94 protein-coding genes and 1 tRNA gene (1 of these 95 cut by a window edge) are annotated in these 80968 nt (G+C 46.6%); 64 read left to right on the top strand and 31 right to left on the bottom strand.

The genetic code is table 11. The features are described from left to right. The 33 genes from DES40_RS07850 to DES40_RS07690 all read left to right on the top strand — a co-directional run. Positions 1 to 92: EF-Tu C-terminal domain-related protein (locus tag DES40_RS07850; RefSeq protein WP_147405795.1), on the top strand; the 92-nt coding region annotated here is incomplete at its 5' end. 78 nt (positions 93 to 170) lie between these two features. Beyond that, on the top strand, positions 171 to 485 hold the full coding sequence (rpsJ, locus tag DES40_RS07845) for a 30S ribosomal protein S10 (RefSeq protein WP_026941758.1): 315 nt from the start codon (positions 171 to 173) through the stop codon (positions 483 to 485). A gap of 2 nt (positions 486 to 487) precedes the next feature. Continuing rightward, a complete protein-coding gene (gene rplC / locus DES40_RS07840) occupies positions 488 to 1303 on the top strand; it encodes a 50S ribosomal protein L3 (protein ID WP_121100272.1) in 816 nt (271 codons plus the stop codon). Then, positions 1304 to 1924 (top strand): 50S ribosomal protein L4, encoded by a 621-nt coding sequence (rplD, locus tag DES40_RS07835; protein WP_121100269.1) that lies wholly within the window; start codon positions 1304 to 1306, stop codon positions 1922 to 1924. Then, positions 1921 to 2217: a 50S ribosomal protein L23 gene (locus tag DES40_RS07830; protein ID WP_121100267.1), complete on the top strand. Its 297-nt coding sequence runs from the start codon at positions 1921 to 1923 to the stop codon at positions 2215 to 2217. The genes rplD and DES40_RS07830 overlap by 4 nt, the downstream gene beginning before the upstream one ends. Before the next feature lie 9 nt (positions 2218 to 2226). Further along, on the top strand, positions 2227 to 3069 hold the full coding sequence (gene rplB, locus DES40_RS07825; protein WP_121100265.1) for a 50S ribosomal protein L2: 843 nt from the start codon (positions 2227 to 2229) through the stop codon (positions 3067 to 3069). Positions 3070 to 3072: 3 nt separating this feature from the next. Continuing rightward, the gene (rpsS, locus tag DES40_RS07820; RefSeq protein WP_121100263.1) at positions 3073 to 3351 is read left to right on the top strand and encodes a 30S ribosomal protein S19; all 279 of its coding nucleotides are present in this window, start codon (positions 3073 to 3075) and stop codon (positions 3349 to 3351) included. Between the two features lie 6 nt (positions 3352 to 3357). After that, positions 3358 to 3771 (top strand): 50S ribosomal protein L22, encoded by a 414-nt coding sequence (rplV, locus tag DES40_RS07815; RefSeq protein ID WP_121100261.1) that lies wholly within the window; start codon positions 3358 to 3360, stop codon positions 3769 to 3771. Continuing rightward, entirely contained in the window at positions 3771 to 4511 is a 741-nt protein-coding gene (rpsC, locus tag DES40_RS07810) for a 30S ribosomal protein S3 (RefSeq protein WP_121100259.1), read from the top strand. Before rplV ends, rpsC begins: the two co-directional genes overlap by 1 nt. A 16-nt stretch (positions 4512 to 4527) precedes the next feature. Next, positions 4528 to 4941, top strand: coding sequence for a 50S ribosomal protein L16 (gene rplP, locus DES40_RS07805; RefSeq protein ID WP_121100257.1), 414 nt, complete (start codon positions 4528 to 4530; stop codon positions 4939 to 4941). A 12-nt stretch (positions 4942 to 4953) separates the two neighbouring features. Continuing rightward, positions 4954 to 5154: a 50S ribosomal protein L29 gene (rpmC, locus tag DES40_RS07800; protein ID WP_121100535.1), complete on the top strand. Its 201-nt coding sequence runs from the start codon at positions 4954 to 4956 to the stop codon at positions 5152 to 5154. A gap of 11 nt (positions 5155 to 5165) precedes the next feature. Next, positions 5166 to 5396, top strand: coding sequence for a 30S ribosomal protein S17 (gene rpsQ, locus DES40_RS07795; protein WP_121100256.1), 231 nt, complete (start codon positions 5166 to 5168; stop codon positions 5394 to 5396). 48 nt (positions 5397 to 5444) lie between these two features. Continuing rightward, positions 5445 to 5813 carry a 50S ribosomal protein L14 gene (gene rplN, locus DES40_RS07790; RefSeq protein ID WP_121100254.1) on the top strand — a complete coding sequence of 123 codons (369 nt, stop codon included), beginning with the start codon at positions 5445 to 5447 and terminating at the stop codon, positions 5811 to 5813. A 2-nt stretch (positions 5814 to 5815) separates the two neighbouring features. Then, a complete protein-coding gene (gene rplX / locus DES40_RS07785; RefSeq protein WP_121100252.1) occupies positions 5816 to 6136 on the top strand; it encodes a 50S ribosomal protein L24 in 321 nt (106 codons plus the stop codon). After that, entirely contained in the window at positions 6129 to 6683 is a 555-nt protein-coding gene (gene rplE, locus DES40_RS07780) for a 50S ribosomal protein L5 (RefSeq protein ID WP_121100250.1), read from the top strand. Before rplX ends, rplE begins: the two co-directional genes overlap by 8 nt. A 67-nt stretch (positions 6684 to 6750) precedes the next feature. Continuing rightward, entirely contained in the window at positions 6751 to 7056 is a 306-nt protein-coding gene (rpsN, locus tag DES40_RS07775) for a 30S ribosomal protein S14 (protein ID WP_121100248.1), read from the top strand. 12 nt (positions 7057 to 7068) lie between these two features. Then, the gene (gene rpsH / locus DES40_RS07770) at positions 7069 to 7467 is read left to right on the top strand and encodes a 30S ribosomal protein S8 (RefSeq protein ID WP_121100246.1); all 399 of its coding nucleotides are present in this window, start codon (positions 7069 to 7071) and stop codon (positions 7465 to 7467) included. A gap of 9 nt (positions 7468 to 7476) precedes the next feature. Beyond that, positions 7477 to 8010: a 50S ribosomal protein L6 gene (gene rplF, locus DES40_RS07765; RefSeq protein WP_121100244.1), complete on the top strand. Its 534-nt coding sequence runs from the start codon at positions 7477 to 7479 to the stop codon at positions 8008 to 8010. A gap of 2 nt (positions 8011 to 8012) precedes the next feature. Further along, positions 8013 to 8363 carry a 50S ribosomal protein L18 gene (gene rplR, locus DES40_RS07760; RefSeq protein WP_121100242.1) on the top strand — a complete coding sequence of 117 codons (351 nt, stop codon included), beginning with the start codon at positions 8013 to 8015 and terminating at the stop codon, positions 8361 to 8363. A gap of 10 nt (positions 8364 to 8373) precedes the next feature. After that, positions 8374 to 8943 (top strand): 30S ribosomal protein S5, encoded by a 570-nt coding sequence (gene rpsE, locus DES40_RS07755; protein WP_121100240.1) that lies wholly within the window; start codon positions 8374 to 8376, stop codon positions 8941 to 8943. A gap of 11 nt (positions 8944 to 8954) precedes the next feature. Then, complete coding sequence (gene rpmD / locus DES40_RS07750; RefSeq protein ID WP_121100238.1) at positions 8955 to 9143, top strand: 50S ribosomal protein L30; 189 nt, start codon at positions 8955 to 8957, stop codon at positions 9141 to 9143. A gap of 58 nt (positions 9144 to 9201) precedes the next feature. Beyond that, positions 9202 to 10161 carry a 50S ribosomal protein L15 gene (rplO, locus tag DES40_RS13435; RefSeq protein ID WP_121100236.1) on the top strand — a complete coding sequence of 320 codons (960 nt, stop codon included), beginning with the start codon at positions 9202 to 9204 and terminating at the stop codon, positions 10159 to 10161. A 67-nt stretch (positions 10162 to 10228) separates the two neighbouring features. Next, positions 10229 to 11587, top strand: coding sequence for a preprotein translocase subunit SecY (gene secY, locus DES40_RS07740; RefSeq protein ID WP_121100235.1), 1359 nt, complete (start codon positions 10229 to 10231; stop codon positions 11585 to 11587). 13 nt (positions 11588 to 11600) lie between these two features. Beyond that, on the top strand, positions 11601 to 12218 hold the full coding sequence (locus DES40_RS07735) for an adenylate kinase (RefSeq protein ID WP_121100532.1): 618 nt from the start codon (positions 11601 to 11603) through the stop codon (positions 12216 to 12218). Positions 12219 to 12392: 174 nt separating this feature from the next. Next, on the top strand, positions 12393 to 12761 hold the full coding sequence (gene rpsM, locus DES40_RS07730) for a 30S ribosomal protein S13 (RefSeq protein WP_121100233.1): 369 nt from the start codon (positions 12393 to 12395) through the stop codon (positions 12759 to 12761). A gap of 11 nt (positions 12762 to 12772) precedes the next feature. After that, a complete protein-coding gene (gene rpsK, locus DES40_RS07725) occupies positions 12773 to 13162 on the top strand; it encodes a 30S ribosomal protein S11 (protein ID WP_121100231.1) in 390 nt (129 codons plus the stop codon). 102 nt (positions 13163 to 13264) lie between these two features. After that, positions 13265 to 14281, top strand: a complete 1017-nt coding sequence (locus DES40_RS07720) for a DNA-directed RNA polymerase subunit alpha (protein WP_121100229.1) — start codon at positions 13265 to 13267, stop codon at positions 14279 to 14281. 32 nt (positions 14282 to 14313) lie between these two features. Then, complete coding sequence (rplQ, locus tag DES40_RS07715; protein WP_121100227.1) at positions 14314 to 14727, top strand: 50S ribosomal protein L17; 414 nt, start codon at positions 14314 to 14316, stop codon at positions 14725 to 14727. A gap of 189 nt (positions 14728 to 14916) precedes the next feature. Then, on the top strand, positions 14917 to 15738 hold the full coding sequence (locus DES40_RS07710) for a DUF547 domain-containing protein (RefSeq protein WP_121100225.1): 822 nt from the start codon (positions 14917 to 14919) through the stop codon (positions 15736 to 15738). Positions 15739 to 15963: 225 nt separating this feature from the next. After that, entirely contained in the window at positions 15964 to 16416 is a 453-nt protein-coding gene (locus tag DES40_RS07705; protein WP_121100223.1) for a hypothetical protein, read from the top strand. Between the two features lie 130 nt (positions 16417 to 16546). Next, a complete protein-coding gene (locus DES40_RS07700) occupies positions 16547 to 16915 on the top strand; it encodes a BlaI/MecI/CopY family transcriptional regulator (RefSeq protein WP_121100222.1) in 369 nt (122 codons plus the stop codon). After that, positions 16912 to 17967, top strand: coding sequence for a M56 family metallopeptidase (locus tag DES40_RS07695; RefSeq protein ID WP_121100220.1), 1056 nt, complete (start codon positions 16912 to 16914; stop codon positions 17965 to 17967). Before DES40_RS07700 ends, DES40_RS07695 begins: the two co-directional genes overlap by 4 nt. 33 nt (positions 17968 to 18000) lie before the next feature. Further along, positions 18001 to 19392 carry a hypothetical protein gene (locus tag DES40_RS07690; RefSeq protein WP_121100218.1) on the top strand — a complete coding sequence of 464 codons (1392 nt, stop codon included), beginning with the start codon at positions 18001 to 18003 and terminating at the stop codon, positions 19390 to 19392. Between the two features lie 27 nt (positions 19393 to 19419). Here the strand turns inward: DES40_RS07690 and DES40_RS07685 are convergent, their stop codons facing one another. From DES40_RS07685 to DES40_RS07665, 5 genes are read right to left on the bottom strand one after another with little or no spacing between them, the layout of a single operon-like run. Further along, positions 19420 to 20049 carry a PglD-related sugar-binding protein gene (locus DES40_RS07685; RefSeq protein WP_121100216.1) on the bottom strand — a complete coding sequence of 210 codons (630 nt, stop codon included), beginning with the start codon at positions 20047 to 20049 and terminating at the stop codon, positions 19420 to 19422. A 49-nt stretch (positions 20050 to 20098) separates the two neighbouring features. Beyond that, entirely contained in the window at positions 20099 to 20866 is a 768-nt protein-coding gene (locus DES40_RS07680; protein ID WP_121100214.1) for an SDR family NAD(P)-dependent oxidoreductase, read from the bottom strand. A 5-nt stretch (positions 20867 to 20871) separates the two neighbouring features. After that, positions 20872 to 21930: a 3-oxoacyl-ACP synthase III family protein gene (locus DES40_RS07675; protein ID WP_121100212.1), complete on the bottom strand. Its 1059-nt coding sequence runs from the start codon at positions 21928 to 21930 to the stop codon at positions 20872 to 20874. A gap of 18 nt (positions 21931 to 21948) precedes the next feature. Continuing rightward, positions 21949 to 22179, bottom strand: a complete 231-nt coding sequence (locus DES40_RS07670) for an acyl carrier protein (protein WP_121100210.1) — start codon at positions 22177 to 22179, stop codon at positions 21949 to 21951. 27 nt (positions 22180 to 22206) lie between these two features. Then, entirely contained in the window at positions 22207 to 23169 is a 963-nt protein-coding gene (locus tag DES40_RS07665; RefSeq protein ID WP_121100208.1) for a ketoacyl-ACP synthase III, read from the bottom strand. A gap of 325 nt (positions 23170 to 23494) precedes the next feature. Here DES40_RS07665 and DES40_RS07660 point away from each other — a divergent pair, with 325 nt between their 5' ends. The 8 genes from DES40_RS07660 (at position 23495) to DES40_RS07625 (ending at position 31396) form a co-directional block, all read left to right on the top strand. Next, entirely contained in the window at positions 23495 to 24946 is a 1452-nt protein-coding gene (locus tag DES40_RS07660) for a Do family serine endopeptidase (RefSeq protein WP_121100206.1), read from the top strand. Between the two features lie 15 nt (positions 24947 to 24961). After that, complete coding sequence (locus tag DES40_RS07655) at positions 24962 to 26275, top strand: replication-associated recombination protein A (protein ID WP_121100204.1); 1314 nt, start codon at positions 24962 to 24964, stop codon at positions 26273 to 26275. A 65-nt stretch (positions 26276 to 26340) separates the two neighbouring features. Beyond that, positions 26341 to 26727 (top strand): fluoride efflux transporter CrcB, encoded by a 387-nt coding sequence (crcB, locus tag DES40_RS07650; RefSeq protein WP_121100202.1) that lies wholly within the window; start codon positions 26341 to 26343, stop codon positions 26725 to 26727. Between the two features lie 13 nt (positions 26728 to 26740). Then, positions 26741 to 27730, top strand: coding sequence for an RluA family pseudouridine synthase (locus DES40_RS07645; protein WP_121100200.1), 990 nt, complete (start codon positions 26741 to 26743; stop codon positions 27728 to 27730). Next, positions 27730 to 28431 (top strand): ATP12 family chaperone protein, encoded by a 702-nt coding sequence (locus tag DES40_RS07640; RefSeq protein WP_121100198.1) that lies wholly within the window; start codon positions 27730 to 27732, stop codon positions 28429 to 28431. Before DES40_RS07645 ends, DES40_RS07640 begins: the two co-directional genes overlap by 1 nt. 1 nt (position 28432) lies before the next feature. Further along, positions 28433 to 30274, top strand: coding sequence for a monovalent cation:proton antiporter-2 (CPA2) family protein (locus DES40_RS07635; RefSeq protein ID WP_121100195.1), 1842 nt, complete (start codon positions 28433 to 28435; stop codon positions 30272 to 30274). Between the two features lie 60 nt (positions 30275 to 30334). Next, a complete protein-coding gene (locus DES40_RS07630) occupies positions 30335 to 30841 on the top strand; it encodes a DUF805 domain-containing protein (protein ID WP_233345497.1) in 507 nt (168 codons plus the stop codon). Between the two features lie 78 nt (positions 30842 to 30919). Then, positions 30920 to 31396 (top strand): DUF805 domain-containing protein, encoded by a 477-nt coding sequence (locus tag DES40_RS07625; RefSeq protein WP_121100192.1) that lies wholly within the window; start codon positions 30920 to 30922, stop codon positions 31394 to 31396. Positions 31397 to 31460: 64 nt separating this feature from the next. Here the strand turns inward: DES40_RS07625 and lipB are convergent, their stop codons facing one another. Then, positions 31461 to 32120 (bottom strand): lipoyl(octanoyl) transferase LipB, encoded by a 660-nt coding sequence (gene lipB / locus DES40_RS07620; RefSeq protein ID WP_121100190.1) that lies wholly within the window; start codon positions 32118 to 32120, stop codon positions 31461 to 31463. A 161-nt stretch (positions 32121 to 32281) separates the two neighbouring features. Here lipB and DES40_RS07615 point away from each other — a divergent pair. Both DES40_RS07615 and DES40_RS07610 read left to right on the top strand, forming a co-directional pair. Further along, positions 32282 to 32368 (top strand) — tRNA-Leu (locus tag DES40_RS07615). Between the two features lie 463 nt (positions 32369 to 32831). Beyond that, positions 32832 to 35174, top strand: coding sequence for a TonB-dependent receptor (locus DES40_RS07610; protein ID WP_121100188.1), 2343 nt, complete (start codon positions 32832 to 32834; stop codon positions 35172 to 35174). Positions 35175 to 35251: 77 nt separating this feature from the next. Here the strand turns inward: DES40_RS07610 and DES40_RS07605 are convergent, their stop codons facing one another. The 7 genes from DES40_RS07605 to DES40_RS07575 form a co-directional block, all read right to left on the bottom strand. Further along, the gene (locus DES40_RS07605; protein ID WP_121100186.1) at positions 35252 to 35773 is read right to left on the bottom strand and encodes a nuclear transport factor 2 family protein; all 522 of its coding nucleotides are present in this window, start codon (positions 35771 to 35773) and stop codon (positions 35252 to 35254) included. Beyond that, positions 35773 to 36522: an SDR family NAD(P)-dependent oxidoreductase gene (locus tag DES40_RS07600; protein ID WP_121100184.1), complete on the bottom strand. Its 750-nt coding sequence runs from the start codon at positions 36520 to 36522 to the stop codon at positions 35773 to 35775. Before DES40_RS07600 ends, DES40_RS07605 begins: the two co-directional genes overlap by 1 nt. Before the next feature lie 22 nt (positions 36523 to 36544). Next, positions 36545 to 37078 (bottom strand): nuclear transport factor 2 family protein, encoded by a 534-nt coding sequence (locus DES40_RS07595; RefSeq protein WP_121100182.1) that lies wholly within the window; start codon positions 37076 to 37078, stop codon positions 36545 to 36547. A gap of 14 nt (positions 37079 to 37092) precedes the next feature. After that, positions 37093 to 37980 carry an SDR family NAD(P)-dependent oxidoreductase gene (locus DES40_RS07590; protein WP_121100180.1) on the bottom strand — a complete coding sequence of 296 codons (888 nt, stop codon included), beginning with the start codon at positions 37978 to 37980 and terminating at the stop codon, positions 37093 to 37095. A gap of 64 nt (positions 37981 to 38044) precedes the next feature. Beyond that, complete coding sequence (locus DES40_RS07585) at positions 38045 to 39001, bottom strand: winged helix-turn-helix transcriptional regulator (protein ID WP_121100178.1); 957 nt, start codon at positions 38999 to 39001, stop codon at positions 38045 to 38047. 66 nt (positions 39002 to 39067) lie between these two features. Then, positions 39068 to 40417 (bottom strand): MFS transporter, encoded by a 1350-nt coding sequence (locus tag DES40_RS07580; protein ID WP_121100176.1) that lies wholly within the window; start codon positions 40415 to 40417, stop codon positions 39068 to 39070. 14 nt (positions 40418 to 40431) lie between these two features. Continuing rightward, complete coding sequence (locus tag DES40_RS07575; RefSeq protein WP_233345496.1) at positions 40432 to 40953, bottom strand: SgcJ/EcaC family oxidoreductase; 522 nt, start codon at positions 40951 to 40953, stop codon at positions 40432 to 40434. Positions 40954 to 41081: 128 nt separating this feature from the next. On the opposite strand from DES40_RS07575, the gene DES40_RS07570 reads away from it, so the two are divergent. Next, positions 41082 to 42536, top strand: coding sequence for a carotenoid oxygenase family protein (locus tag DES40_RS07570; RefSeq protein WP_121100174.1), 1455 nt, complete (start codon positions 41082 to 41084; stop codon positions 42534 to 42536). Positions 42537 to 42540: 4 nt separating this feature from the next. On the opposite strand, the gene DES40_RS07565 is transcribed toward DES40_RS07570, so the two are convergent. Further along, positions 42541 to 44232 carry a class I adenylate-forming enzyme family protein gene (locus tag DES40_RS07565; RefSeq protein WP_121100528.1) on the bottom strand — a complete coding sequence of 564 codons (1692 nt, stop codon included), beginning with the start codon at positions 44230 to 44232 and terminating at the stop codon, positions 42541 to 42543. A gap of 81 nt (positions 44233 to 44313) precedes the next feature. On the opposite strand from DES40_RS07565, the gene DES40_RS07560 reads away from it, so the two are divergent. The 3 genes from DES40_RS07560 to DES40_RS07550 are packed head-to-tail and all read left to right on the top strand — an operon-like array spanning position 44314 to position 47446. Further along, a complete protein-coding gene (locus DES40_RS07560; RefSeq protein WP_121100172.1) occupies positions 44314 to 45372 on the top strand; it encodes an NAD(P)H-dependent amine dehydrogenase family protein in 1059 nt (352 codons plus the stop codon). Then, positions 45372 to 46526: an acetyl-CoA C-acyltransferase gene (locus DES40_RS07555; RefSeq protein ID WP_121100170.1), complete on the top strand. Its 1155-nt coding sequence runs from the start codon at positions 45372 to 45374 to the stop codon at positions 46524 to 46526. Before DES40_RS07560 ends, DES40_RS07555 begins: the two co-directional genes overlap by 1 nt. Further along, entirely contained in the window at positions 46523 to 47446 is a 924-nt protein-coding gene (locus DES40_RS07550; protein ID WP_233345495.1) for an NAD(P)H-dependent flavin oxidoreductase, read from the top strand. The genes DES40_RS07555 and DES40_RS07550 overlap by 4 nt, the downstream gene beginning before the upstream one ends. A 12-nt stretch (positions 47447 to 47458) precedes the next feature. Here the strand turns inward: DES40_RS07550 and DES40_RS07545 are convergent, their stop codons facing one another. The 6 genes from DES40_RS07545 to DES40_RS07520 all read right to left on the bottom strand — a co-directional run bounded on the left by DES40_RS07545 (position 47459) and on the right by DES40_RS07520 (position 53677). Next, a complete protein-coding gene (locus DES40_RS07545; protein ID WP_121100166.1) occupies positions 47459 to 48253 on the bottom strand; it encodes a DUF1295 domain-containing protein in 795 nt (264 codons plus the stop codon). Positions 48254 to 48270: 17 nt separating this feature from the next. Continuing rightward, the gene (locus tag DES40_RS07540; protein WP_121100164.1) at positions 48271 to 50046 is read right to left on the bottom strand and encodes an AMP-binding protein; all 1776 of its coding nucleotides are present in this window, start codon (positions 50044 to 50046) and stop codon (positions 48271 to 48273) included. Next, positions 50046 to 50474, bottom strand: coding sequence for a nuclear transport factor 2 family protein (locus DES40_RS07535; RefSeq protein ID WP_121100526.1), 429 nt, complete (start codon positions 50472 to 50474; stop codon positions 50046 to 50048). Before DES40_RS07535 ends, DES40_RS07540 begins: the two co-directional genes overlap by 1 nt. Positions 50475 to 50566: 92 nt before the next feature. After that, positions 50567 to 51793, bottom strand: a complete 1227-nt coding sequence (locus DES40_RS07530) for an acetyl-CoA acetyltransferase (protein WP_121100524.1) — start codon at positions 51791 to 51793, stop codon at positions 50567 to 50569. 242 nt (positions 51794 to 52035) lie between these two features. Next, on the bottom strand, positions 52036 to 52971 hold the full coding sequence (hutG, locus tag DES40_RS07525; RefSeq protein ID WP_121100162.1) for a formimidoylglutamase: 936 nt from the start codon (positions 52969 to 52971) through the stop codon (positions 52036 to 52038). A gap of 13 nt (positions 52972 to 52984) precedes the next feature. Further along, positions 52985 to 53677: a GntR family transcriptional regulator gene (locus DES40_RS07520; RefSeq protein WP_121100160.1), complete on the bottom strand. Its 693-nt coding sequence runs from the start codon at positions 53675 to 53677 to the stop codon at positions 52985 to 52987. A gap of 106 nt (positions 53678 to 53783) precedes the next feature. Here DES40_RS07520 and hutI point away from each other — a divergent pair, with 106 nt between their 5' ends. The 3 genes from hutI to hutU are packed head-to-tail and all read left to right on the top strand — an operon-like array spanning position 53784 to position 58223. Continuing rightward, a complete protein-coding gene (hutI, locus tag DES40_RS07515) occupies positions 53784 to 54998 on the top strand; it encodes an imidazolonepropionase (RefSeq protein WP_121100158.1) in 1215 nt (404 codons plus the stop codon). Next, positions 54995 to 56515, top strand: coding sequence for a histidine ammonia-lyase (hutH, locus tag DES40_RS07510; protein ID WP_121100156.1), 1521 nt, complete (start codon positions 54995 to 54997; stop codon positions 56513 to 56515). Before hutI ends, hutH begins: the two co-directional genes overlap by 4 nt. 37 nt (positions 56516 to 56552) lie before the next feature. Further along, entirely contained in the window at positions 56553 to 58223 is a 1671-nt protein-coding gene (gene hutU, locus DES40_RS07505; protein ID WP_121100154.1) for a urocanate hydratase, read from the top strand. Positions 58224 to 58245: 22 nt separating this feature from the next. Here the strand turns inward: hutU and DES40_RS07500 are convergent, their stop codons facing one another. The 4 genes from DES40_RS07500 to DES40_RS07485 form a co-directional block, all read right to left on the bottom strand. Then, complete coding sequence (locus DES40_RS07500) at positions 58246 to 58668, bottom strand: response regulator (RefSeq protein ID WP_170144920.1); 423 nt, start codon at positions 58666 to 58668, stop codon at positions 58246 to 58248. Between the two features lie 95 nt (positions 58669 to 58763). After that, positions 58764 to 59369: a MotE family protein gene (locus DES40_RS07495; protein WP_121100150.1), complete on the bottom strand. Its 606-nt coding sequence runs from the start codon at positions 59367 to 59369 to the stop codon at positions 58764 to 58766. Next, positions 59366 to 60181, bottom strand: a complete 816-nt coding sequence (locus DES40_RS07490; RefSeq protein WP_121100148.1) for a hypothetical protein — start codon at positions 60179 to 60181, stop codon at positions 59366 to 59368. Before DES40_RS07490 ends, DES40_RS07495 begins: the two co-directional genes overlap by 4 nt. 11 nt (positions 60182 to 60192) lie before the next feature. Then, a complete protein-coding gene (locus tag DES40_RS07485) occupies positions 60193 to 60717 on the bottom strand; it encodes a flagellar basal body-associated FliL family protein (protein WP_170144919.1) in 525 nt (174 codons plus the stop codon). Between the two features lie 175 nt (positions 60718 to 60892). On the opposite strand from DES40_RS07485, the gene fliF reads away from it, so the two are divergent. Genes fliF through DES40_RS07460 form a run of 5 tightly spaced genes read left to right on the top strand, consistent with a single transcriptional unit; the run spans position 60893 to position 65529 of the window. Further along, the gene (gene fliF, locus DES40_RS07480; protein ID WP_121100144.1) at positions 60893 to 62485 is read left to right on the top strand and encodes a flagellar basal-body MS-ring/collar protein FliF; all 1593 of its coding nucleotides are present in this window, start codon (positions 60893 to 60895) and stop codon (positions 62483 to 62485) included. Then, on the top strand, positions 62482 to 63153 hold the full coding sequence (locus tag DES40_RS07475; RefSeq protein WP_121100142.1) for a FliH/SctL family protein: 672 nt from the start codon (positions 62482 to 62484) through the stop codon (positions 63151 to 63153). The genes fliF and DES40_RS07475 overlap by 4 nt, the downstream gene beginning before the upstream one ends. Positions 63154 to 63155: 2 nt before the next feature. Further along, complete coding sequence (locus tag DES40_RS07470; protein ID WP_121100140.1) at positions 63156 to 63539, top strand: FliM/FliN family flagellar motor switch protein; 384 nt, start codon at positions 63156 to 63158, stop codon at positions 63537 to 63539. Further along, positions 63536 to 64396, top strand: coding sequence for a flagellar type III secretion system pore protein FliP (fliP, locus tag DES40_RS07465; RefSeq protein ID WP_233345493.1), 861 nt, complete (start codon positions 63536 to 63538; stop codon positions 64394 to 64396). Before DES40_RS07470 ends, fliP begins: the two co-directional genes overlap by 4 nt. Beyond that, positions 64396 to 65529: a FliG C-terminal domain-containing protein gene (locus DES40_RS07460; RefSeq protein WP_121100138.1), complete on the top strand. Its 1134-nt coding sequence runs from the start codon at positions 64396 to 64398 to the stop codon at positions 65527 to 65529. The genes fliP and DES40_RS07460 overlap by 1 nt, the downstream gene beginning before the upstream one ends. Positions 65530 to 65597: 68 nt before the next feature. Here the strand turns inward: DES40_RS07460 and DES40_RS07455 are convergent, their stop codons facing one another. From DES40_RS07455 to DES40_RS07435, 5 genes are all read right to left on the bottom strand, one after another. Next, positions 65598 to 66710 carry a flagellar basal body P-ring protein FlgI gene (locus tag DES40_RS07455; RefSeq protein ID WP_121100136.1) on the bottom strand — a complete coding sequence of 371 codons (1113 nt, stop codon included), beginning with the start codon at positions 66708 to 66710 and terminating at the stop codon, positions 65598 to 65600. 3 nt (positions 66711 to 66713) lie between these two features. Continuing rightward, positions 66714 to 67727: a flagellin gene (locus DES40_RS07450; RefSeq protein WP_121100134.1), complete on the bottom strand. Its 1014-nt coding sequence runs from the start codon at positions 67725 to 67727 to the stop codon at positions 66714 to 66716. Between the two features lie 5 nt (positions 67728 to 67732). Beyond that, positions 67733 to 69202, bottom strand: a complete 1470-nt coding sequence (flgK, locus tag DES40_RS07445; protein WP_121100132.1) for a flagellar hook-associated protein FlgK — start codon at positions 69200 to 69202, stop codon at positions 67733 to 67735. Between the two features lie 58 nt (positions 69203 to 69260). Next, entirely contained in the window at positions 69261 to 70556 is a 1296-nt protein-coding gene (locus tag DES40_RS07440; RefSeq protein ID WP_121100130.1) for a flagellar hook protein FlgE, read from the bottom strand. 205 nt (positions 70557 to 70761) lie between these two features. Continuing rightward, positions 70762 to 71580 carry a flagellar motor protein MotB gene (locus tag DES40_RS07435; protein WP_121100128.1) on the bottom strand — a complete coding sequence of 273 codons (819 nt, stop codon included), beginning with the start codon at positions 71578 to 71580 and terminating at the stop codon, positions 70762 to 70764. Between the two features lie 178 nt (positions 71581 to 71758). Here DES40_RS07435 and DES40_RS07430 point away from each other — a divergent pair, with 178 nt between their 5' ends. From DES40_RS07430 to DES40_RS07395, 8 genes are all read left to right on the top strand, one after another. Further along, positions 71759 to 72703: a FliM/FliN family flagellar motor switch protein gene (locus tag DES40_RS07430; RefSeq protein WP_121100126.1), complete on the top strand. Its 945-nt coding sequence runs from the start codon at positions 71759 to 71761 to the stop codon at positions 72701 to 72703. A gap of 52 nt (positions 72704 to 72755) precedes the next feature. Next, positions 72756 to 73625, top strand: coding sequence for a flagellar motor stator protein MotA (gene motA / locus DES40_RS07425; protein ID WP_121100124.1), 870 nt, complete (start codon positions 72756 to 72758; stop codon positions 73623 to 73625). Positions 73626 to 73717: 92 nt separating this feature from the next. After that, positions 73718 to 75484: a hypothetical protein gene (locus DES40_RS07420; RefSeq protein WP_147405871.1), complete on the top strand. Its 1767-nt coding sequence runs from the start codon at positions 73718 to 73720 to the stop codon at positions 75482 to 75484. Further along, on the top strand, positions 75477 to 76214 hold the full coding sequence (locus DES40_RS07415) for a flagellar hook-basal body complex protein (RefSeq protein ID WP_121100120.1): 738 nt from the start codon (positions 75477 to 75479) through the stop codon (positions 76212 to 76214). The genes DES40_RS07420 and DES40_RS07415 overlap by 8 nt, the downstream gene beginning before the upstream one ends. A gap of 36 nt (positions 76215 to 76250) precedes the next feature. Further along, positions 76251 to 77036, top strand: a complete 786-nt coding sequence (gene flgG, locus DES40_RS07410) for a flagellar basal-body rod protein FlgG (protein ID WP_121100118.1) — start codon at positions 76251 to 76253, stop codon at positions 77034 to 77036. Position 77037: 1 nt separating this feature from the next. Further along, a complete protein-coding gene (flgA, locus tag DES40_RS07405; RefSeq protein ID WP_170144918.1) occupies positions 77038 to 77472 on the top strand; it encodes a flagellar basal body P-ring formation chaperone FlgA in 435 nt (144 codons plus the stop codon). Then, entirely contained in the window at positions 77469 to 78212 is a 744-nt protein-coding gene (locus DES40_RS07400; protein ID WP_121100114.1) for a flagellar basal body L-ring protein FlgH, read from the top strand. Before flgA ends, DES40_RS07400 begins: the two co-directional genes overlap by 4 nt. Before the next feature lie 9 nt (positions 78213 to 78221). Next, positions 78222 to 78770 (top strand): flagellar basal body-associated FliL family protein, encoded by a 549-nt coding sequence (locus DES40_RS07395; RefSeq protein ID WP_121100112.1) that lies wholly within the window; start codon positions 78222 to 78224, stop codon positions 78768 to 78770. 74 nt (positions 78771 to 78844) lie between these two features. Here the strand turns inward: DES40_RS07395 and DES40_RS07390 are convergent, their stop codons facing one another. Further along, positions 78845 to 79249 (bottom strand): flagellar hook capping FlgD N-terminal domain-containing protein, encoded by a 405-nt coding sequence (locus DES40_RS07390; protein ID WP_121100110.1) that lies wholly within the window; start codon positions 79247 to 79249, stop codon positions 78845 to 78847. Between the two features lie 21 nt (positions 79250 to 79270). Continuing rightward, positions 79271 to 80635, bottom strand: a complete 1365-nt coding sequence (locus DES40_RS07385; protein ID WP_121100108.1) for a flagellar hook-length control protein FliK — start codon at positions 80633 to 80635, stop codon at positions 79271 to 79273. A gap of 73 nt (positions 80636 to 80708) precedes the next feature. Here DES40_RS07385 and DES40_RS07380 point away from each other — a divergent pair, with 73 nt between their 5' ends. Then, positions 80709 to 80968 carry the 5' portion of a rod-binding protein gene (locus tag DES40_RS07380; RefSeq protein WP_121100106.1) on the top strand. Its footprint extends 103 nt past the window's final position, so the window shows 260 of its 363 coding nt (coding positions 1–260); the start codon lies at positions 80709 to 80711; the stop codon falls past the right edge of the window.

Genomic DNA, 80968 nt, shown 5'->3' with positions numbered 1-80968 from the left:
TGCCAATCGCCATGGAAGAGAAGCTTCGCTTCGCTATCCGTGAAGGTGGCCGTACAGTCGGCGCCGGCGTTGTCTCTAAGATTGTAGAATAGTCTGTTAATTTAGTGTTCAGTCGGCGCGTTCTATAGGCGCCGGCTTTGTTGTTTGAAGCGTAAAGATTAGGCCCTGTTATGGATCGTCAAAATATTCGCATTCGGTTGAAAGCGTTCGACCACCGTATTCTCGACACCTCTACGAAAGAGATCGTGTCTACGGCAAAGCGTACTGGTGCAACAGTACGTGGGCCCATTCCGCTACCAACTCGTATTGAAAAATTTACCGTGAACCGTTCACCGCATGTGAACAAGAAGTCACGTGAGCAGTTCGAAATCCGCACACATAAGCGGATGTTGGACATTGTTGACCCAACACCACAAACTGTGGACGCGCTGATGAAGCTCGACCTGGCGGCTGGCGTTGACGTCGAAATTAAATTGGGAGCATAGGCATGTTACGGACAGGTCTATTAGCAAAGAAATTAGGCATGACCCGCGTCTATGACGACTTGGGAAATCATGTGCCTGTTACAGTTCTCTCTTTAGAGGGTTGTCAGGTTGTGGCTCAGAAAACGCAAGCGCGTGATGGCTATACTGCGGTTCAACTTGGTGCTGGCGAAGCAAAGCCTAAGCGCGTTTCAAAGGCAGAGCGTGAGCGTTTTGCCAAAGCCGGTGTGACACCAAAAAAGAAACTTGTTGAGTTCCGCGTTACTGAAGAAAACCTAGTAGAGGTTGGTGAAGAGCTGATTGCAGGTCATTTCCTACCGGGTCAAAAAGTTGACGTTTCAGGTATTACGGTTGGTAAAGGTTTCGCAGGTGCGATGAAGCGTCATAACTTCGGCGGTCTTCGTGCAACACATGGTGTTTCTATCTCGCATAGATCACATGGTTCAACAGGTCAGTGTCAGGATCCAGGTAAGGTTTTCAAAGGCAAGAAAATGGCAGGCCATATGGGTTCTGTTCGCCGTACAAACCAGAACCTTGAGGTTGCACGCGTTGAGATCGAAGATGGTCTTATCCTTATTAAAGGTGCAACGCCGGGTGCAAAAGGTACGTGGCTAGAGATTCGCGATGCCGTTAAAAAACCACAGCCAGAGGGATTGATTTTCCCTGCGGCGACTATGGGTGACCGTAGAGCAGCGTTAAAGGCCGCTGAAGAAGCAGAAGCAGAAGCGGCTGCTGAGGCAGAAGCCGAAGCAAAGCGCATCGCTGAAGAGCAAGCTGCCGCAATGGCCGCGACAACAGATGAAGATGGCGGAGAAGGCTAAATGAAACTCGACGTCCAAACACTAGCGGGCAAGAAGTCCGGTTCCGTCGATCTCGACGATTCCGTCTTCGCTAATGAGCCTCGCAAAGATATTTTACACCGTATGGTTCGCTATCAACTAGCGAAACGTCAGGCAGGAACGCACCAAGTTCAAGAACGTGGTGATGTCTCTAAGACAACAAAACGTATCGGTCGCCAAAAAGGCGGCGGTACTGCGCGTCACGGTAACGGTTCTGTTTCTCAGTTCCGTGGTGGTGCGAAAGCGCATGGTCCACGTGTTCGTTCACACGCGCATGACCTTCCAAAGAAGGTTCGTGCTATGGCTTTGCGTCATGCTTTGTCTGCTAAGGCGAACGCAAAAGAGCTTATCATTATTGATGATGCTGTTGCGGCCTCTCCAAAGACAGCTGACTTGCGTAAGCAATTGGCGGGTCTAGGTGTGACTAACGGTTTAATCGTGTCAGGTAATGCAATCGAAGAGAACTTTGCAAAAGCGGCAAGCAACATTCCAAATTTGGATGTTTTGCCAAGCCAAGGCGCAAACGTATATGACATCTTGAAGCGTCACACACTCGTGTTGACTAAGCAGGCTGTTGCAGATTTGGAGGCTCGACTAAAATGAGTATAGCGGCCCGTCATTATGATACGGTGGTCTCTCCGATCATCACTGAAAAGACGACAATTGTCTCTGAGAACAACCAAGTTGTTTTCGAAGTACCGTTGAGCGCATCAAAGCCAGAAATTAAAGAAGCTGTTGAGCAGCTTTTTAAGGTTTCTGTTTCGGCTGTGAACACGCTTCGCGTCAAAGGTAAAACGAAGCGCTTCCGGGGTCGCCCTGGTCGTCGCAACGATGTCAAAAAAGCAATTGTCACGTTGAAAGACGGCGACAGCATCGACATCGCAACTGGACTGTAGGAACAAGAGATGGCTTTAAAGACATTTAATCCGACCAGCCCTTCGCGCCGCAACCTTGTACAGGTTGACCGCACGGGTTTGCATAAGGGTCGCCCAGAAAAGTCATTGACTGAAGGTCTGACGAAAAAGGGTGGTCGCAACAATACAGGTCGCATCACTATGCGCCGCCAAGGTGGTGGTCATAAGCGCCTATACCGTATGGTTGATTTCAAACGGAAGAAGTTTGACGTTGAAGCGACTGTGCTGCGCTTGGAGTATGATCCAAACCGTACGGCATTCATCGCTCTTATTGAATATAAAGATGGTGAAAAGGCTTATATCCTAGCGCCGCAACGCTTGGCTGAAGGTGATAAGGTTATCTCTTCTGACAAGGCGGATGTGAAGCCTGGTAATACAATGCCGCTCCGCGCAATGCCTGTCGGGACAATCATTCATAATATTGAGCTTAAGCCGGGTAAGGGTGGACAAATCGCCCGTTCTGCTGGTACTTACGCGCAATTGGTTGGCCGTTCTGAAGGTTATGCTCAGATTCGTTTAAAATCTGGCGAAATGCGCATGGTTCACCAGACGTGTTTGGCAACTGTTGGTGCGGTTTCAAACCCGGATCACATGAACATCAATCTTGGTAAAGCTGGTCGTAAGCGCTGGCTTGGTAAGCGTCCTCAGGTTCGCGGCGTAGCCATGAACCCGGTCGATCACCCTCATGGTGGTGGTGAAGGTCGTACCTCTGGTGGTCGTCACCCTGTGACGCCTTGGGGTAAGCCAACAAAAGGCGCGCGGACGCGCTCTAATAAGGCGACGGATAAATTTATCATTCGTTCACGCCATGCGAAGAAAAAAGGTAGGGGCTAGAAGATGCCACGTTCAGTTTGGAAAGGTCCGTTTGTTGACGGATACCTGCTTAAAAAAGCCGAAGCCGCTCGTAGTGAGGGTCGTCATAAACCGATCAAGACTTGGTCGCGTCGTTCGACAATCATGCCGAATTTTGTTGGTCTGACATTTCAGGTCCACAACGGACAAAAATTCATTCCCGTTCTCGTTGATGAGGACATGGTAGGGCACAAGCTCGGTGAATTTTCTCCGACACGTACTTATTATGGCCACACGGCCGATAAAAAAGCCAAACGGAAGTAGATAGCCATGGCAAAGACAAAAAATCCACGTCGCGTTGGCGACAAAGAGGCTCGCGCTAAACTGCGCATGATCCGTATCAGCCCACAAAAGCTGAATCTGGTTGCGCAACTTATCCGCGGTAAGAAAGTCGACAAGGCTTTGGCTGACCTTCAGTTTTCGCATAAGCGAATTTCTGGTGAAGTTAAAAAAGTGCTTGAGAGCGCGATTGCCAATGCTGAGAACAATCACGGTTTGGACATCGATTCTCTAATCGTGTCTGAAGCTTATGTTGGTAAGAACTTCGTTATGAAACGTTTCCGTGCACGGGCACGGGGTCGTGGCGCGCGTATTTTGAAGCCATTTTCTGAGCTGACAATTGTTGTTCGCGAAGTCGAAGATGTTGAAGTCGAAACGCCGGCTAAAAAGAGTGAGGCTGCGTAATGGGTCAGAAGATTAATCCAATTGGCCTTCGCCTCGGTATTAACCGGACTTGGTCATCGCGTTGGTACGCAAATACGTCAGAATATGGCGATCTGTTACATCAAGATTTGGCAATCCGTGCTTTCTTGATGTCAGAACTTAAAAATGCATCTGTTTCGCGTATTGTTATTGAGCGTCCGCACAAAACCTGCCGCATCACAATTTACACGGCGCGTCCGGGTGTTGTGATTGGTAAAAAAGGTGCAGACATTGAGGTGCTTCGTAAGAAGGTTGCTTCAATGGTTGACGGCGAAGTCTTTATCAACCTTGTCGAAGTGCGTAAGCCAGAAGTCGATGCGAACCTTGTTGCTGATGGGATTGCCCAGCAGCTAGAGCGCCGTGTTTCTTTCCGCCGTGCTATGAAGCGTTCTATGCAGTCTGCCATGCGCATGGGTGCTAAGGGCTGTAAGATTAAGTTGGGTGGTCGTCTTGGCGGTGCTGAGATTGCGCGTGTTGAACAGTATCAAGAAGGGTCTGTTCCTCTTCATACTATGCGCGCGGATATCGACTACGGTGTAGCACGCGCTATGACGGCAATGGGTATTATCGGTATTAAAGTTTGGATCAATAAAGGCGAAATCATGGAGCACGACCCGTATGCACATGAGAAACGTCTATCGCAGCAGGGCGACACGCGCTCACGCGGCGGTAATGATCGTGGCGGCGATCGCGGCGGACGTCGTCCGGCGCGGGCCAATTAGATAGAGGCGAGACACAATGTTACAGCCAAAACGTACAAAATTCCGCAAAGCCCATAAGGGCCGTATCAAAGGTGTCGCTAAAGGCGGTTCAGCTTTGACTTTCGGTTCATATGGTCTCAAAGCGATGGAACCAGAGCGTATTACTGCGCGTCAAATCGAAGCTACGCGTCGTGCAATTACACGTCGTATGAAGCGTGCCGGTCGTGTTTGGATTCGCATCTTCCCTGATGTACCTGTTACGAAGAAACCGACTGAGGTTCGTATGGGTAAAGGTAAGGGTTCTGTAGAATTCTGGGCCGCAAAAGTGCGTCCTGGTCGGATCATGTTTGAAATTGATGGTGTTCCTGATGATATTGCGCGTGAAGCGCTTCGTCTAGGTGCCGCTAAACTCCCCGTGAAGACGAAAATCGTCACACGTCCGGGCGAATAAGAGGAGGCGATGATGAAAGCTGCTGACGTCAGAGCCATGAGCGCCGATGAACTCAATGAAGAGTTGCTGAAGCTGAAGAAAGAGCAATTCAATTTGCGTTTTCAAGAAGCCACCGGCCAATTAGAAAAGACCGCTCGTGTACGCCAAGTGCGCCGCGATATTGCGCGTGTCAAAACAATCATGGCGGAAGCAAAATCCGCTAAGAAGGCTTAAGGTAGGTCGAGATGCCAAAACGCATACTCCAAGGCACGGTTGTGTCAGATAAAGGTGAAAAGACGGTTGTGGTCAAGGTTGAGCGCGCCTATTTGCATCCTCTGTTCAAGAAAACGATTCGTCGTTCAAAGAACTATCACGCGCATGATGAAAAGAATGCGCATAAGGTTGGTGAAACAGTCCGTATTCAGGAATGTCCGCCAAAATCAAAATTAAAGCGGTGGGAAGTGGTCTCAGCGTAAGGCATTCGCCTCTCGCTCGACCCTCTCAATTAAACAAGGAGACGTCTCATGATTCAAATGCAGACAAACCTAGAAGTGGCCGATAACTCCGGCGCCCGTCGCGTACAGTGCATTAAAGTGCTGGGTGGCTCTAAACGTCGTTACGCCCATGTTGGTGATACGATCGTTGTTTCTGTTAAAGAAGCTATCCCACGCGGCAAAGTGAAAAAGGGTGACGTTCGCAAAGCGATCGTTGTTCGTGTTCGTAAAGATATTCAGCGCCGTGATGGTTCTGTTATCCGTTTTGACGGCAATGCGGCTGTCATTATCAATAATAATGGTGAGCCGATCGGTACACGTATTTTTGGCCCAGTTCCTCGTGAACTTCGCGCTAAAAACCACATGAAGATCGTCTCTCTGGCTCCAGAGGTACTCTAGTCATGGCTGCCAAGATTAAAAAAGGCGACTATGTCGTCGTGATTGCTGGTAAAGATAAAGGCCTTAAGGGCGAAGTCTTGAAAGTATCACCCAAGGAAGAGCGTGTCGTTGTCAAAGGCGTTCGTATGGTAAAGCGTCATGTTCGCCCAAGCCAAGCGGATCCTGAAGGCGGCATTAAGCAGTTCGAAGCGCCGATTCACGTATCAAATGTCGCGCATATCGATCCAAAAGATAATAAACCTACGCGCGTAGGCTTTACGACGTTGAAAGACGGCAAAAAAGTTCGCGTCGCTAAAAAATCAGGGGAAGTCATCGATGGCTAAACCGTATGAACCACGCCTCGCGGCGGTCTATCGTGAAGAAGTCCGTGCGAAGATGAAAGAACAGTTCGGCTACACGTCCGACATGCAAATCCCTGTGGTCGAAAAGATCGTATTAAACATGGGTATTGGTGAAGGTGTTGGCGATAAGAAAAAAGTTCAAGCCGCTATGGAAGAGCTAGAGCTTATTGCGGGTCAGAAACCTGTTCCTTGTGTTGCTAAGAAATCAATTGCGGGCTTTAAGCTTCGTGATGGAATGGTAATTGGTACAAAAGTTACGCTTCGCCGTGATAAAATGTATGAATTTATGGACCGTCTTGTGAACATCGCTTTGCCGCGTGTTCGTGACTTCCGCGGATTAAACGGTAAAAGCTTTGACGGACATGGTAACTATGCCATGGGCCTAAAAGAGCATATCGTTTTCCCAGAAATCGATTATGATAAAGTTGATACCGTTCGCGGTATGGACATTGTGGTGCAAACAAGCGCCAGAACTGATGAAGAAGCCAAAGCATTGTTGGCCGCGTTTTCATTCCCTTTCCGGAATTAAAGCGAACGCAACAAGCTAAGCCCTCTGTAAACAACAGTGTTTGCAGTAAGCAAATAGGAGAAAATGAATGGCTAAAGTAAGCTCAGTCGAGCGTAATCTTAAGCGCCAGCGCCTTGTGGCAAAATATGCCGGTAAGCGCGCTTTGCTTAAAGATATCGCTCGTAACAAAGATTTGCCAGTTGAAGAGCGTTTCCAAGCGCAGCTTAAACTCGCAGCGCTTCCGCGTAACTCTGCAGAGACACGTATCCGTAACCGTTGTCAGGTTACTGGTCGTCCTCGCGGTTACTATCGTAAAATGAAAATGTCCCGTATTGCACTTCGCGAATTGGGATCAATGGGCCTTATACCAGGTCTTGTGAAATCAAGCTGGTAGGGGAGAAATAGAATGTCATTTTCAGATCCTCTAGGCGATATGCTTACGCGTATTCGCAATGCTATCATGCGTAACCGTTCTTCTGTTACAACTCCGGCGTCAAATCTTCGTGGTCGCGTCCTTGACGTTTTGGCTGATGAAGGTTTTATTCGTGGTTACGAAGAAACTAAAGACGAAGCGGGTTTCCGCGCCTTCAACATCGAATTGAAATATTTCGAAGGTGAAGCTGTTATTCGTGAAATTAAGCGCATTTCAAAACCGGGACGCCGTGTTTATTCTTCAGTGAAAACATTGCCGCAAGTCCGTAACGGTTTGGGTATTGCAATCCTTTCCACTCCAAAAGGCGTTATGAGTGACGCTGCTGCACGTTCAAACAACGTGGGCGGTGAAGTTCTCTGCCAAGTGTCTTAGGAGCGCTTTATGTCACGTATTGGTAAAAAACCTGTCGCTATTATTGACGGCGTAACTTTGACACAATCTGGTCAAGACGTTACCGTTAAAGGCGCAAAGGGCGAATTAAGCTTTACACTTCCAGATGCTGTAACAGGTTCATTGAAAGATGGTGAATTTACAGTAGCGCCTGTTGAAGGTGTGAAAAACGCTAACGCAATGTGGGGCATGAGCCGCACAATGATTGAAAATATGATCCAAGGTGTAACGAAGGGCTTTGAAAAAGAGCTTGAGTTGCGCGGTGTTGGTTATCGTGCGCAAATGAAGGGGACGGCTCTTTCTATGCAGCTCGGTTTCTCTCATGATGTTGATTACACACCGCCCGCAGGCATCACAATTGAAGCTCCAAAACCTACACTTGTTAAAGTGTCTGGCATTGACAAGCAGCAAGTGGGTCAAGTTGCCGCCGAGATCCGTGCGTTCCGTAAGCCAGAGCCTTATAAAGGCAAAGGCGTACGTTATGTCGGTGAGTTCGTGCGTAGCAAGGAAGGCAAGAAGAAGTAGTCATGAAATCTGCTCATCAAAATATGAAACGTCGCGCCCAGCGCGTTCGTCGTCGTCTGAAAAAGCACGCCAATGGCCGTGCACGTTTATCAGTCTATCGTTCTGCCAAAAATATTTCCGTGCAGATCATCGACGATGCAACAGGCACAACATTGGCTTCAGCATCTACGCTTGAAGATAAGAAACAAAAAGGCTCTGACGTTGCTGCTGCGGCTCGCATCGGCAAACTTATTGCAGAGCGCGCTGAAAAAGCCAAAGTCGGTGATGTCGTCTTTGACCGTGGCGCTTACCTTTATCATGGCCGAGTGAAAGCTCTGGCTGATGCGGCTCGCGAAGCCGGTCTGAAATTCTAGGAAGACTGTTATGGCTAGAGAAGATAACCGCCGCAATAAACGTGACGAAGAGCAAGATAACGAGTTTATCGATCGTCTCGTACATATTAACCGCGTTGCCAAAACTGTAAAAGGTGGCCGTAACATGTCATTCGCCGCTCTTGTTATTGTTGGTGATGAAAAAGGACGTGTTGGCTTTGGTAAGGGTAAAGCCCGTGAGGTACCTGAGGCAATTCGTAAGGCGACTGAAGAAGCAAAGAAAACAATGATCCGCGTCCCGCTTCGCGAAGGCCGTACATTACATCATGATGTACGTGGCCGTCACGGTGCTGGTAAAATCGTTATGCGTTCGGCACCTCCCGGGACTGGTGTTATTGCTGGTGGTCCAATGCGTGCTGTTTTGGAATGTCTTGGCGTTCAGGACGTTGTTGGTAAGTCTGTTGGTACATCCAACCCTTACAACATGGTTCGCGCAACATTTGATGCGCTTAAGCGTATGGAAAGCCCGCGCATGATTGCGAATAAGCGTGGTAAGAAAGTGGCTGAAATTGTTGAGCGTCGTAATGACGGCGCGTCTGCACCTGAAGCCCTCGAAGCTTAAGGAGCGTAACAATGGCTAAAAAAGCAACAGTTACTGTTCGTCAGACCGGTTCGGCAACACGCCGCAAGCCGGATCAGCGTGCGACACTTGTCGGTCTCGGTCTTGGCCGTATCGGTAAGCAACGCACATTAGAAGATACACCGAGCGTTCGCGGCATGATCGCGAAAGTCGCTCATATGGTGAAAATTGTAGAAGAGTAGTCGGCTTTCCTTCGCTGATTTTCAGCGAAGTATTGTTGAAACCTCTTGGAGAAAACAAATGCGTTTAAATGAACTCTCAGATAACCCAGGCGCTACTAAAGACCGCAAACGTGTTGGTCGTGGTATCGGTTCTGGCAAAGGCAAAACGGGTGGCCGTGGTGTCAAAGGTCAAAAATCTCGCTCAGGTGTAGCGATTAAAGGTTTTGAAGGCGGTCAAATGCCTATCCACATGCGTTTGCCTAAGCGCGGCTTTAACAAGCCGAACCGCAAGCGTTATGCAGAGCTTTCAATTGCAAATCTAAACCGTGCTATTGAATCGGGCAAGATTGATGGCAAAACAGATATGACAGCTGAAGCCCTTGTCGAAGCGGGCGTTTTGCGTCGTGCTTTTGATGGTGTGCGTCTTATCGGCGACGGAAAAGTCTCTAAAGCGGTGACGTTAATTGTTTCTGGTGCCACACCAGCCGCAACCAAAGCTGTTGAAGCGGCTAAAGGCTCTGTTACTGTATTAGACGAAACGGTTACGCGCCGCGAAAAAGGTGTTAAGGCTGATAAATCTGGTAAAGTTTCAAAGGCGGATAAAAAAGCGGCTAAGGCTGCAGCCTCTGCTGAAGAGAAGCCTGCTAAGGCAGAGAAAAAGCCAGCTGCGAAAAAAGCCGCTGCGCCTAAGAAAGCCGCAGCTAAGAAATCAGAAGCTTCAGCTGATGAGTCTGCTTACCTCGCGCCGACACGTGAATATGATGCGGATGCGGATAATGCGATTGTCACTAAGATCGAAAAATATCTTGGCGCCTCTCTTAAAAACCGCGATGCGAAATATGTATCTTGTTCAGATGAAACAGAGCTAGAGACTATCGTTAAAGGCTTTATGAAGAAGAAAATGGGTGTTGAAGACAAAGACGCAGCGATGGAAAAAGTCAAAGCGGTTTGTGAAACAATGAAACCCACACGTATGAAAAACCGTGTTACTTTCTATTACTTGCTCGCCAAGAATGAAGGCAAGCTCGGCGACCTTTAAACGCCTTCCAACAAACCCTATCTGTATCGGATAGGGTTTTCATTTTGTCGAAGGTAGGAGACGTTCAATGGCATCAGCGTCAGAACAGTTAGCAGCGAATATGAACCTTGGCGTTTTTGCCAAGGCTAAAGAACTACAGCAGCGTCTTCTTTTTACTCTCTTTATATTAGTGGTCTATCGTATCGGTACCTATGTGCCGGTCCCTGGTGTTAATCTTGATCAGATTGCGGCTATGATGAACCAAGGCGGTCTAGGCGACCGTTTGAACCTGTTCTCTGGCGGCGCGGTAGAGCGTATGGCGATTTTCGCCCTAAACGTAATGCCCTATATTTCGGCCTCTATTATCATGACTCTGATGAAGGGCTCTATCGGTTCTCTCAAAGAGCTTGATAAGGACGGAGAACAAGGCCGAAAGCAAATTAACCAATATACACGGTATTTGACGGTCTTTTTGGCGGCTTTCCAAGCGTATGGCGTCTCACGTTTTATCGAAAGTAGTGGTGCTGCCATTAGCCCCGGCGCTTTCTTCCAAGCTTCTACAGTTATTACGCTTGTTGGGGGGACGATGTTCCTCATGTGGCTTGGTGAACAAGTCACTGCGCGCGGCGTAGGTAACGGTGTATCATTGATTATCTTTGCCGGTATTGTGGCAGAACTTCCGAAGGCTATCTTCCAAGCCTTTAGCTTGAATCAACGCGGTACGGTCTCTGAACTGTTGCTTGTGTTCCTTATTGTTCTGTTTGTCGGTCTCTCCATGTTGATCGTGTATGTTGAACGCGCGCAGCGTCGTCTTTTGGTTCAGTATCCGAAGCGTCAAATGGCGGGTGGTAAGTCTTTTGGCGGAGAAAGTTCTTTCATGCCGCTTAAGCTCAATACAGCAGGCGTTATCCCGCCGATTTTTGCGAGTTCGTTGCTTTTACTTCCGGCAACACTGGGCCCGATTATGATGGGTAATGGAGCTGGAACGACGGGCTCTGGCATTGGCGGTACGATTTTAGCGCTCTTGGCTTATGGTTCCCCAGTTTACCTAACGCTTTATGCAATTTTGATTATTTTCTTCTGTTACTTCTATGTGCCTTATGTCTTTAAGCCAGAAGATGTTGCCGATAACCTTCGTAAGAATGGTGGGTTCTTGCCTGGGATACGTCCCGGTAAACGCACCGAAGAGTATTTGTCATACGTTCTTTCACGCCTGACTTTCATTGGCGCTGTGTATGTGGCTTTCGTCTGTGTATTGCCAGAACTGATTATCGCGCGCCAAGGCGGTGCAATCCCACCTTCTGTTGCGATGTTAATCGGCGGTATGAGCCTTCTGATTATTGTGTCTGTGACATTAGATACAGTTGCGCAAATTCAATCACACCTTATTGCTCACCAATATGAGGGTCTTATTAAGAAGTCCCGTATGCGTCGACGCAATAGATAGGATATTGAATATGTTGAATCTCATTCTTTTTGGCCCACCAGCCGCCGGTAAAGGGACGCAGGCTAAGCGTCTCGTCGCTGAACGGAATTTGATTCAACTTTCTACAGGTGACATGCTTCGTGCGGCGCGTGCCTCAGAGTCTGAGCTTGGCAAAAAGGTTGCCGGTATTATGGATCGCGGCGATTTAGTATCAGATGAAATCGTCATTGCGTTAATTGAAGAGCAGATTGATGCGAACCCAGATGCGAAAGGCTTTATCTTTGATGGATTCCCTCGCACGGTCGCGCAAGCCAAAGCTCTTGACGTTGCCTTAAGTGCGCGCGGGCAGAAGGTTGATAAAGTAATCCGTCTTTGTGTGGACGACACGGCTCTTATGAGTCGAATCACAAAACGGTTCGAGGAAGAAGGCCGTAAGGACGACAATCCTGAAAGCTTTAAGATTCGCCTCGGAAACTATAATAAGCAAACGGCGCCTTTGCTTCCATACTATGAATCTCAAGGTAAATTGAGTGAAGTTGACGGGATGGCTGAGATTGAGGCCGTTTCTGACAGCATTAATCGTGTCCTAGGCACGGAAATTGAGGCCAAACCGGCCAAAAAGAAAGGATTCTTCGCGCGTCTCTTCTCTTAATCGAAAAGAGTCTGAAGAATCTCATTAAACTACGCGTCCTGCGCTTGACGGCATGGGGTGTTAAGACTAAGTAACCCGCTTCCGCGGACGGTCCTTATCGCTCGCCCCTTTTGCTATGGGGTGGGCTTTCTATTCAGGGCCAGAGCGAGTGATGGATTTTTGAGGAGGCCGCAAGTGGCTCGTATTGCTGGGGTAAACATCCCGACTAATAAGCGCGTTGAAATCGCGCTTCGTTATATTCACGGTATTGGACCGGCTATTGCGACTGAGATCTGCGAAAAAGTGGGTATCTCACGCGAGCGTCGTGTGCATGACCTAACGGATCAAGAAGTTTTGCAAATCCGCGAGACGATTGATGCGAATTATCAGGTTGAAGGTGACCTTCGCCGTGAGCGTTCACAGAACGTAAAACGCCTCATGGATATGGGTAACTATCGCGGTCTTCGTCACCGCCGTGGTCTTCCAGTTCGTGGTCAGCGTACACACACAAATGCGCGTACGCGCAAAGGCCCAGCGAAAGCAATCGCTGGCAAGAAGAAATAGGGTAGGCTGAGATGGCTAAAGAACCAGGTCGCGTTCGCCGCGCCGATCGGAAGAATATCACTTCCGGCGTCGCTCATGTGAACTCAACATTCAATAACACAATGATTACGATTACAGATGCGCAAGGCAACACAGTTGCTTGGTGCTCTGCTGGCGCAATGGGTTTTAAAGGGTCACGTAAGTCGACTCCTTATGCGGCTCAGGTCGCTTCAGAAGAAGCTGGCCGTAAGGCAGCTGACCATGGCATGACGACTTTGGAAGTCAATGTGAACGGCCCAGGATCAGGCCGCGAAAGCGCTGTACGGGCTCTTCAAGCGGCTGGGTTTACTATCACGACTATTCGTGACGTAACACCTATTCCGCATAATGGTTGCCGCCCACCAAAGCGTCGCCGCGTATAATCTGCCCTAAACCTGCCATGTGCGCAGGTTTTTCCCGACGCGACGTTGGCTTAAGCTGAGCTAACATCGACGCGTCGACCCTGATATGAAAAGGCATAAATTGTGATTGAGAAAAATTGGCAAGAACTTATTCGTCCGATCAATCCAGAGATCGAGCCCGGCCGTGACCCTGAGCGTAAAGCTGTTGTAACAGCTGAGCCGCTAGAGCGTGGTTTTGGTATGACTTTGGGTAATGCACTTCGCCGTGTTTTGCTGTCATCCCTACAAGGTTCAGCGGTCTCTGCTGTTCAAATCGACGGTATCGTCCACGAGTTTACGTCTATCCCCGGTGTGCGTGAAGACGTTACCAATGTTGTATTGAACCTTAAAGGCTTGGCTGTTCGCATGCATGCGGAAGGTCCAAAGAAGTTGCTTCTTCGTAAAACGGGTTCTGGTCCAGTGACTGGCGCTGACATCGAAGAAACGGCTGATGTAGAAATTTTGAACAAAGATCACATCATCTGTACAGCCGATGAAGGGGCAGACATTCGTATGGAACTGACTGTCACGACGGGTAAGGGGTATGTCCCTGCTGCGGATAGTCGTCCAGAGGATGCTCCAATTGGTTTGATCTCTATCGATGCGCTTTATTCGCCTGTAAAACGCGTGGCTTATCGCGTTGAAGATACACGTGAAGGCCAAGTCTTGGATTATGATAAACTTATCATTGATATTGATACAAATGGTGCTGTTACGCCAGAAGACGCCGTGGCCGTTGCTGCGCGTATCCTGCAAGACCAGTTCCAAGTGTTCGTCAACTTCGATGATCCAGAAGATATGTCTCGCGGCGAAGAGAAGCCAGAGCTTGATTTCAACCCAGCGCTTCTGCGTAAAGTTGACGAATTAGAGCTTTCTGTCCGTTCAGCGAACTGCCTGAAAAATGATAATATCGTCTATATTGGCGACCTTATTCAGAAATCAGAAGCTGAGATGCTTCGCACGCCTAACTTTGGTCGTAAGTCTTTGAATGAAATTAAAGAAGTACTCGCCGCAATGGGTCTGCACCTCGGTATGGACGCGCCAAACTGGCCACCAGAAAATATCGAAGAACTAGCCAAGAAATACGACGACCACATTTAGGTCGATTGAAAGAACTGTAAGAGGATAAAGCCATGCGTCATAAAATGGCCCATCGTAAATTAAATCGCACTGCCAGCCATCGTAAAGCGATGTTTGCTAATATGGCGTCTAGCCTTATTGAGCATGAGCAGATTGTAACGACTTTGCCGAAAGCGAAAGAGCTACGCCCTTTCGTTGAGAAGCTTGTAACGCTTGCGAAAAAAGGTGACTTGAATAGCCGACGTATCGCGATTGCGCGTACACGTAATAAAGAGCAGTCAAAGAAACTTTTTGACGTTCTTGGCCCACGCTATGCGGACCGCCCTGGCGGATATATCCGTATTATGAAGGCTGGTTTCCGCTATGGTGATAATGCTCCTATGGCTGTGATTGAATTTGTTGATCGCGATGTTGACGCTAAAGGTAAAGTTGACCGTGAGCGTATGTCAGAGGTCGAAGACGCATAGTTTGTCGCACAAAACCTATTCAAAAACCCGCCCTTGTGGCGGGTTTTTTATTGCATTGGCTGTGATGCTACTCTGACTGGTATCTACCCTCCAAACTGATGCTACACACAAATGTGTAGAGGAGGTGAGGCGCATTCCTCGGATTATCCGCTATAGTGGTTCCAGACTAATATCGTTCAAGGATGGTGCATGTACATACGACATATTCAGGCCTCACTATTTACACTTGCCACGTGTTTCATAGCAGGTGGAACATTACCCAGCGTAGCCAATGCGGCAGAAGCTCAAATGCAGGTGGATATGATGACAGAATCTAAAGCTGCGAAACAAACCTTGAATGCGCCTTATGATGCATTTCTGGCTGAATACGTCGTAGAGCAGGGCGGTATAAACCTAGTCGCCTATGACCGCGTTACCTCAGAAGATAAAGCTGCTCTCGTGGCCTATATTAATACGCTCTCTGAATTAGATATCTCTGGCTTCAGTGAGGCAGAGACACTCGCCTATTGGTTTAATCTTTATAATGCAAAAACGATTGAGGTTATTTTGGATGAGTATCCAATAAAATCCATTTTGAAAATCGGTTTTCGTGGCCCTTGGAAACGGAAGATTCTGAAAGTGCGTGGTGAGAAATTAAGTCTCGACAATATTGAACATGATATTGTTCGCGCGACATATAAAGAGCCCCGTGTTCATTTCGCGTTTAATTGCGCCTCTATTGGATGCCCCAATTTAAAGACGAGCGCTTGGGAAGCGGAAAGTCTTGAGGCTGACCTGACACAGGCTGCTATCGATTATATCTCAAGCCCGCGAGGCGTGACGATTACGCAAGACGGGAAGCTTGTCGGATCAAGCCTGTTTAAATGGTATTCTAAAGACTTTGGCCAATCGGACACAGATGTCCTACGCTATCTCTCACAATTTGCGTCGGGATCATTAAAAGATCAGATGCAAACCGCAAAAGACTTTGATGATTTTGACTATGACTGGAATTTGAATATTGCTGATTAAGAGGCAATGCACTCAAACGTCCCTAGACGAAGTTAAGCTCATCTATGCTAGGTTGATGCAGTCCCTCTGCTAAGGCGTGTTTAGAATCATTCATACGTGAAGGGCTCAACCAGATACGCTTTTTGCGTGCTACATTAAAATCTGGAAACCCTCTGCGTGAGCTGACTTTATTTTTATTCATAATATCGTATGTAGAGCTGTCGGGGCGATGCGTATGAGGACATTATGTTCAAAGTTATTTTGTCATCGGCCAGTTTGGCCCTTGCTTTTTTCTCCACCACGCCTGCTATGGCGCAATATGCAGATGTCAGCCCTGTTCTTTTGATAGAATCAGGGCCATCAGATAATCCTGAATATCGTCGGATGGTGTTTGTGAAATATTTATCGGGTGACCGTGTCTCCGTAAATTATCGTGCTTATAACCGGACAGAGTTTAAACAATTACCTAACACAACGCCTCAAGATGTGATTAGCGCCTGTGCGAATGGGGCGGCAACGCCGCTCTCCGAAATCCTTGCTTTTCAACGGCAGGAAGCGCGATTGAAATCACGATCTCAGACGCCCGAGGTTGTTCGGTTTTGCGTGAAAAATGTACAAAATTGGGAAGGCGGCGGACGAACTCGCTATGTTGATCCTATTTTTGAAGGTTTGCCCTACGCTGCGACTCTTAACAATTAAGTCACGGCGGTTCTCCCGACCCCAGCCAGCCCATAAGGTAACGAAAAATTAATCCGGTTTGATACTTTTCCTATTGACCACAGTTGTAGTCATAACGTAATGACTACGTGTGTAGTTAATAGGATAGTCAATGGCTGTGCGTATTTCGCAATCTGAACTTTATATTATGAACGTACTTTGGGACAAAAGTCCCTTAGCTGCGAGTGATGTCTTTAAAGCTCTGGATAATGAGAAAGATTGGAGTAGCCGCACCGTTAAAACCCTGCTCTCGCGTTTGGTGGAGAAGGGCGCTTTGTCCACTGAAGCGGATGGTCGGCGCTATCTTTATGCCCCATTAATACAGAAAGAGACTTATGCGACGCAAGCCGCACGAAGTTTGACAGATCGTCTCTTTGGCGGACGAGCGGCGCCTTTGGTAGCGCATTTGGCCGAGTCTGAAGGATTAACGGATAGCGACATTGAAGAGCTAGAAGCCCTCTTAGCGAAATTAAAAAAATGACTGTGGAGGCCTTCACAGTTTGGGGGTTGCAAACGGGGCTAATGGTCAGCTTCTTAATCGGACTGGTGTTGGTTATACGGCGCCCGTTTGCACGTTACTTTGGCGCGAACGCGGCCTATGCGCTCTGGTTGTTACCAGCCATTCGCCTTGTTTTACCGCCCATGACGGTGCCATTCATCAAGCGTAAAGTTTTGCCCGCGGAGGGGATTTCAGAGACTGCGCAGGGGAAGGGGAGCCCCGTAGGTGTCCCAAATCTTGCGCCTTTTGAAAGCCAGGAACAGGTGCCTAACGACGCCGCAGATCCGTCCTCCGTGAAGAGTTTGACGACCTTGCCAGTAGAGCAGGGGGCTACCGTAAGTGACATCGCGACGCCCAAGAGCGAGCATTCCATCATTAATGCGGCGGATAAATTAGACCCAGTACTAACCCCAAATGTAACGGAGACGACATTTGACCTGTTGCAAACTATGCAAGCCATATTACCGGTGCTCACGGTCATATGGCTTGCGGTAGCAGGGCTGTGGTTTATTTTTCAACTCTATCGCCAAAATCACTTTATGACCGTGATAAAAGCGAATGGGGTTAAGCCATCTCACTCTTTGTATGATCCAATCAGAGAGGCCATGGCCCTAACGGGTTTAAAGACAGAGCCTGATGTCTTGCTATCGGAAATGGTGTCGGGCCCAATGGTCACAGGCGTTCTATCACCGCTTATCGTTTTGCCTTTGGATTTCGAAGACAAGTTCGCACCGCATCAACGTAGTTTTGCCCTCATTCATGAGATGGCTCATATTAAACGTGGAGACCTATGGGTTGCTCTTGGCGTGCTGGGTTTCAGAGCTTTGTTTTGGCCAAATCCTCTCGTGCATTATGCTGCGCATAAAATGCGAGTGGATCAAGAAGCCGCCTGCGATGCGTCGGTATTGGCCAAAGCAGGCGGAAAAGCCGCAACCCATTCTTACGCAGAAACCCTAATTCATGCGGCCAAAGCGGCGGGGAATAAGCGAGATCAAGCTCCGCTTGGTTTGGCATTAAGTGATCAAGGCGAATAAGGGGTAAGAAGCCCGATAGTGAGGAGAGAGACAATGATGAAATGGTTGGATTTAGGCATGTCAGATCCGTTGACCCTGGGTATGGCACACCCCTTAACAGATAGGTTGGAATGTTTAGCATCTGACAAAGTCAACAAGGTTTGGTCAAGGAGTTTGACAGGCGCGTTGATGTTTACGGTTGCTGTCGTTACGGCGCCTTTGACGATAGCCAGCGAAAGCGCGTCAGATACGAATAAGCGCGATGAAAATAGCTATGTCGACAACGTCGAAGCTTCTCATCCCGAATATTTAGAGGATACAATTGTTCATTCAAAAGACGCCAAAATCAATCATCACACAACATCGATTACGCGTAGCAAGAACACTAAATCTGCATCCAAAATCAATGTGTCTCGAAATATTGATGGCAATAAACACTGTTATGAAATCAATATTAATGGTGATGACATTCAAGCGTTCAAAGTCAATGCCGATGAAACAAAGACTTTTGTGCCGCTAAAAGACATTAAAGGCTACTCGGCTGCCAAAGCGCGTGAGTCAAAAACTTGGTCATTTGATATTGATGAAGATAACCAATTAATGTTTGTAACGGGCATCGATATGGCAAAGCGCCGGGCACCTCTGGCGGCTACGCGCTATCCGGCACCGCCCGTTCCCCCGGCGGTTAGTATCGAATCTCTCCAGCAAAAACATGCCGAGAGAAAAGAAGACGTCAGAACATTGATTAAGCGGTTTGACTCTGAACGAAATCAAGCGGATCAGGCGCGTAAGAGCGCAATGGCTGCCGAGATAAAACAACTTAAAACCCTAAAGAAGTTAGAGGGTGAAAACAAAGAGATCCTATTAAAGAAACTAAAAAAGTTGGATGACGTTCGGCCGTTATTGGAATCCAAAGATTCCAAAGAACTTTCAATATTTATTGATAAAGACGGCGAAGATAGCCGTATAAAAACGCACAACGGAAATGTTATTAAAGTGAAACGACTGGCCCGTAGGGGTCTCAATTCTGAGTATCCAGTTCCGCCAGAGGCTCCGAATTATAATAATGACACAAACATACAAATAGAAAATCATGTCATCTTAGAGCTTGGTGCAGATGAAGCAGGGGAGAGCGAACCTCCAATCATCCTACGGTATAAAACCGGTGAAAATTCACATGATGTGAGTGCTTTTCACACATTTGAACACGATTTTGAGTTCGAGGATGACTTTGACCACGAAGCCTTAGAGCGCTTAAATCTTGATAGAATAGAGCGTGAGGCGCATTTAAGCGCGGCAGAATCTATGTTGGAATCTGTAGAAGAACTCCTTGAAGAATTGAAAGACAGCGATCTCGCAAAACGTGATTTGGACCAAGCCAAACGCGAGCTGAAAAAGGCTAGAAAGTCACTTAAAGAAGCGGAAAAGAAGCTGGCTGATAAATAGACCCGACGGGGGAACCTAGCAACACGATTATATTTTTTTTGCGGGGTTCCCAAAGACCTTATGGCCTTCTCTAATGCGTCTAAGAACAACGCTACCAATACCAATAAAGGCATCTTTCTCAATGGTAAGTTTTTTATGTAGCTTGCCATTAGTGATGAGGGCACCGCTTCCAATATAAACATTATCGCCAATTGTGACATTCCCAGAAATCACAGTGGTTGACATGACTGATACATAGTTTTGAATTTCGACATCATGCCCAATGAGTACATTCATATTGAAGGTACAGAAGTCGCCAATATCAATTGTATTAGATAGGCGGCATCCGGCACAGAATATATTACCGCGAGACGCCTCAAGACGTTCTCTTTGTCCGCGACCGAACGAAACTGTTGGATGGATAAGGTTTGGAAAATTCAAGTCTGGGTATTGGCTTGCAATTTTTCGTCTGATTTGAGGACTGCCAATGGCAATGACGAAATCATACCCTGAGCTTGCTAGTGTGCTTATGTGGCTATCATCCAAGACCTTAAGGCCTGCAACTGTGTCGGCATCATTAGAACCGTCGACCAGAACCATGTCTGTATAGCCAATGTCATGGCAAAGATCTGCAACTTCTCTTGCAAATCCTGACGATCCAAAAATAGCAATTTTCATTTGGGAATACCTTTTTGATATCCTGTCGCAAGCAAGCTATTTTCTGTTATCAGCGAGCACTATAGCCACCATCAACCATAATGTTCGTTCCTGTTATCCATCGGGATGCACGTGATAATAGGAAAATAGCAGCATTACTAATATCGGTCGTTTCGCCTAGGCCGAGAGGGTAGCTTGAAATTAGATCTTCTTTAGCTGCAGGAGGGAGTTTTTCTAATAACTCCTCAGACATAGGTGTGCCCGCAACAAAGCCAGGCGAAATGCAGTTAAAGCGTGCCCCTTTATTCGCATATTCGAGAGCGGCACATCTTGCGGCGGACACCAGCGCGCCTTTCGAAGCGGCATAGGCCATTTGAGTTGGCGCGCCGACTACGGCCATTATTGATGACATAAAAATAATACTGACTGATTCAGCGCGATATTTTTTCTTTAAGACGAAGCGACTGAGTTCAAGGGCTGCTGTCGTGTTCACATCAAATATTTGCTCGTAATGTTTAGCAGAACCTGCCTTTAAAGGCAGAGACTTCTCAATGCCAGCGGAGTGAACGAAGCCAGAAAGTTTTCCCATTTGGCTCTCTATGGAATTAAATAATTCCGTATATAAAGCGCTCTCTGTTACATCATAGCTGAAGCAATGATGGTTGTTAGGGGTTAATAATGAGCGAGTATGCTCAAGAGCTTCCTTATTTCTACCTACCAAAGCAACATTCGCGCCGGCTTCACTACAAGCGATAGACATTGCTCGACCAAGTCCAGAAGAAGCTCCAGTAATCAGAACATTCGTGTCGGTTAAGTTAAAATCTTGCATAATGGTCATTGATATTACTTATACTCGATTTGTTTGTATAAAGTACAAGAGCTCATATCAAGATAGGCGGTTCCCCAAGATAGACCGGAGCCGTATCCGCAGAGAATGCTATTTAGCGGTTTGTGTCCGCCTTCTTGTATATGATCTGTAATTGTTAGAGGAATAGAGACTGTGCTTGTATTACCAAATTTATGAATGGAGATAGGCATTTTCTCTTTGGCAATTTTCAATTTTTTGGCAAACATATTCAGCATGAACTTATTCGCTTGATGCATGAAAAACGTATCTACATCGTCGATATCTACTTCGGCAAAGGATAATACCGATTGTATGTTTTGAACGACTTCTTTCATTGTGAAGTCAAACACTTTCATCCCATCCATCGTAACATGAAGGCCAGTTCTTCGGCTTCCGTCTTCAAAGGTTTGTAATTGTACGTTCTCTGCATTTGAGGGGGATCTATATCCACCACTAGGGATTTTAATAGCGTCGGTCCCTTTGCCGTCGGTCCGTAAAGAGAAGTAACTTGTCGATGCTGTGTCTTTGCCTTCAACCATGATAGCAGCCCCACCATCGCCAAACAACAAGGCCGTGGTCCTGTCCTCAAGTGAGGTAAAGTCACTCATAGTTTCCCCTACGAGCAATAAAACTCTTTTAGCGCCTGCTTCTACATAGGCGTAGGCAGTCGATAAGGCATATATGAAACCTGAACAGCCAAGCACCATGTCAAATGCGGCGGTTTCAGTGGAAAGTCCAAGCCGTGCTTGTAGCGCGCAAGATGTTGCAGGAACGCCCAAATAATCTGGAGTTTGGGAGAGGAAAATTAAGACATCAATACTGTCTCTATCAATTCCCATGTCATCCAGAAGGTGTTCAGCCGCTTGCGCGCAAAGATCGGACGCACAAACGCCCTCTGAGACAAATCGGCGTTCCTTGATGCCAGTAGCTTTCACGACCTTCGCAGCCTCTTTTTCCGTAAGGAGGGGTGAGACTGTCAAATTATCAATAATGTTAGGTGGGTAACAGCTCACCATTCCAGTAATGGAGGCTTTACTGTATTTCAAAAAGGCCATGTATGATTATCGCAATGCTTAAGTTATTTTGTCTTCCCCAATTAAGGAAATAAGTTCCTTAACTGATTTCAACTCGCTTAAGACTTCGCCAGAAAGAGAGATTCCGAAGTTTTCATCAACAAGGGCAATCACACTTAATACGCCAAGAGAATCATAACCATTTTCTTCGTCCAATGGAGATTCTACCGTCAAAGTGTCGTCGAGCTCTAATACTTCTGTTAGCTCTTCTAAAAATTTATCTAGTTCCATTATGCGCCCTATAAGTCATTATGTAGTTTATACAGTGATTACTGTTCCGCCGTACGAATACCCTACCCCAAAGCCAATAAGCAAGACTTGATTGCCGTCTTGCAGCTTTTTACTGTCAAGCGCTTGCTTTAATGCAATGGGGATTGTCGACGAGACGGTATTGCCATAGTCTTTCATGCCGATGTGAAATTTATCTGTAGGAATACGGCACTTTTTGCGCAGATATTTCAGCATATATTCGTTAGCTTGATGGAATATTGTATAATCCACGGTTTCAGTCGTCAGAGAGTTTTTTTCCAAAACTTCGTCAACCAAGTCAGGCACGGCTTGAATTGTGAAGTTAAATATTTCGGGGCCGTTCATATATAAATAATCATCTGCAGACCCATCCCGAATGGGGTTTTTTGTTGCGCCGTTTCTTACAATTAAGTTTTCAGCGCCCGAGCCATCTGTGCCCATAGAGAACTGACCCAAATTGTCCGTGGGGGTGTCTTCGACAAGAGTGGCTGTTGCGCCATCGCCAAAGATGCTTCTGTTGGAAACATCGTCTTGTGCCAAATGTACAGAATAAGTTTCTGACGTAACCAGAAGTACTTTTTTTGCTTGGCCAGATGCAATCATGCCTTTGGCCAAAGAAAGCCCATAAATGTAGCCAGAGCAACCGAGGTTAAAGTCAAGGGCTGGGCATTTCGTTGATAACCCTAGTCTATGTTGTAAAATAGTCGCCGTCGTTGGGAGGAAATATTCGGGGCTTTGTGTGCATAGGAGCAAACAATCAATTGATTGTGAATCGACTTTTTCTAAAAGCTTTTTACAGGCGCCTTCTGCTAAGTCTAAAGCTGTTTGTCCTTTTGATACAATATATCTTTTTTCAATGCCAATTTTTTTGCTTATTTTTTCAGCATCAAATCCCTCAACTATGCCTTCTAGGTCTTTATTCTGGATACAGGTCTCAGGAAAGAAAGTTTCGATGTGAGAGATTCTGGCCATACGGTTTCTTAATTTCCAAGAGGTGTCGTTTAAAAGTGAGGCTGTGCAAAACAATCAATGCTAATGTGAGAACAGTCTTCTTTCTTTGTCTTCAATAATGAGTCTGAGCTTATAATTAATTGATAGGCATCTTCAAGCGGTTTTACCCAGACGATGGGATGAGGCTGATTCAGACAAAGGCGTGGTGGTTTCTTTCATATATATGCAAAAGGGCTGAAAGTTTCAGGTCTTTACCGATGATACATCAACAGCTGTAAACCTAAAAATTACCTCATAATTCAGACTAGGGCTTGGTAATTCGTATGACGGGCCCTATTTTACCATTATGAAAAAATCTATTCTCTCTTTTCTAGCTACGGCATTAATAAGCAGCGGGACAGCGCTCTCTGCGACTTTGCTTTCCACGACGACGGCACAAGCGCAGTTTCCTGTTGATTTACCAGACCGCGTTGTCCCAACCTCTCAGGCGCAGGTGCAGCTCTCTTATGCCCCTGTTGTTAAGCAAACGGCGCCTGCTGTAGTTAATGTCTTTACGTCGCGCACCGTAAGGTCTCGCGGACGGTCTGATTTCTTTGAACAAATGTTTGGCATGCGCCGCGCGCCGCAAGAGCGAGTAGAAAACTCTTTAGGTTCTGGCGTGATTGTACGCTCTAATGGAATTATCGTTACGAATGCGCATGTGGTGAAAGGCGCGGATGAGTTGCGCGTTGTTTTAAATGATCGCCGTGAATTCCCCGCGGAAATTATAGCGCAGGACGAAGAAATCGATGTGGCCGTTTTGCGTATTGATACGAAAGGTGAGCGTTTACCTGCCCTCGCGATTCAAAGCGCAGGTGAAGACCTTGAAATCGGTGATATTGTGTTAGCCATCGGGAATCCGTTTGGTGTTGGTCAGACCGTTACAAGCGGTATCGTTTCAGCAATGGGGCGTACGAATGTGACGGATGTATCATCCTTTATTCAGACTGATGCGGCTGTGAACCCAGGAAACTCAGGCGGTGCGCTTGTTGATTTATCCGGCGAGTTGGTGGGGGTGAACACGGCCATTTTCTCGCGTTCTGGCGGGTCAAACGGGATTGGCTTTGCTATCCCCTCTGAACTCGTAAGCCGCGCCGTCGATAGCGCTCTGACAGAGGGACGTATTGTGCGGCCTTGGATTGGCGCGCGGACTAATGCGGTTGATGCGACGATGGCGGCCGCGCTCGGATTGGATCGTTCTAAGGGGACGGTCATCAACGAAGTCTTACCGGGCGGACCAGCGGATAGGGCGGGCCTTGAAAAAGGAGATGTGATTTTATCTGTCGATGGGACTGCGGTTAATGATGATAGTGGGCTTCGCTTTAAACTCGCCACTCTTCGTAAGGGCGATAGAGCTGATATTGTGTATTTCCGCGAAGGCAAAGAGCGCACGATTGGTGTTAAAACAGATATCCCACAGGAATCGCCAGCGCGTGATGAACGAAAGCTAGAAGGTTATCATCCTTTTGACGGAGCAACCGTCGTTAATATGAGCCCAGCCTTGGGCGAAGAATTAGGGTTCGACCCCTATTTGAAGGGCGTTATGGTTTTAAAAGTCGAAGGCAGAAGCGCCGCGAACTATAACCGCCTGAGGCCGGGGGATTTTCTTATTTCCCTTAATGGCACTGACATTGACTCAACTCGCCAAGTTGAGAGCTTGCTTGCGACTATAGATGTTGATGAAGGATGGGAATTATCCGTCGACCGTAATGGTAGAATTGGTAAGCTTCCGACGCGATATTTACCGCGTACTGATTGATCGGAGGATTACACAATCTCAGACCTATTTGCCGCCGCTGGCCTTGAAAATAATGCACCACGCCCTTTGGCTGATGCGCTTCGCCCCACGACATTGGGGGAGGTGATTGGGCAAGATCACCTTTTGGCAGAAGGAGCACCTCTGCGGCGTATGCTTGATAGCGGAAGGCTTAGCTCGTTGATTTTGTGGGGGCCACCCGGCGTTGGTAAGACGACATTGGCCCGCATAATCGCGGATCATGCGGATATGGAGTTTGTCCAGCTTTCCGCCGTTTTTTCAGGTGTCGCCGATTTACGCAAAGTTTTTGAAACAGCAACAGCCAGGCGCAGTACGGGGCGAGGCACCCTCTTATTTGTCGATGAAATTCATCGTTTTAATAAATCCCAACAAGATGGCTTTCTGCCTTATGTGGAAAATGGGACAATAACGCTTATTGGTGCTACGACAGAAAATCCAAGCTTTGAACTTAATAGCGCTTTGCTCTCAAGAGCGCAGGTTTATGTTTTGAAGCGGTTGGATGATGCCGCCTTGTCAGGCTTGCTAAAGCGCGCAGAATTACATTTAAAGAAACGATTGCCTGTCACCGAAGAGGGGCGCCAAGCCATAATTGATATGGCGGATGGCGATGGGCGGTATTCTTTGAGTCTTGCCGAAATTTTATTTAATTATGCAGAGGGTTCTCACTACGACGCCGATGGCGTTGCCCAAATATTGCAAAAGCGCCGCGCCCATTATGATAAAGGCGGAGAACATCATTATAATCTCATTTCGGCCTTGCATAAATCCATTCGTGGTTCTGATCCTGATGCGGCTCTATACTGGTTGGCCCGTATGCTTGGTGGCGGCGAAGACCCAATATATCTGGCGCGCCGTTTGGTGCGAATGGCGAGCGAGGATATAGGTTTAGCAGACCCAACGGCGTTACCCGCTGCAATGGCTTCGCTTTCAGCTTATCAATTATTGGGCACGCCCGAAGGGGAGCTAGCTTTGGCGCAAACCGTTGTGCATTTAGCCTCTGCGCCAAAATCAAATGCTGTTTATGTTGCCTTTAAGGCGGCGCAACGATCTGCGAATGAAACGGGGTCATTAGCGCCGCCCGCCCATATCATGAATGCCCCGACAAAACTTATGAAAGATCTAGGGTATGGGGCAGGCTATCAATATGACCCAGACACTGTTGAAGGTTTTTCTGGACAAGATTATTTCCCTGAAGGCATGTCTCGCCAGACATTCTATCAACCTAAAGGGGACGGTGCAGAGAAGGATATTTCAGAGCGCCTGACGCACTGGGAAAATTTACGAATGTTGAAAAAATCAGACCCTCGTTAAACCGATATAGAATCTCAAGCCTGTTTTTAATGGCACTCAGAGCTGACCTCGCTTAAGAGATACGCATGTATAACCTATTATTAGTGGCATTAGGCGGCGCTATAGGCGCAAGCGGGCGGCACATTTTATCTGGTCTTTCTTTGCGGCTCTTTGGCCCTGGGTTTCCAGTGGGTACCTTAAGCGCGAACATTATTGGCAGCGCTTTAATGGGGTTACTCGTTGGCTGGTTGGCGTTTAAAGGGGCGGGTAATGGTCAATCCCTACGGTTATTCTTTGGTGTAGGTGTTTTAGGCGGTTTCACGACGTTCAGCGCGTTTTCATTGGAAAGTTTTTCAATGCTTGAGAAAAAAGCCTATGGCCCTTTGTTTGCGTATGTTAGTGCCTCTCTCTTTGTCTCGCTGGCGGCATTGGCTTTAGGCCTGTGGCTTTCACGACTGATATTTTCTTCCTGATTGGTAATATATAATGAGCGGTGTTCAAATTTTAGTCGTACCTGAAACCGATGATGGTTCTCGGCTTGACCGGTGGTTCAAACGGCTTTTTCCTCATATTGCGCATGGGCGTGTGGAAAAGCTGCTACGCACAGGTCAACTTCGTGTGGATGGTAAACGGGCCAAAGGGAATTTCCGTCTTGAAGCTGGACAGTCTGTACGCATACCCCCGCTTCCTGACCCGAGCGAGATTAAAGAGGTTAGCCCCGTTAACGATAGAGACAAATCCTTTATGCGGGGGCTCGTCATTTATGAAGACTCAGATTTAATTGCGCTGAATAAACCTGCGGGTCTTGCTGTGCAGGGCGGGTCTAAAACGACACGCCACATAGACGGTATGTTGCCTGCATTAGGCGAAGGCTGTCGTCTCGTGCATCGCCTTGACCGTGATACATCTGGGGTTCTCTTAATTGCAAAATCAGCGGCGAGCGCGAAATGGGCGGGCCGCGCCTTTCAAAGTCGCCGCGCGCAAAAAATATATTGGGGCGTGACAAATGGTGTTCCGCATCCGCGCGCGGGCGAAATCAAAGGCTATATGGCCAAGGGGCGCTTAGATAATCGTTTTGGCAATATTCACGAGGGGAAAGAGGTCATGGAACCTGTCCGACACGGCGCGCCAAATGCAAAACATGCGAAAACACTTTATCACGTACAGGCGAATGCAGGTCAAAAAGCGGCTTGGGTTATTATGATGCCTTTAACGGGCCGTACGCATCAGCTTAGATTGCATATGCAATTGCTTGGCGCGCCGATTGCAGGCGACCCAAAATATATGACAGACCGCCCTATGCCAGGCGGACTTGAAAATATTCTACATTTGCACGCGCGCAGTTTAACTATTCCGAGAGAGGGAAAGCCAGACCTAACGCTTGTAGCGCCCTTGCCTAAACATATGGACAACGCCTTTAACATGTTGGCTTTCAATATGTCACAAGATGATGTCGATTGGGACTCGCTTCAATAATGGCCAAGAAGAACAATAAACGATTTTATAAGGCGGTATCGACGGCGCCATTGGGTCATGATTTTGTCGTGAAGCTTGACGTCTACACGCTCAAAACCCCTGGTAAGAAAACGCTATTACTGCCGAGTAAGGCACTGGCGGAAGCTGTCGCGCAAGAATGGGAAGCGCAAGGCGAACACATTTTGCCGCCAACTATGCCTATAACGCGCCTGACAAATGTGGCGATTGAACAAACACCAGATAATCGCCCCGCTTTGATTGAAGAAGCCCGTCGTTATGCCAAGACGGATCTGCTTTGCTATCGTGCCCCACAGCCCCGCATCTTAATCGAACGTCAGAACGCGCAATGGGATGAATGGGTTAGCTGGGCAAAAGAGAGGGGTGTTTCGCTTAAGACGACGCAATCGCTTTCTGCCATAGAACAAGCTGAGCCAAGCCTAAGGGCGGTGGAAGACTATGCCGCTAATCTCGATGATATTCGCCTGACGCTTTTTGTGCATTTCATTGCGGTCTTCGGTTCTGTCATATTGGCTATGGCTGTGATGGAGGAGGCTATAGAGGCTGGCGCGGCTTTCGATGTGTCGCGACTAGACGCACTTTATCAAATCGAGCTTTGGGGCGAAGATGAAGAAGCCGCGGAAATTTCTGAGGCTTTAAAATTGGAAACAACTCGCCTTGGTCAAGTTTTGGGGATGATATAATATGGAAGGTAGTCTTTTATTTTCTGTATTTATATTCCTAGCTGCGGCTTGCGTGCTGGTGCCACTCTCAAAGCTGTCAGGGCTTGGTTCTGTTATCGGCTATTTAATTGCAGGCGTTATCATTGGGCCTTATGTGCTTGGCGCGATTTCAGACCCCATAACGATTTTGCACTTTTCAGAGTTCGGCGTTGTTATGATGCTGTTTCTTATTGGATTGGAATTAAAGCCGAAAGAACTTTGGAACATGCGATCCCGCCTTTTGGGTCTAGGGGGCTTACAAGTCGGGGCAAGCTCTCTGATAATTGCTTTAGTCGCACATTATGGATTTAATCACCCTTTGGGCGAAGCCATTACAATCGGCATGGCTTTGGCGCTGTCGTCCACAGCCATCGCCCTGCAAATCATGCAAGACAGGGGTATGATGAACGAGGTTGCTGGGCAGTCTGGTTTTTCAGTTCTTTTATTCCAAGACGTTATAGTGATTGCCATGATTGCGGCGCTGCCGTTCCTAGCGACAATGACAGGTTATGGCGCCGTTATAGATAGCGCTCACGCTGAAGACGTTCACGGCCCCGAAGGGCTGTGGTGGGCTCTTAGTATTTTTGGTGTATTTGCCGGAATGATCATAGCAGGCCGCATACTCTTACGGCCTATTTTTAAAATTATTGCGCGAAGTAAAGTGAGGGAAACCTTTACGGCCATGGCGCTTCTGCTTGTTATTGGAGCGGCATTATTGATGAATTGGCTGGGCCTTTCAGCCGCATTAGGGGCGTTCATAGCCGGAGTGGTTTTGGCGGATTCTGAGTATCGGCACCAATTAGAGCGGGACATAGAGCCATTTAAAGCATTGCTTCTGGGCTTGTTTTTTATCTCGGTCGGTATGTCACTTGATTTTGCGACTTTGGCCGAAAAACCTGCTCTTATCTTTGGTCTGGTAGCGGGACTGATAGGCGTGAAGTTCCTTGTGCTCTACGTAATTGGTGCGGTGTTTAAGCTCGTATTGTCTAGCCGTATCTTATTCGCCACGCTTTTGTGCCAAGCAGGTGAATTTGGATTTGTACTGTTTCAGTTCGCTTTGACAGAGGGCGCAATATCTGCGGAAACCTCAACACTTTTAACGGCGGTCATTGCACTTTCGATGGGGTTAACGCCTATTCTGATATTGATCTTTGATAAATTTATCTCGCCCTTATTTGCCACTCAATCATTAACGGGCGAGCCGCCGATAGATGAGGGGAGCCGCGTTCTTGTCTTGGGGTTTGGCCGTGTTGGGCAATTGGCTGGGCGTCTTTTACATACACAAAATATAGCCACGACCATTATTGATAATGATGGCGACCACATAGATTTTTTAAAGCAATTTGGTCATCGTGTGTATTACGGCGACGCTTCAGACGTTGATTTATTGCATAAAGCTGGGGCAGCCAAAGCCGATGTAATTATAGTGGCGATGGATGACCGCGATAAAGTTACTCAAACCGTTCATGAGATACGTGAGCATTTCCCTAAGGCTAAAATTGTTGCGCGTGCGCGTAACCGGGGACATCTATTCGACTTATTGGCAGAGGATGTCGACTTTGCGGAACGTGAGACGGTCCGCGGGGGATTGGCGATGGGCCGCAAGGCGTTGACTTATTTGGGGTTCAGTGAGGACAAAGCCAGAGACCTTTCCGATAAGTTTCTGGAAATGGATTTCAAGCTCGCCATGGAGGCTTATGAAATGCGCGGAGATATGGAGGCTCTTGTCTCAAAAGCGCGTCGCGGTCATGCTCTACTTAAAGAAACGCTCAGTGGTGAAGCTAATTATATGTCTCATGACGAAGAAGAAGATGACAACAACTAGGGTATAATGAGCCACAGATTTACGCTTGTTTTTCCTACGATAAAGCGTCAGTTAGCGCCTATGATTAAATTGTTTTTGAACCCTGTGGGCCGAATGGGTCGGCGTGATTTTTGGATCGGGTTTTCCGGTTTTGTTGTCTTTGTTTTTGTAATGCAAATAATACTCGACAGACTGTCCGATAGCCTCGTTGGTTTTTTCCTGTCACTCATTTATTTGGTTCTTGTGTTTCAAATATTATATAGCGTTTATGGCAAGCGGCTTCATGATATGGGGCGAAGTCTGTGGTTTTTGACAGGTATGATTGCCTTAACGCTCATCCTTGTAATTGTCGTGATGATGATGTTTGGCGGGGCTGAATATTTTTCAGAATTCGCGCAATATGACCGTAAAGAAGATATAGACCCAGCCGAAATTGAACGTATTCAAACCGCTTATCAAAATCGACTGCAACAAGGGACATTGCCATTGAAATACCTTTTATATGGTCTTTGGGCTGCGTTTACGCTTTGGCTTGGTCTCTCAAAACCTCAGGCGAAAGATAATCAATACGGGCCTTATTCAACGTAACCTTGAACGAATTCTCTTGCCTTTTGCTCTGATTCTGGCACTCTCTTATTGTTAAACAACAAACTGGGAGAGTTTAAAATGGGAAGTCTTTTGTTTTCACCATCAGGCCGGATTGGGCCGCAGGCATATTTTAAGGGCATGATGATCATTGCCGTCATAGGGGCGTTATTGTCGCTTTTGGCACTCGTAAGTACATCCTTGGGAACCATTGGTGGCTTATTATCTATTGTCTTACTTTATTGCTTCTTTGCATTGACCATCAAGCGTACGCATGATGCAGGCCGTAGTGGTTGGATGTCTATTGTTTGGTTTATTTTATTCATTGTGGTTTCAATGGTCGTTGGTGCCATTATCGGCCAAGTGACCGGCGTAAGCATGATGGACATTATTAATGCATCTATGGCGCAAGACGTTGAAACTGTTGAAGCCTTAACAAAGAAGTCAACAATTCCTAGCGCGATAGGCGGAATAATTAGCTATGCCGTTGGGGCTTTCTTGATCAACAAGCTTAATAAATCTGACGCGCATGATAACCAATTCGGTCCTGCGACATAATTAGATTTAAAACTTTAAAAACCGCCTCATAGAAGGCGGTTTTTTTATGCCTTGATTTTGGGGCTTAGAATGTCGGGCTAAAAAGACGCGCAAATTGTGTTTTCAAAACTGCGTCTAAATCCGCCATAGAGGCCGCAACGCCCAAATCAGAAAGGCTCGTCACACCGTGTTCGGTGATGCCGCAGGGGACTATGCCGCCAAAATGAGAGAGATCAGGATTTACATTAATGGAAATGCCGTGAAAGCTGACCCATTTTTTAAGACGCACGCCGATGGCGGCAATTTTTTCTTCGCGTCCTCCCTCTCTTACAACCCAAACCCCAACGCGCCCACATCGTCGTTCTGCAGTAATATTGAACTCGGCGAGACTATTTATCACCCATTGTTCTAAGGTTCTAACAAAGGCGGCTACGTCGCGCCCGCGCTTTCGTAAATCTAGCATCACATAGGCGACGCGCTGTCCTGGGCCGTGATAAGTATATTGACCCCCACGCCCCGTTTGAAACACTTCAAACTTATCCGGCTCGACAAGGTCAGACTTATTCGCGCTTGTCCCTGCGGTATAAAGCGGTGGGTGTTCTAAAAGCCAAACTTCTTCCTTGGCTGCCTCAGTGGCAATTTTTAAGGCCTTATCTTTCATATAGTCATGCGCCTGCGGATAGGGGGTGAGGCCATCGCTCTGGCGCCACGTAACAGGGGCGTCATTAAATATTACAGATGTCATAGGTCACCTCGCATAGTAAATGTCTATGCCATAGATAAAGTAAGGGCTGAATGAAAATTACAGATCTGGTTAAAATAATTCAGAGAGAAAACTTTCACATAACCTGTCGATTCGGCTTTTCTTTTGATGCAAGCCTCGCTATACGGCGGCTTCCTCAATGTGCGGCCGTGGCGGAATTGGTAGACGCGCAGCGTTGAGGTCGCTGTGGGGTAAAACCCGTGGAAGTTCGAGTCTTCTCGGCCGCACCAAATTTCTTGATATGGGCAGAGCGTATGCCTTCAGCGGCGACAGCTTTGACGGGCTTTTGTACGGTGCAAGGGTCTATTCTGCATGAGGGTTTACGACTGATGCGCTGGTGTTTGGTTCCGTAGTGAGAGCTTGAAACACAGGGCCATGTGAGCCTCTTTGCATCCATATTGTCATTCGCTAGTTATCATTCTTAATTTCTATTCAGCCGTATTTTGACGAGGAAGTTAAAGCCATTCGGGTTCACACTATTAATATCAGATGTTGCGTTTGGGTGAGGCGGATAGGATTTATCCTCAGAATAGCCACACCTTAGGATATAAAGAGTGTATGAATTAAACGATGAGTGAGAAGAAACTCAGTTAAGAGAAAATGATATAGTAACTTGCATTGACGAACTCACTATTATGTTTTAAGCCTTTTATTATAAACACCGCAAAGCGGGGACATAAAGGGGACTACTCGATGAAATTCAAAAACTGCACGAGCCATTTCGTATTAATCGCAGCGATGTCTGGGGCGATGCTGAGCGCGCAAACAGCTCACTCTCAGGCGGGGCAATCCGTGCCGGGCGAAGAGATGCAAAGCGAAAGCGGCAAATATGAGTTGGACAATATTATTGTGACGGCCCAGCGTCGCTCTACGACAGTCCAAGATACATCGGCCGCGATTTCAGCTTTCTCTGGAGCGAATCTAGAAGAAGAACGTATTTTGAGTTTTGAGGATTTAGCGGGTAGCGCCACATCGCTTTCTTTTACCGCTTTATCGCCGCTGGATCAGGAATTTAATATCCGAGGCATTACGAACACTCGTTTGGACTCACCGTCAGCTGACCAATCAATCGGCATCTTCTCAGACGATGTATATGTTGGCCGTTCTGGCTTATTTAATTTTGATTTATACGATATTGGCCGTGTAGAGGTCGTTCGCGGCCCGCAAGGCGTGCTTTTAGGCCGAAATGTCGTGGGTGGTGCTATTAGCATTTACTCCGCTGAACCTGAATTTGACCCTAATGGACGCCTGTCTGTATCCTACGGAAACTACAATGAAATCCTCGCGAATGGTCATATTACCGGTGCGATTACAGACGATCTTGCGGGCCGGTTCTCGTTTCAAGTTCGCAATCGGGACGGGTTTAACCAAGATATCATGCATAATGTCGATTTAGATAACGTGGATTCTTCGCAGTTTAGAGGGCAGCTTTTATATATGCCTGAAAATTCACAATTCTCTGCTAAATTATCCATGGATTACACCAAAGATACATCCAATGGATTCCACTCGGTTGCGGTTGATGATCCGTTTGCAGGGCAAGGCGGCTGGAGTTTGGCGCGTGAACAAGTCGGTGTCGTTCGTGGGGAGGCTTTAGATATTCGAGAAAGTCTTCCTGAATGGCCTAGATATAAAGGGGATGCGCAAGAAACCCCGCAGCAACTTAACCGTGAGGCCTATGGGATTACCTTGAAAATGGAGAATGAGTTTGATTTTGCAACGCTCACTTCAATTACAGGTTATCGAAAAGGCGATGCACACAATTTATATGACCAAACTGGAATTGGCCCCGATAACATTTATGATGTTGTCGTTTTGTCTCCTCCAGCCTTTACTTCGGGTGTAAATGAAACTGAAGATATAAAGCAGTTCTCTCAAGAGTTACGCCTAGTATCGGCACCTGTTGATCAAGGTTTTGATTGGATTGTTGGTGCCTATTTACAGAATGACAAAGTTAAAAAGTTTGATAGATTTTGGGCGCAAACTCCTATTCCAATTCCAACGCTAAGTGGTGAATCAACGTGGGATAATGAATCGAAAAATGAAAGTTATGCGGCTTTTGCTCAGTTAGGTTACCGTTTTAATGACAAGTTCCGTATTGTCGGTGGCTTGCGTTACACAGAAGATAAAAAAGGTGGCTCCGTTACGGGCACAGCTGTTGAAGGTGGTGATCAGTTTTTCCCAGATGACCAAGTTGCTTTAACGCCTTTATCGGGTGTTTTCTTAGAGGGAGACTCATACACAACAGATTACAGCAATAAATGGACTCAGTTTACACCTCAGTTTACGGCCGAGTTTGAACCGAACGATGACATGTTGCTTTATGCAACTTATTCCATCGGGTATAAAGGTGGTGGTTTTGAAGATGACCCAGCCAATGCCACGGCTGCGCAGACAAGTTACGACCCAGAGACTGTCGATAATATTGAAATCGGTGGTAAGTTTGATTTCTTCAATAATAGAGCCCGTTTGAACGTCGCTGCATTTTTCATGAAGTATAAAGATCTGCAGGTCACGCAAACAAACGCAGATTGCCTGTGTAATATCACTGATAATGCGGCTGATGCCGATATTAAAGGGATAGAGCTTGAGGGTGAATTTGTCGTGGCCGAGGGCCTGACATTATCGGGCGGTTTAACATATTTAGACACAGAATATATCGACTTTGTAGATTCACTAGGCCGTGATTCATCTGGTAATTTTTTGCAGCGCACACCTGAATATCAGTTCAACGTCTCTGCGAATTATGAAACTGATTTAGGCGAATGGAGAAATGGGTTTAAGGCAAATGTTAGCTACTCCCACCAAGGAAAATTATTCTGGGCACCAGAAAATGTAAATTATGAAGATGCCTATGGCACGTTAAATGGCCGCGTCTCTATCACCCCTAATGAAGGTGACCTTACTGTATCGCTTTGGGGGCGTAACCTTACAGATAAGCTTTACCGTACAAATGTCATCGCCTTCTTTGGTGACGAAATCTCCCGTTTGGCAGCCCCTAGAACTTATGGGGCTTCGGTCGCCGTTAAATTCTAAAACAAAGCTGCTAAATAAACTAAAAGACCCAGGTCGTAAAACCTGGGTCTTTTTTTTATCTAAAATTTATTAGGGGATTAAAACCGTGAATAGGTTAAATCGTCTTTTCCTTTGCACCCCATAATGGTTTCAGGGTGATCTGGTTTGAATAGTCCTAGGCACCAACCTTCGGAAGCGGGTTCGTCTCTGTTCCAATCAAACGCCATTTTACGGTGAGCGATTTTCCATTCACCCTCTCTGCACTCAAATTTATCAAAAATACGGCCGCCCGTTAATGTATCCCAGGGTTCGCCGTCTTTTTGAAATCTCGCGAAAGTCACAAGATAGGTTTCAACCCACGCCGTATCGCCTTCGATCTCTGTATGCATGTTGCCGACATGATGCATCATGACATCGCCTTTAATCAGGCGGGCCATAGCCCCATCGATATAGTCATGCGCAGGGCCATTATAGGTATTAGCATGTTCTTCTATGGCGTCTTCCCAATAGCAACTATGGAGTAATGGCCCGTCTGCGCGGTCAATGGCGCGCGCATAACGCATGATAACATCGCTAATGTCTTGTTTAGCGATGACGGTTTCAATTGTGTTTTTATACATTATGTTCTTCCTTTATGCAGGGCCTTCGCCATAGACCGTTTCAGAGTATGTGGATCACGGGCTAGGAACGCGCGAACAGAGACGGAATGTGCATCCGTGTCATGTTCATGGATATTGTTTTCAATGGCGACGATTCCGGCCTTGCCTATGTCTCTAGGTGTAGACTTCTCTTGCCAAGTAACATGTTTGGCCATGCGCGTATCGACGGAGCCGACAATCAAAGCAGAAACTTGTGTGTTCTGGGGCTCGAGTTCTGCCCGCATACAGTCACTGGCTGAACGTGCCGCGAATTTTGAGGGGCTATAGCCGCCCATCCCGGGAACGGAAACAATACCGCCTGCTGATAGAACATTCACAATGGCTCCGCCGCCATTGTTTTTAAGAATGGGGGCGAAGGCTCTGCACATGGCGACGACGCCAATGTAATTCGTTTCAATTTCCTGCCGCATTGCAGACATATCCGGTGCGCCTAACAAAGTTTCCCTATTAAAGGCGCCAGCATTATTAATGACGACATCGACATCTGGACAGGCTTGGGCTGCGGCCTCAACCTCATCAAGTTTTGTGACGTCTAATTGAATAGGCTTTAGTATATCTGGATTTGACTCTGCGATGGCTTGGGCATCAGAGAGTTTACGAGAGGCAATATATACGCGTTCTGCGCCTGCCTCGATTAACTCCATTACGAATCCAAGGCCTATGCCTCTATTTCCGCCAGTTACGATGGCGGTACATCCTTCTACTTTCATGTGTGTATCCTCAGGTTAAGTTTTAGTTTCTAAGCCAGTCGCCATAAAGAATATCATCCGGCTTTTTGGCGCCCCGCACGAGTTTATCTGGATCAGGCGCTATTTCTCCGCGGCCCCATGTTTCGCGTAATGGCATCTCATGGTTCCAATCCCAGACAAGGCGGCGATGTGCGATTTTCCATTCGCCATTACGGCGTTCCATTTTGTCGATAACCCGCGCCATTGTTAGGCTGTCATAGGGGTTCTCAACCGTGTCGCGTCTAGAGAATGTAAGGAAATAGCATTCTGTATAGGCGCTCTCTCCGTCTAATTCGATATTAATATTTGTAACGATGTGCGACATGCGCGGCGCTTTGGGGAGAATCTTTCGTAGCATCTCTACATATTCTGTAGCGGGCCCTAAAAATGTGCCGCCATGATCTTCTATCGCGTCATCATGATAAGCCGCTGCAATTAAATCTGCATCGCCGCGATCAGCGCCTCGCGCATAATTGACTAAAAGGTCATATATCTCCTGTCGGTCAAATAATTCCTCTATTGATTTAGGACGTGCCATCTTTCCCTCTCTTTTTAGTTATGGTTGTTTTGTTTTGCTTTTTTATAGAAATGCGCAAAGGCAGCTTCTGCTCCGCTGAATTCAGTGCCATTCTCTACAGAAGATAATGCGTTGATATGCTCGCCAAACCAGTCTGGTGTTGGGTTAACGCAGCCTCCGCCAATACCCTCTATCGTGGCGCTTCGAGCGAAATATTTAGCCCCAGCCATCCAGACTTGCCCATTGGCGTGACAGTCTGGCCGAGCAAACCATGTTGCTGCGGCTGTGGCATGGCTAGGGTGTAAATCTTCGTCTACGGCCGCATTTTCAGCAGATGTCATATTCGTCGCAGCATATGGCGCTATAATATTTACACGTATATTAGTTCGGCTTAATTCATCTGCGAGTGTTTTCGCGTAAGCTATAAGGGCGGCCTTAGAAGCGGCGTAAGGTGCTCGGCCGCGGACACCATAGAGTCCTGCAGATGAAGCAATAAACACAATACGTCCTGCTGACGATTCGCGTAGATAAGGCAAAGCGGCGTCTATTAATGCGGTATTGGCAAAGAAATTAATTTCCATGATTTGGCGCAGCTTAGGGTCGCCCTGATCATTAACTTTCATGGCGGGGCCAGAAATGCCGGCATTCAGAATCAAAATATCCAGTCGGCCAAAGCGCTTTAATGTATTGGAAATTATTGTCGTTGCCGCGCCTTCTTCATGGACTGGACTGTCTTCAAAATCAGCGACGTAATTTTGTTCTTGTAATTCGGTTGCTATTTTTTGGGCGGAGCTAGGTGTGTTGGGGTGACTTCTATTATTCACCATGACCTTGCACCCGTCTAATGCAAGAGACTTTGCGAAGGCCGCACCTAGGCCTTTTCCCGCGCCAGTAATAAGTGCAACTCTTTCGCTTTGTAACATTATTCCCTCGTTTTCTGTAGTATAACAGAGAGGGTATGTTAATGAAAGTTTATATTAAAAAGAGTTACTCTGAAGCAGCGGCGGTCACGGTAGATGGAACATCGAAATTTCCTGATATATCATAGGTCACATCGCTGATATGGATAGGCTTTCGGCATTCAGAGCAAATCACTTGTGGGTTAAGATCTGACTCACAAGGAAGATGCGTGAGCAGAAGCGGCGGTCCCTCGGGTGAGACATAATATTTATCCCCCCATTTCATAAGCATCAGCAAAGCATGGTAATAATCTACGCCTTTTGATCGTAATCTATATTCGTAACGGGGTGGGTTCGTATTATATTGCTCTTGTCGGATCATGCCAATTTCTTCCAACCAATTTAATCTTTCTGATAAAATGTTGGTTGCGATGGCCGTATCGACACGAATGTCATCAAATCGATTAATGCCTGTATAAATAGAGCGTAAAATAAGACTAGACCATCTATCTCCCATGATTTGAGCGGCTTGGTCCATTAGTGAAATGGAGCGTTGTTCTGCGTCTCGGCTCCTACGGCGACGACTATAAAGCGGAACCATCCATCCAAGACCTGGCCCTTCTTTCCATTCGACCTGAGTTGGGTTTATTTCGTCATTACAGCTTCCACAGGCAGGAACGGGCTCAAAAATTTTGCCACAAGGTTTATGAGTAAGCTCTACCGTGATTTTCCCGGGTTCTTGCCAGCGTCGTTCCCACCGCAATAACATCAAAGCGACCCAATAAAGGTCCTGACCCTTATCCGTCATAATGTACTCATAACGCGGCGGGCTATCGCAATATTTGCGCTTCACCATAATGTCCGCCTCGACCAGTCGTTTTAGGCGACTGGATAGAGAGGCCTTTAAAAGCCCTGTGCGCCGGCGAAAGCCGTCAAAGCGCTTTCCGCCAAGCCAACTCACTTCGAGAATAAGCAGGATAGGGTAATCGCCAATAACTTCTAGCGCACGCCAAATTGAGCACGAACGAATAAGATCTTTTTCCATAGATTTATACTATGAACAATTACCGTATATCTGTCCATTCTAGGGGGTGTATAATTGCAACTTTATCTATAGTTTTTTAGTTTTTAAGCTCTTGGCCGCGACATAAAATAATAGGGCGCCAATAAGATACCCGCTTACGGCCACAATGACGATGGCATAGCGAATGCCAGACTCAAAAGGAAAGAATGTATCGCCAATCCATGCGGTTAATGTCGGGCCTAAGCCGAGGCCAATTGCATTGACGGCAAAGACATATGCGGCTGAGATTGTGGCTCGCATACGGTTAGGCGCTAATTGCTGAATAGTCGAAGGCGCTGCGCCAACGGCCACAGCCGCGGCTGAGAAAAACAGAACAAACGAGACCGCTAAAAGGGGAATACTGCCTGTAATTGGAAAGATGAGAGCGCCGATGGATCCAATTAAGGCTGACCAGCCACAAAATTTGAGTCTAACAGCGGGCGTGCCGCCGCCAATGCGGTCCATTAAAGCGCCGCCGCCAATTAATCCGATGAGGCCGCCAATAATTAACATGGCACCCGCAAACCAGCCAGCATGCACCATTTCCATTTCAAATGTCCGCATCAGCATGGCTGGTAACCATGAGATAGACCCAAGAACAGAAAGATTCACAGCACCAACACCCACAAAGAGTGACCAGAAAAATACACGATTTTCCTGCATGTGATCAACGACCTTAGATAAGGGTACAGGCTCCTTTGTCTCGGCTTCGGCCGCCGTGAAACGACGCTTAGGCTCAGGGAGAAAGAGAAACATTAAGGCGACTAGCAATCCAGGTATGCCTGCCACAAGAAAAGCAATCTGCCAGGCTTTTACTTCGCCTAATATGGGTAGAGAGGTTTGACCTGCATTCGAAACGGCCGCAACGACCACAGCGCCTAGCATAAAGGCCAGTCCCGCACCGATAGCCGAACCAAGACCATAAACTCCCATAGGCAAACCAATTTTGTTTTTTGGAAAACTATCGGAAATCACTGAATACGCGGCAGGAGACAAAACAGCTTCTCCAACCCCAACGCCCATTCGGGCCACAAAGAATTGCCAAAAATTACTCACACCGGCACAAATTGCCGTCATGATACTCCAGACAGCTATTCCTAAAGCCACAATTTTCATACGGGGTGCGCGATCAATTAATCGTCCAATAGGAATCCCCGCTACAGTGTAGAAAATAGCAAAAGCGAGGCCTTGTAAAAGGCCTATCTGTGTATCCGTCAAGACGAGGTCTTCTTTGATAGACTCTACTAAAAGACCGATAATCATGCGGTCGATAAAAGAGAAGATATAAGCGATAAAGAAGGCCGCCACGATGCCCCATGACACGATGGCCTTGGGGAAGGGCTGGCTTGTATCGGTTTCAGCTATTAATGTTTCATGTGTTGTAGCAGGGTTAGTCATCAGGTGTTCCTGTCCTAATCAAAGTCGTGTTCTAGTCCCATTTCAGCGAGCAACTCTGCGCGGTCATAATACTCACGCCAGACTTTAACTTTATCGCCTTCAACTTCTAAAATGCCGACGACAGGAACCTTGCCCTTATGGCCTTTATAGGTGAATTCATCCACACGTTCGATGACAACAACATCATTGATACGTCCAATGTTGATGATGTTAAGTGTAATTTCAGAAAGGCCTTCCCCTAAGCCAACAATACGCTTTCGAATGGTTTCGCGGCCGACAACAGGGTCAATCATCATAGAGTGCAGAACACCGTCTTCTGTGAAAAGGTCTGCAATCTTGTTCCACTCTTTTTCGTTCCATGCGGTTATCATTTCTTCCACAACAGCTATCTTTGGATCGGCTTGCATGTCGGTCTCCATATTTTGATGTGTTTCTGCAGTTACACTTGGTTGATGCGTGGCCTGATCGGCCTGACTACAGGCCGTTAGGGCGGTGCAGCTGAGTGCTGCGGCAATAAATATCTTGCGAAAGTCCATGAAATCCTCCAGTTAGTATTATTATGAAAGTTATACCTGCGGGAAGTTTGTAAGTACGTCAATACAAATATGTGAATGACCGAAAATGCCTTCCGAGAGGAATTGTAGAAACCTAATTGGTGAGTAAGATGGAAATTGAGCGACTTAAAAAAATAAAATCGAATTTACAGCCGAGTAACCACCCTTATCTAAGCGGGGCATGGACACCGCAACATGAAGAGGTCAATGCAACAGACCTTGAAGTGATCGCTGGCGAGATTCCTAAAGACATTGATGGGATTTATCTGCGCAATACCGAAAACCAAGTTCATCAGCCCTTGGGCCGTCATCACCCTTTTGATGGCGATGGTATGATCCATCAGATAAGTTTCTCTAAAGGCACTGCAAGTTATCGAAATCGATTTGTTCGCACGCGGGGTTTTGAGCTTGAGCAGACCTTAGGGAGCGCGCAGTGGGGCGGTTTAATGGATGGCCCTGGCACATCAAAACGCCCCGGATTTGGTGCGCATGGCGGGTTGAAAGATACAGCAAGTACTGATGTGGTTGTGCATCGCGGGAAAGCCATCGCTACATTTTACCAATGCGGCGAGGGGTATATATTAGATCCAGAGACTTTAGAATTTGAGGGCGTAGCCCCATGGGTGCCATTAGATGGTATCTCGGCGCATCCCAAAGTCGATGAAGCGACGGATGAGCTGTTGTTTTTTAACTACAGTAAATCAGTGCCTTACATGCATTACGGCGTTGTGAATAAAGAGGGAAAGCTAACAAATTACGTTCCGATCGATCTACCAGGCCCTCGGCTACCTCATGATATGGCCTTTAGTGAAAACTGGTCTATACTTAATGACCTTCCTGTTTTTTGGGATCAAGAGCTTCTGAAGCGTAATATTCATGCCGTGAGATCGCATGAGGGTTTGCCCTCTCGTTTTGGTCTTATTCCTCGTCATGGCGGGTCAGAAGATGTGCGCTGGTTCGAGGCGAGCCCAACATATGTTCTTCATTGGTTGAATGCTTATGAAGAGGGAGATGAAGTTATTTTGGATGGGTATTTTCAGGAGAATCCGTCGCCAGAGCCGATCAAAGAAGCAGGAAAACACGGCCATCTCATGGCTTATGTTGACCTTCATAGTTTGCAATCTAAGCTACACCGTTGGCGCTTTAATTTAAAAGACGGAACGACAACCGAAGAACGATTAGACGACAGGGTAGTAGAGTTCGGTATGATAAATCAGCAATATGCAGGTCAAAAATATCGTTATGTTTATAGTGTCCAATCGAAGCCGGGATGGTTCCTATTCAATGGATTTGTGAAGCATGACCTCGTCACCGGAGAGAGCGAAGAAGTACATCTCGAAGAGGGTCGATATGCCTCCGAAGCGCCTTTCGCACCCAGACTTAATGCGCAATCAGAAGATGATGGCTATTTGGTCAGTTTTATAATTGATGAAAATAAGGGAACATCTGAATGTATTCTTATTGATGCTAAGAAGTTTTCAGAAGGCCCCGTGTGCAGAATTAAAATACCTCACAAAATGTGTAGCGGCACGCATTCAACATGGGTCGATAGGTCTAAGCTATAGATCTTTATAACAAGGACAGGACTGTTTCTCTCAAAGTGTCACGCATGACTTTATTCATCGCATTACGAGGGAGGCTAGGAACAGTGACAATAAATTCGGGGCGTTTGAATATCGCTGTTCCTTTTTCTGCCAACCAATCAGAAATATCTGATAGTTCTACTGTCTCTCCAGCATTTGGCACAATTGCGACCGCGACTTTTTCTCCAAGTCGTGAATCATCAATACCTACAGTCGCGGCTTCGCTAATCTTGGGGTGACCCACGATAAGGTCATCAAGTTCCGCAGGAGAAATATTTACGCCGCCCCTTACGATTATCTCTTTAGAGCGGCCAACAAAGCTATAATACCGCGATAAGTTTCCATCCCCTGCGATTTGAAATAAGTCACCTGTTTTGTAATACCCAGCCTCATCAAAGGCTTTGCGATTAAGTTCTGGCGACTCCCAATATCCAGAAAACATAGTTGCTCCTGCAAGGCGCAATTCGCCTGTTTTGCCAGGTTCAGTGATGTCGTCACCTGTTGCTAAATCTACTAATTTTGTCTTCAAAACCTGAGCTGTTCGGCCTTCCCAATATATGTCTTTGGCGCCTAGGCGAGGAAAGTAGCGAGCCCGTTCAGTGGTGTCGGGGACGGATTTTGGGCTTGAAAACAGTGAAGACCCTTCATTCGAACCAAATACATTTGTTATCTCGATATTATAGGATTGTTTCCAGCTATCAATCAGCCAAGGGGAAAGCGGAGCAGAGCCTGAACCAATGGCACGAAGTGATGAGATATTGAATTTTTTCAAGAGATCAGGCTGTTTCAACAAGGCACCCAATACGGCTGGCGGCGCAATTGTATAGGTCACGCCTTCGTCTTGTATTTGTTGCAGGAATATGCCGATATCAAAAGGGTGATGTAAAACAAGTTTCGATTGCAGCATGAGCCACGGCAAAACCAACCCGCCTATCGAACCAATATTAACCAGCGGGAAGGGGTTAAGCAAAACATCGCTCTCTCGCATTTCAAGAGAATCAATAATAACTTCTGCGTTTAATACCCAGTGAGAATGACACCTTGGAACGCCCTTTGATTGTGACTCCGTCCCAGAAGTCCAACAAATCGTCAGGATTTCAGCGGCGTTAATAGGGTTGTTAGCGGCATAATTAGAGAGGCGCGCTGTGTCTGCCGTAGTTTCCAATAATGACGTTTTCTCAGGGTCATCCGATAAAACGATGAGGTCAAGGTCTTCGTTTTCTGTGGCTAGAGTCTTGCCTAAATCCGCATGATTGAATCCATTGAATGATTTAATCGTGATAAATGCGCGCGGCTTAATCTTATGTATAGCGTGTCGAAGCTCGTGTTCTCGATACTGCATAACAATCGGACTGATGATAAGCCCCAATTTGGAGGCCGCTAGAAAGATAATAACGGCATCAACTGTATTGGGAAGTTGAACAAGAATGCGGTCGTCTTTGTTCAAGCCTAATTCCAAAAGAGCTGTGGCGACTGAGTCAGTTAGATTTCGCAAAGCATTCCATGTTAACGATCTTGGAGCCACACCATCCATTGAAAGCCTGTTCAGCGGGTCAATTAAGGCCATCTCATTAGGGTGTTTATCGCAAGCCGCTTGAAAAAGGTCGTTGACTGTGACGTCTGACCACCATCCTTTTTTCACATATTCTGAAACTGTTTCCTTTGGTGTTAGGATCATAAAGGCTTCCCCAAATTTATTTTCTATAATAACTTTCATAAAGATACTGACATGAAAGCGCAACTACTCTAAAGTAACAATATGGTAGGTTTTAATCGAACAAAAGTTATTCAATGGGCCACAGGCTCTATGGGCCGAACCTCTATGCGGATGGTTCTGGATCATGATGAGATGGACCTAGTGGGGGCGCTCGTTTACTCAGACCGAAAGGCGGGGCTTGATTTAGGCGAAATAGCCAAACGTCCAGAAACAGGGATTAAAACGACACGTAGCAAAGCCGATATCATGGCTGTTGAGGCGGACGTTGTTATTCATATGCCGCGCATTACCTTGCCCTATGAGGCGATGGTTCCAGATGTGATAGCCTTATTAGAGTCAGGTAAAAATGTTATTTCTACGGCCGGTTTTCATTGGCCTGAAGCGCAAGGCGAAGCCTATGCGAATGCCCTGAAAGAAGCCGCCATAAAAGGCGGCGCGACACTTGCGGGTGTGGGTGTGAACCCCGGTTTGGTTGCGGAAAGGCTTATAATGAGCGCTGCCGCCATGTCGGTTGATATTAACGAGATTAGTCTTTTTGAAACTGTAGATGCTTCGGCAATGACCAGCGGCGCATTTGTTTTTGACTTAATGGGACTGGGGTCTGACCCTGCAAAGGTAGATATTCGTAAAGGGCCTTTGGCAGAGCTTTATAGCGCTTTATTTTCAGAGATATTTTATTATTGCGCGCATCATTTCGGAAGCAAGATTGCCAAGATTACACCTGATCACAAATTAACTTTAGCGCCGAAAGACATTCATTTAATTCCGGGTGTCATCAAAAAAGGCTCGGTCGCTGCTACCGAATGGTTTTGGACAGCAAGGCTCGAAAACGGAACAGATATCGTGCTGTCAATCATATGGACGGCTGATACCGCTTTGCATGAGAGCGATAAGCAAGGGCACTGGATGCTAAAAATAAAAGGGCGTCCAAATATAACAATGACTTTGGACATATCAGAGCCTGACCCCGACAAGCCGCCCTCTCGCGCTTTGACTGATGCAGTTTGCGCCGTAGCGATTAACGCCGTTCCGGACGTTATTGCGGCCCCGCCAGGCTTGTTCGCGTTTGCTCCAATTGGGCTAGGGAAAGTGAAATCATAATGGATGTTTATATTCAAGATTGTGTGCGTACGCCGCGCGGAAAAGCGAGAGACAGTGGGGGACTGGCTTCATACCAACCCCATGAATTAGTTGGTCACTTAATCGGGGCTTTAGAGCAAAGAAATGCGGTTTCAAAGCAGAATGTTGAAAGCCTTACCCTTGGCTGCGTAGGCCAAATAAATGCGCAGGGCGGACATATCGCTTTGACATCAAAGATATTAAATCATCTGCCTGAAAACAGTACGGCACATACTGTAAATAATTTTTGCGCGTCTGGTCTTTCCGCTATTGGTCTCGCAACTGCCACTATCGCGGCTGGATTTACAAAGACAGCTCTGGCGGGCGGCGTAGAAATGTTATCCCGCGTCCCCTTTATGGCCGATGAAGCAAGCTATTATTCTGACAAAAGCCTTCCCCCACTTAAGCAATATATACCTGTTGCTTTGGCTGCTGATTTATTAGCGCGTCAAAATGGAATTGCCCGAGAGACCTTGGATGAAATCGCTCTAAGATCGCAAAACAGAGCTGAAGCTGCGGAAGAAAACACCGCCTTGTTATCCTCTAGAATCGCGACGTCCACGCTTGATAGAGATGAAGCGATTAGACCGACAAATATGGAAACTTTGCAGATGTTAGAACCTGCCTTTGGTGCTTTTGCACAGCCATATGCCTCAGCCTTAGATGGGCAAGATTACGAACCGCAAATGACGAAATCTCACGCGCCGCCAATGGCCGATGGTGCGGGACTTGCTTTATTGGGCGGGGCGGGAGTTTTTAATACTCCGAGGGCTCGGATTATTAGTTTTGTAGAACAAGGTGGGAATGATCGAGAATCTTTATTGGCAGGAATAGCTGCAATGAAAGAAGCGCTTATGCGGGCAAATTTGGATTTCAAAGATATTGATCGAATTGAATTTATGGAGGCATTCGCCCCCACCGTCGCAATATTTGAACGTGAATTTCAACCCGATATTTCTAAAGTCAATGTCGGAGGCGGTCATATCGCCAAAGGCCATCCTATGGGAGCTACAGGCGCTGTGCTTTTGTCGACCTTGATGGATGCATTGGATGAATGTCGAGGCCGATACGGGCTTGTGGTTGTAACCGGGGCGCAAGGTGTAGGCGCAGCGATGATTATAGAGAGGCTCCATTGAAACCTAAGTCTTTAGAAAAATTGCGACTTCCCATAATGGTGGCGCCAATGTTCCTTGTCTCAGGTCCTGACCTTGTCATTGAGAGTGCGAAGGCTGGGGTCGTAGGGGCGTTTCCGACGCCGAATTGCCGAACAATTGCTGAATTAGATAGCTGGATGAATAAGGTTTCTGCTGAAACAAAAGAAGCAGATGGATTATGGGCTGCAAACTTAGTGACACACAGAACCAATGACAGGCTGATAGATGACCTAGCCTTGGTCGCCAAACATAAGCCGCCCATCGTGATTACGGCGCTGGGTAGTCCTGCACCCGCCATACCTGTCGTGCATGAATATGGGGGTATTGTATTAGCTGATGTTGTAAATTTGCCTCTTGCTAAAAAAGCCGCCAAAGCTGGCGCTGATGGACTGGTCGCTGTCTCTGCAGGAGCAGGCGGCCATACAGGGCATTTGTCGCCTTTTGCTTTCTTATCAGCATTAAGAGAGTTTTTTGATGGCATTATTTGTGTAGGCGGCGGGATTTCTGATGGCGCGGGAGTAGCTGGCGCTGTCGCGGCAGGGGCAGATATTGTCTATATGGGCACCCGCTTTTTGGCGGCCAAAGAAAGCCTTGCCGTACCAGACTATAAAGAGATGGTGGTTCAGTCATCGATTGACGACATTTTGGTCAGTGCTGCCATCACTGGAACATCGGCGTCTTGGTTGAAAGCTTCACTTGAAAACAACGGTTATAATCTCTCCGATTTAACGATGCCAAAAGAACGAAATTACGGCGGCGCGGATGTCGGAAAACGGTGGAAAGATCTATGGGCTGCAGGGCAGGGTGTTGGTGCTGTGAAAACTAAAGCGCCTGCGAAAGAAATAATCGAAAATTTATTTCAAGAATTTCAAAAAGCGCAGGCGCGAATATCTCAATATTAAATGTTTGCCGCCTTAGACTTTTTTAGGCGGCATAGGAATAAAACCAGAGGTGCGGCGTACATAATCCGCATAGCCTGGACGTGTTTTATGTAGTCGGCCTTCGACTGTTGGCGCACCAGACCATCTCATAAGCGTCCACGTTAATAAAATTGGGCCGATAATTGTCCAAAGTCCATAAGGCGTTTCTGAGGCAATCAAGAATAGACCCCACCAGACACAGGCATCGCCAAAATAATTAGGGTGACGTGTATATTTCCAGAGCCCCTTATCCATAACTTTTCCAACATTGTTCGGGTCGCGCTTAAACCGCACTAACTGCGCGTCTCCAACGGTTTCAAATATGATGCCCAGAATAGCCAGCCCCACCCCTATCATTGCGATAATGCCTAAGGGTGTGTTGCCATCGGCTTGCCCCAATTGCACTGGTAAGCAGACAATAAACAGCAAAGGGGCTTGTGTCGCAAAAACCAATAGCGCCGTCGCTTTACCAAACCCCCATCCTTTTCTCGCTTCTGCCTTACCAAGCATGGCTTGGTAACGACGGTCAGGTCCGTGATCACGCCAACGCCAGAGCATATACCCTCCGAGGCGAAGACCCCAAGCTGCGCATAATGCCAGTAATACCCATTTACGTGTGTATTGCCCGTCTGTGAGGAAAAAACTTGTTGTTGCGAGTGCAACCATGCCTAAGGCCCAGACGCTATCAATCGGCGTTACATCGCGTGTTTTTAGGCATATTAGCCAAAGAATGAAAAAGCTAACAACGAGGATTACCGCGTTCCAGAAGAGAAGCATAAAAGGGGACATTAAATTCTCCAAAAGGTTTACGTCACGATATGGACGGTTGGAGGAGGACTGTCTTCGTAAAGCGCCTCCAGTATATCTTGTCTGTTTGACAACACAGCACGCCGGTTAATCGTGCCTTTGTCAGACACTTCATGAGCCGACATATCAGGCGGCGTCGTAAGCATCGTGAATCTTTTTATTGTGGTCGAGGCCCCACCGATTTGGGTGTTAAACGTCACAAGTGAAGCAGAAATTCGTTCTTCCGAAGCTCCTGCTTTGGGCCAAACCATTAAGGTTAAATAGGGCCGATTTGCATCGCATATAACTAACTCTGCAACATCTTCTGCGAGGGCTTTTAAAAGATTACTTCTTAACTCTCCGCCATAAACCCAGCTGCCATTCAGTAGCTTGAACTCTTCAGCCAATCGACCTGAGAACGCCAGTCCTTCGCTTAGGTCATCTGGATTAATGAGGCGGACTAAATCCCCTGTCTTATAAAAACCTTCACCGTCGAAGGCTTCGGCATTTTTTTCAGGGTTGTTGAGATAGCCGTTCATGAGGTTTGGACCCTTGAGACGAATTTCATATCGGTCTTCAACGGGTAAAAGCTTCACGGTCACTCCGGGACAGGGAAGCCCAATACCAACTTTTTGAGTGGGATAATGGATGGTCATACAGCCTGAGACTGTTTCAGTCATTCCATATCCCGTTGTCATATGAATGCGGTGGCCCGTTTCTTCATAAGCCATTTCCTGAAGCCTATCGTAAACGGATTGCGCAAGGCCCGCCCCGCCAAAGAGCATCAAACGCATTTTCTTGAAAAAGCTTTTCTTAAACTCTGCATTTTGTTCCATCGCATTGACCAACATGGCGTAGCCAGAGGGAACATTATTGAAATAGCAGACAGGAATTTCCGTTAAATTCTTAATGGTTTCATCAATCAATGTGGGAATAGGTTTCCCGGCGTCGATATATAAACTGCCCCCGCAAACCATCGATGAGCGTAAGACTGAAAGTCCAGCCGCATGATGCCAAGGTAGCCAGTCGACCATTTCATCATCCCATCCCGCTGCGCGGCCGACAGCGGCGTAAGTTTGCGCAGAGTTTGCGGCCAATGCAGCAAGGCTGAGGGTCACGACTTTGGGGAGGCCTGTCGAGCCAGAGGTCATCATATATGTACTTACCGCTTCGGGATCGATGGCATCCAAAGCTATGTTTACTTTTTCATCGGCCTCTAAGGCATAGATGTCTTTCAGCATCGCCGTTGGTCGATGAAAGAATTCATCATTGGCTGTGATAATTTTAACATCCTCAGAGAGGACATTCTCTATGGACGTTGCAAAGTTTTTGTGGCTTGCAGAAAAAATACCGGCTGGGGTTGTTAAATTGGCAACATGCTTAAACCGAGCATAATCCCCCGGAAGTGCAAAGGAGGGACTAATCGGCGTATGAATGACGCCGGCACAATAACAGGCAAAATTGACAATGGCTGTATCTATTGAGTTTTCTGACAAAACCATCAAAGCGCGGCCCCGTGGAATGTTTTCAAGCATCCACTGTGTCATCGAGAATATACGTTTTTTTAAATCGCCATAGCTGACTTTGACCCAATCGCCGGCCGCATTGCGTTCAGCCAAAGCGATAGCTTCTTTATTCGTTTCGACTGTGGACAAAATAGTCCTGACGAAATTCTTATCATAATCAGGCATTGGAATGACGGATTCAAATATAATGGATCCATCAGGTCTTTCGTCGATGCTAAGGTCGACGGCCATAAACTCCGCATCCCGAAACGGGGCTTCTTTGAAAGACATTATTGTGCAGGCCGGTTGATAAGTTCCTTTACCTGATCGGGGTAAGGGTTTCCGGCTTTCATTGAATCAATAACCCCGCGATCAACATAATCCCGCCAAGCGCTGATTTTATCGCCTGAAAATTCTATAACGCCTGCATAAGGTGCGGCTACTTTGACGCCCTTTGTGGTGACATACTCATCTACGCCTTCAACAAATAATCTATTTTCAGTTTCTGCGTAGTGAAATATACGCCATGAAACTTCGCCAATTCCAGCACCAAACTTATCCAAGAAAGCTCGGGCTTCTTTTTTGCCTCGTGCCGCTGGTGCTATGGCCGCCGCATAGTGCCAGACAATGTCATCAGACATCGCATCAATAACGGCGTCAACATCTTTGCGCTTCCAAGCTTCTATTACAGATTTAAATTGGTCAAACCGACTGGTCATTTGCATTTTCCCCTTTGTATGATTTGTTTTTGCCGTGCAGGCTGAAAGTGTGGCCGCCGCTGAAATTATTATTATGTCACGACGGCCCCACATTAGGCGGCGTTTTCTACGATGAAGCTTACGGTAGTTGTCGTAGAGCCTCCAATATTCAAAGTTTGCGTGCGCTTTGCGCCTTCGACTTGGTATTCACCTGCTGTCTCTGTTACTTGTTTCCCAGCATCGAGAACCATACGTACGCCCGTGGCGCCGACAGGATGACCAAGACCTATTAATCCGCCGGAAGGGTTGACGGGTATCCGTCCGCCCATTTCAATACTGCCATCTTCAATGGCTTTCCATGACTCGCCTGGAGCGGTAATGCCAAGGTGATCTATGGCCATATACTCAGTAGCGGCAAAACAGTCATGTGTTTCAACGGCGTCTATTGCATCAATACCGCTGATATTTGCTCTGGTGCGTGCGTCTTCGATGGCTCGTCTTGTTTGCGGGAAAACATAAGGCTGTCCTTCGCTCGCGCTTACTTTTTTCTTATATGCAATAGGCGCAGAGCGATGTCCCCATCCCGTGATTTGTGGCAAGGATTCGAAATCTAGCCCCCGTTCCTTGGCATAAAGTTTTGCACGTTCAGCAGAAGCAAGAAATATGACGGCGGCGCCATCAGTGACTTGTCCGCAATCCATTTTTCGCGTGCGGCCCTCTATAACGGGATTTGCAATATCATCTGACGTGAAGCTCGCGTCCGTGAACTCCCATTGACGTGTCTGAGCATTTGGATTGCGTCGGCCATTAGAAAAATTAATTTCTGATATGCGCATCAAATGTTCATATTTCAGGCCATATCGGCGGTCATATTCTTCGGACACATCTGAAAAGGAACGCGGCCAGATATATTTCGCGTCTTGATATTCATGACCCCGCCATGCGGCCGCACCAAGATGGTCTGCCGCAATATGTCCAGGCACATTGCGCATTTGCTCTAGGCCCAACACGCAAGCAAGGTCGTATCGTCCCGCTTCAATCTCGCTCATAGCGGCTAAAATCGCTATACTGCCCGAGGCGCAGGCCGCTTCATGCCTCGATGTCGGTAAGCCATCAAAATCTGGGTGGGCCATACCAAAAAAGCCGCCGAGCAATCCCTGACCGGCGAAAAGTTCTGAGACGAAATTGCCAACATGACCTGTCTGAACATTTTTCGCGTCTAGCTTTGCGGACTCCAGACCGGCAAGCAGCGTATTTGAAAATGCCGTTTCGAGGTCTACACCTTCACGGGCCCAATTTCTTGAGAAGTCAGTTTGCGTGCCGCCTAAAATATAAACCAATTTCATTTCTCCTATCTTGTAGGTATTGTTACACAAGTTACTTTAAATGAAAAGCGGTAGTTTGAAATATTTCTGTTATGGGGTTGAAAGCAGGATTCGAAGGGTTTGCGTTTAAAGGAACATCTCCCTCACGCATATGCCTTTATAAGACGACCGTGCTTTGCGCGTGTCTCTATTACGTCCTGTGACGACGATAAAATTTCACAAGCTCTGAATGTGGGGCTTATTGAGCTAAAGGCTAATTATTCGTTTGATGACATCAAGGGCAAAGCTAAAATTGCGGCGCATTTAGCTGTTAAATCATCCTTGTCATGGGGCGGCGAGACTTCAACAAAATCTGCTAAAGGCAAAGGTTTTCCGAAGGCCTTACAGGCGGACAAAATTTGCGAGATGATGAATTCGACTGTCGTGAAGGCGACGCCGCGAATGGCAGGGGCGCTTACGCCCGGGGCCTGATAATGCGGTAAGAGGTCAATATCGACGGTTAGGTAAACGATATCCGAACGTGAAATCAGCGCGTCGATTATGGCTTTGGCACAATAGGGGTCGGCTAGTAGATCTGTGTCAAAAACTATATTTACGCCCCAATCCTTTGCTCTGGCGAATAAGGCTTCGCTATTTGATTCCTTTGCTGCGCCAAGGCATAGATAATCAAAGCCCTTTGGATCTAGCTTTCGAATTTGATTGAACGGCGTTCCGGATGAAGGTCCATTCTCACCAATATTCCGAAGATCTAAATGCGCATCTAAATTAATTATGCCAATGCGTTTTTCAGGATAGGCCAGACGAAGCCCCAAGAAGCTCCCATAGGCCGTTTCGTGGCCCCCGCCCAATACAATCAGGCGATTATGTTGCAAAAGCGCTTGTGAAACATGTTGGGCGAGCGTGTCTTGCCCTAATTCTAAGTCATCCCCCTCAACTTCTATGTCACCTAAATCTGTGAACGGGATAAGGGTGCGCGGCGCCGCAAGGTTAGCGAGGGCACGGCGTATCGCTGTTGGCCCCTGCTTCGCGCCAAGCCTACCTTTATTCCTATTAACCCCCACGTCACAGGCAAAACCCAAAATGGCATTTGGGGCATTATTTTGAACATAGTGATAGACACGTTTGGCGGAGGGGCCGTCTTCAACGTCGCTTCGGCCAGATAAAGGTTGAGGAGCCGTGTGGTAGACAGTCATGAGCCGCTCTCCCTTATAATTGCGCGTTAAGTTTAAATGTTGGGTTATAGAAAGTTTTCGTTGTCGTGATGACGGTGTCATTTTGCCATGTTGTGCGGTCAATTAAAAAGAGGGCCTGAGCATTTTCCACGCCTAAAGCGGCGGATGTTTTTCTATCAGCATTCACGGCAGAGAAGCTAACATCCCCTCTTGAGAATGGAACAGATTTAACCAACCACTCATTAATGCTCATCGTCTTGATGGGGGCGTTCATAAAGTCATCAACGCCGGCTAGATTTAACCACCGGGTCTCAAAGGCAAAGGGGGTATCGCCTGCAAAATGGAGTGTTTCCATATAATGGACAAGGTCTCTGTCAGCATTCTGAAATCGTGTGGATATTGTTTTAGGTGGAATCTTAGGCGTGTTAGCCAAGAGCTCAAAGCGATAGGCTGCACCTATGGCTTCGACCTGTTCTCTAACGATAGGAATATTAAATCGGGCTTGTCTAACAGGGTTTTGACGAATCCGAGTCCCGCCTTTGCGTTTGCGAACCACAAGGCCTTGTTCAGCCAAAGTCCGCAGGGCGCGGTTAACAGTTGTACGGGCGCAACCATATTCCTCTGCAAGAGCAGTCTCTGCCGGAATTAACCCGCCTAATTCCCACTCACCAGATTGAATGCGGCTTAAGAGGGACTCTCTGATGGCGTGGTGTGAAGTCGTTGTCATTTACGTTTATACCAATTTACTTGCGTCCTCATTTTATTATGTGCATACATAAAAGCAATTCATAACGAAAGCAAGCCAGAGAGCGATAAGCAGGAAAAAGGATTTGATGGCTAAGAGTGTTCGATATCAAGACTGCGATATTGCGACGATGCAGGCTGGGACGGCGCCCTATGGCCTGATAGAAAAGGCAAGTCTTGTTATAGAGGGCGGACAAATTTTATGGTTAGGCAAGGCCTGTAATCTTCCTGAGCGTTTTCATGCCTTACCAGTAACCTCTTTAAATGGACGCCTCATCACACCAGCATTCGTTGACTGTCACACCCATCTGATTTTTGGGGGGAATCGGGCGTTAGAATTTGAAATGCGATTGCAGGGCGCTAGCTATGAAGAGATTGCGCGCCGCGGAGGCGGCATAATTTCAACGGTCAAGGCGACGCGAGAGGCCACGGATGAGGAGCTATTGAAATCGGCTTTAACGCGTCTCGATGCCTTGATGGATAGCGGCGTCAGTGTTGTCGAAGTGAAATCAGGTTATGGCCTGACGATAGATCAAGAAATCCGAATGCTTCGCATCGCAAGGGCTCTTGAACAACACCGCCCTGTTTCAATTGTGACAACTTGGCTAGCCGCCCATGCCGTGCCGCCTGAATATAAAGGGCGGGAAGAAGCGTATATAGATGAGGTCGTGATTGCGGGTTTAAAATTGGCACATTCACAAGGTTTAGTCGACGCCGTGGATGGATTTTGTGAAACCATCGGATTCTCAACGGCCCAAATGACGCGGATATTTAAGGCCGCAAAATCATTGGGTTTACCCATGAAATTACATGCGGAGCAATTAACGGATCAAAAAGGCGCTATCTTAGCGGCAGAATATCAAGGCTTATCAGCGGACCACCTTGAGTATTTAGATCCAAATGATGTGCCTGAATTTGCGAAAAGTGGGTCTGTTGCTGTTTTATTGCCAGGTGCTTTTTATACACTGAAAGAAACTCAATTACCGCCCGTAAAAGCATTGCGAGATAATCAAGTTGATATGGCCATCGCGACAGATTGTAACCCTGGAAGCTCGCCTTTAACTTCAATTTTAACGGCAATGAATATGGCTTGTACGCTTTTCTCTTTCACACCAGAAGAGGCCCTTACTGGCGTAACACGTCATGCGGCAAAGGCTTTGGGTCTATCAGACACTCACGGCGTCATTGCCGTCAATCGCCCAGCCAATATAGCGATTTGGGATGTGAAACACCCTTCAGAACTTAGCTATTGGTTAGGCGCCTCACCCCTACATCAACTCATGTCTTCGCGAGCTTTAACATGACGCATATATTGACTCCACATGCGACAACGCTTTCGGACTTAGAGGCGTTCTATCGCTCAACAGCAGGGTTTGAACTTAACCCTGCGGCATTGGTGGATGTTGAGCGTAGCGCTCAAAGATTGACAGAGAAAATCAAACTGGGTGACGCGATATATGGCGTTAATACTGGGTTTGGGAAACTGGCCTCCGTGCGCATCGAATCTGATCATCTCGCCACATTGCAGCGCAATTTGGTGCGGTCCCATAGCGCAGGATTTGGGAAGCCCCTACCGAGTGATATTGTTCGGTTGATAATTGCACTAAAATGTTTGTCCCTTGGTAGAGGTGCCTCTGGCGTGCGCGCATCGGTTATTGTGGCTTTGCAAAACTTAATAAAATTTGATGTGATTCCTGTCATTCCTGAAAAGGGATCTGTTGGGGCGTCAGGTGATTTAGCCCCTCTAGCGCATATGGCGGCTACATTAATTGGTGAAGGGGAGGCTTTCTATAAGGGAAAGCGAATGGCAGCGGGTGAAGCTTTGCGCCAAGCTGGGCTAGAGCCCGTTATTTTACAAGCCAAAGAGGGATTAGCGCTTTTAAATGGCACGCAAGCTTCCACAGCATTGGCTCTCGTCGGTTTATTTGGAGCTTGGAGATTAGCTGTCACCTCATTAACCACTGCGGCGCTCTCAATTGATGCAGCCATGGGCTCTAGCGCTCCATTCCATCCGGAAATTCATAGCCTGAGGGGGCATAGAGGTCAGATAGAAAGTGCCGAGCAATTACGAACCTTATTAGAGGGTTCTGAAATACGAAATAGTCACGTGGAAGGTGATGAGCGCGTTCAAGACCCTTATTGTCTTCGCTGTGCCCCGCAAGTCATTGGCGCTTGTCTTGATCAATTACGCCATGTCGGACGGACCTTAGAAATAGAAGCCAATGCTGCGACAGACAATCCATTGGTCTTATCTGATGGAGCGATTGTTTCTGGCGGAAATTTTCATGCTGAGCCCGTGGCCTTGACGGCGGACTTGGCGGCTATCGCGATTTCAGAAATAGGCTGTATCGCCCAGCGCCGCGTCGCCTTACTTGTGGACCCGGCCCTTAGTTTCGGTCTCCCGGCTTTTTTAGCCCCCGAACCCGGTTTAAAATCAGGTTTGATGATTGCAGAAGTCACCTCGGCCGCATTGATGAGTGAGAACAAAGCGCTTGCTAATCCGCGTTCAGTTGATTCAACGCCGACCTCAGCAAATCAAGAAGATCACGTGTCTATGGCGTGTCATGGGGCGCGCCGCCTTTTGGAAATGAATGATAATCTGTCTGCTATTTTAGCCGTCGAAGCGATGGCTGCGTCTCAAGGGGTTGAATTAAGATCACCATTAAAAACAAGCCAAAAGTTGCAAGCCGTTATTTATGAAATTCGTAAAGTGTGCCCGCCCTTAATCGAAGATAGAATTGTCAGCCCCGATATAGAAAACTTAGCGGCGCTGATATCAAATACGGAACTAGGTTTAACAGACACTCCCATTCATCTCTGAGGTTTATCGAACCCCTTTAAAGAAGAGGAATACTGGTGTGAATAATCAATTCAAGAACCGCCGTGATATAAAAAGCCCCATAGGGCCAAAACTCAATTGCTTAAATTGGGCAACAGAAGCTCCTTTTCGCATGTTGCAAAATAATTTGGATAGGCAAGTGGCCGAGAACCCAGATGAGCTTGTTGTTTATGGCGGTATTGGGCGCGCCGCCCGAAGTTGGTCAGATTTTGACGCGATACTCTTAACGTTGAAAACACTAAAAGAAGACGAAACATTATTGGTGCAATCTGGTAAGCCAGTGGGTGTATTTCGAACGCATTCAAACGCCCCGCGTGTGTTGATTGCGAACTCTAATCTTGTGCCGCATTGGGCAAATTGGGATCATTTTAATGAGCTCGATAAATTAGGCCTTATGATGTATGGTCAAATGACGGCTGGCTCTTGGATTTATATTGGTACTCAGGGCATCGTGCAGGGGACCTATGAAACCTTCGTCGAGGCGGGGCGAAAGCATTACGGCGGAAACCTATCCGGAAAATGGATATTAACGGGCGGCTTGGGCGGTATGGGCGGTGCTCAACCCTTGGCAGCCGTTATGGCTGGGGCGTCTTGTCTTGCCGTTGAATGTAACCCTGAGAGTATCGATTTTCGCCTAAGGACTCGCTATTTAGATGAGAAGGCTGAGACATTAGAAGAAGCCTTAGAAAAGATTGAGCGGTGGACAGCGGCAGGAGAAGCGAAATCTATTGGTCTTTGCGCCAATGCGGCAGACATCTTCCCTGAACTGGTCAAACGCGGCGTGCGGCCTGATATGGTGACTGATCAGACATCTGCGCATGATCCCGTCAATGGGTATTTGCCGATAGGGTGGAGCCTTTCTGAGTGGAAAGAAAGGCGTCAGAGCGACCCTAAAGCTGTCGAACGCGCGGCTTGCGCCTCAATGAAAATTCAGGTTCAGGCAATGGTGGATTTCCATGAGGCTGGAATACCTACTTTTGATTATGGTAATAATATTCGCCAAGTCGCAAAGGATGAAGGGTTGGATAAAGCCTTTGACTTCCCAGGGTTTGTGCCAGCCTATATTCGCCCTTTATTTTGCAAAGGTATCGGGCCGTTTCGTTGGGTCGCGCTTTCCGGTGACCCAGAGGATATTTACAAAACAGATGCAAAGGTCAAAGAGCTGCTGCCTGACGATAAACACCTGCATCATTGGCTAGACATGGCTCGGGAGCGGATTGATTTTCAAGGTCTTCCGGCTCGGATTTGTTGGGTGGGGCTAGGGGATAGACACCGTTTAGGCCTAGCCTTTAATGAAATGGTGGCGAATGGCGAATTAAAAGCCCCAGTGGTTATCGGACGCGACCATTTAGATAGTGGTTCGGTTGCGAGCCCAAATCGCGAGACGGAAGCCATGAAAGATGGCTCAGATGCTGTTTCAGATTGGCCGCTTTTAAATGCGCTTTTAAATACGGCTTCTGGCGCCACATGGGTTAGCCTTCATCACGGCGGCGGTGTCGGTATGGGGTTCTCACAACATTCAGGGGTTGTCATTGTGGCTGATGGAAGTCAGGCCGCAGCGCAAAGGTTAGAGCGCGTGTTATGGAATGATCCCGCCACGGGTGTCATGCGTCATGCTGATGCTGGATATGATGAGGCTATACGCTGTGCAAAAGAGAAACAGTTAAACTTACCGGGTATATTGAAATAGCGCTCTTATTTAAGAGCCGCAATCAGAGAGCCGCGGTTTCAACATTAGAGCGTGCTACTTTAATCGGCGCTGTGGTCGTCATGTCTTGACCATAAAACGCTCGGAAAAAATCCTCCAAATAGGCTTTGTCAACGATGTCATCGACTCCTAGGATGGTTTTACTCTGAAGGTAATCCTCATCGATATTATTAGAAATTATGACTAGCTTTGCATTTTGAACATATTGCTTGATAATTGGAACAGAAAATTGCCCTGAAATTGATGCGGCTAGATTGTTATCAAGTAAGACAAAATCGTACTGATATTGCAAAAGTAGCTTTATCGCCTCACTGCATTTGAATGCATGGTGGATAGAATACCCGTCAGAGCCGAACAATCGCGTTAATTTACACGCTATGAGTTCTTTTTCTGCAAGTTCGTCATCTATTATCAAAACTTTAATCATAACACAGCCATGCCGCATAATGGTGTACCAATGATTAAGTGCTGAGGAGTAGGCCGCTATCTAAGTTGTAAATTACACTTATGGTAAATATAGGCTTAATTATTAGAAGCATTCCGAATGGCAGCATTTCGATTGGCTATCACAAGACTTATCTCATAGGATTGCTTGGCGCTCATCTCTGACATAATAAGGCCAGCCTTTGCGCTGTTCATATCCCGGAGGAAGCCCGCCGCAAAGGCCGGCGCCATGCTATCAAATATTTCTGCCGCCTTTTTAGGCTTCATTGTCGAATACATAGAGATCAGATGATCTAAATCTTCAGAGGCGACGGCTTCCATCCGCGCGAGCTGTGCTTCAACAGAGGATTTTGTTGTTTGAATGTTTTCTAACTGTGCTGAGAGTTTAACTTCTAAGGCTTCAAGCGCTGTTTCTCGCTCATTCAAACTAATCTTTTGTTTTTCGATGCGGTCTTTCTCTGCTAAAATTGCATCGGCCATTGTGCTGGTGAGACATATAGCGTCTTCACTCAGATTTTCATCACCGCTGACGTCTGAGAGTACAGGCTTTGCAGGTTTATCCGTCTTGGTTTCAACAATGCCGTCGGCTTTGTTCTTCGCTGAGGCAAAAGACAAATTCGTAAGTTGCAATGCCGTGACAAGGCCAAAACTTACTGCAATTATTGGAAGGATACGGCTCTTCATGATTTGAAATATTTCCGCGCTTGTAGAAAGCCGACTTTCTTATCACTCACACCTTTTTTCTGAACGAGTGCATCAATATTATCGAACAGCTCATCAATTGGGTCTTTGTTTAATGATTCAACTTTGGATGTTTCGATAGGTTCAATCGTCGTTAAAATGTCATCTGTGTCATTGGCATTGATAACAGCCGCTTGTCCCTCTGGGCTGAGTATTTCTGATAGTGTTTCATCAAGCTGCGAAACGTCGTCTTGAGCCGGCGATGTAGAGGCTACAACGCTCAGGTGACTATCTGGTTTGACAGGGCTTTCATTCGCATTTTCTGCGTTGTCGTCTTCGTCAAAAAACGAAGAGAGATCTGCAGCGGCCTTAAAAGCCGTGAGGCGGCGATACTTTTCAATGTCAGCAACAATTTTCAAAAGACTAGAGGCTGTGTTCTGTGCTTTGCCAATTGCGTGTGGGAGCTTGGTTTCCACATGTGGTGTTAACTCAGATTTTAATTTCTCAGCCCGAACGAGAACCCGCTGCAAGGCGAGGGTTTCCGCCTCTACTTTTGCAGAGGCCTGATCCGCCTTTGATAAAAGGGCGTTTAAGGTTTCAATGGATTCGACAGTAGAGCTCTGGGCTTGTTTAGCGGCTTGGTGTGTTTCTTTAATCGCGTTGGTAAGGGAAACAATTGACGCGCCAACACCAGATTTGAGACTGCTGAGGCCTTTGAGCCGTCTATTCAGTAAAAGACAATAAAGGCAGGCCACACCAGAGACCAGTAACAGGACAATGTCTTGAACAAAAGCGAAGTTGAAGGGAAGTGACATAAAAGGGCCTGCTACCTGATCAAAAATTCAGTTATAAGGATACCGGAAACATTACTGTCTCCGAGGACGAGTTTTGCGCGACGTAGTAATTGGGCGCGTAGCTGCGGCAAGAAAGCTACATCTTGCAATTGTTCGACTTCGATGGCCCGCAAATAACTCATGAAAGCATCGCGTAACCGTAAGTCGTTCGGGTCAATTGACCCAACCATAGATTCAGGTGTTTCTAAGGCCAAAAGAATGCGTAACACTTGCTTGTCTTCGCGTAGAGATAAGGTGAATTCATTCAATTCAACAATGCCTGTATCCGCTGATGTGAAGTGAAGAGGCTCAGCATCATACTCATCCTCTGCTTCATCATGTACAACAGGTGCGCTATGCGGCGTTGGCAAAGAGTATACTGTAGCAAAAGAAGCTGCGGCAAGAATGAGAGGGGTGACAATCGTTCCGATTAATCCACCTTTGGATTTACCCGATTTAGCCTCTGAATCACCATTGGCAGGTGCGGGCGCTTTTTTGGATTTTTTAAGCTTAGCCAAGATTCGAATCTCAATACGGTTAACTGGAACTTAATAAAAAACACAGAGTAGTAAACCATCTGTTAATTATTAACATAGTATTGAAAAATACACTGATTTGTTTGTCATTAGACGCAGTTTAGTGTGCCTCACTGGTGAAAAGGACTTTTTCCAGGATTTATTCCAAGGCAATAGGATGAATATTATTAACGTGTGGTTGGCTCTGCCACTACAAAAACGAATTTTTTCCATCGCGAGTGTTCTCGCTACGATGGCCTTTGTCTTCCTTTTAGCCAGTGTCACCATGAAACCAAAAATGGGTTTGCTCTATGCTGGGCTTGACCAAGCTACGGCGGGGGACGTTATTGCTCGTCTGGATGGTCTCGGGGCCAAATACGATGTCCGCGGCAATGCCATTTATACTGATATAAAACGTCGCGATTCATTACGCCTTGAGTTGGCGCGAGAAGGCCTGCCCAAGCAAAGCGTATTAGGATATGAACTGTTTGATGATTTAAACAGTTTTGCCATGTCTTCTGAAATGTTTGACGCGACTTATTGGCGTGCAAAGGAAGGCGAGCTAGCCCGCACTATTCTGGCAATGCCAAATATTAAAGCGGCCCGCGTGCATTTAGGGACACAAAAAGCCTCTGGTTTTTCTAAGGGCCCAGAGGCAAATTCAGCCTCAGTCACGGTATCTACCTCCTCTGGGATGACGTCAGAGCAAGCTAAAGCCATCCAGTACCTTACGGCTCTCTCTATCGTTGGACTAAAGCCCGAAGATGTTGCTGTGATTGATACAGTCAGAGGACTAATTGTCGGGCCGGGCTTAAATATGCCAGCGGAAATGGGTGGTGACGGCGAGATTGAACGTACCGCAAAACTCAAAGAAAATTTGATGTCTATATTAGAAGCACGTGTTGGCGCCGGGAATGCCCGTGTGAGTGTGTCTTTGGACGTTGACCGCACGCGCGAGAGTTTCACGGAGCGTAAATTTGATCCAGAAAGCCAAGTTGTTAAGTCTCAAACGACATCTGATGTGTCGGATACGAGTTCAGGTCAGAACTCGGCAGTTACAATTGCCAGCAACCTGCCTGATGGCGGCGGGGCGGCTGGTAATAGTAATTCGGAACGAAGTGAAACCAGTGAAACGGTCACTTATGAAATCTCTGAAATGGTGCTTAATCGCGAAATCATGCCCGGTGCAATTAAACGTATGACAATTGCCGTTCTTGTGGATGATCAGCAAATTATTGCCGAAGATGGGACCGTTACGACACAGCCGCGGACGCAAGAGGAAATCACGGTTTTACGTGATTTGGTCGCATCGGCTTCGGGGCTGGATGAGGAACGGGGCGATGTTCTTACGGTCCGTTCACTGGCCTTTAAAAAACCAGAAGAAGTCGATTTTGTGGTTAAGCCAAGCTTGATGGAACAGTTCACAGAGCAATATCTGTGGAGCACAATTCAATCAGTAATTTTGGGTCTTGTGGCCTTATTATTAGGATTGTTTGTCGTGAGGCCGCTGCTTTCACAAAGCGGCGCCGCGACACAAAAGAATTTGGACGACCTCTCTATGGCGCCAGAATTACTTCCCATGAGCTTAAATGAAACGCCCGACGGTGGCCAAGCACAAATGGGCATATCCCAAGCGTCTGAACCCCTAAAGCTTAGCGGCCCTGTTTCAAATGACCCTGTAGATTTGTTGAATAACAAAGCGAGCGAGCAAGTTGATGAAGCGACAGAACTTCTCGCGAGTTGGTTAAGCGCGGAGCCTAAACCAACATGAGCCAGCAGAATTTCATAACGCAAAGCAGCCTTGTTGCAAAGACACCTAAGGCCTCTCACAATTCTGATGGCCGCCTCATCATGGCGGATTTTTCGGTTTTTCATGCCGTTTCTGACAACCGTGAACACTTCGTTGACCCTGAAACAGCGTCTCAAGAGAATCAAGATTACCTAAACGGCGTAGAAGCGGGGAAAGCGGAGGCCCGCGCAGTATATGAATCAACCATTCAGGTGATGGAGAAAACTCTAGAAACTTTAAAGTCTTCATTTGCCAAACAGGTGAGTGAGATCGAAGCGAGTCATGGCCGCGTCATTGCAAAGTGTTTGGAAGCCGTATTACCTGACACTGCGAATAAAATTTTACTCTCCGAAATGAATAAAGTTTTAGAGCAAGCAGCCAATGCCGAAATTCAAGGGCAAATAATTGTAAAGCTTCACCCTCATAATATTATTGCAAAAGATTTCTTGAAAGGAAAAGGCGGAGTAGACTTTAAGGTTATTGAAACTGAAAATATGCCCGAAGACGCGGCCTCCTTTATGTGGGAAAAAAGCCGCGTAGATATCGACCCTATGACAGCAGCGAAAACATGCTTGGACTTAATATCAAGACAGTTTGGTGAGGTCCTTTCCATCACGCAATCCCCACAATCAATTAACAAAGAGGCGTAATCATGAGCCAATCTGATACGGATTTTGTAGACATGCCAACAACAGCCCCTGATCCATTAAATAACGAATCTGGCAGCTCTGATATCCCTGTATCAGAGCGCCGGGATGGCCAAATGGGGTCGAATTATAAACGTTCAATTTATGCATTACCTGTGACCGTCCAAATGGTCGTCGGTACGGCTCGCCCGACAATTGCTGAACTTTTAAAACTAAAGGCAGGCTCAGTTTTAGAAATGGATAAATCGATTAGTGATCCTGTTGATGTTTGCATCGATAATCGCGTTATTGCGCGAGGGGAGCTCATTGAAACGGATGTTGCGACAGGTGAGATTGGACTCAAAATTACGGAAATCGTTGATATCTCAGAGGACATGCTCTCTGCATGATCACGGTAGAACGAAATAATCATTCGTTCTTACGGCGTATCAGACCCCTAAAGGGTCTTTTCGTCGTTTTAGGGGGCATCATCCTCATGCTTTATATGGGCATAGGAGAGAATGCATGGGCACAAGTCACTGACCAAGTTCCCGGTCAAACGCCAAATCTGGAAGAGAGCCTAGACGGTCTCTTAGACCGAACTTTGCCAGAAGGCGAAGGTGAAGCCGTAGGGTTAGATGCTCGCGTCATTCAATTATTTCTTATTGTCACAGTTCTAAGCCTTGCGCCTGGGCTTGCTATGATGATTACGTGCCTACCGTTCATGTTGATTGTGTTCTCATTTCTCCGTCAAGCTATGGGGCTGCAACAAACGCCGCCGAATATGATGATAATGGGGCTCGCCATGTTTCTGACCTTCTTTGTCATGGAGCCCGTTTTTACGCAGTCCTGGGACGATGGTTTGTCACCCTATATGGACGGTATGATAACTGAACAACAAGCCCTAGACCGCACTCTAACCCCCTTTAGAGGGTTTATGGAGGCCCGTGTAGAGCCAGAAACTATAGAACGTCTGGCGGCCACTATGCCCGACAGAAATTATGATTTGTCAGAGCAAACCCCTATGCCGCTTTTAATTACCTCTTTCATGCTGTCTGAGATAAAACGCGCCTTCCAAATTGGGTTTGTCATTTTCATGCCTTTTTTGATAATTGATTTAATTGTCGCGTCTATCTTGATGGCTATGGGTATGATGATGGTACCGCCAGCCGTGGTGTCTCTGCCATTTAAATTAGCCTTCTTTGTTATGGCAGATGGATGGCTGAAAATTACTGAGGCTTTATTACGTGGATATGGAGTAACTTGATGGCGGACCAAGGCATTATATCGAGGCCCCGTACAAATATCGCCTTACAAGATCAGGGTGTGGACCAAGCAGGGTCTGAAATATCTGATATCACCGATCTGACGGATGCTCAAAAAGCCGCTATCGTTATTATCTCAATGGGGCAAGACTATGCCGCACCCATAGTCGACAAGTTAAGCGACGAGCATATGAGCCGTTTTGTACGGGCGCTCGAAGAACTTCGAGAGGTGCCGCGCCCCAAAATGCTTGCCGTTATTGCAGACTTTGTAGTGAAGTTGAATGGCCGGAAAGGGATGTTCCGTGCAGGTCCTGAAAAGGCTATGGAGATTGCTCGAAATGTTTTGGATGAAGAGCGGATGGACCGCCTTGCCTCACAAGACCCTTATCTGAGACGGAGTAAACCCGTTGTTATTGTGGGGGTTTGGGCCGAGTTGGAAAGAAGGCCAACAAAAGGCGTTAGTGAATTTCTCTTGAAACAAAAAACCCAAGTTGCGACTTATATTTTATCAAAGCTATCGAATGATGTCGTAACAGAAATTTTAGCTGAAATCCCCGAAGATAAAACAATTGAATATATTCAGCACCTTTCCAATGAAACGAAAGTCGCACCCTTTGTAGAAGAGGCGATTGAGAAATTCGTAAGAACAGAGTTCTTGGAAGAAGATGACTTTAAAGGAGGAAGTGAGTCTGTCATCTATGTCGCTGACCTGATGTCCAGCCTTGATAGAGATCGACGTGAACGTATCCTAGAAAGCATTGAAGCCGTGGATAAAGCGCGCGCTAAGAAAATTAGAGATGTCATGCTGACGTTTGATGATTTACCAGAGCGCTTGCCGACATCTGCCATCAGTCTCATTTTCAAAGACTACAATAAAAAAGATTTGATAAATATGCTCAAGGCGGCCTCAGTTGAGTCCCAACCCGTTTGTGAGTTTTTCTATTCCAATATCTCGCAACGTATGGCCGATCAGATAAGAGAAGAAGTCGATATAGCGGAAGATCTGAATGAGAAAGAGGCAGGAAAAGCTATCTCTTCCTTTATGAGTTTCCTCAGCGGGCTCGAGAAAAATGACCGCCTAACATTTTTACCAAAACCCGTGAATACGGAAGAGGCCTTAAGCGCCGCAAGTTAGACCCTCTTAGAAACGCCTATAATTGAAAATGGGCGTTTCTATTTTTTCTTAAATAAAAGCTGGGTTCTTTACTGAAGAACTAATTCAGCGTGTAGCGCGCCTGCTGTTTTAATTGATTTTAGAATATCAATCATTTCCCGCGGAGTGACGCCGAGCGCATTTAATCCGCCAACAAGATCAGGTAGGGTCACACTGTCATCAAGAATGGCAATATTTCCTGGCTCGCCGTCACGGACAGAGATACCTGTACGCGGCACTTGTATGGTTTCACCATAACCAAAAGGGTTGGGCTGGGACACAACAGGGTCTTCAGTAATTTTGATAGAAAGATTACCCTGCGCAATAGCAACAGAGGAGACTTTTACATTTTGATCTAAAACGATGGTGCCTGATCTTTGGTCAATAACGACACGGGCTACCTGTGCGGGTTTAAGTGTGTAGTTCTCAATTTTCCCGATGATATGAGCAGGAGATTGTGAAAGCTTGGAGAGGTCAAGTTCTACTGTACCTGAATCCATTAGTCTGGCGTGCTTTCCGCCTAAACCTTGATTGATTTTAGTTTCAATGCGTTCTGCCGTTGTGAAGTCAGGGGAGCGTAGGGCAAGACGAACTTTGCGCAGGCTTTGAAAATCAAAGTTAATTTCTTTTTCGATACGTGCGCCATTGGGAATAGTACCTGATGTTGGAACGCCTTCAGTAATTGAGGCCCCTTCGCCTTCGGCTTTGAATCCGCTCACAAGGACGCTGCCTTGTGCCAAGGCGTAAACTTCTCCGTCAGCCGCATTAAGTGGTGTCATGACTAATGTACCGCCTGCAAGGCTCTTGGCGTCACCAATGGAAGAGACATTAATGTCAATTTTAGAACCAACCCGAGCAAAAGGTCGAAGAGAGGCTGTTACTAATACGGCTGCCACATTATTCGGACGAAAATCACTACCTTGGATATTTACCCCAAGACGTTCGAGAAGGTTAGACAGAGCTTCTTCTGTATAAGGGGAGTTCCGAATAGTATCGCCTGTACCATCCAGACCAATGACGAGGCCATAACCGACAAGGTCATTTCCGCGGACACCTTCAATATCAACAATGTCTTTGATTTTAACATTGGCCACAGCCAGTTGCGGCATAGTGATAAGCGCGGCAAACAACAATAGAGTAATGGCTTTAAATAGGTTGCGCATAATTCACCGAAGGAAGTTTGTAAGAGACAGGCTAGAGAGACGGGCCGTGATGGTATAGGACGCCTCTAATTGTACCTGTAATTGTTGAAGTTCGGCCGCCGCTTCATATTGATCGCGACCGAATAGGTTTTGGAAGGCGATTGAAAGCGCATTTTTTTCGCTCTCATATTTCTCGCTTACTGATTTCAGTGTTTCTGAAGTCACTCCGATTTCTGATTCAAGTGATATAAGGGCCGAACCGCCATTGCCCGTAATCTGGGCACCCATTTGAAAGAGTTTGTTGGTTTCATCAGTATCCGTTGTCGCCAATGAATCTTGACTAACGGCCATGATGGCTAAGCCTTTAAGCGTTTCTTTGATGGCCTCATGCTGCCCAGTTATACCCAGTTGAATTGTTTGGCCGTTTCCTAATGGAAGGGCAGGCGCAAAATTATCTCCACCTTGATAAATACGAGTCTCGAAATCACCGCCGGCGGTGTCAAAATAGTCATTTACAGCTGATATTGCATCATCCGCATTTGTTGCCGTGCCTATAATCGCACGAAGGTCGTCGAGCAGAACATCTGCGCTCGCAAAAGTTGGCGTATCGGTTTTATCGCCGGAGAATAAATTTCGTTCGCCAAGGGAGACATTGAACTGACCCATTATGAGGCGCAATTTATCTTCCGCTTCATCGGCGATAGGGGCGATCCCTTCTGACGCATTTGAATTGAGGGCGATAACCGCACGTGTGTCTATATTTGACAGGGCTTCTCTGGAGTTCGTGATTGAACGCGTCATCGAATCCAGTCTTGCTGTTGACAAGCTATTTACTTCTTGGGCTTGGATGATGTCGCTTTGTGCTTTTTGTAATAAATGTGCGCGACCTACATCCCCATTCGTCGCTTTGGTGAGGTCTGATTGCAGACCAGACACGGCCTCTTGTGAAGCGGTTTGAATTTGGTCACGAATTTGCGCCGTTGTTCGGCCGAGGCGGGTATATCCGAGTAAGTCTGGGAAGCTGGCCGTTTTCATCATATCACCTAGAGGCTCAGTAACGTATTAATCATATCGCCAATCGTTTGAATGACGCGCGCATTTGCTGAATAAGATTGTTCGATAACGAGCAAAGACTGGAGTTCTTGGTCAACATCGACGCCAGTGGCCTCGATTTCAGCGTCACTTAAAATATCAAGGCGCGCTTTGGTACTCGCATTAATTGAATCATAGCGCAGAGACTGTTCGCCAACTAGGGATGTAATCCCTGCCGCCGCGCCAATGACGCTGAACTGACCACTTAATCCAGAACTGGCCGATGCTGGCTGGGCGTCCGTCATAGCCGCAATCATATTAGTGATTAAGGTTGAATCGCCAGAGTTACCGACTGCGGTTGCGCCAATGCCATCCCTTAATCGATAGGCTTCTCCACCCGTATTAGGGTTGACGGCATTGTTTAATTTAATGCGAGAGGCTGCTCCGCTGGTTTGTGTTGGGTCAGCCAACAATGCTGCGTCCGTGAATAAACCTTGAGCGCCAGGGGCTTTTGTCGGATCTAAACTGTCATCTGAAAAGCGTGAGACGAGATCAACGGCCAGACTATCTAGGCTATCGATAAAATCTGTTGCAACGCTATCGCGGACTGCGAATTCTCCTGCGAGGATTCCAGTTTGAAGTGCATTGCGGTTGTCACCACCAGGTGTGATGTTTTGTTCCCCAACAAAGAGGCCTGATAACACACTACCCGCTTCGCCATATCGCATTTCGCTGGTGATAACGGGGCTTCTGGTAAAAGAGATTTCATTGACAGAGCCAGCTAAGAGATAAACGCCGCTTTCCGTCGTAATATCAATGCGGCCATTGTCGCGCTGTATGTCTTTAATAGGAACGATACTCGATATCGTGTCGATGAGGCTTTGACGTTCATCTTCAAGAGCGGCTGCACCACTAGAGAGGGCATTGACTGAATTAATTTCATTGTTGATGTCATGAATACGGTGGAGAGCGCTGTTGACGATATCGACATTCGTCTCGATATTTTTATCAGCAGTTTCCCGCATAGAAAGCGCAACGTGAGAAAGTGCTTGAAATTGTTGGACAGTTTCATTGGCTGAGGCGATGGCGGCGTTTTGAAGCGCGGATGATTCTGGTGTGGCTTCGAGCGTTTTTAAATCTGCCTCAAAAGCTTCCAGACTGGCGAATAAGCCATAACCACTACCGGGTTCGCCGATTTCATTCGTCAGCGTAGAATAGGCATTTGCGATAACGTCAGTGCGGCCCACGGCTGCGTTAGCATCTCTTTTTAATCGGGAAACCGCGAGGTCTTGCGCGCGTTCAATGGCCGAAACTCTAACCCCAGTTCCGCCATTCGCCGTCACATTGGCTTCAGAGACAACTTCACGTTTTGCATAGTTGGGGTTGGATGCATTTGCGATATTGGATGCCGCAACATCGGCTCTGATTCCGGATTGAATCAGGCCTGAATTGGCATTTGATAAAGCGCTTGTAAGTGACATATCTCTGTATCCCTCTTTCTCACTTTAATATCGAAGTGAGAAAGATGTTTTTAGGAAATTATCGTTTCAAATTTGTCGTTTCTTGAAGCATTTCATCGACAGTTTGAATAATCTTCGCATTCGATGAGTATGCGCGCTGTGTTTCAATAAGCGCTGTCAATTCAGAAGCGATATCGGTACTGGATTCCATAAGAGAATATCCCGCATATGATCCTGTTGGGCCTTCGCCAGCGTCCCAGAAGTAAACTTCACCACTGGTTGATGAAATTTGAAAGGCTTGATTGTCCACAGCGTTCAGGCCATTAGCATTCGGCACATCCGCAACAGGAATTTGATAAAGTGTCCGTCGGAAACCCGTATTGTAAATGGCTTCCATGAAACCTTGCGGATTAATCTCAACAGATTGCAAGTCACCCACAGGTGATCCGTTCGCTGACACGTCATAAGGTGAAAAATCAGTGCCTAATTGCGTCAATCCAGTGGCTTCACCGGGTTTTCCGATAAACGCTGCGATTGGGCCAGATTGGACCGTAAAGCTAAGTTCACCCGTTGCCACATCATAAGTAGAGCCTGCAGCCGGTGTGATGGTGGCCAATGTCCCACCATCTGCGGTGCCAGCATTGCCGTTGAAAACGACATCAAAATTGGCAATGGGTGTATTGGGGTCGCCGGCTGTATCAACAACGCTGACACTCCATCCGTTATCAACACCTGGCGTCTTGGTGAAGGTCAAATTCAAGGCTTGTTCGATACCAAGAGAGTCATAGTAATCAACTGGTAGAATGAAAGGGTCATCGCCATCTACTGCATTTGCGGGGAGGTTTAGACCAAGATTGATGTTTCGTGTGGCTTCTGCGCTAGACTGACCGAGGTTAGCATTAACAGGCACCAAATCAGATTGGCTCCCACGACTAGGTGCCCCTGTTTCGCCTGTCGCATCTGTTGGCCATCCCAAGAGATAAAGTCCGCTTTGCGTCCTTAGAAAACCATTCTCATCCGCGGAAAAGCTACCTGTCGGAACCATCATAAAGTCGCGATTAGCGGCGTCAGTATTAATTCCAGCGAAATTCGTAACAGGAATCATGCCGTCGCCATTAATGGCGATATCCGTTGATCGACCTGTTGAAATTAAAGACCCTGAACTGGCAACATCTTTGAAAGACGTTGCCCGAACGCCTCCAGCTGAATAAATGCCTTGTTGCTGACTGCCTATGACGAGGCTTGAAAAGTCTACGTCACTACGTTTGTAGCCATAAGTAGCAGAGTTAGCGATGTTATCGGAAATAGTAGCGAGGCGTGTTGAATTTACATTCAAGCCCATAACCCCTGCATTGAGGGAGGAGGAGATAGTCATTTTATTCAATCCTTGAATTTAATGTATGCTCCTCAGGTTACTCTTCTTATCCTTAATAAAGTGTGTAATTTTTAAAATGGCCCCAATAGTGAAGGTTAAATAAACGTTTTCAGGCGTCCATAATCACTATTTTGACCCTAAGGCCTAATATGGGGGACGAAATTTTAAAGGCTCAGTTCATTTAGGTGTCTGAGTTAGATAAGAGTTAGATATCTGAGTTTAAAATCGTAATCGAAATGCGGCGGTTCATTGGAGAATATGGATCGTCAGAGAAGGGCTCTGTCGATGATTTCCCTTCGACACCTGAAATTTGTGTGGCGGGAAACCCAGTTCGCGCAAGAAGACGTCGAGCTGAATTGGCTCTGTCAGAAGAAAGCTCCCAATTTGTATAGTTCCCTCCATTAGAAAATGCATAATTATCAGTATGACCAACGATCTTAATTTGATTGCTGACATCACTGAAAGCGTCTGAGACAATGCTTACGAGAGCTTCTAAAATTGGTGAAGGTTTCGCACTGCCACTTGAAAATAAAGGGCTGTCCGTTTGATCCACAAGTTCAATGACAAGGCCTTCAGGGCTCATCTTAAGCTTTAAGTGTTCAGAAAGTGATCTATCCGCCGCAACCAGTGCTTTGTTCATGGCTTCTATTTTTTGCTGAATATCGGAATCGTTTAAGCCCGGACTTTTCACAGGCGAATTTTTATCGGCAGACTCTCTATCGCTTTCTCCGGCGGCTCCAGAGCCGCTCTTGGCCATTGTGTCTTGCGTATAGAGAGAATCGCCTTTTAAAGCATCTGCCCCGCCCCCTGAGACGGCGGCCAAAGGAATATTCGGATTGAAATAATCAGCAATCCCTTTGCGTTGTTGCTCAGTCGTCGCATTTAAAAGCCACATCAAAAGAAAGAACGCCATCATCGCTGTTACGAAATCAGCATAGGCAACTTTCCATGCGCCGCCATGATGTCCATCTGCAGCATAGACTTTTTTACGGCGGATAATGATTGGTCTTTGAGCATCGCTCATAACTTTTTTCCCGATTCTCAATTTATACCAGATAGTGGCGTAAAATGATGAGTATCCCGGAAAGAAACACGGTAAAGACGGGCCAAAGAATTACGGTTAATGGAGTCTTAAAAATTTTAAGACATTAGAAAGACAATGTCTCTATGGCGGTTACAAATCTATAGCACCGAGTTTCTGTATGAGCGTTTTACGCAAGAAAATTGATAAAGCCGTTTTCACATCATCTTTGGATGTCGAAAAGGTAAAACGCGTGTGGAATGGCCCCCACGAGCAAATTCTAGGCGCGCTTGAGACTTTCATCGAGCCTTTGTTCTGGAAGGCGGATATGATTAATGTCTTTAAATTGACCCCGTCTGACATTTCTAAGGTCTTTCCCGAGCGAGGCATGTACACCGCGCTCGGGCCTACAGATAGAGATGTGAAATGCGTTTTATCACTTGACCCAAAACTAGCCGCTATTGTGTCTAAATATGGATTTACGAGTGAAGTGTCTGATCTTGAAAACTTGGATGCTTATGAATTTTCGGAATTCGACATCGCGATTATGGATGGATTCATCAATGATGTACGGACTATAATTGATATACCTTCATTTATATTTCGGTCTGATTATACGGACTTTTCTCAAATACCGCTCGTCCAAGATAATTCAGAGTGGGTAAAGCTAGAGCTTAACTTTTTGACGAGCTTATCTCCTAAATCAGAATGTGTACGGGTGCGTTTAAGCGTCTTGTTGCGCCTGGCCCATTTGAAAGAACTTCTTAAAAATAGTCCTGATATCGAAGACGAAGATATGGCTATAGTATTCGATGAGGACACAGAGGTTTTGACGCGGCATGTCGATCAGAGCCATACGCCGCTGAGGACAATTCTTGAGAGCCGGGAAATGACTGTCGCGGATTGTACGCGATTAGCGATTGGACAAGTCATTCCTTTACCTGGAATTTCTTTGCAGGAATTGAGAGTCGAGGCTGAATTAAAGAATGACCGCATATGTATTGCTAAGGGAGCGCTTGGTATTCATAAAACGCGCCGCGCGGTAAAATTAGTCGAAGATATTGACGCTTCTTTTATCGAAGCTGCTATGCCTGGGCGAGGCCGTGGAAGCCGTTCGTCAAACTGAAAATTAGTACATAGTTAAGTAATAAGTAACAAATGCGCGTTATCGCCGCTCTATGAGCTCCGTTTTTGGTATTATATTGACAGTGATTTGCGTGTTCGGGGGGTATCTCTGGGCAGGTGGTAAAATGGAGATTATTCTCCACTCTCTGCCTTATGAAATGATGATAATCGGCGGGGCTGCGCTAGGTGCGTTTGCCTGTGGCAATGATATGCACACGATTAAAGCGACAGGGAAAGATTTGATGGCCGTCTTCAAAGGGCCAAAATGGAAACAATCAGATTACACCGATTTATTGTGCCTTATGCATGAACTGGTTCGTATTTCTCGTGAAAACCCAGTTGAGGTTGAAGGACATATTGAAAACCCTGAAGAGTCAGCTTTATTCCAGAAATATCCACGTATCTTAGAATCAACCTCATTCGTTGAAATGATTTGCGATACAATTCGTTCGATGTTGATGAACTTTGATGATGTTTATCAGGTTGAGGAGATGCTTGATAAGCAATTAGAGGGCATGAAAGAAGAATCCCTACATGGGGCTCACGCTTTGCAGAATATGGCAGATGCCCTGCCAGCCCTAGGCATCGTGGCGGCGGTTTTGGGTGTTATTAAAACAATGGCTTCTATTGATAAGCCACCAGAAATTTTAGGGGGTATGATTGGCGGCGCTTTGGTTGGGACATTCCTCGGCGTTTTCCTTGCTTATTCTTTGGTGGGGCCGATGGCCAACAAAGTCAAAGCTATCAGAGAGCAGGAACACTTCTTTTATGCATTGATTAGAGAAGTCTTGGTTTCAAGCCTTCATAAGAATGAAACACAAATTTGTATCGAAGTGGCAAGGCGGAGCGCACCTAAACATCAGCGGCCAAGTTTCTTGGAAATGGAGCAGGCCTTAAAAGACCTGAAGAATGTGGCGGCATGATACAGAGCGCCGCGCCCCGAAATATGTTCCTGAAAGGATTGAAATGCCAGGCTTCAAGCGTGGCTTTTCTGCTTTCATGCACAATAGGGACAATGGGGCTGCTTTCACCTTCTGCATTGGCAGATGATGTTGATAAGAAAAACCCACCTTCGACGATTGAAGATGACCTTTCAAATGCGGCAGATTCTTTGAGCGCCGTTATAGGAAGTGCAAAGCAATCAGGCATTCTTAAGTCGCATTCTAACAAGGCGGTGACGACCCCAGTCCCTGCGGGTGAAAGGCAAAACACGCCACAACCGTTAAATGTCAAATCAGGTAGTTGTCAGGCTTTGTCGGTATTAGATTTTTCTAATCTCAAGACTTTGTCTAATTATGAAGACCTTTCCGCGGCAAAAACCTCAGAGCCACAAGAGAATAAAGCAGGAAACTCTCAGCACATCGCCCGGGTTTATATTAGCTTAGGCTTAGGCATTGAGGCCGCAACGGCCATATCCAATGATAGCTCAGAAGAAGCCAACCTTCTCAGACATGTCGCGATGATATTAGCCGAGCCGAATACAGCACGATATACGGGTGTTTTTAAGCCTTACCAAAATTGCGTAGATACAATATTTCCTTTTGTCGCATTGGATACGCCAGAGGTTCTAGCTAATGACATTGACGGCGCACGGCGCCGCGCCATCATCAATAGCCTGGATAAATATCCGCCAAAACTAAAAGATTTTTTAGAGGTGCATTTGGCGATTAGGGCCTTTGAAAACGGACGTAATAATTTAGGGAATGCGATTTGGAGTAAACTTGAACGTGAAGCCCGTGAAAACGAGACAGCTTTGCCAGAAGAGCGTTATGATGAAGACGAGTTGCTCTATTTAAAAGCTTTATTAGAAGTCAACGGGGATACCGATTATGCGCGGTCTATATTCTCTCACTTGGCTGAGCGTGAAGGCTTGTACCGTCTTTCATCGCTGCAACAACTTACAGATTTAAAATTAAAGTCTATTAGCGGTTCAAAGAGCGGCGGGTCGTCTGTCAGAGGTTCTACAGCGATTGAAGTTGACTTGTTGGAAATGAGTGAAAAGGGCATTGGCAGTAGAGATGGCCAAATTGCAGCCTTCGAACTTGTCAAAAACAGAGTCTATTCAAATAATGTTACAGCAGCTGTAAACGTTACGAAGAAATATTTTCATCCCTCTGATGATCAGTACAAGGCGAGCGCTGAGAAAATAAGATCTCTTATCCAAGCCCGCCTTATAAGCGACAATAATTTGGTCCGGTTGCAGGGACTAAATGGCTTTCTCAGTGAGCGCGACTTTTATGCCGTGACGGACAATTTCCCGGCACTTGAATATGACGCATTATATGCCGCTTTTGAGAGCGGCTTACCTGAATTGCACTCTAGTATTATTTCCGAAGCATCATCGATGCCGGAGAAAACAGATCAGCTATTGCGATCTTCAAAATTATTTGAAGCGATAAAGCACGGGCAGACCTCTTTGAAAGATATTGAAAGCGAAATTAAAACCCTTAGCGAGCCGATGGTCTTACGGATTGCACAATACGCTATTGCTGAAAACGATATTGCTTTGATGCGTATTGTCGAGGCTAATCTGGCCAGTGAAACTGAGGCGCAAACTCTTTCGCGTTCCATTGCCTTTGCTGAAAAACGGTGGGGCGATATCACAGCGACAGAAAGTTCACCTGAAACGACGTCACAGGTAAAAACAGCTAATCTACTGTCACGAGATATCCAAAACCCAGTGACAACAAAAAGTAAAAACTGGCTGTCCTCGCTGCCAAGTCAGCTCAAAGATATTGATACTTCCATTCGTCAAACAAAGGATTTTTTGAATAATGGGTGATTTTAGCTATATCGCAATCTCCCGTCAGTCGGGGTTAATGAAAGAAATGAGCCTCGTTGCAAATAACATGGCGAATTCAGATACCGTTGGCTATAAACGTCAAGGCGCGATTTTTGCTGAACATATTGCAGCCATAGGGTCAACAAACCAATCAGGATCCCCAGAACACAGTTTGTCAATGGGGCACCTTGCGGCGCATTCTCCAGATTTCGGGGCAGGCAGTATGCGTCCAACAGGGGGCAGTCTTGACATAGCTATCGAAGGCGAAGGTTTTTTTATGGTCAATGTTGATGGCCAAACTCAGCTGACACGTGCGGGCAATTTCATGACAGACGCAGAAGGTCGCCTGATAAATGTTGATGGAAATGCTGTTTTAGATTCTGCTGAAGGGGAAATTCAAATCCCTATTGATGCGGGTGAAATCTTTATTGCTGAAGATGGCAGTATAAGCGCGAATGGTGTGGAACTAGGCCGTATTGGTGTTGCCACTGCAGACCCTCAAACTTTGTCACGTCAGGGAAATAACAACTATGTCGCTCGCGAAGGTTTTGCACCTTCTGAATTTACCTTGGTTAGACAAGGTTATCTAGAAGACAGCAACGTAGATCCTATGACTGAAATCTCACGGATGATTGAGGTTCAGCGTTATTACGATGCCGGACAGAAAATCTTCGACATGGAAGATGATCGTATCAAACAAGTTATCTCAACAATCAGGCAAATTTCATAAGCCAATAAGTTAACCGTCAAATGGAGGAGATTCAGGATGAATGCTCTTAAGATCGCTGCCACAGGAATGGCCGCCCAACAGACCCGAGTCGATGTTATATCGAACAACATAGCGAATATGAGTACAACGGCGTATCAGCCGCGTGTCGCTGAATTCGCAGACCTAATTTACCAACAACATCTAACCCCAGGAACGGTGACTTCGCAGACAGGCACGATTGCGCCAGCCGGTGTTCAAATTGGTATGGGTGTTCGCCCCTCCACAGTTTCGATTGAGGTTGTTCAGGGGCCTCTTAGCGCAACTGGCGGCGATTTAGATTTGGCAATTGAAGGGAAAGGTTTTTTCCAAATTGACTTACCTAGCGGCGAAACAGCCTATACGCGTGATGGAAAATTCTATCAGGACGCAGAGGGACTGATTGTCAATTCAGATGGTTATGCCTTGTCTGACAACATCACTATCCCAAGTGATGCGCGAAGTATTTCAATCAGCCTTGATGGCGAAGTTACTGCCTTTTTCGACAATGCCGCCGAGGGGCAACAGATTGGAACAATCACCATGACAGTGTTTTCTAATCCAAAAGGGTTAGAGGCGTTGGGTGGAAATTTATTCAGAGAAACGAGCGCCTCTGGCAATCCTATTGTGTCAGAACCAGGTACAGAAGGCGTGGGTACGATGCGCCAAGGGTTCTTGGAAGATTCTGGCGTTGATGTCGTCGAGGAAATTTCTGAACTCATCGAGGCACAACGTGGATATGAATTGAACTCTAAAATCATTTCCGCCGTAGATGAAATGTATGCAGCCACAACGCGGATTCGATAGGATGAAACTGTTCAAGGTGATTGTTGCGCTTGGCGCAACTGGCTTGATGCTCCCAGATTTCGCTATCGCGGATGAGGTCATTGCCAATTCGACGTTAAGACGGGGTACGCAAATCACGGCGGCTGATTTAAATATTGATACAGATAGTGAATCAGAACGCGTAGCCCTTCTATCACAATATGTAGGTATGTCCGTTGTTCGCACTATCTCAAGCGGCGCAGAGATAAACCCCAAAGATGTTGCTGAACCCGTTCAAGTCAAACGAAACTCTACGGTGAAAATGATTTATCGATTGGGTCGTCTGGAAATAACAGCAACTGGCCGTGCGTTGGGTGAGGGGCGTATGGGCGACATTATTACGGTTATGAATTCTGAATCCCGAAAACGGGTCGAGGGCCGTGTTACAGGATTGGGCGTTGTGGAGATGATAAGATGAACTATTTGAAAACACTAACAGGTCTCTGCTGTGTTATCAGCCTGTCGGCCTGCGCGACAACTAAAAGCCAGAAGACAAAAGCAGAGTTTACACAACCTATTCCATCAATGAGCTATGCCCCCAATAATTACAGGCTAGATTCTGCGCCAGTCAATCAAACTCATTCTGGCATGAATGCACAAGAAACGTCACTTTGGAATAATAGTCCTAAATCATTATTTGGTGACCGCCGAGCGAGCCGAACGGGTGATATTCTCACGGTTTTGGTAGAAATAGATGACGAAGCTGAGTTGAAAAATTCAATAACAGAAGATCGTCAAAATTCTGAGAACCTAGGCATAGGAGCCTTTTTTGGATTACCTGAAAAGTTGAATGGAATTTTACCGGCTGGAGCTTCTACCTCTCCCGCTGTTGATTTAAGTCGGTCTCGAAATCTGGCGGGCGATGGGTCAATAAAACGCGAAGAAAAGATTACTCTACGATTGGCCGTACAGGTTGTTGATGTTCTTCCAAACGGATATTTGCAGTTAGCGGGTAAACAGCAAATTATGGTCAATGACGAAGTGCGTCATCTGCAAGTGAGTGGCCTTATTCGGACGCAAGACATCTCACGTCAGAATATTATTACTTATGATAAAATTGCGGATGCCCGAATTTATTATGGCGGGAAAGGTCAAATTACTGACGCGATTAAGCCTCGTGCCGGTAATAAAATCGTTCAAACCATTATACCTTTTTAGTAGGTCATTATGATTAAATCGCTTGTTAAAAATGCTGTTCTTATCATTGCCGTCATAGCCGGAGCTGTGGGGGCGAGTTTTTATAAAACGTCTCTGGCAGATAAAGAAGTCTCTAGTCACTCTGAGGCTAAACCCGCAAAAAGTTCAGGTCATGGGGAGAAGAAAGAAAAGAAAGATGACGCCCACGGGAAAAAGGCCAAAGGCGGAGATTCTCACAAAGGCGCTGATGCCTCATCGGTAAATTATTTAAAGTTCAAACGACAATTCGTTATCCCGGTGATGCAGAATAAAAAAATCACCAGCTTGGTTATTATGAATTTTAATATTGAGCTTGATGGCTCGGCGTCTGCCAATAGTTTTGCTTATGAGCCTAAGCTCAGAGACGCCTTTATGCGCGACCTTCTTAATCTATCGAATGAGGGGGTTTTTGATAATGATTTCACATCTCCTGAGACATTTGAATATATCCGTGAGACTCTGTTAGGATCCTCCAGACGTATCATGAAAGATGGCGTTCAGAATGTGTTGATTTTAGATATCGCAAAACGAGACACGTAAAATTACTTGATTAGCTGAAACAAAAAAGGCGCATCAATTTTGATGCGCCTTTTTTCATTCCCGATAGTATATTTCTAGCTGTCTAATTCTGTTTGATTATAAAGACTTTGCGCTAGCATTTGGGCGATATCTTCTAAAACCTGATTGCCTTCGGCTTGAAGCTCAAGATTGGAAAAGGTTGCCAATTGCTCAACGAATTGAGTTGAATCCAAAGGGGCAAGCGGATCTTGGTTTTTAATTTGAGCGGTTAGCAAAGTTAGAAACGTGGTGAATTGTTCGGTTTGTTCCGACGCTGTGCTTGTCTCAGTAGTGCTGTCTGTTGATGTTTCAGATGTCGATTCTGTGACGATTGTCGTGTCTTTGCTCGTGGTCGAGACAGTATCTTCTAAGCCAGCTTGGGGTTCAGAAGGAATAGCATTGGCTAAAAAATCTGACGCTTTATTCTGAGTCGTTAAACCAATTAAACTTGATACATTCATGCGTTTATCCTCTACTTTATCCTAAAGTCGAATATCGATTTGTGTTCTGTGTTCACCGAGCTGATATGCAGGCGGCTGTGATGGGGTGGACGAATTATCCTTCTGACCTTGCTGAGCCTGAAGACTATATGACTTAGCCTTGTCATCTTGAAGGTCTTGGTTGGCACCACTTCCAGTATTTTGCTCAAAGCTAAGATTAACAGAATCAAAGCCGCTATCGCTTAACAGTTGATGGAAAAAATCTTGGCGTTCTCGCAAGATAGCATGACTATCCGCTGAATCCGCTTTCACAATGACTGTAACCGCATTGTCCTGATCAAACAAAAAATCGATATAAACACGGCCCATTTCAGGTGGGTCGAGTTGGACAACTATCCCTTTGGGCGTTTCTTTGGCGGTAACAATCGCCTCGGAAATAGTATTAGACACAGTATTCACAATAGCATTCGCAACAGGGGATTGCGGTGAAAGCGAAGGCTGTGTGATTGAGGCAATAGGTCCTGCACCCGTTTGGGTGCCAGATATAGAGAGCCCTATAAGCGGGGATGACGTTGAGGATTGGGTCAACACATCTCCCGAATGGGAATTTGCTGTGAAACCTATATTTTGGATTTTCTCTTCGAAGAGCTGTGCATCTAGGTCTTGTTCACTGCCTAACTGTTCCTGAAGATCTAGGTCTATCTCGACGGAGTCTGCCGCGGCGTCTTCTATGTCTTCTATTTCTGAAATATCAATTTCGAGGTCAGTGTCTTCTTTGGCCGAGCCTTGTGTAGAGGCGTTTAATGCGAGTGGCGCCAATGTTGGCACCACCCCGCTAGCGGCTGTGTTCTGAGCATGCGTTGAAATGAGCAAGTCAGAGGATTTAATATCGTCCGCTATGGTTTGACTTTGTAAGATTTGTTCTGACGCATCAATTGTTGTTTCCGCCTTCACCGTAGAGAGCGTTTCGACGTCAAGATAACTAGCGGCTGTCTCTGGGGCCTCGTGACCTTTAATCGTATGAAACTGTGGCTCTTGTTCAAGACTAGCCGAGATTGAGGATTGTAAATCGGTCTCAACGCCGTTTTCGCCTACAGTTAGTGAAAGGTCTGCTGGGGTGGTATCATCACTTAAAGGGTGTGAAGCCTTTATAGTATGAAATCCTGACTCAATTTGATCTGAGGGCTTGTTCTTTAACGCCTCATTGCGTGTGTCATTAAGTCTTTTTTGAGTATCGGCCTCTGATTGAAGGGCTGCAATAAAATCTGCTTCTTCTTTTTTTGACCGTAATTCATCATAGCTATCTTGATCGCGCATTGGGTTGTTATTTGTCCCAATGTTCTGCGACGGGCCCATGCGGCGGACCTCAACTCCTGTACGGAGCTGTAGTAGTGATGAATCCTTCATAGAACATTTACTATATAAACAATCTTAACCAACCCTTTACGAGTTTGGGAATAGGGCGGGGTAGGAGATTTATATGACAGGATTCATGTCCCCGATACAAACAAACCCATTATCGGCTATGACAGCCGAGACTGTGTCTGCGCCTCATTCTACTGTTCAGTCAGAAGGCAAAGAGGATGCAGAAATCATGCAGGCCGCCAAAGACTTTGAGGCCGCCTTCATTACACAAATGCTTAAATATAGCGGCCTCGGCGAAGCCATGACCAAGAATGGCGGCGAAGATGTGCAAGCCTTTACAGATTTTTATATAGAAAACTTCGCAGAGAAAATTGT

The sequence above is a fragment of the Litorimonas taeanensis genome (assembly GCF_003634015.1).
Lineage (GTDB): Bacteria > Pseudomonadota > Alphaproteobacteria > Caulobacterales > Maricaulaceae > Litorimonas > Litorimonas taeanensis.
The sequence above is the reverse complement of the archived record's forward strand: the minus strand, read 5'-3'. Positions and strand labels throughout refer to the sequence as shown.

Coding starts and splice junctions, on each gene's coding strand:
- rpsJ (WP_026941758.1), top strand. CDS start 171: ATGGATCGTCAAAATATTCGCATTCGGTTGAAAGCGTTCGACCACCGT.
- rplC (WP_121100272.1), top strand. CDS start 488: ATGTTACGGACAGGTCTATTAGCAAAGAAATTAGGCATGACCCGCGTC.
- rplD (WP_121100269.1), top strand. CDS start 1,304: ATGAAACTCGACGTCCAAACACTAGCGGGCAAGAAGTCCGGTTCCGTC.
- DES40_RS07830 (WP_121100267.1), top strand. CDS start 1,921: ATGAGTATAGCGGCCCGTCATTATGATACGGTGGTCTCTCCGATCATC.
- rplB (WP_121100265.1), top strand. CDS start 2,227: ATGGCTTTAAAGACATTTAATCCGACCAGCCCTTCGCGCCGCAACCTT.
- rpsS (WP_121100263.1), top strand. CDS start 3,073: ATGCCACGTTCAGTTTGGAAAGGTCCGTTTGTTGACGGATACCTGCTT.
- rplV (WP_121100261.1), top strand. CDS start 3,358: ATGGCAAAGACAAAAAATCCACGTCGCGTTGGCGACAAAGAGGCTCGC.
- rpsC (WP_121100259.1), top strand. CDS start 3,771: ATGGGTCAGAAGATTAATCCAATTGGCCTTCGCCTCGGTATTAACCGG.
- rplP (WP_121100257.1), top strand. CDS start 4,528: ATGTTACAGCCAAAACGTACAAAATTCCGCAAAGCCCATAAGGGCCGT.
- rpmC (WP_121100535.1), top strand. CDS start 4,954: ATGAAAGCTGCTGACGTCAGAGCCATGAGCGCCGATGAACTCAATGAA.
- rpsQ (WP_121100256.1), top strand. CDS start 5,166: ATGCCAAAACGCATACTCCAAGGCACGGTTGTGTCAGATAAAGGTGAA.
- rplN (WP_121100254.1), top strand. CDS start 5,445: ATGATTCAAATGCAGACAAACCTAGAAGTGGCCGATAACTCCGGCGCC.
- rplX (WP_121100252.1), top strand. CDS start 5,816: ATGGCTGCCAAGATTAAAAAAGGCGACTATGTCGTCGTGATTGCTGGT.
- rplE (WP_121100250.1), top strand. CDS start 6,129: ATGGCTAAACCGTATGAACCACGCCTCGCGGCGGTCTATCGTGAAGAA.
- rpsN (WP_121100248.1), top strand. CDS start 6,751: ATGGCTAAAGTAAGCTCAGTCGAGCGTAATCTTAAGCGCCAGCGCCTT.
- rpsH (WP_121100246.1), top strand. CDS start 7,069: ATGTCATTTTCAGATCCTCTAGGCGATATGCTTACGCGTATTCGCAAT.
- rplF (WP_121100244.1), top strand. CDS start 7,477: ATGTCACGTATTGGTAAAAAACCTGTCGCTATTATTGACGGCGTAACT.
- rplR (WP_121100242.1), top strand. CDS start 8,013: ATGAAATCTGCTCATCAAAATATGAAACGTCGCGCCCAGCGCGTTCGT.
- rpsE (WP_121100240.1), top strand. CDS start 8,374: ATGGCTAGAGAAGATAACCGCCGCAATAAACGTGACGAAGAGCAAGAT.
- rpmD (WP_121100238.1), top strand. CDS start 8,955: ATGGCTAAAAAAGCAACAGTTACTGTTCGTCAGACCGGTTCGGCAACA.
- rplO (WP_121100236.1), top strand. CDS start 9,202: ATGCGTTTAAATGAACTCTCAGATAACCCAGGCGCTACTAAAGACCGC.
- secY (WP_121100235.1), top strand. CDS start 10,229: ATGGCATCAGCGTCAGAACAGTTAGCAGCGAATATGAACCTTGGCGTT.
- rpsK (WP_121100231.1), top strand. CDS start 12,773: ATGGCTAAAGAACCAGGTCGCGTTCGCCGCGCCGATCGGAAGAATATC.
- rplQ (WP_121100227.1), top strand. CDS start 14,314: ATGCGTCATAAAATGGCCCATCGTAAATTAAATCGCACTGCCAGCCAT.
- DES40_RS07710 (WP_121100225.1), top strand. CDS start 14,917: ATGTACATACGACATATTCAGGCCTCACTATTTACACTTGCCACGTGT.
- DES40_RS07705 (WP_121100223.1), top strand. CDS start 15,964: ATGTTCAAAGTTATTTTGTCATCGGCCAGTTTGGCCCTTGCTTTTTTC.
- DES40_RS07700 (WP_121100222.1), top strand. CDS start 16,547: ATGGCTGTGCGTATTTCGCAATCTGAACTTTATATTATGAACGTACTT.
- DES40_RS07695 (WP_121100220.1), top strand. CDS start 16,912: ATGACTGTGGAGGCCTTCACAGTTTGGGGGTTGCAAACGGGGCTAATG.
- DES40_RS07690 (WP_121100218.1), top strand. CDS start 18,001: ATGATGAAATGGTTGGATTTAGGCATGTCAGATCCGTTGACCCTGGGT.
- DES40_RS07685 (WP_121100216.1), bottom strand. CDS start 20,049: ATGAAAATTGCTATTTTTGGATCGTCAGGATTTGCAAGAGAAGTTGCA.
- DES40_RS07680 (WP_121100214.1), bottom strand. CDS start 20,866: ATGACCATTATGCAAGATTTTAACTTAACCGACACGAATGTTCTGATT.
- DES40_RS07675 (WP_121100212.1), bottom strand. CDS start 21,930: ATGGCCTTTTTGAAATACAGTAAAGCCTCCATTACTGGAATGGTGAGC.
- DES40_RS07670 (WP_121100210.1), bottom strand. CDS start 22,179: ATGGAACTAGATAAATTTTTAGAAGAGCTAACAGAAGTATTAGAGCTC.
- DES40_RS07665 (WP_121100208.1), bottom strand. CDS start 23,169: ATGGCCAGAATCTCTCACATCGAAACTTTCTTTCCTGAGACCTGTATC.
- DES40_RS07660 (WP_121100206.1), top strand. CDS start 23,495: ATGAAAAAATCTATTCTCTCTTTTCTAGCTACGGCATTAATAAGCAGC.
- crcB (WP_121100202.1), top strand. CDS start 26,341: ATGTATAACCTATTATTAGTGGCATTAGGCGGCGCTATAGGCGCAAGC.
- DES40_RS07645 (WP_121100200.1), top strand. CDS start 26,741: ATGAGCGGTGTTCAAATTTTAGTCGTACCTGAAACCGATGATGGTTCT.
- DES40_RS07640 (WP_121100198.1), top strand. CDS start 27,730: ATGGCCAAGAAGAACAATAAACGATTTTATAAGGCGGTATCGACGGCG.
- DES40_RS07635 (WP_121100195.1), top strand. CDS start 28,433: ATGGAAGGTAGTCTTTTATTTTCTGTATTTATATTCCTAGCTGCGGCT.
- DES40_RS07630 (WP_233345497.1), top strand. CDS start 30,335: ATGATTAAATTGTTTTTGAACCCTGTGGGCCGAATGGGTCGGCGTGAT.
- DES40_RS07625 (WP_121100192.1), top strand. CDS start 30,920: ATGGGAAGTCTTTTGTTTTCACCATCAGGCCGGATTGGGCCGCAGGCA.
- lipB (WP_121100190.1), bottom strand. CDS start 32,120: ATGACATCTGTAATATTTAATGACGCCCCTGTTACGTGGCGCCAGAGC.
- DES40_RS07610 (WP_121100188.1), top strand. CDS start 32,832: ATGAAATTCAAAAACTGCACGAGCCATTTCGTATTAATCGCAGCGATG.
- DES40_RS07605 (WP_121100186.1), bottom strand. CDS start 35,773: ATGTATAAAAACACAATTGAAACCGTCATCGCTAAACAAGACATTAGC.
- DES40_RS07600 (WP_121100184.1), bottom strand. CDS start 36,522: ATGAAAGTAGAAGGATGTACCGCCATCGTAACTGGCGGAAATAGAGGC.
- DES40_RS07595 (WP_121100182.1), bottom strand. CDS start 37,078: ATGGCACGTCCTAAATCAATAGAGGAATTATTTGACCGACAGGAGATA.
- DES40_RS07590 (WP_121100180.1), bottom strand. CDS start 37,980: ATGTTACAAAGCGAAAGAGTTGCACTTATTACTGGCGCGGGAAAAGGC.
- DES40_RS07585 (WP_121100178.1), bottom strand. CDS start 39,001: ATGGAAAAAGATCTTATTCGTTCGTGCTCAATTTGGCGTGCGCTAGAA.
- DES40_RS07580 (WP_121100176.1), bottom strand. CDS start 40,417: ATGACTAACCCTGCTACAACACATGAAACATTAATAGCTGAAACCGAT.
- DES40_RS07575 (WP_233345496.1), bottom strand. CDS start 40,953: ATGGACTTTCGCAAGATATTTATTGCCGCAGCACTCAGCTGCACCGCC.
- DES40_RS07570 (WP_121100174.1), top strand. CDS start 41,082: ATGGAAATTGAGCGACTTAAAAAAATAAAATCGAATTTACAGCCGAGT.
- DES40_RS07565 (WP_121100528.1), bottom strand. CDS start 44,232: ATGATCCTAACACCAAAGGAAACAGTTTCAGAATATGTGAAAAAAGGA.
- DES40_RS07560 (WP_121100172.1), top strand. CDS start 44,314: ATGGTAGGTTTTAATCGAACAAAAGTTATTCAATGGGCCACAGGCTCT.
- DES40_RS07555 (WP_121100170.1), top strand. CDS start 45,372: ATGGATGTTTATATTCAAGATTGTGTGCGTACGCCGCGCGGAAAAGCG.
- DES40_RS07545 (WP_121100166.1), bottom strand. CDS start 48,253: ATGTCCCCTTTTATGCTTCTCTTCTGGAACGCGGTAATCCTCGTTGTT.
- DES40_RS07540 (WP_121100164.1), bottom strand. CDS start 50,046: ATGTCTTTCAAAGAAGCCCCGTTTCGGGATGCGGAGTTTATGGCCGTC.
- DES40_RS07535 (WP_121100526.1), bottom strand. CDS start 50,474: ATGACCAGTCGGTTTGACCAATTTAAATCTGTAATAGAAGCTTGGAAG.
- hutG (WP_121100162.1), bottom strand. CDS start 52,971: ATGACTGTCTACCACACGGCTCCTCAACCTTTATCTGGCCGAAGCGAC.
- DES40_RS07520 (WP_121100160.1), bottom strand. CDS start 53,677: ATGACAACGACTTCACACCACGCCATCAGAGAGTCCCTCTTAAGCCGC.
- hutI (WP_121100158.1), top strand. CDS start 53,784: ATGGCTAAGAGTGTTCGATATCAAGACTGCGATATTGCGACGATGCAG.
- hutH (WP_121100156.1), top strand. CDS start 54,995: ATGACGCATATATTGACTCCACATGCGACAACGCTTTCGGACTTAGAG.
- DES40_RS07500 (WP_170144920.1), bottom strand. CDS start 58,668: ATGATTAAAGTTTTGATAATAGATGACGAACTTGCAGAAAAAGAACTC.
- DES40_RS07495 (WP_121100150.1), bottom strand. CDS start 59,369: ATGAAGAGCCGTATCCTTCCAATAATTGCAGTAAGTTTTGGCCTTGTC.
- DES40_RS07490 (WP_121100148.1), bottom strand. CDS start 60,181: ATGTCACTTCCCTTCAACTTCGCTTTTGTTCAAGACATTGTCCTGTTA.
- fliF (WP_121100144.1), top strand. CDS start 60,893: ATGAATATTATTAACGTGTGGTTGGCTCTGCCACTACAAAAACGAATT.
- DES40_RS07475 (WP_121100142.1), top strand. CDS start 62,482: ATGAGCCAGCAGAATTTCATAACGCAAAGCAGCCTTGTTGCAAAGACA.
- DES40_RS07470 (WP_121100140.1), top strand. CDS start 63,156: ATGAGCCAATCTGATACGGATTTTGTAGACATGCCAACAACAGCCCCT.
- fliP (WP_233345493.1), top strand. CDS start 63,536: ATGATCACGGTAGAACGAAATAATCATTCGTTCTTACGGCGTATCAGA.
- DES40_RS07460 (WP_121100138.1), top strand. CDS start 64,396: ATGGCGGACCAAGGCATTATATCGAGGCCCCGTACAAATATCGCCTTA.
- DES40_RS07455 (WP_121100136.1), bottom strand. CDS start 66,710: ATGCGCAACCTATTTAAAGCCATTACTCTATTGTTGTTTGCCGCGCTT.
- DES40_RS07450 (WP_121100134.1), bottom strand. CDS start 67,727: ATGATGAAAACGGCCAGCTTCCCAGACTTACTCGGATATACCCGCCTC.
- flgK (WP_121100132.1), bottom strand. CDS start 69,202: ATGTCACTTACAAGCGCTTTATCAAATGCCAATTCAGGCCTGATTCAA.
- DES40_RS07440 (WP_121100130.1), bottom strand. CDS start 70,556: ATGACTATCTCCTCCTCCCTCAATGCAGGGGTTATGGGCTTGAATGTA.
- DES40_RS07435 (WP_121100128.1), bottom strand. CDS start 71,580: ATGAGCGATGCTCAAAGACCAATCATTATCCGCCGTAAAAAAGTCTAT.
- DES40_RS07430 (WP_121100126.1), top strand. CDS start 71,759: ATGAGCGTTTTACGCAAGAAAATTGATAAAGCCGTTTTCACATCATCT.
- motA (WP_121100124.1), top strand. CDS start 72,756: ATGAGCTCCGTTTTTGGTATTATATTGACAGTGATTTGCGTGTTCGGG.
- DES40_RS07420 (WP_147405871.1), top strand. CDS start 73,718: ATGGGGCTGCTTTCACCTTCTGCATTGGCAGATGATGTTGATAAGAAA.
- DES40_RS07415 (WP_121100120.1), top strand. CDS start 75,477: ATGGGTGATTTTAGCTATATCGCAATCTCCCGTCAGTCGGGGTTAATG.
- flgG (WP_121100118.1), top strand. CDS start 76,251: ATGAATGCTCTTAAGATCGCTGCCACAGGAATGGCCGCCCAACAGACC.
- flgA (WP_170144918.1), top strand. CDS start 77,038: ATGAAACTGTTCAAGGTGATTGTTGCGCTTGGCGCAACTGGCTTGATG.
- DES40_RS07400 (WP_121100114.1), top strand. CDS start 77,469: ATGAACTATTTGAAAACACTAACAGGTCTCTGCTGTGTTATCAGCCTG.
- DES40_RS07395 (WP_121100112.1), top strand. CDS start 78,222: ATGATTAAATCGCTTGTTAAAAATGCTGTTCTTATCATTGCCGTCATA.
- DES40_RS07390 (WP_121100110.1), bottom strand. CDS start 79,249: ATGAATGTATCAAGTTTAATTGGTTTAACGACTCAGAATAAAGCGTCA.
- DES40_RS07385 (WP_121100108.1), bottom strand. CDS start 80,635: ATGAAGGATTCATCACTACTACAGCTCCGTACAGGAGTTGAGGTCCGC.